The 115343-nt window shown below is 57.7% G+C and carries 108 protein-coding genes, 1 tRNA gene and 1 pseudogene (2 of these 110 only partly in view); 37 read left to right on the plus strand and 73 right to left on the minus strand.

What is annotated here, in order from left to right:
- From lepB to folK, 5 genes are all read right to left on the minus strand, one after another.
- Window positions 1-29: the beginning of a signal peptidase I gene (gene lepB / locus QQM41_RS02700; RefSeq protein WP_087651450.1), read on the minus strand. The gene continues 778 nt to the left of window position 1, outside the view; the window shows 29 of its 807 coding nt (coding positions 1-29); its start codon is at window positions 27-29; its stop codon lies off the left edge, out of view.
- 88 nt (window positions 30-117) lie between these two features.
- Window positions 118-525, minus strand: coding sequence for a holo-ACP synthase (acpS, locus tag QQM41_RS02705; protein WP_339077630.1), 408 nt, complete (start codon window positions 523-525; stop codon window positions 118-120).
- Entirely contained in the window at window positions 522-2894 is a 2373-nt protein-coding gene (locus QQM41_RS02710; protein WP_197687355.1) for a bifunctional (p)ppGpp synthetase/guanosine-3',5'-bis(diphosphate) 3'-pyrophosphohydrolase, read from the minus strand. The genes acpS and QQM41_RS02710 overlap by 4 nt, the downstream gene beginning before the upstream one ends.
- Before the next feature lie 5 nt (window positions 2895-2899).
- Entirely contained in the window at window positions 2900-3271 is a 372-nt protein-coding gene (rpoZ, locus tag QQM41_RS02715; RefSeq protein ID WP_050819388.1) for a DNA-directed RNA polymerase subunit omega, read from the minus strand.
- A 90-nt stretch (window positions 3272-3361) separates the two neighbouring features.
- A complete protein-coding gene (gene folK, locus QQM41_RS02720) occupies window positions 3362-3874 on the minus strand; it encodes a 2-amino-4-hydroxy-6-hydroxymethyldihydropteridine diphosphokinase (RefSeq protein ID WP_128105000.1) in 513 nt (170 codons plus the stop codon).
- 156 nt (window positions 3875-4030) lie between these two features.
- Here folK and QQM41_RS02725 point away from each other — a divergent pair, with 156 nt between their 5' ends.
- From QQM41_RS02725 to QQM41_RS02735, 3 genes are all read left to right on the plus strand, one after another.
- Window positions 4031-4654, plus strand: a complete 624-nt coding sequence (locus QQM41_RS02725; protein ID WP_003622527.1) for an NYN domain-containing protein — start codon at window positions 4031-4033, stop codon at window positions 4652-4654.
- 159 nt (window positions 4655-4813) lie between these two features.
- The gene (locus QQM41_RS02730) at window positions 4814-5500 is read left to right on the plus strand and encodes a carbonic anhydrase (protein WP_087651453.1); all 687 of its coding nucleotides are present in this window, start codon (window positions 4814-4816) and stop codon (window positions 5498-5500) included.
- The gene (locus tag QQM41_RS02735) at window positions 5433-6398 is read left to right on the plus strand and encodes an endonuclease/exonuclease/phosphatase family protein (RefSeq protein WP_339077631.1); all 966 of its coding nucleotides are present in this window, start codon (window positions 5433-5435) and stop codon (window positions 6396-6398) included. The genes QQM41_RS02730 and QQM41_RS02735 overlap by 68 nt, the downstream gene beginning before the upstream one ends.
- Window positions 6399-6473: 75 nt before the next feature.
- Here QQM41_RS02735 and QQM41_RS02740 read toward each other — a convergent pair whose 3' ends face one another.
- The 10 genes from QQM41_RS02740 to QQM41_RS02785 all read right to left on the minus strand — a co-directional run bounded on the left by QQM41_RS02740 (window position 6474) and on the right by QQM41_RS02785 (window position 18814).
- Window positions 6474-7814 carry a DEAD/DEAH box helicase gene (locus tag QQM41_RS02740; protein WP_128104998.1) on the minus strand — a complete coding sequence of 447 codons (1341 nt, stop codon included), beginning with the start codon at window positions 7812-7814 and terminating at the stop codon, window positions 6474-6476.
- Window positions 7815-8270: 456 nt separating this feature from the next.
- Window positions 8271-8876 carry a methionine biosynthesis protein MetW gene (metW, locus tag QQM41_RS02745; RefSeq protein ID WP_019089810.1) on the minus strand — a complete coding sequence of 202 codons (606 nt, stop codon included), beginning with the start codon at window positions 8874-8876 and terminating at the stop codon, window positions 8271-8273.
- A complete protein-coding gene (locus QQM41_RS02750) occupies window positions 8876-10051 on the minus strand; it encodes a homoserine O-acetyltransferase (protein WP_087651454.1) in 1176 nt (391 codons plus the stop codon). The genes metW and QQM41_RS02750 overlap by 1 nt, the downstream gene beginning before the upstream one ends.
- A 126-nt stretch (window positions 10052-10177) precedes the next feature.
- Window positions 10178-11983: a translation elongation factor 4 gene (gene lepA, locus QQM41_RS02755; protein WP_339077632.1), complete on the minus strand. Its 1806-nt coding sequence runs from the start codon at window positions 11981-11983 to the stop codon at window positions 10178-10180.
- 125 nt (window positions 11984-12108) lie between these two features.
- Complete coding sequence (locus tag QQM41_RS02760) at window positions 12109-12753, minus strand: helix-turn-helix transcriptional regulator (RefSeq protein WP_339077633.1); 645 nt, start codon at window positions 12751-12753, stop codon at window positions 12109-12111.
- Window positions 12750-13004: a hypothetical protein gene (locus QQM41_RS02765; RefSeq protein ID WP_339077634.1), complete on the minus strand. Its 255-nt coding sequence runs from the start codon at window positions 13002-13004 to the stop codon at window positions 12750-12752. The genes QQM41_RS02760 and QQM41_RS02765 overlap by 4 nt, the downstream gene beginning before the upstream one ends.
- A gap of 111 nt (window positions 13005-13115) precedes the next feature.
- Entirely contained in the window at window positions 13116-15530 is a 2415-nt protein-coding gene (locus tag QQM41_RS02770) for a glucose/quinate/shikimate family membrane-bound PQQ-dependent dehydrogenase (RefSeq protein ID WP_339077635.1), read from the minus strand.
- 204 nt (window positions 15531-15734) lie between these two features.
- Complete coding sequence (locus tag QQM41_RS02775) at window positions 15735-16841, minus strand: TonB family protein (RefSeq protein ID WP_339077636.1); 1107 nt, start codon at window positions 16839-16841, stop codon at window positions 15735-15737.
- Between the two features lie 83 nt (window positions 16842-16924).
- Window positions 16925-18370 (minus strand): type I glutamate--ammonia ligase, encoded by a 1446-nt coding sequence (gene glnA / locus QQM41_RS02780; protein ID WP_003622499.1) that lies wholly within the window; start codon window positions 18368-18370, stop codon window positions 16925-16927.
- 105 nt (window positions 18371-18475) lie between these two features.
- Window positions 18476-18814, minus strand: coding sequence for a P-II family nitrogen regulator (locus QQM41_RS02785; protein WP_003622497.1), 339 nt, complete (start codon window positions 18812-18814; stop codon window positions 18476-18478).
- A 237-nt stretch (window positions 18815-19051) separates the two neighbouring features.
- Between QQM41_RS02785 and QQM41_RS02790 the strand changes: the two genes are divergently transcribed.
- Together QQM41_RS02790 and QQM41_RS02795 are read left to right on the plus strand one after the other, a co-directional pair.
- A complete protein-coding gene (locus tag QQM41_RS02790; protein WP_128104993.1) occupies window positions 19052-20227 on the plus strand; it encodes an aminotransferase in 1176 nt (391 codons plus the stop codon).
- Between the two features lie 72 nt (window positions 20228-20299).
- Window positions 20300-20375 (plus strand) — tRNA-His (locus QQM41_RS02795).
- A 441-nt stretch (window positions 20376-20816) separates the two neighbouring features.
- On the opposite strand, the gene QQM41_RS02800 is transcribed toward QQM41_RS02795, so the two are convergent.
- Window positions 20817-22931, minus strand: coding sequence for a hypothetical protein (locus QQM41_RS02800; protein WP_339077637.1), 2115 nt, complete (start codon window positions 22929-22931; stop codon window positions 20817-20819).
- A 201-nt stretch (window positions 22932-23132) separates the two neighbouring features.
- Between QQM41_RS02800 and QQM41_RS02805 the strand changes: the two genes are divergently transcribed.
- The 6 genes from QQM41_RS02805 (at window position 23133) to QQM41_RS02830 (ending at window position 30566) form a co-directional block, all read left to right on the plus strand.
- Window positions 23133-23887 (plus strand): IS5 family transposase gene (locus tag QQM41_RS02805; protein WP_088365012.1). Its coding sequence is split into 2 segments (ribosomal slippage): window positions 23133-23463 and window positions 23463-23887, totalling 756 coding nucleotides; the frame shifts between segments, so codons are not numbered across the junction.
- Between the two features lie 106 nt (window positions 23888-23993).
- On the plus strand, window positions 23994-24989 hold the full coding sequence (locus QQM41_RS02810; protein ID WP_339078140.1) for an IS481 family transposase: 996 nt from the start codon (window positions 23994-23996) through the stop codon (window positions 24987-24989).
- Window positions 24990-25034: 45 nt separating this feature from the next.
- Complete coding sequence (locus tag QQM41_RS02815) at window positions 25035-26285, plus strand: IS701-like element IS1452 family transposase (protein ID WP_012812328.1); 1251 nt, start codon at window positions 25035-25037, stop codon at window positions 26283-26285.
- Between the two features lie 399 nt (window positions 26286-26684).
- Window positions 26685-27905 carry an NADP-dependent isocitrate dehydrogenase gene (locus QQM41_RS02820; protein ID WP_339077638.1) on the plus strand — a complete coding sequence of 407 codons (1221 nt, stop codon included), beginning with the start codon at window positions 26685-26687 and terminating at the stop codon, window positions 27903-27905.
- A 163-nt stretch (window positions 27906-28068) separates the two neighbouring features.
- On the plus strand, window positions 28069-29085 hold the full coding sequence (locus QQM41_RS02825; protein ID WP_003622489.1) for an NAD(P)/FAD-dependent oxidoreductase: 1017 nt from the start codon (window positions 28069-28071) through the stop codon (window positions 29083-29085).
- 224 nt (window positions 29086-29309) lie between these two features.
- Window positions 29310-30566, plus strand: a complete 1257-nt coding sequence (locus tag QQM41_RS02830; RefSeq protein WP_087651459.1) for a D-amino acid dehydrogenase — start codon at window positions 29310-29312, stop codon at window positions 30564-30566.
- 184 nt (window positions 30567-30750) lie between these two features.
- Here QQM41_RS02830 and QQM41_RS02835 read toward each other — a convergent pair whose 3' ends face one another.
- Both QQM41_RS02835 and typA read right to left on the minus strand, forming a co-directional pair.
- Window positions 30751-31050, minus strand: coding sequence for a hypothetical protein (locus tag QQM41_RS02835; RefSeq protein ID WP_050819373.1), 300 nt, complete (start codon window positions 31048-31050; stop codon window positions 30751-30753).
- 354 nt (window positions 31051-31404) lie between these two features.
- Window positions 31405-33222: a translational GTPase TypA gene (gene typA, locus QQM41_RS02840; protein WP_050820348.1), complete on the minus strand. Its 1818-nt coding sequence runs from the start codon at window positions 33220-33222 to the stop codon at window positions 31405-31407.
- 141 nt (window positions 33223-33363) lie between these two features.
- Between typA and QQM41_RS02845 the strand changes: the two genes are divergently transcribed.
- Window positions 33364-33864, plus strand: a complete 501-nt coding sequence (locus QQM41_RS02845) for a hypothetical protein (protein ID WP_080986854.1) — start codon at window positions 33364-33366, stop codon at window positions 33862-33864.
- 64 nt (window positions 33865-33928) lie between these two features.
- Entirely contained in the window at window positions 33929-35083 is a 1155-nt protein-coding gene (locus tag QQM41_RS02850) for an MFS transporter (protein ID WP_050819372.1), read from the plus strand.
- A gap of 13 nt (window positions 35084-35096) precedes the next feature.
- Here QQM41_RS02850 and QQM41_RS02855 read toward each other — a convergent pair whose 3' ends face one another.
- From QQM41_RS02855 to QQM41_RS02875, 5 genes are all read right to left on the minus strand, one after another.
- On the minus strand, window positions 35097-36311 hold the full coding sequence (locus tag QQM41_RS02855) for an SMP-30/gluconolactonase/LRE family protein (protein ID WP_339077639.1): 1215 nt from the start codon (window positions 36309-36311) through the stop codon (window positions 35097-35099).
- Between the two features lie 14 nt (window positions 36312-36325).
- Window positions 36326-36463, minus strand: coding sequence for a hypothetical protein (locus tag QQM41_RS02860; RefSeq protein ID WP_339077640.1), 138 nt, complete (start codon window positions 36461-36463; stop codon window positions 36326-36328).
- Window positions 36456-37916, minus strand: a complete 1461-nt coding sequence (gene pyk, locus QQM41_RS02865) for a pyruvate kinase (RefSeq protein WP_339077641.1) — start codon at window positions 37914-37916, stop codon at window positions 36456-36458. The genes QQM41_RS02860 and pyk overlap by 8 nt, the downstream gene beginning before the upstream one ends.
- Before the next feature lie 32 nt (window positions 37917-37948).
- Window positions 37949-38971, minus strand: coding sequence for an SH3 domain-containing protein (locus QQM41_RS02870; RefSeq protein ID WP_339077642.1), 1023 nt, complete (start codon window positions 38969-38971; stop codon window positions 37949-37951).
- A 278-nt stretch (window positions 38972-39249) separates the two neighbouring features.
- Window positions 39250-40062: a molybdopterin-synthase adenylyltransferase MoeB gene (locus QQM41_RS02875; protein WP_339077643.1), complete on the minus strand. Its 813-nt coding sequence runs from the start codon at window positions 40060-40062 to the stop codon at window positions 39250-39252.
- Window positions 40063-40255: 193 nt separating this feature from the next.
- Between QQM41_RS02875 and QQM41_RS02880 the strand changes: the two genes are divergently transcribed.
- The gene (locus QQM41_RS02880) at window positions 40256-40867 is read left to right on the plus strand and encodes a DUF2939 domain-containing protein (RefSeq protein ID WP_050819367.1); all 612 of its coding nucleotides are present in this window, start codon (window positions 40256-40258) and stop codon (window positions 40865-40867) included.
- A gap of 121 nt (window positions 40868-40988) precedes the next feature.
- Here QQM41_RS02880 and QQM41_RS02885 read toward each other — a convergent pair whose 3' ends face one another.
- Window positions 40989-41219: a DUF3126 family protein gene (locus QQM41_RS02885; protein WP_012812599.1), complete on the minus strand. Its 231-nt coding sequence runs from the start codon at window positions 41217-41219 to the stop codon at window positions 40989-40991.
- Between the two features lie 76 nt (window positions 41220-41295).
- Between QQM41_RS02885 and QQM41_RS02890 the strand changes: the two genes are divergently transcribed.
- From QQM41_RS02890 to QQM41_RS02900, 3 genes are all read left to right on the plus strand, one after another.
- Window positions 41296-41952, plus strand: a complete 657-nt coding sequence (locus tag QQM41_RS02890; protein ID WP_196332527.1) for a hypothetical protein — start codon at window positions 41296-41298, stop codon at window positions 41950-41952.
- Between the two features lie 246 nt (window positions 41953-42198).
- Entirely contained in the window at window positions 42199-44064 is a 1866-nt protein-coding gene (locus QQM41_RS02895) for an alginate export family protein (RefSeq protein WP_339077644.1), read from the plus strand.
- A 177-nt stretch (window positions 44065-44241) separates the two neighbouring features.
- Window positions 44242-46212 carry an OPT family oligopeptide transporter gene (locus QQM41_RS02900; RefSeq protein ID WP_339077645.1) on the plus strand — a complete coding sequence of 657 codons (1971 nt, stop codon included), beginning with the start codon at window positions 44242-44244 and terminating at the stop codon, window positions 46210-46212.
- Here the strand turns inward: QQM41_RS02900 and QQM41_RS02905 are convergent.
- Together QQM41_RS02905 and QQM41_RS02910 are read right to left on the minus strand one after the other, a co-directional pair.
- Complete coding sequence (locus tag QQM41_RS02905) at window positions 46209-48533, minus strand: hypothetical protein (RefSeq protein ID WP_339077646.1); 2325 nt, start codon at window positions 48531-48533, stop codon at window positions 46209-46211. The genes QQM41_RS02900 and QQM41_RS02905 overlap by 4 nt on opposite strands.
- A 60-nt stretch (window positions 48534-48593) precedes the next feature.
- Window positions 48594-49409, minus strand: a complete 816-nt coding sequence (locus QQM41_RS02910; protein WP_050819362.1) for a universal stress protein — start codon at window positions 49407-49409, stop codon at window positions 48594-48596.
- 249 nt (window positions 49410-49658) lie between these two features.
- Here QQM41_RS02910 and QQM41_RS02915 point away from each other — a divergent pair, with 249 nt between their 5' ends.
- A complete protein-coding gene (locus tag QQM41_RS02915; protein WP_128104982.1) occupies window positions 49659-50456 on the plus strand; it encodes an alpha/beta fold hydrolase in 798 nt (265 codons plus the stop codon).
- Window positions 50457-50488: 32 nt separating this feature from the next.
- Here the strand turns inward: QQM41_RS02915 and QQM41_RS02920 are convergent, their stop codons facing one another.
- Entirely contained in the window at window positions 50489-52147 is a 1659-nt protein-coding gene (locus QQM41_RS02920) for an NAD(P)/FAD-dependent oxidoreductase (protein WP_339077647.1), read from the minus strand.
- A gap of 206 nt (window positions 52148-52353) precedes the next feature.
- Between QQM41_RS02920 and QQM41_RS02925 the strand changes: the two genes are divergently transcribed.
- From QQM41_RS02925 to QQM41_RS02950, 6 genes are all read left to right on the plus strand, one after another.
- A complete protein-coding gene (locus QQM41_RS02925; protein ID WP_339077648.1) occupies window positions 52354-53538 on the plus strand; it encodes a cation diffusion facilitator family transporter in 1185 nt (394 codons plus the stop codon).
- Window positions 53539-53596: 58 nt separating this feature from the next.
- Entirely contained in the window at window positions 53597-54562 is a 966-nt protein-coding gene (locus QQM41_RS02930) for a cation diffusion facilitator family transporter (RefSeq protein WP_339077649.1), read from the plus strand.
- Window positions 54563-54685: 123 nt separating this feature from the next.
- Window positions 54686-56080 (plus strand): chloride channel protein, encoded by a 1395-nt coding sequence (locus tag QQM41_RS02935; RefSeq protein ID WP_050820345.1) that lies wholly within the window; start codon window positions 54686-54688, stop codon window positions 56078-56080.
- Between the two features lie 87 nt (window positions 56081-56167).
- Entirely contained in the window at window positions 56168-57172 is a 1005-nt protein-coding gene (locus tag QQM41_RS02940; protein ID WP_339077650.1) for a GTP-binding protein, read from the plus strand.
- Window positions 57169-58224: a WD40 repeat domain-containing protein gene (locus QQM41_RS02945; RefSeq protein WP_050819356.1), complete on the plus strand. Its 1056-nt coding sequence runs from the start codon at window positions 57169-57171 to the stop codon at window positions 58222-58224. Before QQM41_RS02940 ends, QQM41_RS02945 begins: the two co-directional genes overlap by 4 nt.
- A 134-nt stretch (window positions 58225-58358) precedes the next feature.
- Complete coding sequence (locus tag QQM41_RS02950) at window positions 58359-59642, plus strand: NAD(P)/FAD-dependent oxidoreductase (protein WP_050819355.1); 1284 nt, start codon at window positions 58359-58361, stop codon at window positions 59640-59642.
- Between the two features lie 269 nt (window positions 59643-59911).
- On the opposite strand, the gene QQM41_RS02955 is transcribed toward QQM41_RS02950, so the two are convergent.
- The 5 genes from QQM41_RS02955 to QQM41_RS02975 form a co-directional block, all read right to left on the minus strand.
- Window positions 59912-60103 carry a hypothetical protein gene (locus QQM41_RS02955; protein WP_012812590.1) on the minus strand — a complete coding sequence of 64 codons (192 nt, stop codon included), beginning with the start codon at window positions 60101-60103 and terminating at the stop codon, window positions 59912-59914.
- Window positions 60104-60132: 29 nt separating this feature from the next.
- Complete coding sequence (locus QQM41_RS02960) at window positions 60133-60687, minus strand: Hsp20/alpha crystallin family protein (RefSeq protein ID WP_012812589.1); 555 nt, start codon at window positions 60685-60687, stop codon at window positions 60133-60135.
- Between the two features lie 202 nt (window positions 60688-60889).
- Window positions 60890-62056: an acetoin dehydrogenase dihydrolipoyllysine-residue acetyltransferase subunit gene (locus QQM41_RS02965; protein ID WP_339077651.1), complete on the minus strand. Its 1167-nt coding sequence runs from the start codon at window positions 62054-62056 to the stop codon at window positions 60890-60892.
- Between the two features lie 3 nt (window positions 62057-62059).
- Complete coding sequence (locus QQM41_RS02970; RefSeq protein ID WP_019089856.1) at window positions 62060-63088, minus strand: alpha-ketoacid dehydrogenase subunit beta; 1029 nt, start codon at window positions 63086-63088, stop codon at window positions 62060-62062.
- 47 nt (window positions 63089-63135) lie between these two features.
- Window positions 63136-64131, minus strand: coding sequence for a thiamine pyrophosphate-dependent dehydrogenase E1 component subunit alpha (locus tag QQM41_RS02975; protein WP_050819352.1), 996 nt, complete (start codon window positions 64129-64131; stop codon window positions 63136-63138).
- 238 nt (window positions 64132-64369) lie between these two features.
- On the opposite strand from QQM41_RS02975, the gene QQM41_RS02980 reads away from it, so the two are divergent.
- From QQM41_RS02980 to ppk2, 3 genes are all read left to right on the plus strand, one after another.
- The gene (locus tag QQM41_RS02980) at window positions 64370-64594 is read left to right on the plus strand and encodes a hypothetical protein (protein ID WP_196332525.1); all 225 of its coding nucleotides are present in this window, start codon (window positions 64370-64372) and stop codon (window positions 64592-64594) included.
- A gap of 70 nt (window positions 64595-64664) precedes the next feature.
- Window positions 64665-66278 carry an inorganic phosphate transporter gene (locus tag QQM41_RS02985; RefSeq protein ID WP_003622408.1) on the plus strand — a complete coding sequence of 538 codons (1614 nt, stop codon included), beginning with the start codon at window positions 64665-64667 and terminating at the stop codon, window positions 66276-66278.
- Window positions 66279-66333: 55 nt separating this feature from the next.
- Entirely contained in the window at window positions 66334-67251 is a 918-nt protein-coding gene (ppk2, locus tag QQM41_RS02990) for a polyphosphate kinase 2 (RefSeq protein ID WP_012812584.1), read from the plus strand.
- A 250-nt stretch (window positions 67252-67501) separates the two neighbouring features.
- Here ppk2 and QQM41_RS02995 read toward each other — a convergent pair whose 3' ends face one another.
- Window positions 67502-68887: an IS1380-like element IS1380A family transposase gene (locus tag QQM41_RS02995; RefSeq protein ID WP_012812583.1), complete on the minus strand. Its 1386-nt coding sequence runs from the start codon at window positions 68885-68887 to the stop codon at window positions 67502-67504.
- 491 nt (window positions 68888-69378) lie between these two features.
- Between QQM41_RS02995 and QQM41_RS03000 the strand changes: the two genes are divergently transcribed.
- Entirely contained in the window at window positions 69379-71109 is a 1731-nt protein-coding gene (locus tag QQM41_RS03000; protein ID WP_339077652.1) for a Hint domain-containing protein, read from the plus strand.
- Between the two features lie 82 nt (window positions 71110-71191).
- On the opposite strand, the gene QQM41_RS03005 is transcribed toward QQM41_RS03000, so the two are convergent.
- The 4 genes from QQM41_RS03005 to QQM41_RS03020 form a co-directional block, all read right to left on the minus strand.
- Window positions 71192-71779 (minus strand): hypothetical protein, encoded by a 588-nt coding sequence (locus QQM41_RS03005; RefSeq protein WP_339077653.1) that lies wholly within the window; start codon window positions 71777-71779, stop codon window positions 71192-71194.
- 235 nt (window positions 71780-72014) lie between these two features.
- A complete protein-coding gene (locus QQM41_RS03010; protein WP_339077654.1) occupies window positions 72015-74201 on the minus strand; it encodes a Hint domain-containing protein in 2187 nt (728 codons plus the stop codon).
- Window positions 74202-74239: 38 nt separating this feature from the next.
- Window positions 74240-74689, minus strand: coding sequence for a hypothetical protein (locus QQM41_RS03015; protein WP_339077655.1), 450 nt, complete (start codon window positions 74687-74689; stop codon window positions 74240-74242).
- Between the two features lie 346 nt (window positions 74690-75035).
- Window positions 75036-77486 (minus strand): TonB-dependent receptor, encoded by a 2451-nt coding sequence (locus tag QQM41_RS03020; protein WP_339077656.1) that lies wholly within the window; start codon window positions 77484-77486, stop codon window positions 75036-75038.
- A 138-nt stretch (window positions 77487-77624) separates the two neighbouring features.
- Between QQM41_RS03020 and QQM41_RS03025 the strand changes: the two genes are divergently transcribed.
- Window positions 77625-79826, plus strand: a complete 2202-nt coding sequence (locus QQM41_RS03025; RefSeq protein ID WP_339077657.1) for a M13 family metallopeptidase — start codon at window positions 77625-77627, stop codon at window positions 79824-79826.
- Between the two features lie 124 nt (window positions 79827-79950).
- Window positions 79951-81156, plus strand: a complete 1206-nt coding sequence (locus QQM41_RS03030; RefSeq protein WP_339077658.1) for an energy transducer TonB — start codon at window positions 79951-79953, stop codon at window positions 81154-81156.
- Between the two features lie 109 nt (window positions 81157-81265).
- Here QQM41_RS03030 and QQM41_RS03035 read toward each other — a convergent pair whose 3' ends face one another.
- Together QQM41_RS03035 and QQM41_RS03040 are read right to left on the minus strand one after the other, a co-directional pair.
- Entirely contained in the window at window positions 81266-82957 is a 1692-nt protein-coding gene (locus tag QQM41_RS03035) for a Hint domain-containing protein (RefSeq protein WP_339077659.1), read from the minus strand.
- A 120-nt stretch (window positions 82958-83077) separates the two neighbouring features.
- Complete coding sequence (locus QQM41_RS03040; RefSeq protein WP_050819346.1) at window positions 83078-83278, minus strand: hypothetical protein; 201 nt, start codon at window positions 83276-83278, stop codon at window positions 83078-83080.
- Here QQM41_RS03040 and QQM41_RS03045 point away from each other — a divergent pair.
- The 3 genes from QQM41_RS03045 (at window position 83277) to QQM41_RS03055 (ending at window position 85227) form a co-directional block, all read left to right on the plus strand.
- Complete coding sequence (locus tag QQM41_RS03045; protein ID WP_019089870.1) at window positions 83277-83717, plus strand: acyl-CoA thioesterase; 441 nt, start codon at window positions 83277-83279, stop codon at window positions 83715-83717. The genes QQM41_RS03040 and QQM41_RS03045 overlap by 2 nt on opposite strands.
- 232 nt (window positions 83718-83949) lie before the next feature.
- Window positions 83950-84774: a ferritin-like domain-containing protein gene (locus QQM41_RS03050; protein ID WP_050819345.1), complete on the plus strand. Its 825-nt coding sequence runs from the start codon at window positions 83950-83952 to the stop codon at window positions 84772-84774.
- Window positions 84775-84843: 69 nt separating this feature from the next.
- Entirely contained in the window at window positions 84844-85227 is a 384-nt protein-coding gene (locus QQM41_RS03055; RefSeq protein WP_003627013.1) for a VOC family protein, read from the plus strand.
- A gap of 130 nt (window positions 85228-85357) precedes the next feature.
- Here the strand turns inward: QQM41_RS03055 and crcB are convergent, their stop codons facing one another.
- The 3 genes from crcB to QQM41_RS03070 form a co-directional block, all read right to left on the minus strand.
- Window positions 85358-85792, minus strand: a complete 435-nt coding sequence (crcB, locus tag QQM41_RS03060; protein WP_003627014.1) for a fluoride efflux transporter CrcB — start codon at window positions 85790-85792, stop codon at window positions 85358-85360.
- Window positions 85793-85802: 10 nt separating this feature from the next.
- Window positions 85803-86579, minus strand: a complete 777-nt coding sequence (locus tag QQM41_RS03065; RefSeq protein WP_339078141.1) for an SDR family NAD(P)-dependent oxidoreductase — start codon at window positions 86577-86579, stop codon at window positions 85803-85805.
- 140 nt (window positions 86580-86719) lie between these two features.
- Complete coding sequence (locus tag QQM41_RS03070) at window positions 86720-87229, minus strand: Rrf2 family transcriptional regulator (RefSeq protein WP_339077660.1); 510 nt, start codon at window positions 87227-87229, stop codon at window positions 86720-86722.
- An 81-nt stretch (window positions 87230-87310) separates the two neighbouring features.
- On the opposite strand from QQM41_RS03070, the gene QQM41_RS03075 reads away from it, so the two are divergent.
- Window positions 87311-87685 (plus strand): DUF488 domain-containing protein, encoded by a 375-nt coding sequence (locus tag QQM41_RS03075; protein ID WP_339077661.1) that lies wholly within the window; start codon window positions 87311-87313, stop codon window positions 87683-87685.
- A gap of 363 nt (window positions 87686-88048) precedes the next feature.
- Window positions 88049-88954, plus strand: a complete 906-nt coding sequence (purU, locus tag QQM41_RS03080; RefSeq protein ID WP_003627019.1) for a formyltetrahydrofolate deformylase — start codon at window positions 88049-88051, stop codon at window positions 88952-88954.
- Between the two features lie 90 nt (window positions 88955-89044).
- Here purU and QQM41_RS03085 read toward each other — a convergent pair whose 3' ends face one another.
- On the minus strand, window positions 89045-89365 hold the full coding sequence (locus tag QQM41_RS03085) for a hypothetical protein (protein WP_050819342.1): 321 nt from the start codon (window positions 89363-89365) through the stop codon (window positions 89045-89047).
- A gap of 249 nt (window positions 89366-89614) precedes the next feature.
- On the opposite strand from QQM41_RS03085, the gene QQM41_RS03090 reads away from it, so the two are divergent.
- Entirely contained in the window at window positions 89615-90157 is a 543-nt protein-coding gene (locus tag QQM41_RS03090; protein ID WP_339077662.1) for an RcnB family protein, read from the plus strand.
- A gap of 125 nt (window positions 90158-90282) precedes the next feature.
- On the opposite strand, the gene pnuC is transcribed toward QQM41_RS03090, so the two are convergent.
- The 27 genes and pseudogenes from pnuC to QQM41_RS03225 all read right to left on the minus strand — a co-directional run bounded on the left by pnuC (window position 90283) and on the right by QQM41_RS03225 (window position 112078).
- Entirely contained in the window at window positions 90283-90846 is a 564-nt protein-coding gene (gene pnuC / locus QQM41_RS03095) for a nicotinamide riboside transporter PnuC (RefSeq protein WP_339077663.1), read from the minus strand.
- Window positions 90846-92096, minus strand: a complete 1251-nt coding sequence (locus tag QQM41_RS03100; protein ID WP_339077664.1) for a phosphotransferase — start codon at window positions 92094-92096, stop codon at window positions 90846-90848. The genes pnuC and QQM41_RS03100 overlap by 1 nt, the downstream gene beginning before the upstream one ends.
- A gap of 2 nt (window positions 92097-92098) precedes the next feature.
- Window positions 92099-94600, minus strand: a complete 2502-nt coding sequence (locus tag QQM41_RS03105) for a TonB-dependent receptor domain-containing protein (RefSeq protein ID WP_339077665.1) — start codon at window positions 94598-94600, stop codon at window positions 92099-92101.
- A gap of 6 nt (window positions 94601-94606) precedes the next feature.
- On the minus strand, window positions 94607-95869 hold the full coding sequence (locus QQM41_RS03110) for a sodium:proton antiporter (RefSeq protein WP_050819337.1): 1263 nt from the start codon (window positions 95867-95869) through the stop codon (window positions 94607-94609).
- A gap of 72 nt (window positions 95870-95941) precedes the next feature.
- The gene (locus QQM41_RS03115) at window positions 95942-96388 is read right to left on the minus strand and encodes a hypothetical protein (RefSeq protein ID WP_050819336.1); all 447 of its coding nucleotides are present in this window, start codon (window positions 96386-96388) and stop codon (window positions 95942-95944) included.
- A gap of 122 nt (window positions 96389-96510) precedes the next feature.
- Window positions 96511-97080: a hypothetical protein gene (locus QQM41_RS03120; RefSeq protein ID WP_339077666.1), complete on the minus strand. Its 570-nt coding sequence runs from the start codon at window positions 97078-97080 to the stop codon at window positions 96511-96513.
- A 6-nt stretch (window positions 97081-97086) separates the two neighbouring features.
- Complete coding sequence (locus tag QQM41_RS03125) at window positions 97087-98184, minus strand: phage tail protein (RefSeq protein WP_339077667.1); 1098 nt, start codon at window positions 98182-98184, stop codon at window positions 97087-97089.
- Between the two features lie 7 nt (window positions 98185-98191).
- The gene (locus QQM41_RS03130; RefSeq protein ID WP_339077668.1) at window positions 98192-98770 is read right to left on the minus strand and encodes a DUF2612 domain-containing protein; all 579 of its coding nucleotides are present in this window, start codon (window positions 98768-98770) and stop codon (window positions 98192-98194) included.
- On the minus strand, window positions 98770-99963 hold the full coding sequence (locus tag QQM41_RS03135) for a baseplate J/gp47 family protein (RefSeq protein ID WP_339078142.1): 1194 nt from the start codon (window positions 99961-99963) through the stop codon (window positions 98770-98772). The genes QQM41_RS03130 and QQM41_RS03135 overlap by 1 nt, the downstream gene beginning before the upstream one ends.
- A gap of 28 nt (window positions 99964-99991) precedes the next feature.
- Window positions 99992-100345: a hypothetical protein gene (locus QQM41_RS03140; RefSeq protein ID WP_339077669.1), complete on the minus strand. Its 354-nt coding sequence runs from the start codon at window positions 100343-100345 to the stop codon at window positions 99992-99994.
- A gap of 11 nt (window positions 100346-100356) precedes the next feature.
- Window positions 100357-101045, minus strand: a pseudogene (locus QQM41_RS03145) (Gp138 family membrane-puncturing spike protein).
- Window positions 101042-101968 carry a baseplate hub protein gene (locus QQM41_RS03150; protein WP_339077671.1) on the minus strand — a complete coding sequence of 309 codons (927 nt, stop codon included), beginning with the start codon at window positions 101966-101968 and terminating at the stop codon, window positions 101042-101044. The pseudogene QQM41_RS03145 and the gene QQM41_RS03150 overlap by 4 nt, the downstream one beginning before the upstream one ends.
- Window positions 101965-102285 (minus strand): hypothetical protein, encoded by a 321-nt coding sequence (locus tag QQM41_RS03155; protein ID WP_339077672.1) that lies wholly within the window; start codon window positions 102283-102285, stop codon window positions 101965-101967. Before QQM41_RS03155 ends, QQM41_RS03150 begins: the two co-directional genes overlap by 4 nt.
- Window positions 102282-102995 (minus strand): phage baseplate protein, encoded by a 714-nt coding sequence (locus QQM41_RS03160; RefSeq protein WP_339077673.1) that lies wholly within the window; start codon window positions 102993-102995, stop codon window positions 102282-102284. Before QQM41_RS03160 ends, QQM41_RS03155 begins: the two co-directional genes overlap by 4 nt.
- Before the next feature lie 35 nt (window positions 102996-103030).
- On the minus strand, window positions 103031-104029 hold the full coding sequence (locus tag QQM41_RS03165; protein ID WP_339077674.1) for a hypothetical protein: 999 nt from the start codon (window positions 104027-104029) through the stop codon (window positions 103031-103033).
- A complete protein-coding gene (locus tag QQM41_RS03170; protein WP_196332523.1) occupies window positions 104014-104175 on the minus strand; it encodes a hypothetical protein in 162 nt (53 codons plus the stop codon). Before QQM41_RS03170 ends, QQM41_RS03165 begins: the two co-directional genes overlap by 16 nt.
- Window positions 104176-104198: 23 nt before the next feature.
- Window positions 104199-104654, minus strand: coding sequence for a hypothetical protein (locus tag QQM41_RS03175; protein WP_339077675.1), 456 nt, complete (start codon window positions 104652-104654; stop codon window positions 104199-104201).
- Between the two features lie 38 nt (window positions 104655-104692).
- Entirely contained in the window at window positions 104693-105130 is a 438-nt protein-coding gene (locus QQM41_RS03180) for a phage tail fiber protein (protein ID WP_042786888.1), read from the minus strand.
- A gap of 2 nt (window positions 105131-105132) precedes the next feature.
- Entirely contained in the window at window positions 105133-106287 is a 1155-nt protein-coding gene (locus tag QQM41_RS03185; RefSeq protein ID WP_339077676.1) for a DUF3383 family protein, read from the minus strand.
- Window positions 106288-106305: 18 nt separating this feature from the next.
- Window positions 106306-106884, minus strand: a complete 579-nt coding sequence (locus QQM41_RS03190; protein WP_408874569.1) for a hypothetical protein — start codon at window positions 106882-106884, stop codon at window positions 106306-106308.
- Window positions 106845-107225 (minus strand): hypothetical protein, encoded by a 381-nt coding sequence (locus tag QQM41_RS03195; RefSeq protein ID WP_339077678.1) that lies wholly within the window; start codon window positions 107223-107225, stop codon window positions 106845-106847. Before QQM41_RS03195 ends, QQM41_RS03190 begins: the two co-directional genes overlap by 40 nt.
- Complete coding sequence (locus QQM41_RS03200; RefSeq protein ID WP_408874570.1) at window positions 107216-107662, minus strand: DUF4054 domain-containing protein; 447 nt, start codon at window positions 107660-107662, stop codon at window positions 107216-107218. Before QQM41_RS03200 ends, QQM41_RS03195 begins: the two co-directional genes overlap by 10 nt.
- On the minus strand, window positions 107596-108075 hold the full coding sequence (locus QQM41_RS03205; protein WP_408874571.1) for a hypothetical protein: 480 nt from the start codon (window positions 108073-108075) through the stop codon (window positions 107596-107598). The genes QQM41_RS03200 and QQM41_RS03205 overlap by 67 nt, the downstream gene beginning before the upstream one ends.
- A 49-nt stretch (window positions 108076-108124) precedes the next feature.
- Window positions 108125-109162 (minus strand): major capsid family protein, encoded by a 1038-nt coding sequence (locus QQM41_RS03210; RefSeq protein WP_339078143.1) that lies wholly within the window; start codon window positions 109160-109162, stop codon window positions 108125-108127.
- Window positions 109162-109662 carry a hypothetical protein gene (locus QQM41_RS03215; RefSeq protein WP_099540931.1) on the minus strand — a complete coding sequence of 167 codons (501 nt, stop codon included), beginning with the start codon at window positions 109660-109662 and terminating at the stop codon, window positions 109162-109164. The genes QQM41_RS03210 and QQM41_RS03215 overlap by 1 nt, the downstream gene beginning before the upstream one ends.
- A 38-nt stretch (window positions 109663-109700) precedes the next feature.
- On the minus strand, window positions 109701-110702 hold the full coding sequence (locus QQM41_RS03220; RefSeq protein ID WP_339077682.1) for a DUF2213 domain-containing protein: 1002 nt from the start codon (window positions 110700-110702) through the stop codon (window positions 109701-109703).
- The gene (locus tag QQM41_RS03225) at window positions 110699-112078 is read right to left on the minus strand and encodes a DUF1073 domain-containing protein (RefSeq protein WP_339077683.1); all 1380 of its coding nucleotides are present in this window, start codon (window positions 112076-112078) and stop codon (window positions 110699-110701) included. The genes QQM41_RS03220 and QQM41_RS03225 overlap by 4 nt, the downstream gene beginning before the upstream one ends.
- A gap of 59 nt (window positions 112079-112137) precedes the next feature.
- On the opposite strand from QQM41_RS03225, the gene QQM41_RS03230 reads away from it, so the two are divergent.
- Window positions 112138-113289: a rhodanese-related sulfurtransferase gene (locus tag QQM41_RS03230; RefSeq protein WP_196332521.1), complete on the plus strand. Its 1152-nt coding sequence runs from the start codon at window positions 112138-112140 to the stop codon at window positions 113287-113289.
- On the opposite strand, the gene terL is transcribed toward QQM41_RS03230, so the two are convergent.
- The 3 genes in view from terL to QQM41_RS03245 are tightly spaced (at most 34 nt apart) and all read right to left on the minus strand, a layout consistent with a single transcriptional unit that may run on beyond the window.
- Window positions 113286-114740 (minus strand): phage terminase large subunit, encoded by a 1455-nt coding sequence (terL, locus tag QQM41_RS03235; RefSeq protein WP_339077684.1) that lies wholly within the window; start codon window positions 114738-114740, stop codon window positions 113286-113288. The two genes, QQM41_RS03230 and terL, sit on opposite strands and share 4 nt — an antisense overlap.
- A gap of 34 nt (window positions 114741-114774) precedes the next feature.
- Window positions 114775-114954 carry a hypothetical protein gene (locus tag QQM41_RS03240; protein WP_050819318.1) on the minus strand — a complete coding sequence of 60 codons (180 nt, stop codon included), beginning with the start codon at window positions 114952-114954 and terminating at the stop codon, window positions 114775-114777.
- A protein-coding gene (locus tag QQM41_RS03245) for a hypothetical protein (RefSeq protein ID WP_339077685.1) crosses the window boundary here: on the minus strand, window positions 114941-115343 show its 3' portion. Its footprint extends 140 nt past the window's final position; only the last 403 of its 543 coding nucleotides appear in the window; its start codon lies beyond the right edge, outside the window — the gene reads right to left on this strand; it ends in the stop codon at window positions 114941-114943. Before QQM41_RS03245 ends, QQM41_RS03240 begins: the two co-directional genes overlap by 14 nt.

The following is a 115343-nucleotide window of genomic DNA, read 5'->3' on the forward strand; positions in this document are numbered from 1 at the left end:
GTGGTGGGAGGATGTTCCGGTGTGCTCATACGCTGTCTCGCCCGTTCCTGCGGTTCAGTAAAAAAGAAAAATCCGGCGGATCAAGCCGTGCAGGGCGCTGGATGTCAAGGCAGGTGTTCATGCCTTGCGGGCTGATACCAGCACTTGCGCCAGCGCGTATGGGGGCTCATCCGTCATGCTCAGCACAATATGGGGCACAGTGTCGGGGGGCATAAGCTGCGCCAGTTTTTGTGCAGCCGCCCCGGTAAGCACCAATGTTGGCTGGCCAGATGGCAGGTTATGCACACCTATCTGGCTATGCGCCACCCCTTGCGCAAAGCCGGTGCCCAGTGCCTTTGCACAGGCCTCCTTCGCGGCCCAGCGCTTGGCATAGGCCCCAATACGCGCCTGGCCGGATCTGCTTTCTGCCTTTGCGCGTTCCTGCTGGGTGAACACGCGCTGCGTAAACCGATCTCCAAACCGTTCCAGAGCCTGAGCAATCCGCCGCATATCGCACAGATCCACTCCGGCGGAAATCAGTGTCATGATTTCACCCTGTCTGCCTGCGTAATACCGGGGGCCGCGCGCAGGCTGGCAATAACCGAGGAAAGATGGCGCAGATCGCGCACTTCCACATCCACAAGAATTTCCGTGAAATCAAGCTGGCGATGCACGATTTTGAGGTTCACCATTGCCGCATCGGATTTGGAAATGGAATTGGTGATATTGGCCAGCACGGCGGCCTCGTTTTCCGCCACAATGCTGATACGGCCAACCCGCATCTGCCCGGCGCCGCCAGAGCGGGCCATGGCATCGTAATCCCAATCCACATCCAAAAAGCGTTCTGGCGTTGCGGAAAAACTTTCCAGCGTCTGGCAGGTGCGGGTGTGAATGGTGACACCGCGGCCTGTGGCCACCACGCCCACAATTCTGTCCCCCGGCAAGGGGTGGCAGCAAGCGGCGTAATGCACGGCCACACCGGCCCCCAGCCCCACCAGCGGCACAGCAGCGTTGGAAGAGCGGCGGCCAGAGCCACCACCGGCCCCACGTGCACGCGGCCCCGCCGTACCCAGCACACCCGGCAGGCCGGAGAGCATACGCGGCACACGCTGCACACGCTTGAGTTCGGGGTACGCTGTATGCACCACGTCCCGCGCGGCCAGATTGCCTGCGCCCACGGCCACGTACAGATCTGTTAGCGAACTTTGTTTGAGCGGCTTGAGTGTGGTTTCCAGAATCTTTTCAGACCCATCCACACCTTCCTGACGGAAGGCCTTAGCCAGTGCCGCACGCCCGCCATCCAGCGAGACCTGACGCTGCTGCTGCGCCACATAACGGCGGATACGCGCGCGCGCCTTGCCGGTAACAACAAACCTTTCCCACGAAGGAGAAGGCGCGCCGCCACGGGCTGTCATGATTTCAACCTGATCGCCGTTTTCCAGCTCATGCCGCAAGGGCATCAGGCGACCATTGATCTTGGCCCCCACGCAGGTATCACCCACATGGCTGTGCACGGCGTAGGCAAAATCTACCGGGGTGGCCCCACGTGGCAGGGAAATAAGCTGCCCCTTGGGCGTGAAGCAGAAAACCTGATCCTGATACAGTTCAAGCTTGGTGTTTTCCAAAAACTCATCCGGGGCGGATGAGGCTTCCAGAATTTCCAGCAAATCCTGCACCCAGCGTGGGCGGCGCAGGCCACCATAGCCGCCTTCCTCCGTGCCCGTGCCTTCCTTGTAGGCCCAGTGCGCGGCCACACCGTTTTCTGCCACATCGTGCATATCCTGCGTGCGGATCTGCACTTCAATCTTCTGGTTGCGGGGGGAGCGTAGCGTCACCCCCGTATGCAGGCTCTGGTATCCGTTGGCCTTGGGGGTGGAGATGTAATCCTTAAACCGCCCGGCTATCATGGGGTAGGCCGCGTGCACGGCACCCAGCGCCATGTAGCAATCTTCCCGCGTATCCACGATCACACGGAAGGCCATGATGTCTGAAAGCTGCTCAAACGCCACATTGCGGCGCTGCATCTTCTCCCAAATGGAATAGGGAGATTTCTCACGCCCCGAAACCTGCACGTTCTTCAGCCCGGCTTCATGGCACAGGCGCAGCAGTTCACGCCGCACTTCTTCAATCACATCCGCGCCCTGCCCGCGCAGATAGTTCAGGCGTGTGCGGATGGTGGCATCGGCTTCTGGCTCAAGCTGCGCGAAGGACAGGTTCTGCAACTCTGTCTTAACGCGGTCCATACCAATGCGCTCGGCCAGCGGCGCATAGATATCCAGCGTTTCACGCGCAATGCGCTGCCGCCTGTCCTGCCGCTCCACAAAATGCAGGGTGCGCATGTTGTGCAGACGGTCTGCCAGCTTGACCAGCAGAACGCGGATGTCCTTGGACATGGCGAGCACAAGCTTGCGGAAGTTTTCCGCCTGCTTGGTGCGGTCTGATTGCAGCTCTAGCCGGGTAAGCTTGGTAACGCCATCTACCAGATCAGCCACTGTTGGGCCGAACTGTGCCTTAAGCGTATCGTAGGTAACGCCGGTGTCTTCTATGGTGTCGTGCAGCAAAGCGGTGCAGATGGACTGCACATCCAGCCGGAAGCGGGCCAGAATCATGGCCACGGCAAGCGGGTGGGTTATGTACGGGTCACCATTATCGCGCTTCTGGTTTTCGTGCGCCTTGTAGGCCACGGCAAAAGCGCGGCGAATGCTCTCTACATCCGCCTTGGGTGCATAACTGAGCACCCGGTTAACCAGACGCTCACAGTTCAACTCACTCCGCCCGCCATTTTCTGCGGCGGGAACTGGAGCCGTGTTTTTTTCTACAGGAGCGTCCGTTTTAACAGGCTGCATGATCCCCTCCCCCGAGTCCTTAACGGAAACCGGAACCGGAGGGGAATGATCGCCGCCCGTATGCGCCACCCGAATTACCGACGTGCGCGACCGGTAAGTGCAGCTTCAATAGCCCGCACATCATCAGCGGCTTCTTCTTCTGCAGAAACTTCCTGCAGGCCAAAGATGTTCTGCTCGGTCGGAACCAGATCCTGCACTTCTTCTTCCACAGGTTCGGGCTCGGGCTCACGGGCCTGAGAACGGATCAGATCATTGCGCAGAGCGGTGAGAGAGACGGTTTCGTCTGCAATTTCACGCAGAGCGACAACGGGGTTTTTATCGTTATCCCGATCAACTGTCAGCTCTTCCCCGCGAGAGATATTGCGGGCGCGCTGTGCGGCATAGACCACCAGTTCAAAACGGTTCGGGACCTTTTCCACACAGTCTTCAACGGTGACGCGGGCCATTGCGGAGAGCCTCCAGACAAGTTTCAGCTTATAGATGCTTACAGGAACAGAAAGAGTATATTACCGCATCCGCCCCGCCTACGGAAGAGCTTATTCTTTTGCGGGCTGTATTTCCTGCCCTGCAACACCTTCAAGCAGGGCATCCAGCCCCTTGCCGGTTACGGGGTCTTTCCATTCCGGCGCAACATCACGCAAAGGGTACAGCACAAAAGCGCGCTGGGTTGCGCGAGGATGCGGTAATATAAGCCGATCTATATTTGTCTGTATATTGTCTATCGAAATAATATCCAAATCAAGCGTGCGCGCTGCATTTGGCACGGAACGTACACGCCCCAACTGCGTTTCCACCCCTTGAAGCGCATCAAGCAAAGCCAGAGGCGCCAGTGTCGTGCGGCAACGCACAACCCCATTCACATAAGGAGGCTGCCCAGATGGTGGCACAGGTGCACTTTCATACCAGCGAGAAACAGCCTCAACCTCCAGCTCAGGCAGGTTTTTCAAGGCCTGCACGGCTTGCTCACACGTCTGCCGCGCACTTAATCGCAAATGCGGAAGATTCGCACCTATCGCTATCAGCACTGATCTGGTATTCATTTCCGGCATCGTTATAAACTCGTTCCTCGCAGAAAATTCTGCCACATTTGATGGATATCGTTATCTGATGATCTTACCATTCTTTCTATCAAAACCGAAAAGACCTCAGACCATTTCATAAGAATGCCCAAAACAGCACCCCAAAGTATTTAGAGGACACCCACTATGAACCTTCAGAAAACCGAAAAGACCTGCCTTTTCATTGATGGCTCCAGCCTTTATTCTACATCCCGCAGCCTTGGTTTTGATGTAGACTATAAAAAGCTGTTGGATTTCTTTGCGGCTAAAACGCATATTATCCGCGCTTATTACTATGCTGCCATTTTGGATACAGAAGATTACTCCCCGCTTAAGCCCCTTACGGACTGGCTTTCCTATAACGGGTATTTTCTTGTTACCAAACCTGCGCGCGAATTTACCGATTCCACCGGCAAGCGCCGCGTAAAAGGCAATATGGATATAGAAATTGCCGTGGACATGATGGAAATGGCTCCGCATATCGACCACGCCATTCTGTTTAGCGGTGATTCTGATTTCCGCCGCGTGGTGGAAGCCGTGCAGCGGCAGGGTACGCGGGTTTCTGTTGTGTCCTCCATGCGCTCCACCCCGCCGTTGATTGGGGATGATCTGCGCCGGCAGGCAGACCAGTTTCTGGAACTTTCCGCCCTGGCTGGCAACTTTACCCGCAGGCAGACAGAAAACCCCCGCCCCGTGCGCACCAATGCCCCGCCCGTGCGCCACCCGGCAGACCAGATGAGCGAACCGGATGAAGATGATCCGCTAAGCTAAAGCGCTCTATGCAAATGCCACCTTCTGGCAGAGGGTGGCATTTTTTTTCATCTGCGTGCAAAACTCTTATGGTTGTTTTGCCGTTATTTAACCGTCACCATTGTTGAAGCCCTTTTGTTACAAGGGTGAACCGACATAGTAATTTGCCGGAGTTCTTATATGCCCTCATGTTCTGAAGCCAGAAGCAGCCTTCTTTCCCTGCTGCGTGGCGTTGAGCACTTCAACACCGAGGTTTTTCCTGCCAAAGAAGAACTGTTCGCCAGCCTGGCAAAAGGGCAAGCCCCAGAAGCTCTGTTTATTGCATGCGCAGATAGCCGCATTAACCCCAACCTGATTACCCAGACAGGGCCGGGTGACCTGTTTATTCTGCGCAACATTGGCAACCTTGTGCCCGCATATGGTGAAATGCTGGGTGGTGTGTCCTCCGCAGTGGAATATGCTGTTCTGGGCCTTGGGGTTTCCACCATTATTGTGTGTGGCCATTCTGATTGCGGCGCCATGAAGGCCCTGCTGGAACCAGAAAAGAACGGGCTGGATAAAATGCCAACCGTGCGCAAATGGCTGCGCAATGCAGAAGCCGCCCGCGCGGCCACGCTGCACACCTTTACGGGCGAAGATGTTGGCCCCGCCACCGTGCGCTCTGTTGCAGAACAGAACGTGCTGTTGCAACTGGCCCATTTGCGTACGCACCCCGCCGTGGCCGCTGGTCTGGCAAAAGGCACGCTGTTCCTGCAAGGGTGGTTTTATGATATCGGCACCGGTGAAATTACGGTGCTGGATGAACAAACACGTAAAAGCTTGCCCATTAAAACCGTTATTACACAGATGGAAGAAAAAGCCGCCTAAAGGCCCTTCGTTCTTCTTTTCTGCACTTGTTCTGGCTGCGTGTTGCCTAAGTTTTACTTCGGCAACCGCAGCAGACATACTTAAACTCAGCACATGGAATCTGGACTGGCTGCTTGATCCGGCACACCCCGGTTACGCACAGGCTCCGCCAGATATTCCCCACCGCACATCTGCCGATATTTCCAGCCTTGCCAGCTACGCCGCCCATTTGCACGGCGATATTGTGGCCTTGCAGGAAATAGAAAGCCCCGCCAGTGCCGGGCAGCTTTTTCCATTCGCGCGTTATCACCTTGCCATCAGCCAAGATCATGTCGTGCAGCATACGGCGCTAGCTGTGCGGGCAGATATTCCGTTTGAACAAAACCCGGATGTTACGGCGCTGGATGCCTATGCAACAGCCCCGGCCTCACATCATCACTTACGCAGCGGGCTGGATATTACCGTGCACCAGAACGGGCAGGCCCTGCGTATTCTGGTGGTGCATCTTAAAGCCGGATGCCCGGATAACCTGCCCCATGCCTCCCGCCCCGCCTGCGCAACCCTCTGGCAACAATTTGCCGCGCTGGATGATTGGGTGGCCGACCGCACCCAACACCATGAAGCCTTTACCATTATGGGGGATTTTAACCGCCACCTTACGGTGCATGATCCGCTGTTTCTTACGCTGTTACGTATTGCACCGCTGGATCTGGTAACCGCTGGCATGGCAAGCCCCTGCCAAGGCGGCAGCTATTTTATAGACCACATTATTCTGGGTGGGGCCGCGCGGGCATGGAAAGCTCCCAACTCCTTACGCGTGATACCTTTGGCGGAGGAAACCGGGCAAAACCTTTCCGATCACTGCCCCGTTTCCATTAGCCTGCACCTACCATCTGCCAACCAGTTGCCACAGCCATAGCGCGCCCCAAAACAAAAAAGCTGCCGTACCCACAGGATGCAGCAGCCTTATTTTGCAAGCTATTCGGCTGAGATATTACATGCGGCCAGCAGGTGCACCGGAACGGCCACCACTGCGGGCACCACCACCGGAACGGCGCGGGCCACCACGCCCACCACCGGGCGCACCCCCACGAGGTGCGCCACCACGTGGAGCACCACCGCCGCCACGCGGGCCACCACGGCCGCGGCCACCGCCACCCAGAACAGGCGGACGCATGGTGGAAGCTTCAGCCTCAGCCGAATGCCACGGATGATCCCGAACCACCGGCACGGTTTTGCCAATGGTGCGTTCAATATCACGCAGCCAAGCGCGCTGTTCTGCATCGCAGAAGGAAACAGCCCAGCCATCACGCCCGGCGCGTGCTGTACGGCCAATACGATGCACGTAGCTTTCCGGCACGTTTGGCAGATCGTAATTGAACACGTGGCTTACGTCGTCCACATCAATACCGCGGGCGGCAATATCCGTTGCCACCAGCACCTTAACGGAACCGGAGCGGAAGCCCTTCATGGCCCGCTCACGCGCACCCTGAGACTTGTTGCCGTGAATGGCCTCTGCCACCACGTTGTTCTTGTTCAAAAACTCCGCAACCTTGTTGGCTTCATGCTTCATGAGCGTGAACACCACAGCGCGGGAAACCTTGGGAGATTCCACCATGTTCAGCAGCGCATCGCGCTTATCGCCCGCGCCATTTACGAACATGACAGCCTGCTGAATACGATCCACCGTGCTGGAAGGCGGCGCCACTTCAACGCGTGCCGGGTCATTCAGCAGAGATGCTGCCAGATCTTCAATGCTGCGCGGCATGGTGGCAGAGAACAGAAGTGTCTGACGCTGCTCTGGCACAAAGGTCATGATACGGCGGATATCGCGCACAAACCCCATGTCCAGCATGCGGTCGGCTTCATCCAGCACCAGAATTTCCAGACCGGACAGATCAATAAAGCCCTGACCCATCAGATCAAGCAGACGGCCCGGTGCAGCCACCAGCACATCTACGCCACGGCGCATGGCTTCAACCTGCCGGCCCTGCCCTACACCGCCAAACACAACGGCCTGCGTAAACTTCATGTGGCGGGCGTAAGCCTTAAAGCTATCGCTAATCTGGGCCACAAGCTCACGCGTGGGGGCCAGCACCAGAACACGCGGCTGCTTGGGCGTATTTGCACGTGGGTTTTTGATTAGATGTTCCAGAATAGGCAGCGCAAAAGATGCGGTTTTGCCTGTGCCTGTCTGGGCCAGGCCCAGCAGATCACGCCCCTGCAACAGATAGGGGATGGAACGTTCCTGAATAGGAGTGGGTGTATCATACCCCTGCTCTGCCAATGCCTTCAGCAGTGGTGGAGCAAGTGCCAGATCGGAAAATTTGGTCATCAGGGCCAACCTTATTTGTGCAGCCTGAAAACGAGATCGAGAGACCGCACCCTTTTCAGTTATGCACTGTATGTTTTGTGGCGCACACGGAACATTCTTGCACCGGCTTGCAGCTGAGCACCCACAAAATTTTGAACACATCAAGATCCGCTAAGGAAGTTTTTGAACTGCGTTCATTCCTCACAAACCTTGTAAAGCTGTATATAAGGGGACTTTATAAACGCCGCAAGGCTTCCGTACCATATTAGTCCTAAAATGATGTTCGTGTAATGTTGAGGAATTTTTAGAAATCGGGATAAAAATCGTTATAACATTGTTGGTTTTAGACGGTTTATGCTGATATCTTAAAGATCTTTTTAAAATATTGCCATTTAGAGAATTTTGCACGCCGTTCACGCAAATGGCATAAATCTAACATAATTTTTAGGCAACTTATTTGCCGCAGGCTCTTACCCGTTAGCCATTTCGGCGCCGGAGCAGGAAAAGTGCTTGTTCCCCAAACAGGTTAGCCAGCCGGATAGAGCGCCGCCACGGCGCGCGTTCACCTTCTTCATCCACCGCCATCCATTGCTCTACAATGTAGCCATCCTGCTTACACAGCTCCAGAAAATCCCGGATGGTACAGGGGTGGATGTTCGGGGTTTCATACCACGGTGTGTGCCAGACAGATGTCATGGGCATACGACCGCTGAGCAGCAGCTTGAGCCGGAGCTCCCAATGCCCAAAATTGGGAAACGAGACAATGGCATGCCGCCCGATACGCAGCATTTGCCGCAGCACCTCACGCGGGCGGGCCACAGCCTGCAAGGTGCGTTGCAGCACCACGTAATCAAACGCGTGGTGCGGATAATGCGCCAGATCGTGGTCTGCATCACCATGCACCACAGGCAGCCCGTGCGCGACAGACTTGGTAACAAGCTCCATATTCAGCTCAATACCGCGCGCATCGCACCCACGGTAACGGAACAGATGGTCAATAAGCGCGCCATCTCCGCTGCCAATATCCAGCACGCGGGTGCCGGGGGCTATCATTTCGGCAATCAGCCGCTGGTCAAGACGCATCAGGCAAGCCCCGCATGTTCGGCCACACCACACAAAAAGCCACGCACCGTGCGGTCAAAATCCGGTTCTTCCAGCAAGAAAGCATCGTGCCCTTTGTCTGTCTCGATTTCTACAAACGAGACATTGGCCGCAGCCCGGTTGAGCGCACGCACCAATGTGCGGGCCGCCGATGTGGGGAACAGCCAGTCGGACGAGAACGACACCACACAAAACCGCACCGGCGTGCCGGCAAAGGCGTGTGTAAGTTCCCCATCATGGTCTGCGGCAATATCAAACCAATCCATCGCACGGGTGATGGTAAGGTAGGAGTTGGCATCAAACCGGCGCACAAAGGTGGAGCCCTGATAACGCAGGTAGGATTCCACCTCAAAAATATCGCTGAACATGGAAACAGGGCCTTCTGGCCCCTGCCCGCTTACAGGCCCGCGCCGCATGCGGCGGCCGAACTTGCGCGTTAAGGCTTCTTCCGAAAGATAGGTGATATGGCCCATCATGCGGGCCACAGCCAAGCCACGGGCAGGCACAACATCATCCGCCCAATAGCGGCCACCGCGCCAGTCCGGGTCTGCAATAATGGCCTGCCGCCCTACCTCGTTAAACGCAATGTTCTGGGCGGAATGGAAAGGTGCCGTGGCAATGGGCATGGCTGCCAGCATCATCTGCGGGTAGGTCACTGTCCATTCCAGCACCTGCATACCGCCCATGGAGCCGCCAATAACGGCAAACAGTTTTTCTATGCCCAGTGCATGCACAAGCTTGTGCTGCGCGCGCACCATATCCCGAATGGTAATGGGCGGAAACGCCGTGCCCCAAAGCTCTGTGCCATCACCTTCTGCATCTGTGCGGATGGAGCGTGGGCCGGTGCTGCCCATACAGCCCCCCAACACGTTAGAGCAGATAACAAAAAACCTGTTGGTATCAATGGGCTTTCCCGGCCCCACCATGCGGCTCCACCAGCCGGGCTTGCCCGTAAGCGGGTGTTCCTCCGCCACGTACTGGTCCCCCGTAAAGGCATGGCAGATCAGTATGGCGTTATCCCGCTTTTCTGAAAGCGTGCCATAGGTGCGGTAGGCAATATCAACAGGGGCAAGGGTAACGCCGCAATCCAGCCCCAGCCCTTCGGCAAACCGGACATGCTGCTGTTCACCAATGGCCAAGGGTGTTGTGCTGTTCATAAAAACGCCGAATGCTCCAAACAATCCCCTCCGGCATACGGACGTTTACAGGACAAGGCAAGTCCGGTTTCCAACGGCCCTGCCCTGTTACGCCCGATGTGCTGGAAAGTTCCGCCCGGTCCCGTTTCAGTGTTCCATTTTAAGCGCGGCCAAGAAGGCGCTTTGCGGAATTTCCACCTTACCAAACTGCCGCATGCGCTTTTTACCTTCCTTCTGCTTTTCCAGAAGTTTGCGCTTACGGGAGATATCACCACCATAACACTTGGCCGTCACATCCTTGGAGAGTGCGCCAATGGTTTCACGCGCAATCACCTTGCTGCCAATGGCGGCCTGAATGGCGATCTTGAACAACTGGCGTGGGATAAGATCCTTCAAGCGCGCGCAAATGGAACGCCCGCGAGATTCCGCCGCCGTGCGGTGCGCAATAAAGGACAGCGCATCCACGGGTTCCTGATTGACCAGAATGGAAATACGCACGAGGTCGCTCTCCTCATACCCATCCATCTGGTAATCGAAGCTGGCATACCCGCGGGTGAGAGATTTCAGGCGGTCATAGAAATCAAACACCACTTCGTTCAGCGGCAGGCGGTATACAGCCATTGCACGGCTGCCCACGTAGGTCAGATCCACCTGCTCGCCGCGCCGTTCTGTGCACAGGGTCAGCACCGCGCCCAGATATTCATCCGGCACCATGATGGTGGCTTTAATCCACGGCTCCTCAATGGTTTCAATCAAGGACGAATCGGGCATGTCTGCCGGGTTGTGCAGTTCCTCACGCTCACCATTGGTGCGGGTGATTTTGTACACAACGGAAGGTGCGGTTGCGATCAGATCCAGATCGAACTCGCGCGAGAGACGTTCCTGAATGATTTCCAGATGCAGCAGACCAAGGAAGCCGCAACGGAACCCGAAGCCAAGGGCTGCGGAGGTTTCGGCCTCATAATGGAAGGAGGCATCGTTCAAGCGTAGCTTGGCAAGGCTATCGCGCAGTTTTTCAAAGTCATCGGCCACAACGGGGTACAGGCCACACCACACCACGGGAATGGAGGGTTTGAACCCGGGCAGCGGCTTTTCTGCCGGGCGGCGGTCATCCGTAATGGTATCACCCACATTACAGTCCGCCACGGTTTTGATGGCCGCGTTGATAAAGCCCATTTCACCCGGGCCAAGGCTTTCAACACTGGTCATGCGTGGGGCAAACACACCCACCTGATCGACCTGATGCACCGCGCCGGAGGACATCATGCGCACCTTCATGCCGCGCTTGAGCCGCCCTTCCTTAATACGCACCAGCACAATCACACCCAGATACGGGTCGTACCAGCTATCAATCAGCATGGCCTGCAGGGGTTTTTCCGCATCACCTTTCGGGGGTGGCAGGCGGGTTACAATGGCTTCCAGCACGCCTTCAATATTCAGGCCAGTTTTGGCGGAAATTTCCACCGCATCATCCGCCGGAATACCAATAACTTCTTCAATCTGGGCCTTTACGCGCTCGGGTTCTGCGGCTGGCAGATCCACCTTGTTAAGCACGGGCACAATTTCATGGTTGGCATCAATGGCCTGATACACGTTGGCCAGTGTTTGCGCTTCCACCCCCTGAGAGGCATCCACCACCAGCAGCGAGCCCTCACACGCCGCCAGAGACCGGCTGACTTCGTAGGCGAAGTCCACGTGTCCGGGGGTGTCCATCAGGTTCAGCACATAGGTGTTGCCATCCTTGGCCGGATAGGTCAGCCGGACGGTTTGCGCCTTAATGGTAATGCCACGCTCACGCTCCAGATCCATGTTGTCCAGAACCTGATTGGTCATTTCACGCGCGGTCAGGGCACCGCACGCCTGAATCAGGCGGTCAGCCAGAGTGGATTTTCCATGATCGATATGTGCGATGATGGAAAAATTGCGGATGAGCGAAAGGGGTGTATCGGTCATGCTGCTCCTTTAAGCGAAACGGAAAGAAAAGTCAGCCGCTTCCGCACGGGCTTGGGCCATTATCAGGTAAATTTTTTCCCTATTGCGCACACTGCCGCATTTGGCACCAGCCCGCAGCCTGTTTTTTAGCCCGATATCAGCACAATACGGTGCAGCCATACACCTGCCGCAGCCTGTGGCACAGGGTGCAGGGCGCTGCGCCCAAAGGGCTGAATGGCCAGTACGGGTTTTTCCTGCAAAATGCCCACCACGGGGGCTTGGCCCGGGCGTATCAGCACCACACGGTCTGCCCCACGCGGGTGCAGCTCAGGCTGCACCACAAGTGAACAGCCAAGCCGCAGAATGGGCTCCATCTCTTCCGTATCCACCCGCAGCATGTAGGCTGAAGATGATGGCAGGCTGAAAAATGTTTCTTCCTGCTCCCACAGCCCTCCGGCGGGCAGGCCTGCCCGATCCAGCACACTTTCCTGATCCAGCCAGGAAAGCGGCAGGCTACGCATCAAGCAGGGCGCCGGAGTTTCTGCCCTGTCTGGTTGATCATACCCCCAGATATGGGCCTCAAACTGGGCGAGGGAAACACGCAGCACATCCAGCGCACGCAGCAGGCTTGGCAGCGCAGGCCAGCGCCAGACGCCATGGCCGGCATAGCGGCGCGAGGGGTTGAAGGTGGTGGCATCCAGCCCCGCTGCCCGCGCCAAGCCAGAAGGCGTAAGCCCACGCTCCTGCGCCAGTGTATCCAGCGCGTGCCATATACGCTCTGCCGGTATCATGGTTTTTTGGTGTGAAGTTCTTCTAGCTTCAGCACTTCGCTGGCGTGGCGGACTGTGCCTTCATCAGTAATAAAAAAACGCCCCTGCCCGTTCTGCCGCGCAAGGCCCTTGCCTGCCAGACGCGTCAGGCAGGGGTCATCCTTCATGCCCGTTGGGCGGCCAACCTCACCCGCAAGGCACAACCTGTGCAGGGCGGCGCGGCAACATGTTTCAAGGTAGGGTTCGTTCCACATCAATGCAGGATCACGCATCCCGCGCGCGGCGGCAAGAGGATGTTTTCACACACAGCACTTCTCCCAAACGCAAAGCGGGCACACGCCTGAAACGTGTGCCCGCCAAAGCCTGCCCAAACCGGGGTGGCGTTAGTGTTTTGCCTGCGCATCCGGCAGCGCATAGGCCACCACGTAATCCCCCAACTTGGTGCCAAAGGAACCATGGCCGCCATCTACCGAGAGCACATATTGGTGGCCGTTCTGCTCATACGTCATGGGGGTGGATTGCCCCCCTGCGGGCAGGCGGTCCTGCCAGAGCTGCTGGCCTGTTGTGACATCATAGGCGCGGATATACAGATCCAGCGTGGATGTCAGGAACGCTACACCCCCAGCGGTAATGATAGGCCCACCCAGAGAAGGCACCCCAACGCGGAAGGCCAGCGGCACGGGGGAACTATCCCGCGTGGTGCCGTTGCGGTGCTTCCACAAAATTGTGTTGGTGCGCAAATCCAGCCCCGCCACATAGCCCCAGCCCGGCTGCTTGCACGGAATGCCAATGGGGGACAGGAACGGGTGCAGGTCCACCCCAAATGGTGTGCCGTATTGCGGTTGCAGGCCAGCCTCTCCGCCAGAAGGGCCAGCATTCTGCAGCGGCTCTGACGGGTTGTTAGGCCCACGCGGCACAAGGCGAGAAACAAACGGCACGGCAATGGGGTTGGTAAACGCTACCTCACGCACCGGGTCCACCGCCAGACCGCCCCATTCAAACATGCCCAGATTACCGGGGAACACCAGCGTGCCCTGTGTGGAAGGCGGCGTAAACGGCCCTTCATACCGCAGGCGTTTGAACATGATGCGGCAGGCCAGTTGGTCCAACATGGTCGCGCCCCACATATCCGCATCCGTAAGGTTGTTTTTGGGACGGAATGTGAGAGCCGAGAACGGCTGGGTGGGGGAAAGATGATCCCCCGGTGCAGGCCCCTGCGGTACGGGCATTTCTGGCGCGGGCACCAGCAAATGGCCATTGCGCCGGTCCAGCACAAAGATGTTGCCTGTTTTGGCTGGCGCATACAGCGCTGGCACTACAGAGCCATCAGCCTGCTTTATATCCACAAGGCTGGGTTGGGATGGCACATCCATATCCCACAGATCATGATGCACTGTCTGGTAAAACCACACCTTGCGCCCTGTATCTGCATCCAGCGCCAGAATGCCAGAGGCATAGCGCTCCTGATCCGGCGTGCGGTGGCCGCCCCAGATATCCGGCGTGGCCACACCTGTGGGAATGTAAATCTGGTTCAGCCGTGCATCATAGGCTGAGGTGATCCATGAATTGGGAGAATTGGCTACATAATGATGTGTGGCGGAGGGCAGTTCGTTCGGGTTCGGGTTGCCCGGATCAAACGCCCATACCAGCTTGCCGCTATACAGATCATACCCACGCGTCACGCCTGAAGGTTCGTGCGTGGAGTAGTTATCCGTCACCGCGCCAGAAATAATGGCCACCTTGGACGTGATAACCGGCGGAGATGTGGGTTCATAAAACCCCGGCGTGCGCATGGGCATGCCATCTGTAAGATCTACCGCGCCATCACGCCCAAAACCACGGCACAGGGCCCCGGTATCAGCATTCAGGGCAAACAGGCGGCCATCATTGGTGGGGAGGAAGATACGGTGTGCGCATTCATCCGCCACGGCTACATCATGGGCCTGTTCTTCCGCCACCGGCGTTTCTGCGTAGGACACGCCGCGGCATGTCATGTGCTGATAGGAGGCATTGTAGGTAATTTTGGGGTCAAAATGCCAGCGCTCGTGCCCGGTGGCAGCATCTATCGCAAACAGGATCTGATGCGGTGAGCACAGATACAGCGTATCGCGCACCTTTATGGGCGTGGCTTCATCTGTAATTTCGTCTGGATCATCCGCGCGCTTCAGATCATGGGTGCGGAACACCCATGCCACCTTCAGATCATGCACATTGCGGGCATTGATCTGCGCAAGTGGGGAGTATCTGTCCCCCGCCTGCGTGCGGCCATAAGCGGGCCAGTCTGCCGCAGGCACAACTGCATTATCCCCCGGCAATGGGGCGGATGAAGCCTGCACACTCGCACGGGGCAACACGCCGGCAATATCCTGCGGGTCCTGCGTAAGGGCGTAACCATACACACCAGCCCCCACCACAACACCAGCCAGCAAGGGCGCACTGTTCCAGCGTGAAGACGGCAACAGGCGAGAAGAGACAAAAGGCAACACAAGCCACAGGCCCAGCGGCAGCAGCACATCACCACGCGGGGCCAGGGCCCAGAAATCAAACCCGGCTTCGCCCACAGACCATACGAGTGTGGCCGCAACCAGCACTGCGTAAAGCCACAGGGCCTCACGCCGCCGCTGCCACAGCAGCACCGCCGTGGCCAGCAGCACAACACCGCACACCACGTAAAAGCAGGAGCCGCCCAGCAGGGCCAGCCAGAGGCCTCCACCTGCAAGAAAAACGCCCAATATTGCAAAAACTGCTGCGGTAATCCGCAATACAATATCTGGCTTGTGACTATTCGTTTGTATCATGTTGCCTGTTTTCTGCCCTGCACACGTTCACATCCCAATTTTTCTGCACAAGAAAAACCGTTTGAGAACAATCAATACAACAGCGGGGCATTGCAGCCCAAGAAAATACTGTAAAAGACACAAAAAACCGCCTGCATTTTCATAAAACACAGGCGGTTACAGAAGTTTTCACTTCAATACCTTGTGGCTTGATACTTGGCCGTATCAGTCCAGCTTAAAGCGCACGGTAAATACATGGCCTTTAACACCATCTGCAACATTGTTACCCGAAAGGGCAAAACGCACCTGCTGCAAATATGTTAGCGCGCTTTTTGTAAAATTTGCGCCGCCCATGGTTTTAAGCACCACACAGTTGGTGGGGGCCCCTGCCGCTGTAATATCGCACCGCGCCAGCACGCGCCCTTCCAGATTTTTGTTTTCTTCCACTGCCGGGTAAACGGGGGCTGCCGTGTTGATACGGTTAAGCCGCACGGTTTTATCTACGGCAGACATGGCGTTGATAACGGCGTATTCGTCCTTATCTTCCGTTGTATGGCGCCAGTTGTACAGGGTTTCCAAACTTTTGGGTAAACCCTCTGTGCCGTAATGAAGCGTATAGGGGGCCTGCCCCGGCACCGTAACTTTCACACTCAGTTGAGGCGCTTTGGCAAGTTCCTGCACTGTGGCAATTGGCAAAAAGATGCCGAACATTTTTTGCGGCGTATCTTTGGCAAACACCAACGGAAAATTATAGTGGTGCCTGTCTGGCGTATCGGCCTGTAACTGCACAGAAACACCATCGGTTGAGCGGGTTTTGGGCCACTGCACCCCCAACAGAAACCGGCTGTATGTTTGGGAATTGAAGGACAGAGCCGTGGTATCCGCCAGATCCGCCCCTGTAAGAACGTACATGCTCATCACCACAAGGCCATTGCCTTGCCCATCCGCCGTAAACAGTGGCTGTGTGGGTGCCGGAGCCGGGCGAGAGTAAATAAAGCACGCCTGTAACGGCTTGGCGTCTTTCAGGCTCTTGGCAATATAATCCTTATCATCCTGCTGAAGCGGCAGTTGCACAGCCAGCTTGCGAATATCCTGCGCACAGTAAACCTCTCCCCATGAAGGGGACAGGGAGGTGACATTCATCAAGGAAGGCTGATCTGACGAAAGCACAGGGTTTCCCGCGCCAGAAACCGTTGCAGATGCCGGGGGCTGTGCCTGTGCAAGAGCATGCGGCGCGGTGGCAACATGCCCGCCCGGCACAGCACCAGAGGTTGCACACCCCGCCAGACACAACAGCCCGAGCGCGGAAAAAATGCGTGTTTTCAATACCATTCAGCAATCCAATACAAAAAAGCGCGGCCCCCGAAGGAGCCGCGCCTTTTATTTCCGAGATCTTCCCTAAAAGGAAAAGAAAATCAGACGGAGTAGTACATTTCGAATTCAACCGGGTGCGGTGTGTGTTCGAAACGGTACACATCATCCCATTTCAGGGTGATGTAGCTTTCAATCTGGTCTTTGGTGAACACGCCACCAGCCAGCAGGAACTCATGATCCGCAGCCAGAGCTTCCAGAGCTTCACGCAGGGAGCCCGCAACTGTCGGGATCTGCTTCAGTTCTTCCGGCGGCAGGTCATACAGATCCTTGTCCATGGCATCGCCCGGGTGGATCTTGTTCTTGATGCCGTCCATACCAGCCATCAGCATGGCAGCGAATGCCAGATACGGGTTGGCTGTGGGATCCGGGAAGCGTACTTCAACGCGCTTGGCCTTGGGGCTTGTTGCGTACGGAATACGGCAGGAAGCAGAACGGTTGCGGGCGGAATATGCCAGCAGCACAGGTGCTTCAAAGCCCGGAATCAGGCGCTTGTAGGAGTTGGTGGACGGGTTGGTGAAGGCGTTTAGCGCCTTGGCGTGCTTGATAATGCCGCCAATGTAATACAGGGCCGTGTCGGACAGGTCTGCATAACCATTGCCAGCAAATGTGGGCTTGCCGTCTTTCCAGATGGACTGGTGAACGTGCATGCCGGAGCCGTTATCACCATAGATGGGCTTTGGCATGAATGTTGCGGTCTTGCCGTAGGAATTGGCAACATTGTGCACACAGTATTTATAGATCTGCATGAAGTCTGCGGCGCGTACCAGCGTTTCAAACTTGGTGCCAAGTTCGTGCTGAGACTGCGCCACTTCATGGTGGTGCTTTTCAATAGCCAGACCCATTTCGCCCATGGCTGCCAGCATTTCTGCGCGCAGATCGCTTTCGCTATCCACTGGCGGTACGGGGAAGTAACCACCCTTCACACCCGGACGGTGGCCCATGTTGCCTTCAGGATATTCCTTCAGGGATGCATCGGGGCCTTCAATGCTGTCGAGCTGATACTTGCCGTAGTTCGGGCCGGTGCCAAACAGCACGTTGTCGAAGATGAAGAATTCAGCTTCCGGGCCAAAGAATGCCGTATCACCCAGACCGGAGGACTTGAGATACTGCTCAGCCAGCTTGGCGGTGGAGCGCGGGTCGCGGTTGTAAGGCTGCCCGGTGGAAGGTTCGATAATATCGCAGAACAGGATCAGCTGCGGACGAGCAGAGAAAGGGTCCATCACTGCGGATGTGGGATCCGGCAGCAGAACCATGTCGCTTTCGTTAATGGCTTTCCACCCACCGATGGAAGATCCATCAAACATGAAGCCATCGGTAAAGCTATCTTCCTCGATGGTGCTGACATACTGGCATGTGTGATGCCACTTGCCCTTTGGGTCTGTAAAACGCAGATCCACCAGTTCCACAGAGTGTTCCTGAATCAGATCAAAAACCTTGGCAATTGCAGCAGCCTTGCTGTCACCCGCCGGAGCTGTTTTCTTTACCATGCTCTCTTCACCTAAGCTTTGTCAGCATGCCGCACTTTGCGGGCACGCGGTCTGCGGGAATAATGTACGCGCACGTTCGCGCCCCATACTTGCGCATGGGCCGTATCAGATTGCGTCTTCCCCTCGTTCCCCGGTACGGATTCGCACCACGTCATCCACCGGACTCACGAAAATCTTGCCATCACCAATGCGGCCTGTGCGGGCCGCAGCGGAAATGGCTTCTACCGCCCGCTCCACCATGGAAGCAGGGCAAACAACTTCAATCTTCATCTTGGGCAGGAAATCAACAATGTATTCCGCGCCGCGATAAAGCTCCGTATGCCCCTTCTGCCGCCCGAAACCCTTGGCTTCGATCACGGTAATACCCTGCAACCCAAGCTCATGGAGGGCTTCTTTTACCTCATCCAGCTTGAAGGGCTTGATTATGGCCTCGATCTTCTTCATCGCGCGTCGTCAACACACCATTGTTGTGCCCGTATTTTGGGCCTGTCCGTTCATGATGCCCCCTCCCCCTATAGGCAGAAGGCACCCCATACCGTTACACTTGCACGGCTTGCCCGTGCGGGCAATCAGGCAGATGCAAATTTGTATCGATAAAGCACCAAATCAACTGTTTACGCCAAATGTTTCGGTATCGCGTCTTATTCGCCTCTTTCCGCCAGCGGGGCAAGGAACTTTGTAATGACAAAATTGCTTAACAGGCAGATTGCCAACCAGCCTGTCACTATTTTCACGCTTATGTCCGAGCTGGCGCGCAAGCATAACGCCATCAATCTTGGGCAGGGTTTTCCTGATACGGAAGGCCCGCAGGACATGGTGCAACTGGCTGCAGATGCCCTGCTTGATGGGCGCAACCAGTATGCGCCCCTTACAGGCCTGCCAGAACTGCGCGCCGCCGTTGCAGGCGCCTCTGCCCGATTCCAGAACATTCCCGTTGATGCCGAATCGGAAGTGGTTGTGACCTCCGGCGCAACCGAGGCCTTGGCAGCCTCCTTCATGGCGCTGATAGAACCGGGCGATGAAGTGGTGCTGATAGAACCGCTTTACGATACCTATCTGCCCGTTGTGCGCCAGCTTGGGGGCATCCCACGCCTTGTGCGGCTGGAAGCACCAGATTGGGCGCTCCCGCGTGAGGCCCTGAAGAACGCCTTTGGCCCCCGCACCAAGGCCATTGTGCTGAACACCCCCATGAACCCCACCGGCAAGGTGTTCACCGCCGAGGAACTGGCCTTCATTGCCGACCTGATGCGCCAGCATGATACCTACGCCATTTGCGATGAAGTGTATGAACACCTTGTATTTGGCGCGCCGCACCTCTCGCTCATGGCGTTGCCGGATATGCGTGAACGCTGCATCCGTATTGGCAGCGCAGGCAAAAGCTTTTCCTTTACGGGCTGGAAGGTGGGTTACGTTACCGCCCCAGCCCCACTGGCAGCCGTTGTAGCCAAGGCGCACCAGAACCTTGTGTTTGCCACCGCCCCCAACCTGCAACGCGCCGTGGCCTTTGGGCTGAACAAGGATACCGCCTACTTTACCCAACTGGCGCAGGAGATGGATACAAAACGCCAGATCCTTTCTGCCGGGCTGGCCCGTGTGGGCTTTGGCGTGCTGCCCTGCCAGGGCAGTTACTTTGTGATGGCAGATATTACCCCGCTGGCAAACGGGCTGGATGACATGGCCTTCAGCCGCCTGCTGACAGAGCAGGCCGGTGTCACCACCATTCCCGCATCTGCCTTTTACGATGCACAAAGCGGCACCCCCCCCCGCAACCTGATTCGCTTTGCCTTTTGCAAGCGTGAGGAGGTGCTGATTGAAGCTGTGGCCCGTCTGGAACAGTGGAAAAGCCGCCAGAGCTGATTTTTCTATATAAAAACGCCAGAAGTGATTGACGAACGACGCAGTTTTCTCTAAACGTCCGCTTGCTGTGCGGCGGACGTAGCTCAGCTGGTAGAGCGCCGGTTTGTGGTACCGGTGGTCGCGGGTTCAAGCCCCGTCGTTCGCCCCAGCATATTTCCTTAAAATTTAAAATACCTTCTGCACAGCATCCATATTGCGTGCCACGCCGCCTTATACTTGCGCAACTACCCTGCTGGCTTGCATCTACGGCAACCGGTTGAAGGCGCTGCACCACATTCTGCACGCAAGTAGTCCTGAGCTTCGTGCAGACTATCAAAGCAGTGCTTAGAATAAACCACCGTGCGCCCTTTGTGCTGCTGCACAGACATGCACCCAGACCGATGCGCCACAATATATTTTGGATTCAGACGCCCCGGACTTGAGTTTACAAAAATCCCGGATGGGTGCGCCCTTTGCCAATCCTGAAAACGCTGCTCGTCTTCTTCCTTGTAAAATGCGGCATATGTCATTAGTGGCTTTTCCCCTGCGATGAAAACCCGAACAAAAAAAGCCGGTCAGAGCAAACTGACCGGCTTTTGCCAAAACACTCTTAAGCGTTGTCCTGCATGAACTGGCGCAGGTCTTGCTCCGAAACCGCGCCATCGTGTTCCAGCAGCGCATCTTTGCCACCTACATGGTGCGGCATTACCATCAGGGGTGTGCCTTCATCCATGAAGCGTATCCGCAGGTCATTCCAGCGCGGCGCAACAAAGCGCGCATAAGCCTGTGCCAGTGCGCACTGGTCAATACACCAGTTGGTTGGATTTTCCGGGCTGTATGTCCGCTGCACATAATTGTGCAGATACCGCCCAATCTGCGGCAGAAGTTCCGTTTCCCCAAAATAGGATAGGCCCGCACCAAAGCCCCACGGTTCTCCGGCTATCTGCTTGCCTTCATGGTTGTACGCATACAGCCGGAATCCGTAATCCGAACCGGATGTGAGCTCCCGCCACAAGGCCGGGAAATCCTGCGGGAAGTAGCCATCACAATCTGCTGTCAGCACAGGGCAGTGCCACTGGCCCACAATATGCGGCAGCATAAGGTAGCGGATACAGGTATAGGCGGCCTCGTTCGCATGGCTCAACTGCCCATGCGTAAAGGACACATCCATCCCACGGTCTTTTTCCGAGAAAAAGGCCACAAGATCCCGCATCAGGGTCAATTGCTCATCCGTAGGCCGATCCACGCCCAAACACAGGCGGAAGCGCCCGTGTTCTGGGTGGGCCTGACACGCCCGCAAAGACATGACAAGCTTGGGCACGAAGCGGAAATACGCACTATCGCATCCAAAAACCAGACAGGCATCTGGCGTATCCGCCTCGGTCCGATCGGGCGCTACGCTGGAATGCCAGATCCAACCTGCAATGCCCAACTCGTCCGTTACCTGCTGGTCGTGCAGGTTATAGGCGGCAGCTTCCGGCAACCATGTATAAACGCCAGAATTGTAGCGAATGGCCTTGATGCCTGAATCTTTGGAAAGCTTGCGGGCCGTCACGTAGTGCGGGTCTGCGCTGGCGCGATCCTGATTGAGCCATGCATAATGGCCCGCCACAACCTGGTTCCAGTATTGCGCCCTGTTTTGCGCCAGATCGGCCTGCACCAACTGCAGCCGTTCTTCCTGCGTGCTGGCAGAAGCTACTTCTTCAAACAGGTAGGAATAGGCCTGCCGCACATCTTCTGCCCTCAGCATGGCGGCCGGCAAAGGCACCATTAAAACGTTAAAGGTGGGGTCAAACTCTTCTGTGTCCGGCAGATCTTTCAAGGCTGCAGGCAGCAAAAGCAGTGCGGCCTCGCCCTGCTCTGTCCGCTGCACCAACTGCGTAAGCTGTTCAGGTATGGGGGCATCGCCAAACCGGCCTTTCAGAGCCAGAGCGGTCAAATCTGCAGCCTGCTTGGTCTCACCTTCCCGCAATGCCAAAATGGCAGAAAAGAAGGAGAGATCTGGCCGGAAATCCTGCAACGCCGCACACAACACCGCAGTGCGCGCCAAGCCAAGCTGCCCAGCTTTGGCACAGTTTTTTGCCAGTTCCAGCAGACATCCAGAATCTTCGGGGGTTACAAGCAAACGTTGGCGGGCAGCCTGTGCAGCCTTCACAAACGGGCTATTCCCCATGGCCTGTATCTGCGCAGACAGCGCCGCCATAAAGGTTTTTTGCACCGCCATGGGGCTGGGCTGAAGCACGATTTCCGGCTCTCGCCCGTCGGAAATCACAATGGCATCACCTTTTTCACGCAGGAAAAGGGTGCGCAGATCCCACTTACGTTCACCAAGATGCAACACACATTCATGAAACGAAACATGTTCAGCCTGCTGCTGCCCGGGAATTAGCCATTTACCCTGCGCCAGACGGGCCAGCAAAGGCACATGCTGGCTGAGCACGGGCACAAACAGTTCCCACGCCAGAACGTGCGACACCCATATCAATTCAGTATGCGGTCTGGAAGACAGAAAGTTTGTACCATCCCCCAGGCTCACCAGCCCTCTGTTATCGCCCTCTTCCACAACGCCAACCGCAATATCCGCAAACCCTTGCAGACTATTGCTTGCGGGGTCCAACTGAACCACCTTCCAATGCGAAGAAACGGCCTGCGCAACTGGAATTCCCGTAAGGTAGAAATCACGATGAGCCAGAATGTGCCCGTGAAATGATATAAAAGAAAACATGCCTCAGCTTACCCCGGCTGCCCGTTTCATACGCGGAATCATGATTTTGGCTGACACGTGCATACAGGCGGCCAGCCATTTTTCTTAATATGCACAGAGTTACGGCGTGTCGTCAGTTAAGCCCTGAGTGTGGCACGTGAGGGTTGTAGTTTGTGTCTGCGTGTGCTGACTGTTTTCCCGTTTTTTGGAGGAGACAGAGAGATGCGGCGCTATAGTTTACGCGATGACCAGTGGGAGCGGATAAAGGATCTTCTTCCCGGTCGAGAAGGCTATGTCGGCGGCACTGCGGCGGACAACCGTCTGTTCGTGGAGGCGGTGCTGTATCGCTATCGCGCGGGCATTCCATGGCGCGACCTTCCTGCCCGTTTCGGGGACTGGAAAAACGTGCACCGGCGTCTGCGCCGCTGGTGTGAAAGCGGCGTCATCGAACGGATATTTCGTTATCTGGCCGCTGATCACGACAACGAATACATGATGATCGACAGCACAATTGTCCGGGCGCATCAGCATAGTGCAGGAGCTCTCAAAAAAGGGGTACGGATCAGGCCATCGGACGATCACGAGGCGGGTTGACTACAAAGATCCATGCCATCTGCGACGCTCTGGGCAATCCGGTGGAACTCGGCATCACACCGGGACAGGATGCCGATATCACCCAGGCGGAACCGCTTCTGGAAAACATCGACCCGGAGGCTTTCCTTGCTGACAAGGCGTATGACGCGGACAGGTTGATCGATCGGCTGATACAGCGCGGGATTACCCCGGTCATCCCGCCAAAACGCAGCAGAACGACACGACGGAAAACCGATTTTTCTCTCTACCGCGAACGGAACCTTGTTGAGAGGTTCTTCAATAAACTCAAGCAGTTTCGCGCTATCGCAACCCGCTACGATAAACTGAAATCGACCTTCCTCGCAGCCGTGCAGTTCGCCTCAATCATCATCCTGCTTAACTGACGACACGCTGTAGCTGTCAGGTTGTGAGACGTCATTGGGATGATGTAGCGTGGGCGATACCGCGTTATGCTTCGTTGTTTTCTTCCGTTTGCAGGGAGACCGAATGATGCTTCAGATCCACCCACAGGCACGCACGACACCGGCTGTCCGGGCTGAGATAGCTCGTTCGTCAGAACCGACATCCGTGCTCGCCAGACGCTACGGGATCAGCGATGAAACAGTCCGCAAGTGGCGCAGGCGTGGTTCGGACGCCTGTCAGGACCGCAGCAGCCGTCCCTGGAGGCTGGCCTGGAAAGCCTCGGAGGAGGAGCGCGCCATTGTCTGTCAGCTTCGGCGTTCTACCGGTTTTGGTCTGGATGATCTGACCTTTGTCTTACGGCATTTCCTGCCGCATCTGAACCGGGACAATATCTGGCGGATACTGAAAGACGCCGGATTGAACAGGCTGCCTCCTGTTCCAAAGGCCGGACCAGTTCGGGGACAGGGAAAGTTCCGCGATTACGATCCCGGTTATGTCCATATCGATGTGAAACATCTGCCAAAATTACAGACAGCAGATGGGGACCGGCGGAAACGTTTTCTGTATGTCGCCATCGATCGCTGTTCCCGTTCAGTGCACCTGGCTGTTTATGACGCGGAAAATGCGGATAATTCCGTTGATTTCCTCAATGCCGTCAAATCGGCCTTTCCTTTCCGGATCACCCATATCCTGACCGATCGTGGCTCCTGCTTTACAGCGGACGCCTTCGAAAAAGCCTGTCATGACATGGGAATCGACCGACGCCGGACCAAGGCTTACTCCCCTCAGACCAATGGAATGGTGGAACGCTTCAATGGCCGTGTCGCTACAGAAGTACTGCAGGTCTGTGTCTCAAACCATGAAGATCTGGAAATTCTGCTCAGAGGCTTCTGTTTCGCCTACAATCATCGCCCGCAGCGTGTTCTGGGCGGCATCGCTCCCGCCCAATGCATCATCTCATGGCTTGAAAAACATCCCGCGTCACGTAATCAAGACTATATCAAACCGGCTGGTCGTGACATCATGAAACAGGTCGACGAAATCCTTGATTACGCCAATGACGTCTCACAACCTGACATGTAGCACTACAGTTGCATTTTGTGTTGAGTTCTGAATCTATGGGTAACCATGATTCAGGATATGATGAGTGGCGGTACGTCTGTTGAAGAGACGCTGGAATTATGGGCGCGCTCGCTTCGGTCCGCCAAGGATCGGATGGCGCCGCTGTTCACGCAAAAACGTGTCGTAGATTCGGCCTGTGCTTTTCTTGATGTTTTGATTGGCAATGAACCACGCAAGACGGGATGGATGCGAGCGGAAGCCGCAGGAGATCCTGGTCCATGGCGGCAGCAGGCGCTTCTGGGACGCGGGCACTGGGATGCCGATGCCCTTCGTGACGTCGTCAGGGATTATGTGATTGAGCATCTGGGCACTGAAGAGGGCGTGCTGGTCATTGATGAGACCGGTTTTCTGAAGAAGGGTCAGGCGTCCTGCGGTGTGGGGCGGCAGTATACGGGATCTGCCGGCAAGATCACGAACTGCCAGATTGGTGTGTTTGGCGCTTATGTTTCGGAACGGGGGCATGCCTTTATTGACCGCGCCCTGTATCTCCCGAAAGACTGGACATCAAAGCCTGAGCGTCTGAAGCGGGCCCACGTTCCCGATGACGTGGTGTTTGCAACCAAACCGGCGTTAGCCTCGATGATGATTGAGCGAAGTATTGAGGCCGGTGTGCCGTTCCGCTGGGTTGCAGCAGACAGCGTGTATGGCGTGGGCGACGTAGAACGCACGCTTCGCCGGGCAGGAATTGGATATGTGCTTGGGGTCAAGGGCAATCACTGGTTCGGATCATGGGCAACGGAACCGCTGATTGCCGGAGAGGCGAAAGATATTGCAGCAGGACTGCCAGACCAGGCCTGGCGTCGTCTGTCAGCGGGGCACGGCACAAAAGGTGAGCGACTTTATGACTGGGCGTATCTTCCGCTTGCTGATCTGGATGCTGAAGAATTTGACTGCCCTATAGCCGGACCATGGACACGTGGCCTGTTGATCCGCCGAAACATCGCTGACGGGGACCTTGCCTATTTTACGACCTGGAGCCCGAAAGGGACAACCACGCAGGAACTGGTGAACGTTGAAGGGACGCGCTGGAGGATCGAAGAAGGGTTCGAGACGGCCAAAAACGAATTTGGTCTTGATCATAACGAGACCCGCTCCTGGCATGGTTGGCATCGGCATGTCTCTCTGGTCATGCTGGCCTATGCCGTCATGGCCAGTGTCCGTTACCAGGCAAACTCACTGAAACCGAAAAAAACACAACTCAGAACACGACAGTCCTTGTCCGCTGGTCCATTCAGGAGATCAGGCGCCTCGTCGTAAAACTTGCACAACGCAGACTACCCGTCTCTCACATCCTCAGATGGTCCGTCTTTCGACGAACGCATCAGGCCAGTGCTATCCGCGCTCACTCACGACACAAAATGCAACTGTAGTGGTAGCATAACATCTCTCCCACGGCACCTCTTGACCGGAATGAGATGCCCACCATCCCAAGGTCCTGACATGTTTGTGATAACAAGGCCTACCCCGCAAAAAACAAAGATTTTTGCCCGCGCATAAGCACCATTGCGCCCAACAGGGCCTGTTCTGTCCTGATCGTGAACAGCGCAGTGTTGCATCCCTGCTTATGGTCTCAATTCGCGCACTGCATGATGCCTATGCGTATTCCACATCTGCGCGCAACGAATGCAAGACACTCTTCGAATCGGATGCAGTATTATGGCTAAAATCAAGGTCAAGAACCCGGTGGTGGAAATGGACGGGGATGAAATGACCCGTATCATCTGGCACTTCATTCGTGAGCGCCTGATTCTGCCCTATCTGGATATTGACCTGAAATATTACGATCTGGGCATAGAAAACCGTGATGCCACGGATGACAAGGTGACCGTAGAAGCCGCAGAAGCCACCAAACGCTACGGCGTGGCCGTAAAATGCGCCACCATCACCCCCGATGAAGCACGGGTGAAGGAGTTTGGGCTGAAAAAAATGTGGCGTTCACCCAACGGCACTATCCGCAATATTCTGGATGGCACCATTTTTCGTGAACCCATCATCTGCTCCAACGTGCCGCGCCTTGTGCCGCACTGGACAAAGCCCATCGTGATTGGCCGCCATGCCTATGGGGATATCTACCGCGCTGCGGAAACCAAAATCCCCGGCCCCGGCAAGGTGACGCTCAACTACATTCCCGAAGATGGTGGTGAGCCCATTACGCTGGATGTGCATGACTTCAAGGGCCCCGGCGTGGCGCTGGGCATGCACAACACCCGTGCCTCCATCGAAGGCTTTGCCCGTGCTTCCCTCTCCTATGGGCGAGACCGCAAGCTGCCGGTGTATCTGTCCACCAAGAACACCATCCTGAAAGCCTATGATGGCATGTTCAAGGATGTGTTTCAGGAAGTGTACGAAAAGGAATTCAAGGCCGAGTTCGAAAAGCTGGGTCTGACCTACGAACACCGCCTGATTGATGACATGGTGGCCTGCGCCCTTAAATGGCCGGGTGGCTATGTATGGGCCTGCAAAAACTACGATGGCGATGTGGAAAGTGACATTGTGGCACAGGGCTTTGGCAGCCTTGGGCTCATGACATCCGTACTGCTGAGCCCCACGGGCGATGTGGTGGAAGCCGAAGCCGCGCATGGCACCGTCACCCGCCATTACCGTGAGCACCAGAAAGGCAAGCCCACCAGCACCAACCCCATTGCCTCCATTTTTGCATGGACACGTGGGCTGGCTTATCGCGGCCGCTTTGATGATACGCCAGACGTTGTGCACTTTGCCAACACGCTAGAAAAAGTGTGCGTAGATACCGTGGAAGGCGGGCAGATGACCAAGGATCTGGCGCTACTGGTGGGCAACGGCACCAAATGGCTGGACACGCAGCCCTTCCTTGATGTGCTGGATGAAAAACTCAAGCAGGCCTTGGCCAAAGGCTGAACTTTCTGCCGCACGTCTTTTTGCCATGAGCATATCCGCACACCCCGGAGCAAATTCTGCTTCGGGGTGTTGCTTATTCTAGGCCATTGCGCGCCGGCCCGTGCTGGCGCAAAACAGAAACTGCATTTTAATGTAACCAGATAAGGGAGCATCACGCCACGCCATGACTGATACGCCAGCAGAAACAGACGTAGCCATAATTGGCGCTGGCCCAGCCGGGCTTTTTGCCGCTTTTCAGTGCGCCATGCTGCGGCTGAACTGTGTGCTGATTGATGTGCTGCCAGAAGTGGGCGGCCAATGTGCAGCCCTGTACCCGGAAAAGCCGATTTACGATATTCCCGCCTGCCCCGCCGTAGAAGGCGCGCAGCTTATTGCCCGGCTGGAAGAACAGATTGCCCCTTTCAACATCCCGCGCCTGCTCAAGCACCGGGTGGAAAGCCTTGAGGGCCACCGGGGCAACTTTACGCTGGGCACCAACCAGGGCACCACGCTAAAGGCCAAGGCTATTATTATTGCCGCCGGTGCAGGTGCCTTTGGCCCCAACCGTCCGCCGCTGGAAGGTTTGGAAGCGTTTGAAGATACCGGGGCCGTGCAATACTATGTGCGCCGCAAAGCCGATTTTGCAGGCCGCCGTATTGTTATTGCCGGTGGTGGCGATTCCGCGCTGGATTGGGCGCTTTCCCTCAAAGACAATGCAGAAAAGCTGTACCTCGTGCATCGGCGTGACAGGTTCCGCGGTGCGCCGGAAAGCCTGCGCCAGTTGGATGAGGCCGTAGCCGCCGGGCAGATTGAAAAAGTGGTGCCCTATCAGCTCCACGCCCTGCACGGCCAGAACGGCGCGCTAGAAGGCGTGGAAGTGGCTGATCTGGATGGCGCAACCCGCATGCTGGAAGCCGATGTGCTGCTGCCTTTCTTTGGGCTGGCAACAGATCTGGGGCCTGTGGCGCGGTGGGGTATGGATACCATGCGCTCCACCATTCCCGTAACGCCCTCAAGCTGTGAAACCAGCCTGCCGGGCGTGTTTGCCGTAGGCGATGTGGCTACCTACCCCGGCAAGCTGAAGCTGATTTTGCAAGGGTTTAGTGAAGCCGCCATGGCCGCTCACGCCATTTACCCCATTGTGAACCCGGATCAGGCGTTGCACTTTGAATATTCCACCAGCAAAGGTGTGCCTGCCTAAACCCACGCCATTATGGCGGCATGGCCCCAAGCGGGCACAACATGCCGCCATTTTTTATAAACGCATCTTTGTTGTGCAATGGGTTAGGCACTTTTTGCGCGTTATTCTCGCATACCTCCCTACAGCGTGCGCCATGCCAGTTTTCTTCCGGGTTCTGGCGCGGTTGGGCGCAGCAAGGTATGGTGCCTACCTGATCCATTTGCCTTGTGAGTAAGGATAAAACCGTGCAAGTCATCATTCTCGGCGCTGGCGTTATCGGGGTGACATCGGCCTGGTATCTGGCCAGCCTTGGGCATGAAGTCACGGTGATAGACCGCCAGCCCGCCCCAGCGCTTGAAACATCGTTTGCCAATGCGGGGCAGGTTTCCCCCGGATATTCCACACCATGGGCATCTCCCGGCCTGCCGCTTCAGGCCGCAAAGTGGATGCTGCACCCCAAAACCAGCCCACTGGTTATTCGCAAACGGTTTGATCTGGCCATGCTGCGCTGGATGGAACAGCTTTTAAAAAACTGTAATGCCCATGCGTATGATATCAACAAATCCCGCATGTTGCGCATTGCCGAATACAGCCGTGATTGTCTGGACGCCCTGCGTGAAGAAACCGGCATTACGTATGATGACAGGCAGCGCGGGCTGATCCAGCTTTTCCGCACCAACAAACAGATAGACACCGCCCAGCACGATATGCGCCTGCTGGCAGAAGCCAACATTCCGCACCAGCTTTTGGCGGTGGATCAGGTTTTAGAGCACGAACCCGGCCTAGCCCATGCCAAGCATCTGCTTACGGGTGGGCTGTATTTACCCGGTGATGAATCGGGCGATGCACATATTTTCACTCAAAGGCTGGCCCGCATGGCAGAAGCCAAGGGTGTGAAGTTTGTATATGACACCACCATTCTGGGGCTGGATGCCGCAGCGGATGAGATTATGTCTGTGCGCACCAGTGCCGGGCACTTCCGGGGTGATGCCTACATTGTGGCCATGGGCAGCTATAGCCCGCTGCTGCTGCACCCGTTGCGCGTGCATCTGCCCGTTTACCCCGTAAAAGGTTATTCCCTCACCCTGCCCCTTACGGATGAAACCCACGCCCCCACATCCACCGTGAATGATACATCCTACAAGCTGGCCATTACGCGGCTTGGCAACCGGATCCGGGTAGGTGGCACGGCGGAACTGACGGGTTATAGCCAGAAGCTAAGCCCCGACCGGCGTGAAACGCTGGAACTTTCTTTTTCTGAACTGTTTGGCGGCGGAGACCTGACCGCCGCAACATACTGGACAGGCCTGCGCCCCTGCACGCCAGATGGCACACCTGTTATTGGCCCCGTGCCCGCCTTTACAAACCTGTGGCTAAACACCGGCCACGGCACGCTGGGCTGGACAATGGCCTGTGGGTCTGGCCGCCTGATTGCAGACCTTGTGCACGGCAAAAAGCCCGATATTCCGGCGCTGGATCTTTCTATCAGCCGCTATAACTAAGCTGGCGCGGGCTTGCCCGCTGTGGCGCTGATCTAGCTGTTTATAAAAAACAGCCCTCTACATCGGGCACAAAAAAAGGCCGCAGTGGCAAAACCACCAGCGGCCTTTTTAATGTGCGCAGCTTTATGCCGCAGCAGGCAGGAAGCACCGCGCCTGTAACGCAGTGCCCCTTTCTGCCGGGTTATTACTGAGCAGATTCGGAAGAAGAAGCGTCAGAAGCCGGAGCTGCGGCTTTCTTCTTACCGTGGTGCTTGCCACCGTGGTGCTTACCTTTGTGGCCTTTGTGGGCAGCTGCACCTTTGCTTTCTTCGGTTTTACCAGCTTCTTCAGCAGCCGGGCCAGCGCCTTCTGGGGCAGCAGCAGGAGCAGCAGCTTCCGGAGCAGCAGGTGCGGCAGGAGCAGCAGCTTCCTGAGCGAAGGAAGGAGCAGCGGCGCCCAGCAGGGCAACGGTGGACAGAGCCGCAAGCAGACGACGAGAAATCATAGAATGTCTCCAAAAACCTGTGGTCCAATCCGCCTCATGCAGGACAACCCCGCATCCAGCACATAGACCGGTTTATGCATTGCTTATTATCACGGCAAAAGCACAGCGTCTTGAGCTAAAATTTGTGCAATCTTTGCACATATCACCGCTCTGCCACTTGACAGCCGTAAACAGGCCATATTGGCACGGGCAAAACCAAAAAAACCGCCCTGTAACAGGCGGTTTTTATAGGAAAAAGCACTTAAAGCACTTCTGTATGTGACAAAATGATGTAACCGAAAAAAATATGCCTACACCATAAACGCGCCACACTTACAGGCTGCCCAAAAGCTAGGCAGCCCACAAGTTACAGAATCAGTCTACTTTCTTGGCGCGCTTCTTGCGTTCGTTCGGGTCCAGATACCGCTTACGCAGGCGGATGGCAGATGGGGTTACTTCCACCAGCTCATCATCTTCAATGTAAGCAATAGCCTGTTCCAAAGACATACGGCGCGGCGGGGTCAGCAGCAGGGCTTCGTCCTTACCGGCGGCACGCATGTTGGTCAGCTTCTTTTCACGGATCGGGTTTACTTCCAGATCATTCTCACGGGAATGCTCACCAATGATCATGCCCTGATAAACCGTTTCACCCGCATCCACGAACAGCGTGCCACGATCCTGCAGGGAGAACAGGGAGTACTGCGTGGTTGCCCCGTTTTCTGCAGAAATCAGAGACCCGTTGCGGCGGCCTTCCACGGTGCCAGCATAAGGCCCGTAGTGGGAGAACAGACGGTTCATGATACCCGTGCCGCGCGTGTCGGTCAGGAATTCACCGTGATAACCAATCAGCCCGCGAGACGGGATGACGAATGTGAGGCGCACCTTGTCACCGCCGGAGGGGCGCATGTCCTGCATCTGGCCTTTGCGGAGGGACATCTTTTCCACCACAACGCCGGAATAGGGTTCGTCCACATCAATGGTAACTTCTTCGTAAGGCTCTTCGCGCTCACCGGTTTCTTCATTGGTGCGGAACAGCACGCGCGGGCGGCCGATTGTCAGCTCAAAGCCTTCACGGCGCATGGTTTCAATCAGCACACCAAGCTGAAGTTCACCACGGCCAGCCACTTCAAACGCTTCGCTTTCGGGGCTGTCTGTCACGCGAATAGCAATGTTGCTTTCGATTTCCTTGAACAGACGGTCACGAATCTGGCGAGACGTCACCTTCTTGCCTTCACGGCCACCCAGCGGGCCATCGTTCAGGCGGAAGGTCATGGACAGTGTCGGCGGATCAACCGGAATAGCTTCCAGCGGGGCTTCAACTTCCGGGGCGGCAATGGTGTCTGGAATGGTGGCTTCAGACAAACCGGCCACGGCCACAATGTCACCAGCTTCCACTTCTTCCACACCCACGCGGTCCAGACCACGGAAGGAAAGCAGCTTGGTCAGGCGGCCTGTTTCCACCACGGAGCCATCGGCCCGCAGCACCTTAACAGGCATGTTCACCTTGGCGCGGCCCTGTTCCACACGGCCTGTCAGCACGCGGCCCAGAAAGTTGTCACTTTCCAGAATGGTGGCTGTCATGGCGAAGGGCTTGTCTTTGTCCAGATTCGGAGCTGGCACATGGCGCAGGATCAGCTCGAACATCGGGCTCAGGTCCTTGCGGGCGCCGTCCAGCGTTTCATCTGCCCAGCCCTGACGGCCAGAAGCAAACAGCATCGGGAAGTCAAGCTGCTCATCATTTGCGCCAAGGGCTGCAAATAGATCGAAAATTTCGTTGTGCACTTCATCGGGGCGGGCATCGCCACGGTCAATCTTGTTCACAACCACAATTGGCTTCAGGCCGCGGGCCAGTGCCTTGCCAACCACAAACTTGGTCTGCGGCAGCGCACCTTCGGCGGAGTCCACCAGCACAATGGCGCCATCCACCATGCTTAAAATACGTTCCACTTCCCCGCCAAAGTCGGCGTGTCCGGGTGTATCAATAATGTTGATACGGGTATCTTTCCAGACAACGGATGTGCACTTGGCAAGAATGGTAATGCCACGTTCGCGTTCCAGATCGTTGCTGTCCATTGCGCGTTCGGCAACGTGCTGGTTTTCGCGGAACGAACCCGACTGCTTGAGCAGTTCGTCAACCAGAGTCGTCTTGCCGTGGTCAACGTGGGCAATGATGGCGATATTGCGGATATCCATGTAAAGGCCTGATATTCCCTGCGGGCCACGCCACCGCTTTCTGCCTGAAAGGGTGGAGAATGGCTTTGCTGATGTTTGCTTGGCCAGACAAATAGCCGCCCGCGCGCAGGAATGCACGCAAAATCCTCACCAGTGCGTATCATGGCTGCCACCGGGGGTGGCTGCACACAGGCCGCACGGCTTGCATTTACCCCCTTATGGTGGTGTGCTCCGCACCGTAGAACACATTATATTGAAAGGGTTTTTAGCATGGATATTCAGGCCATAGATCAAACCTACAACCAGTTTCAGGCACAGGCCCAACAATCTGCCACCGCGCTGCAAACGCTGTGCGCCAAAATGCAAACCGCAGCCGATGGCGGAGATATGCAGGCCCGTGAATGGCTGCTGGACCTGAAGGAACTGGCCCTTTCCCTGCGTGATGAGCAATCTCAGGTTATCAACCTGCTTCAGGCCCTGCACACGGCCCTTGCCACACAGGTGCAGCAGAATGTGGCCCCGCCGCAGCCCTCCGCCCTCAGCACCGTCAAGCCGGAAGTGGAAAATGTGCTGAATGATGTGATCAACTCCGGCTTTGCCCATTCCCTTGCATCTGGCGCGGGATTTGGCATTGGCAACACGCTTATCAACAAACTGTTCTAAATGCGCACACGCCCAAGGGCGTGAAGGCTGGCTCCGGCGCACGCAACCGGCTACAAGCCAGCCTATGCTGCTTCACCCCCCTGCGCGTTCTGCCATAAGCGCCGCCCCCACCCTTTCCCTTACTGTTGTAGGGCTTATGTTCGGGCTGGTTATGGGGCTGGGTGCGCCCCTGTTTACGCTGGAAATGGTGGATCTGGGCTTTGGCACCGGCATGATTGCCGCCAACACCATGATGCACGCTGTGGGCTCTCTGGCCATTGCGCCGTTTATCCCGCGCATCAGCATGGCCTTGGGGCCCAAGCGAGCCGTTACACTGGCTTTGCTTACGGGCGCGGCCACGCTGGCCCTTTTTCCGCTGCTGCCGTTCATCTGGGTGTGGTTTGGCCTGCGCACCGTGCTGGGGGCTGCGTGCGAGATTATTCTGGTGCTTTCTGAAAGCTGGCTGAACCAGATTACGCCAGACCACGCCAGAGGCCGCGTGATGGGGCTTTACAGCACGCTGCTTTCCATTGGCATTGCAGCAGGCCCCGCCTTGCTAACTGTAACGGGTCGCACCAGCGCCCTGCCCTTTGCCTGTGCCAGTATTGGCCTGCTGGTTGCCACCGGCCTTGTGGCAGCACCGTGGTTGCCGCACCCGCAGCTTACACCCCCACAACGCCCCAGCCTGCTGCGCTATCTGCCTTTGGCCCCCATAGCCATTGCCGCAACATTGCTGATTGCCATGCTGGATTCGGCCGCCACCTCTTTTCTGGCGCTGTATGCCATGCACTCCGGGTGGTCAGAACATGGCGCCACACTGTTACTGAGCATCATGCTGCTGGGTGCTACTGCGTTCCAGATTCCCATTGGCTGGATAGGAGACCGCACAAGCCGCCGCTGGCTTCTGGTTTCATTAGCCGGGGTGGCTGCGGCGGGCGCGTTGCTGTGGCCGGTGGCTATCCATCACCCCGGCATAGCCCATGCGGTGCTGTTTGCGTGGGATGGCGTGTTTGCCAGTATTTACACAGTGGCCATGTCTGTTGTGGGAGACCGCTATAAGGGCGGAGACCTGATAGCCATTTACACCCTCAGCTCCCTTGCATGGGGTGCGGGCGCGTTTGCGGGGCCTGCGCTGGCTGCCAGTTCCATGGCCGCTGCGCCAGATGGTCTGGCATGGTTTGCCGCCATCACCTGTGCGCTGTTTGGCCTGCTGCCCCTGCTCCTGAAGAAAAGCGCCTAATCGCTGCGCTTTCTCAGGCTGGGGCGGCGCCTTGGGTGTTCACCTGCAAACGGTAGAGGGAATCCCCCGCGCACATAAACAGCCAATCGCGCTTGGGGCCGCCAAACGTCAGGTTAGAAACACTCTGCGGCAGACGAATGCGGCCAATAAGGTGCCCTTCGGGGTTAAACACAAACACCCCGCACAGCCCCACCGGCCCGCTTACACCGCACCAGATGTTGCCGTGCACATCGGCCTTCATGCCATCTGGCCCCATCTGCACGCCTTCAAACCGCATGTTGGTGAACAGGCGCGGGTTGGAAAGCGGCAGTTCCTCCTTGTGCAGATCAAACACATGCACGGCCTGATCTCCATCATGCCCATGCCCGCCCGGCTGCTTGCCGGATGAAATAACATAAAGCCGCGAGAAATCGGGCGAGAAGCACAGCCCGTTGGGGTTGGGCAACTGCGTCTGCGTGAGCACCACATCCAGATGGCCCGTGGCATCTACACGGAAGGTATGGTCTGCCTGCCGGCGCGAACCACCCAGCGTGCCAATAAGTTCTTCCCCTATTTTCCAGCGGATATGCCCATCCGGGTTGGCCTCACCGCCCGGCATGTCAGCATGGCCTTCGGCCACGTTGTCTCCATATCCCGGATCGGTAAACCAGATGCTGCCATCCGGGTGGGCTATCACATCATTGGGGGAGTTGAGGGAGTGGCCCTCAAACTTGTCGGCCACCACATGGGCGGAGCCATCGTGCTCCCACCTGATCACGCGGCGCAGAAAGTGCTCGCACGTAATCTGGCGGCCCTGATAATCAAACGTGTTGCCATTGGCGTGGTAGGATTCCGGGCGAAAAACCGTTACCTCTCCCGTTTCCCACAAATAGCGATACTGTCGGCTTGCCACCACATCGCTAAACAGCAGATACCGCCCTTGGGATGACCACGCAGGCCCTTCCAGCCATGTGCCTTTATCCCACACACGGTGCAGCGCGGCGTTGCCGTACAGCAGATCGCGGAAGGAGCGATCTATCACCAGCACGTCCGGGTCTGGCGTATAAACGGGCGGAGCGTTTACCCCCCATTGGCGCGGCGGATTGGTGGTAACATCGGGCGGGCGCACGGTATCGGGCAGAACCTCATCCGCCCCACGGGCCAGCACCGGGGCCGCCACGGTTGCAGAAAGCGCGGTTATGCCTTTCAGCATTGCGCGTCTTGCCAGCCTGCTACGTGGGGGTGCCATTGAGCCTCCTGCGTTTACCGGGCAATTTCTGCCATATGGAGCGGGTGCATACTGCCTTGGCCCTGCACTGTCACCCCTTTGGCTGCGGCAACCCCTTTGCGCAAGGGCATGGAGCCATTGCAAACCCCCTGCCCTGCACGGTTTTCAGCCAATACGCGCCACGCGCAAAAGGTTAGTGGACCCACTTACGCCAAAGGGCACACCGGCGGCTATCACCACGGAATCCCCTTCCGCCCCTATGCCTGCCCGGTTCACCACATCCAGCGCGGCCTCCACCACATCTTCCACCGTGGTTGTGGGCTTGTGCGGCGCGCTTACAAAGGCCCGCACACCCCATACCAGCGCCATGCGCCGGGCAGATGTATGTGTGGGCGTAATGCCCAGAATGGGGCATGTGGGCCGTTCACGCGCAATGCGTAGCGCCGTGGGGCCGCGGTGCGTGTAAGCCACAATGGCCGGGGCCTTGAGCGTATCCGCCACCTGCTGCACAGCACTGGCAATGGCATCGGCCACGTAATCTTCCGGGGCCAGACGGGCTGCGGCCATGTGGGCCTGCCAACCGGCATCTTCCTCCACCCGCCACAAAATGCGGTTCATAATCCGCACAGCCTCACGCGGGTATTTGCCCGCTGCGGATTCGGCAGAAAGCATTACGGCATCTGCACCATCAAACACGGCTGTTGCCACATCCGATGCCTCGGCCCGTGTGGGGGTTGGGGCAGAAATCATGCTTTCCAGCATCTGGGTGGCCACCACAACGGGTTTGCCCAGCCTGCGGGCAGCGCGGATAATGCGCTTTTGCACCAACGGCACGGTTTCGGGCGGCAGTTCAACGCCCAGATCCCCACGCGCCACCATAACTGCATCAGACAGTTCCAGAATGGCGTCCAGATTTTCAACGGCCTGCGGTTTTTCCAGCTTGGTCAGCACGGCGGCGCGCTCACCCACCAGCGCACGGGCCTGCGCTACATCCTCGGCCCGCTGCACAAAGGAAAGGGCCACGTAATCCACCCCCAGATCCAGCGCAAAGGCCAGATCCTTGCGGTCTTTTTCCGTCAGGGCGGGAATAGGCAGCGCCACATCCGGCACGTTCACGCCTTTATGGTCAGAAAGCGGGCCACCTACATCCACCCGCGTTTCTATCCAGTCTGGCCCTACCTTTTCCACCACAACGGCCAGCTTGCCATCATCCATCAGCAGGCGGCTGCCGGGGCGCACGGCGCTGATAATTTCCGGGTGCGGCAGGTTTACGCGGTGCTCATCCCCCGGCACGTCAGACAGATCGAACCGAAAGGTGGCACCCGGCTGCAAGATAATACGGCCTGCGGCAAAGCGGCCCACGCGCAGCTTTGGCCCCTGCATATCGGCCAGAATACCAATAGGGGTGCCCAGTTCTTCTTCCAACCGCCGCACAATGGCGTGGCGGGCGGCGTGATCTTCATGCGTGCCGTGGGAGAAGTTGAAGCGGAACACATCCGCCCCGGCCAAAGCCAGATCGCGGATGGTTGCATAATCTGAAGAAGCCGGGCCGAGTGTGGCCACAATTTTAGTACGGTAGGTTTGCGCCTGTTCTGCGCCCGAACCCTGTTGTGTGGATTCAGCCATATCTGTTTCTCCTTCTAGTCCGCTGGGGTCTTTCAGGAGGGGTTAACGGCCTCATCAGCATCCACACCCCAGATCGCCTTGCGTGGCACCCAGCCATTATACTGTTTAACGGAAACCCTGCACCAGGCAGACCCCGCCGCACATTCCTTAACAGAGCCTACAGCACCCGGTTTCAGCACCGCTACAACGGGGGCGTCATCACTGGCACTTGCACGAAGCATAACGGCACCCGCAATACTTTTGGCATCATCCAGCGTGGGCACTGTTTCTACAACGCGCGTATCCATGTGGCCGGATGCGGGAATTTTCTCACCATTCTTGTCCAGCTTGGGTGCTATGGGGGCATCATCCCCCGGGGGTTCACCCGGCACCAGAAAATCTCGCCCGCCTGCAAGGGTGGCCTGCTGCATCCAGCCCTTCTGGCCCGTGGGGTCTTCTACCAGACGCCACACGTCAAATTCACGCTCGATCCGCACCGGCATACCGCGGCGATGATACACCCAGATAATGGGGAAACGCTGCCCCGGCCCGGCACGCATGTTCACTTCATCCGCCCGCAATGCCGCATAACGTGGCAGCGGCAAGCCCGTTACAGTGCCCTTTGGTGGTTCTGGCGCGGCATCTGCCGGAGGAGTGGCCGGGTTTGCGGCATCTGCTGCGGCTGTGCCAGCGGCAACTGCCCCTGCCCCCGCTGCGGCCCCTACGGCAGCCGTGGCGGCGGGGTGGTGCTTGGCGGCAGCGGCATGTGTGGCTGTGGCCTCATGCCCAGCCGCGTGGTGCTTTTTATGATGCTTGCTCTTTTTGCTGTGTGCGGCCTTGGCCTCTGCACTGTCTGACTTTGCGGTGTCCGACTTGGCGGAAGCCTTTTTTCCCGCCTTGGCAGAAGCGCCTTCATGCGTGGCCCCTGCATGATGCGCGTGGTGGCTGTGCGCCGAGGTTTTTTTCTGCTCTGCCGCATTGGCAGAAACCGTGGGAACACTGGCAAAAGCCACGGCACAGCCTGCCGCACAGGCAAGCAGGTGAAGCCGGAAAATGGAAGAGCGTGTGAACATCATGCCTGCATCCCTGCCAAGAGAGACGCGCCGGGGCAAGAGGCATCACACCTTATCCCGCGCGTGGCGGCAGATAAGGGCGCACGCCCTGCCCTGCCAAAGCCGCGGCAAATCTAAGCCAAACCTTGCATTCCCGCCAGACATGCCCCGCACATGCAGCCTATGCCCAACACACCCTGCCTGCACAGCCCTTGGGGAAAAGGCCCGTATTCTCCGCTGCCTGAAGGTGCAGCATCTATAAGTGCGACAGGAGTCGCAGCCGCATATGTGTTTGTGGCTGCCTACCCAGCAGAAGGTGCGGCCTGTTGCTGGGGCGTGTGGGCGTGTTCCGCCCCCATGCCGCCACATACGGGGCAGTTGGGGTCTGCCTCCAGCATAATGGTGGTAAAGCGCGTGCGCAGGGCATCCCACATCAGCAAACGCCCAGCCATGCTTTCCCCTATGTTCAGCAGCTCCTTCAGGGCCTCGGTGGCCTGCAAGGTGCCCATCACGCCCGTTACGGCACCAAACACCCCGGCCTCACCACAGCTCAGGCCAGAGGCTTCACCATCGGTTTGTGGGTAGAGGCAGTGGTAACACGGCCCACCGCGCCACGGGCGAAAGGTGGAAAGTTGCCCCTCAAACCGCTGCACAGCGGCAGAAACCAGCACTTTGCGGGTTTTTACACAAACGGCGTTCACCACATAGCGGGTGGCAAAGTTATCGCACCCATCACACACCAGATCGTACTGGCTTATCAGCCCTTCTGCGGATGTCGCATCCAGCCGCTGGGGGTGTGTTTCCACCACAATACCGGGGTTGAGGGCCTCCAGCGTGGCGCGGGCGGAGTCTATCTTCCTGCGGCCCACATCGGCCGTGGCGTGCAGGATCTGCCGCTGAAGGTTGGAAAGCTCCACCACATCATCATCCACCAGCCCGATGCGCCCCACACCGGCTGCGGCCAGATACAGTGCCGTGGGTGAACCCAAGCCCCCCGCGCCAATAATCAGCACGGAAGCCCCTTTCAGCGCCATCTGCCCAATTCCGCCAACCTCGGGCAAAAGAATGTGGCGGGAATAGCGCTGGATCTCGTCTTCAGAAAACTGCGAAATCATGGTGGGGCGTCCTGAAAAAAGTAAAAAAGGCAGTGAACCGATCGGTCAGAATGGCGTTAAACAGCCATCATGCTTCGTGTTGTGGCAGAAATCACGTTTTTGTAATAACACCCAAAACATGACATGTTAGTGTGCATCAGAGGTATGCTTCTGTTATAGTAACCTGCAAAATCAACATAAGAGGAATGCAAACATGATATCCCTTCCTCAGTTTGGGCAACCTGCCCGAGCAGCCAGTCTGACCCCGCGCCAGACCGCGCGGGGGATATGTGTTGCCTCAGCCGCAGCAGCGCTGGGTGTGTATCTGGCTTCCCCTTTTGTCACGCTGTGGAGCGTGGGTTCCGCCCTGCATTCGCACGATATGACGGCCCTTGGCCAGGTCATCAACTGGGGGGCGCTGGATGCCTCCATCAAGCATCAGACGCTGAATGGCCTGCACCTTGTGCCTACCTCGGACGATCTGCCCGAGTTTGGTGAATCCTTTGCTGCCACCGCTGTTTCTAATGCGGTGGATACCACGGTTACGCAAAACAATCTGGGCATGCTGGTCGATCAGGCCATTCCGGCGGCGGTGCCGGTCAGCCAGCCCAATATTTCCTTCGCCTCTCTGGCGGCCCATGCTTCCGTAAGGTTTGCACGGCTTGATCAGTTTGTGGCGGAAGTGCCCCTGCCGGGGCATGAGCGTGAAACGCCCCTGCGCATTGAAATGCGGATACAGGGCTGGCGCTGGAAAATTACCAATGTGGAATTCCCCACTGCGCGGGCTCCAGTGCTTCAGGCTTCTGCGGCGCCGTCCAACGCCTGAAATCTAACCCGCCTTCTCCCTAGCGCATGTGGGTGGCCCTTATAAAAAAGGCCACCCACCCGCAGGCAGCAATAGAGTGCCAGCCTACGCATGAAGTGGCCTTGCAAGCCTGTGCGCCGATTTATTTGGCTGCGGGCAGGTCTTCTTCCAGCACCACAATGTTTACGGCGTAGGACACATCACCATCTTCATCATCACGATGGATGGTGCCAATCACTTCACCATCTGCTGCCAGTTCAACAGACATACCTGCACGGGGTGCGGGGTTGATGGTCAGCTTTTCGGAACCCAGCAGCCTGCGCAGAGCTGTCTGGAGCCGGGAGATTTCTGAAGGAGATATGGAACCGCTCATGTCATTCTTTTCCTGCTGGCATAACTTTGCGCCAAAATAAGACAGGCCGCGCAGGCATGGGCCACCCCGCCCAAAAATGGTGGAGCGACCGGGCACTGGCGCGGCCGCCTTTCCGATCTGTGGCCCCGCTATAGGACAACCACCCACGCTGCCGCAACCTTTCCGCAGCATTGCCCTGCCAGCGCCACTTTCTGCAGTGCATGTAACCCACAGGTTAGAGGAGGATCTGCCATTGCGTTTCTTGCGTGCTCTTGTGCCGGTGCTTTCTGCCTGCGTGCCGGTGGGGATGTGCCTTTTTGCCCTGCAACATGCCCCGCTGCCTGCACGGCAGCCAGAACGCACCACCCATATTCTGAACATGGTGGAACATGATGGCGCAGCCCAGACGGCACAAGCCCTCTCGCGCCAAAAAGGGTGGGCGGATGTGCAGCACGCCGTAGCCTCTGGCCAGCCCGATGCCGCGCGGCTTGTGCCCGCACTTTTGCCCGCAGCAGATTCGCGCACAACGCACACACTTTATAAAACCATGCAGGCCGCCCTGCCCAAGCACCCGGCCATTGTGCTGGCCGCCACCAAACAGGGTGGCCCCTTGCAGGCCGATGTGCAGGCCGTGTGCTCCCCCATAGGTATGAGCCACGCATGGCGCCAACAGGCCCGCCAAGCTGTGGCCCATGTGCATGATGTACATCTGTCTGACCGCGCGCAGCGGTGCCTGAACAGGCTGGATGGCTGAACACTTTTTTGTTGATTTTTTAAAACAGTTTTTATGAAACCCTGAAGCTGGCACAAAAAACCAAGAAATACTGCCAGTTTCAGCCGGTTTATACGCGCCTGTTCAGCCCAAAACGCTGCACAGGGCAGGAATGCACCACACGCAATTTAGATATGACCTGAGCGCGTGAAGTGGTAACATCCAAATATTAGATATTCATTATTAGAATATCTCTCAAAAAAAATAACAAGAAGCGAACCCCGGCCCATGACCGCATACCCCGGATTTTCTCGTCCCGGACAGGCCATTGCCGCCGTTTACTGTCCGGCTTTTTCTCCTCCTGCCTTTTCTGCCCGTACGCCTGCTTATTGGCCTGCCTTTGGCCTGCACATTCTGCTTGCAGCTTCTGCCGCCGGGGCTGCCGTGTGGCTTGCCCCATCTGCACACGCAGCAGAAACAGCACCTAATGCTGCGCATCTGCATTATCCGCACACATCTGCTCCTGTGCGCAGGGCCCCCGCAACAACCGTTGTGCCCGCCAAGGAAGCACCAGCAGAAGTGACATCCTCTGCCGCACCGGCGGCCAAACCGGGGTTTTGGGACAATGCGCGCCTGCTGCCCCCGCTCACCAGCCGGCCAGAAGCGTATGGTCAGCCACAGTCTCTGGAGCTTTCGCCCCTGCCTACTGCCCTGCTGCACCAAGGGCCGTGGGGGGTATTTAACGCCAATACCGGGGCCGCCGCAGGGTTTGGCACCGTGGGGTATTACGCTGTTTCTCGTTGGGCGGAGGATTGGTCCAGCCTGCGGGACAAGCGCAACCGCCTGGATGCCATGGATGCGCTCAAATACATTCCCTTCAATCAGGAAGGCGATATTTATCTGTCCTTCAGCGGCAACTTCCGCCAGCACAATTTTTATGATCAGCGCGCAGGCTTTGGCACCATTAAAAAAGACCCCGCCTACCGCAACAACTTCCGCTGGAATCTGGGCGCAGACCTGCACTTGGGTGAACACGTCCGCCTGTATGGTGAATTGATGAGCGGGCAGGCCGCAGGTGTAAACTACTATGGCTATGCCGGGGGCCGCTGGCGCAGCAAGCTGGATGCCCAGCAGGCATTTGTAGAAGTGCGCGGCAAGGTGCTGGGCGCCACCGTAGGCGGCATGGCCGGGCGCATGACCTTTTTGGATGCACCCCCGTATTTTACGGCAGGAAGCGTGTACCCCACGCTGCCGTATTCATGGAACGGCCTGCGCGGCTATGCCTTTTGGAAGAACTTTCGCGTAGATGGCTTTTACCTGACCCTTACAGATAATAGCCCGCCCATTGCCTTCCATGATACCGTGGGGTGGAGATCTCGCCTGTTTGGGGCTTACACATCTTACGCGCTGCCCAAGTTCTCGTTTTTAGGCAAAAGCAGCCAGGTGTTTGTAGATAGCTTTTACTACGGCATTATTCTGGCCAGCAGCGCCCTGCCCACCGCAGCAGGTGGCAGCATTGCGGGCTCTACCCACCGCGATACGCCGGGCATGCGCGTATGGGGCAACGCCGGGCCGCTTGAATTCTCTGTTGGCGGCATGTGGCAGGGTGGAGAATTCCGCGCCGCCAAAAGCGGCCCCACACGGCCTGTTTCTGCCTATTCCGTCAACGCCACACTTTCATGGCGCTTTGCCAAATGGGCGGGGCATCCGGCTGTGGGCATTCAGGTGGATGATGTGTCTGGCGGCAACATGAACAAAAGCCAGAGCAGCAGTTGGGGCAGCTTTCTTTCACCCTACGTGCCCAGCGCCTATTACCTGGATATCAGCACCTATATCGGGCAATCCAACATTATTGATGTAGGGCCTATTGCCACGGTTTCCCCCACCCCTAACACCACCTTGCTGATGAAGGTGCCCGTGGTGTGGCGCAACAGCAAACAGGATGCCATTTATGCCAGCGGCACGGCTTTTTATAACCTGCGCCCACACGGGGCCTATACAGCCACCATGCCGCAGGCCAGCTTTACGTGGCGTGCCACGCGCCACATTACGCTAAGCATTGATGGTGAATATATTTTTGCCTCCAAAACCATGATCAACGCGGGCGCCTCCTCCGGCGCGTTCGTGCAGAGCAACTTGGAGCTGACGTTCTAACACCCCCCTTGCGTGCCCCATAAGGGCACTGCGGTACAGACAAACTGCCCCGTCCATCGTAATGCTTGCAGCATATACAAACCAGACGGGGCAGCCCCACGCGCCACGCATGTCCTGAACATGCACCCATCGGGCCGCCCTGCACAGCCAGACCAAGCAGCAGCCCGAGGCCCCAGCATGACGCCATCCCCCACCCGCCGAGAACTCACCCTGCGCGGGCTTATACTGGGCGCGCTTATCACCATCGTTTTTACCGCCTCCAACGTGTATCTGGGCCTGCGTATTGGGTTAACGTTTGCCTCCTCCATTCCTGCCGCGGTTATTTCCATGGCGGTGCTGCGGATGCTGGGTGGTGGCTCCATTTTGGAAAACAACATGGTGCAAAGCCAGGCCTCGGCAGCGGGCACGCTTTCTTGCGTGTTTGCCACTTTTCCGGGGCTGGTGATGGCGGGGTACTGGCAGAACTTTCCGTTCTGGCAAACGGCTGGGCTTTCCCTCGCCGGGGGCATATTGGGCGTGCTGTTTACCATCCCGCTGCGGCGTGCGCTGGTAACGGAAAGCAGTCTGCCTTACCCGGAGGGTGTGGCTGCGGCAGAAATTCTGCGCGCCGGGGCAGAAAAAGGTCATAGCCAAGGGCTGCGTGCCCTTATTGGCGGCGGCGTTATTGCCACGATTTTCTCATTCGCCAGTGCCGGGCTGCGGCTTTTGGCAGATACACTCACCCTTACGGCCTCGGCCGGGGCAGCGGTGTTTCAGTTTTCAGGCGGGCTTTCCCTTGCCCTTGTGGGTGCGGGGTATCTGGTAGGGTTGGCAGGCGGGCTGGCCATGCTGCTGGGCTGCATTTTGGCGTGGGGCATGGGTGTGCCGTGGCTTACGGCCCATTTGCCCAACCCGGAGCATCTGGCCCCTGCCGCCTTTGCGCATGATGTGTGGTTGCACAAGGTGCGCTTTATTGGCGCGGGCGCCATTGCCGTGGCATCACTCTGGACATTGGTGGAGCTTATGCCCCCTGTACTACGTGGCCTGCGCGCCATGTTTGCAGGCCGTGGCCAAACACTGGTGCCCGATGCCGAGCGCGATATGTCTGGCCGCAGCATGGGGCTGTTGCTGCTGCTTTCTGCCGCCATGCTGGCCGGGCTGTTTGCGTATTTTCTGGCCCCTGTTGCGGTAGGGTTCTGGCCTGTTGTGGCCGCTGCCGTGCTGTTTTGCATTGTGTTCGGTTTTATTATGGCCGCTGCCTGCGGCTATATGGCGGGCATTGTGGGCTCATCCTCCTCCCCCATATCAGGCATTATCATTATTGGCGCTGTGCTTTCCGCTCTGATGATTCTGGCGTTGGAAGCCTTGGGCCTTGCCCCCACCAGCATGATGGCGGAAGGGCAAAAGCTGGCCACGGCTTTTACCATTTTAGTGCTTTCGGCCATTACCGCCACAGTGGCTATTTCCAACGATAACTTGCAGGATCTTAAAACCGGGCAGCTTGTTGGGGCCTCACCGTGGAAGCAGGAAGTGGCGCTGATTGTAGGCTGCGTGGTAGGCGCTGCGGTTATTCCACCTGTGCTAAACCTGCTTTATCAGGCCTACGGTTTTGCGGGCGCCATGCCCCGCCCAGGCATGGACCCCACACATGCGCTCTCCGCCCCACAACCCGCGCTGATAGCCATGATTGCCAATGGCATTTTCACACACTCGCTAGACTGGAGCATGCTCTCAATTGGCATGGTGCTGGGGGCTGTTCTGGTGGGGGTGGACCAGCTTTTGCGCCGCCGCCATATGGCATTGCCGCCTTTGGGTGTGGCGGTGGGGCTGTATCTGCCTGCCTCTGTCAGCATTACACTGGCTTTTGGAGCCATTCTGGGCTGGGGGCTAAAGCACCATATCAAAACCCGCAGGGCGCAAACCGCGCAGGGTGCTTCCACCTCCAATGCCGCCATTGGCACCATGTTGGCCTCCGGCTTTATTGTGGGTGAAAGCCTGACAGGCGTGGCGCTGGCCGTGCTTTCTGGCGCGCTGGGGCAGGATGATGCCCTCTCTATCGCACAATATGTGCCCCAAAGCCTGCCACCTGTGTTAGGCGTTGCGGCTTTTGGGGCCGCGTGCTGGTGGTTTGCCCGCAAAACCCTGCAAGCCGAAGCACTGGGCCGTTAACGCTGCCCGCGCCCAAAGCCCAGCCCCAGCAGGGCCAGCCCAAACACCAGCCCCGCCCAGCCCCACGCCATGCCGGGTGGGGTAAAGGAAAAGCGAATTTCCGCTGGCCCGTTTGGCAAAGCTACCCGCTGGAACAGGTTTTCTTCATACCCAAGGGCGGCTTTCTGCCCGTTTATGCGCACATGCCAGCCGGGCAACATGAGTTCGTGCCGGATAAGCGTAGCAGGCGTGCGGCAACTTGTGCGCAGTGCGGTGCGTGAAAGTGGTTGGATCTCGCAGTTCTCGGGGGCCTCAAAATACGGGGTGGGATGCGGTAGGCGGTACAGATCATTCGCCGCACTGCTGTAAAGAAGTTGCAGGCGTTTTTCGGCAGGGGCCTCCTGCTGGCCCGGCAAGGCCATGCCATGTGGCACCACCGCCAGCGCCACGCCCAAGCGTTCCAACACCTCCGGCTTTTGGCCCAGCACATCCTGCAAAAAGAAGTGCCCATTTGGGGTGTTGGGCGTAATGCCATCAAACGTTACGGGGTTGAGGTTTGTGCCAAAATCGTGCTGCAAACGGGCAATCCACGCAGCGGGCATGGGCACGCCGTTGTGGTTGATGGAGGCCAGCCCAAAATACGCGCCATAATTGGGGGCCAACCCGCCGAGGGAAACAAATCTGTTCAGCCCGATCTGGGCCTTCATGGTGTTTATCAGCGTGGCATCTACCGGCAATACGCTGCGGGTGGAGAGCAGCGGCACGCAAAACAGAAAAAGTGCTTCTGCCACCACAACACTTGCCAGAACCGCCACCCGCCACCGCGCCAGAATGGGCAACAGCAACGCGGCAAGGCACAGCGCCACCAGCGCACCACCAGCCAGCACGGAACCAAACGCATAAAAGCGGGAAGAAACTGGCCCCTGCGCAAAGCCCCATAAATCCGCCCGCGCGGGGGCGTTCCAGCGCCACACGGTATAGGTGACCAACAGCAACACGCCTCCGGCGCATAATGCGGGCCATGCTGTTGCCAGCCAATTTTTGGTGCGCTGTTTTGCACCCTCCGCGCGCGCCTGAATGGCGGCATGGCGGCACACATCATCCAGCCCGAAGGCAGCCAGAAGAAGAAGCGCCATTTCCTCCATCGGGTAGCAAAAGCGATGAAAAAACGTGAGCGCTATACCGGGTATCATATCCACAAGCTGGGCTATGCCCGGCAGGTTGGCCTGCTTGCCCACACACGCCACAAAATAGGCCGCCAGCAGTATACGCGCAGCCCGCTCCCTTCGCCCCCACAGGCCCAGAACAGCCAAAAACGGCAGCACGGTGCCCCAGTATCCGCCCACGCTCCACCATGCCTCATACCGAGAAGCCGGGCCGTAAAAGATGGGGCCATTGATGTAGGGAAACAGCGCCATGGCCCAACACGTTATGGGCTGGGTGATGGAAATACCCGCTGCGTGGTCTCCCACCCACGCATGGGGCAGATAAGTGGCAAATGCCACAAGCTGCGGGGCGGCCAGAAGCAGCGCCGCGCTGCCCCCAACCGCAATGGCGGCGGCAAACGGTGCACGCGCCCCCGCGGGCTGTTGCGCCAGCCGCAAAAGCGCCCAGCACAGCACCAATGTGCCTTGCAAAAACGCGGTTTCGGGAAAGCTGGAAAGCACCATGCCACCCAAGCCAAGGGCCAGAATGCTCCAGTTACGCACACCAGCCCAGCCACGTGCTGTGCCGCGCAATACCTCCACCCCCAGCAGGGCCAGCGGCAAAAAGGCCAGCGGCTGGCTTGGCCCATCCGATGCCCATGCAAACGTGCCGTTAAACGCCCACAGTACGGCCCCCGCCAACACCACGCGCGCATCCATCCCCAGTTTGCGCAACAGGGCGTACATGCAAAAACCTGCCAGAATTTGCAGCGCAATTTTAAGAAACAGCAACCCACCGGGCAGCCCTAAAAGCAGCACAAAAGGCAGAAAGAACGCGCCGGGCTGATACTCCCCCGCAAGCGGCATGCCCACGCCGCTATACGGGTTCCACCACGGCAGAATACCATGCCGCCAATCTGCCGCGGCCAAATGCCCCAGTGCCTGCACAATCACGCCCGCGCAGCCATCCACCCACCCCGGCAGGCCGGGCAGAATGCCGCCTTCCAGCCAGTTACGCCGCGTTTGCGTACCTGCCGAAAGCACGGAAATGGGGTCGGACGTTGCGCCACCCCACAGGGCCGGGCCAAGCAGTTCTAGCAGATGCACCAGCACAGGCAGCAACACCAGCACAACCACGTGCCATACGGGCCAATGTGCACAAAACCGATGGCGGGCAGAAAAAGAAAAAGCGGGCATATGCCCGCCTTAGCAAAGGGGAGGCCGTATTCCTACACAATACGCCCCCTTGTATGCGCGTTAGTGCTGCAAAAAGACCGGCACATCCGGGTGGGCCAGAATGTAATCCGTCGCACTGCCCATAAGCCGGTTATACAGCATGTTGTGCTGATACCCGCCTATCACCAGCAAATCGGCCCGCCGGGCATCTACCTCATCCAGAATGGATTGGGCGGCCTTGCTGGCATCATCACTTGGTTTTAGCTCCACCCGTTCGGGCGTAATGCCGGGCAGGATATCCATGGGCATGGGGGAATCTGGCGTTTGCAGCACATCCACCTGTTTGGCCTGCGCCAGCAGCACACGGGCAGAGGCAAACGCCTTGCGGCAGCCATCTGTATCCTTCCATGCCATCAGAATATGGTCTCCACTTGGGCGGTCCCAAAATGGCGGCACAAACAGAACGGGGCGGCCTGTCTGAAAAATGGCTGATCGGGTGGCCAGTTTTTTCTGGTCACTATCCCGGCTATCGGGAAAGCTCATGATCAGCAGATCAGCATCCTTGCCATAACCGCTGATAATTCTGTCCACCGTAATTTCGGGGTCCAGCCAGTTTACTTCCACCTTGTTCAGCCGTTCTGCGCCAGAACCATATTCCTCCGCCAGCCAGCGATGGAAAATAGCGTGCAGGCTATCTGCCCATTCACGCTGGTTTTCACGCAGCACGGCGGCACTTTCATCTGTCAGGCCCATATTGCCCAGCACCTGCGTGGGGGGCTCCCGCGCGGCCAGAACATCCATGCGGTTGCCATTTACGCGGGCCAGAAACTGTGCGGCCATGTTAAGCAGCACTTCTGCCTGATCCTGCTGGCTGAGAATAACAAGACATCTCTGCATTGCCTGCGCTCTCCCTTTCTTATCTGTGGCGTGTCACCACGCACACCTATGGTGGGCCAGCGCCAGAAAGCATCCGCACCAAACGTGCCTGCCGGCTGAAGGGTTGCCCATCCCCCCAACTGTGCCACGCCTGCCCTCTCTCTGGAAGGTGAAGAAAAAACATGCCGCCCCCTCTCGCATTTCGGGGCAAAGCGCGGCACAACCGCAAGAATTACACCCGCCCTTACGCAAGAAAAGGATACGGCCACCGTGTTGCTGAACGTGATTGAACGCGGCCCCGATGCCCCCTCTACCCTGCCGCCGGTTGTGCTGTTGCACGGGCTGTTTGGCCGCGCGCGCAATCTGGGTTTTGTGCAACGTAAGCTGGCCGCCACCCGCCAGACGCTGGCAATGGATTTACGCAACCACGGCAACAGCCCCCACGGCCCCATGAGCTACCCCGCCATGGCGGAAGATGTGCTGGAAACCATGCACCATTACGGCATGCAAAAAGCCATGGTGCTGGGCCATTCCATGGGTGGCAAAACCGCCATGATGCTCTCACTCATACACCCTCAGGCGGTGCAAAGCCTGCTGGTGGTGGATATTGCCCCCGGCCAGGGCGGCTTTGCCCGCATGGACCTGCCACCGGGGCTGGATAAGCTGGCCTTCCCCCCACATCTGGACCTGCGCAGCGCAGATGAGCTATTGCGCCCGCTTATTGCCAATGATGCCGTGCGGCAGTTGATGATCCAGAACATCCGCATGGGGGATAACCCCGGCTGGGCCATTGGCATGCACGATATTCTGGCCGGCATGCCCGCCATGATGGGCTGGCCCACACTGCCCGCCAGCGCGCAGTATAGCGGCCCCACGCTGTTTATAAGGGGGGAAACATCACCCTATATTCAGCCCACCAATTACCCGCAAATGCGCCATCTGTTCCCGCATTATCGGCTGGAAACCATTAACGGCGCAGGCCACTGGGTGCATGCAGATGCCCCGCGCCGGTTTATGGAACTGGTGGAAGAATTTGCCACCCAGACAGAAAACGCCACCCCCGCCTGAGGGCACAAAAACGCGCTATGCCGCCACTTTTATTAGCGTGGCGGCAGTGTAACGGGCTTGCCTGCCATATCCAGCGCCACGGCCTCGGCAATACGAATGCCATCCATGGAGGCAGAAAGAATGCCGCCCGCATAACCGGCCCCTTCACCCGCCGGATACAGGCCCGGCGTGTTGATGGACTGCCCGGCCTCATTCCGCGGAATACGCAGGGGTGAGGACGTACGGGTTTCAACCCCCGTCATCACCGCATCTTCCATGGCAAAACCCCGGATCTTGCGGTCAAACTTTGGCAGGGCCTCACGTAGGGCTTCCACCACAAAATCCGGCAGGCATGTTGAAAGATCGGTTGGGGTAACGCCCGGTTTGTAAGAGGGCACCACATCCCCCAACGTGGTGGAAGGGCGGCCTGCCAGAAAATCTCCCACACGTTGGGCGGGGGCGCGGTAATCTCCACCACCAGCCTCAAACGCCTTGCGCTCCCACTTACGTTGGAAGGCCATGCCTGCCAGCGGGTCTTCTGGGTAATCCACACCGGGGCGCAGTTCCACCACAATGCCGGAATTGGCGTTGCGCTCGGCGCGGGAATACTGGCTCATGCCGTTGGTGACCACCTGCCCTTCTTCCGATGTTGCCGCCACCACGGTGCCGCCGGGGCACATGCAAAAGGAATACACGCCCCGCCCGTTGCTGGCATGGTGCACCAGCCGATATTCCGCAGCTCCCAGCAGTTCGTTACCCGCGCTGGGGCCAAACTGCGCCACGTCTATAACGGATTGCGGGTGCTCTATGCGCACCCCAATGGAAAACGGCTTGGCCTGCATGGCCACATCTTCGGCCTGCAACATGGCAAACGTATCACGCGCACTGTGGCCCACGGCCAGAATAACGTGGTCGGAGTCTATAACCTCCCCATCAGCCGTGCGCACACCCTCTACCGCACGGGTTTGCGGGTTGAGCACCAACCCATCCACACGGGTTTGAAAACGGTATTCCCCGCCAGCTTCCTCTACCTCACGCCGGATGTGCTCCACCATGGAAACAAGGCGGAACGTGCCAATATGCGGATGGGCCAGATACAGAATATCCTCCGGCGCGCCAGCCTTTACAAACTCCTCCAGCACCTTGCGGCCCAAAAAGCGCGGGTCCTTCACCTGACTGAATAGCTTGCCGTCAGAAAACGTTCCGGCCCCGCCCTCACCAAACTGCACGTTGCTTTCTGGCGTCAGTTCAGAGCGGCGCCACAGGGCAAACGTATCCACCGTGCGCTCACGCACCACCTTGCCACGTTCCAGCAGCAGCGGGCGCAGGCCCATGCGGGCCAGCACAAGGGCCGCCATAAACCCGCACGGCCCGGCGCCTATAACAATAGGGCGTTTGTATCCGGGCTTTGCAGCCAATTCCGCCCCGTTGGTAATGGGGGGCACCCACTCCATGTTGGGGGAAGGCTGCACGTGGTTATCCTTGGGGTGGGCTGCACGATAACGCGCCAGCACGGCGGCCTCATCCTTCACGGTGCAATCCACGGCATATACCAGCTTGATGGCCACGCGCTTGCGGGCATCGTGCCCGCGTTTGAACACGCTGTAATGCTCCAGCGCATCTGCGCTGATGTTCAGCCGCTCACAAATGGCCTGTGCCAGTGCCTGTGGCGAATGGTCGAGCGGAAGCCGTAATTCGGTCAGTCGGAGCATGCGCTGTGCCCTTACCTTTCAAGCAGCCGTGAAAAAAATCTGCTCTTTCCCTAGGCCGCTCCGCCGTGTGGCGCAATATTGGCTTGGTGGGTCACAAAAAAGATGTTGCCCTTCCATGCCTTTCTTAGCAGACATAAATAAGACAGACCGGGTTGGTCCTGTTAGCTTGCACCCACCCCGGCCATTCGTGTCCCATTCATTCAGGAATGTGCTTTTCCATGCCTTCGCCGCACGATCATACGCCACCTTCCCAGCCTGCGGGTTCCGCCTGTGGTCATGCGCACCACACACCGGGCCAGACAGACGGGCACAACCATGCAGAAGAATCCTGCACCGCAGGGCATGATCACGCAGCAGATGCCCACACCCATACGCATGCGTGCAGCGCGGAAGATCATGACCACGCCCATGATGCGCATGGTGATGATCACACCGGGCACGATCATGCAGGCGGCGGAAGCTGCGGGCACAGCCACGGTTTTGGGCACGCCCATGTGCATACCCCTTCCTCCTTCGGCAAGGCGTTTGCCATAGGTATTGCGGCCAACAGCCTTTATCTGGTGGCAGAGGCGCTGTGGGGCTTTTTCTCACACTCGCTGGCACTGCTGGCCGATGCGGGGCACAATCTTTCCGATGTGCTGGCGCTGGCCGCGGCATGGATGGCCCAGCATCTTTCCCAACGCTCGCCCTCTTTGCGGTTTACGTATGGGTTGCGCCGGTCTTCCATTCTGGCGGCGCTGGCCAACGCGCTGGTGCTTATGTTGGTAACCGGTGGTGTGGCGTGGGAGGCCATAACCCGGCTGTTTGACCCCGCCCCCGTGGCTGGCAAAACCATGATGATTGTGGCCGCCCTTGGCATTGTGGTGAACGGCGCCACAGCCCTGCTTTTTGCATCTGGGCAGAAGGGAGACCTCAACATTCGCGCGGCCTTCATGCACCTTATGGCAGATGCCGTAACTTCCCTTGCCGTGGTGATAGCGGGCGGGCTGGTGTTGCTAACGGGCCTGAACTGGATAGACCCCGCCATAAGCCTTGCCATTTCCGTTGTGGTGGTGGCCAGCACGTGGTCCTTGTTGCGAGATTCGTTGGATATGGCTCTGGATGCCGTGCCCCGCACCGTAGATGCCGGGGCCGTGGAAGACTTTTTGCGCACGCTGCCCGGTGTGGCGGATTTGCATGATCTGCACATCTGGCCCATCAGCACCACGGAAACCGCGCTAACGGTGCATCTGGTGCGCACCTCTGCCCCCGCAGCAGACAATGATACCGCGCTGCTGGAAAAAGCCGCCGCCGCCCTGCGTGAACGCTTTGGCATTGTGCACCCCACCTTGCAGATAGAAGCCGCAGATTACGCCCCCTCCTGCGCCTTAACAGACCCGCATACTGTCTGATACGCCTGCCCACGCCCCCGCGCAGATTACGCCGCCACGCCAGCCAGAGTTTTTTTACGTGCCAGAACTTCCCCTTCCCTCCAGCAATCGCGGGATTGCTGTTGTCAGCCTTGGTGTCAGCTTTGTTGCACTGGGGCTCAAATACGCCGCCTATGCCACCAGCGGCAGCATTGCCCTGTATGCCGATGCGCTAGAAACCATCATTAACGTGGTGGCCGCCGCCGGAGGGCTGTGGGCGCTGAGCGTGGCTGAACTGCCCGCAGATACCAACCACCCCTACGGCCACCACAAGGCGGAATATCTTTCTGCCGTGGCAGAGGGCGCGCTGGTGGTGGTGACAGCCTTTGTTATTGGGGATGAAGCCGTGCATGGCTGGCTGCACCCCAACCCACCCAAGGCCCCGTGGCTTGGGCTGGGGCTAAACGCATTGGCCACCGTGGTTAATCTGGCATGGGGGCTTATCATGCTGCGGGTGGGGCAAAAGCGCCGCTCCCCCGCACTGGTGGCCGGCGGGCAGCATGTGCTTTCCGATGTATGGACAGGCGTTGCCCTTGTGGTGGGTGTTACGCTTATTCCGCTCACCGGCTGGGTGCGGCTAGATGCCATTCTGGCAGGGCTTTTGTCCATAAACGTGCTGCGCGTGGGCTGGGAAGTCATGCGCGAATCTGTTGCCGGGCTGATGGATGAAGCCCCCGAACCCGAAACAATGGATGAAATTCGCGCCATTATTGCCGCCAACGGCAAAGGGGCGATTGAGGCGCACGATATCCGCACCCGCATTGTGGGGGCGGTTACGTTTTTGGAGTTCCATCTGGTTGTGCCCGGCACCATGAGCGTCAACACCGCGCATGATATCTGTGACCGCATAGAGGCCGCCCTGCGCGCCAGCATGGGCAGCACGCTGGTGCATATTCATGTTGAGCCAGACACGCACGCCAAGCGCGAGGGCATTGTGTTCTGGAAAGGCCCGGCAGAAGCCTGCCCCGCCCCCGATGCGCTGCCCGATACTGGGGCCCACGCATAATAAAAGCAGCACTTGCCATAAATATTCGGCAATAAAGAACATCGCCTCTTTCATGTTGTGCATGAAATGCTACACTCGGCTGCATCCTTTTTTCCTGCCCTTATGCCTTTACGGATGCCGCCCATGCCCGCCAGCGTGTTCCCCACGACTGAATCCCTTCGTCATTTGCGAGAACATGCCAAAGCGGGCACCGTAAACTGGCGCAGAAAATTTATTTACTGGTCTGGCGCCATTATGGTGGGTGTGGTGGCCGTGGGCTTTGCCACGCTGGCCGATGCCGCCGCCCATGTGCGTGACCACATTTTAAAAATAAGCCCGTTGCTGATGCTGCTGGTAACCCCCGGCGGTTTGGCACTTTCTACGTGGCTGACGCGCACATGGTTTAGGGGCGCACAGGGCAGCGGTATTCCGCAAGCCATTGCGTGCATGCACCTCAACAACATTGCCATTGTAGATAAAGTGCTGGCCCTGCGCATTGCACTAGCCAAAATCCTGCTGACGTGCCTTGGCCTGCTTTCTGGCGCTTCCATTGGCCGCGAAGGGCCAACCGTGCAGGTGGGGGCTTCCATCATGCACACGGTGGGGCATTACATGGGCATTACAGACCTGACCCGCCAACGTGCGCTTATCAAGGCCGGTGGGGCTGCAGGTGTGGCCGCCGCCTTTAACACCCCGCTGGCTGGCATTGTGTTTGGTATTGAGGAACTGGCCCATTCCTTCGAACAACGCACCAGCGGCACCATGCTGACATGTGTGGTCATCTCCGGTGTTACGGCCATTGCCCTTGTGGGCAACTATACCTATTTCGGGCACACTTATTCTTCCGTGCCAGTGGGCACAAGCTGGCTGGCGGTGCTGGCCTGCGGCATTATGGGCGGGCTGTGCGGGGGCGGGTTTTCTGCCCTTCTGGTGCGCATGTCTCGCGGTATTTCGGGGGCTTTTGGCACATTCATTACACGCCACCCGGTGGCGTTCGCAGCCCTGTGCGGGCTGGTGCTGGCCCTTATCGGGCTGATTTCTGGCGGCATGACATACGGCACAGGCTATGTGCAGGCGCGTGACATCATTATGGGATCAGACCAGTATCCGGCCTCGTTTTTTGTGCTGAAACTGCTGGCCACCATTGTATCCTACTGTTCAGGCATTCCCGGCGGGCTGTTTGCGCCCTCGCTTTCCGTTGGGGCAGGCATGGGCGGCTGGGTGGCACAATTTTTGCCCCATACCGCACCGGGGGCCGTGGTGCTGCTGGGCACCGTGGCCTATTTTGCCGCCGTTACGCAGTCTCCCCTCACCGCCACGGTGATTGTGATGGAAATGTGCGATAACCAGCAGATCACCCTTGCCCTGCTGGCCAGCGCCTTTTTGGCCTTTGGTGTATCCCGCACCCTGTGCAGCCACGCTTTGTATGGCGCGCTGGCCGTGCGTTTTGTGCGCACCACCGCCCCCAAACAAAGCAGCGCATCCGTGGTAACAGCCACAGATACCGCACGCCGCGCCTCATCCTCAAAGCAGAGCTGATGCGCCTGTGGGCCTGGGTTCTGGCCTAGAGCGCTCTAGCACCCTATATGTTGTAACAGTTGTTTGTACTGGAAAGGTTCATTCCCGATGTCCGACGCATCTTCAGCGCCTGAAAACGCAGCCGCGCCCGATACCCGCGTACCGGTTACCGTGCTGACCGGCTTTTTAGGCGCGGGCAAAACCACGCTGCTCAACCACATTCTAACAGCCGAGCACGGGCGCAAATACGCCGTGGTGATTAACGAGTTTGGCGAACTGGGCGTGGATAACGATCTGGTTGTGGATGCAGATGAAGAAGTGTTCGAAATGAACAATGGCTGCATCTGCTGCACCGTGCGCGGAGATCTGATCCGTATTTTGAACGGGCTGCTCAAGCGCCGCGGCAAGTTTGATGGCATTATTGTAGAAACCACCGGTCTGGCAGACCCAGCCCCCGTGGCCCAGACCTTTTTTGCCGATGAAGATGTGCGCGCAAAAACCAAGCTGGATGCCGTGGTAACGGTGGTGGATGCCAGCAACTTCCTAAGCACACTAAAGGACAGCCCCGAAGCGCACGAACAGGTTGCCTTTGCGGATGTAATTATCCTGAACAAGACAGACCTTGTAGATGCCACCGAGCTGAAAACGGTGGAAGATGCCATCCGCAAGATCAACGCCGTAGCGCCCATCTACCCCGCCAAAAAAGGCAACGTGAAGCTGACAGACGTGATGGACCGTGGCGGGTTTGATCTGGAACGCGTTTTGGAAAACACCCCGGATTTTCTGGAACACACGCCAGAACACCACCATGAAGGGGATATCACCAGCGTTTCCCTTACCGTCAAGCAGCCGCTGGATGCCGGGCGCTTTCAGGCATGGATTGGCGCATTGTTGCAGGAAAAAGGCGGCGATATCCTGCGCACCAAGGGCATTCTGGACTTTGCAGGCCAGCCCGACCGCTTTGCCTTTCAGGCCGTGCACATGATGGCGGATGGAGACAACATCGGCCCGTGGAAGAAAGATGAACCGCGTGAAAGCCGCCTTGTGTTCATTGGTCGCAACCTCAACCGGCCCCAGCTGCGCCGCGGGCTTGAAAGCTGCATTGCCGCATGAGCACCGAAACACAGACCCTGCGCGGCCTTATTGAAAAACGCGGTGCGCACATCAAGGTGGAAGGTGAAATTACCGCCTGCACCGCCACGCGGGATAACAGCCGCTTTGCCTTTACCACCGGTGAAGGTGATGTGGTGGTGGTGCACCGTGAAGACCAGCTTACGCCAGAGGCATGGAACACCTATGCCGTGCATGATGGCCCTGCGCTCTCCCTTTCTGCCGATACGCTGCCCGATTGCTTTTTAACGGGCGGTGATGATGGCCGCCTGTGCCGGCTTGATCCATCGGGCGAGATTGAGGAACTGGGCAAGGGCCGCCGCTGGGTGGAGCACATTGCCACCTATGTGGATGCCAAATCTGCCGTAATTGCCGCCGCCGCTGGCAAGAATGTGGAGCTGCGCGATGCCACGGGCCGCACCGTAACCCGCACGCTGGAACACCCCACCACCGTGGGCGGCATTGCGTTTGACCCCAAAGGCAAGCGCATTGCGGTTTCGCACTACAATGGTGTTTCTGTGTGGTTCACCCAATCCAAGGATGGCAAGCCCCGCCAACTGGAATGGAAAGGCAGCCACCTTGATATTGCCATGCACCCGGCGGGTGATGCCGTAGTTACCGCCATGCAGGATAATGACCTGCACGGCTGGCGGCTGGCCGATGGCCACAACATGCGCATGAGCGGCTACCCCACCAAAGTGCGCTCGCTCTCCTTTTCCAAAAACGGCAAATGGCTGGCCACCAGTGGGGCTGACATCGTTGTGATGTGGCCGTTCTTTGGGGGGGGGCCCATGGGCAAACCGCCCATGGAACTGCCGGGCGCAGGCGGTGCGCTGTGCACCCGCGTGGCTTTTCATCCAGAGCAGGAGGTTGTGGCCGCTGGCTTTGCTGATGGTACCGTTGTAATGATGGAACCATCTACCCAGCGGGTTCTGCCCGTATCACTGGGCAAGGCGGGGGCCATTACGGCGCTGGCCTATAGCCCGGATGGCTGCACGCTGGGTTTTGGCACCGAGGAAGGTGTAATTGGTGTGGTGGATTTAGCCGCTTCCTGATTACGCCGGCTTCGGTCATCAAAACTGCGCGTACCACGGTAGAACACAATAAACGGGTGCGTGAGATCAACAAGTAGTGGATTGCACGGCACTCCTCCGCACCGCATGGTGCGGAGCAAGGGGGATATTGTGGGATGAGTGATCGGTTTCGGGTGGTTATTGTTGGCGGCGGTGTTGCAGGCATGGCCATTGCAACGCGGCTGGGCAACAGCCTTGGGCGCTCCGGCAAGTTGGATATTACGTTGGTGGACAAGGGCTTCAGCCATGTGTGGAAGCCCATGTTGCACTGCTTTGCCGCGGGCACGGCCAAAAACGAGAATGACCGCATCACCTTTATCTCCCACGCTGCGGCGCATGGGTTCCGCTTTTGCTATGGTGAAATTGCCGGGATAGACCGCGCCGCCAAGCGCCTGAAGCTGGCCCCGCTGGAAGAAGAAGACCACGAGGTGCTGCTGGATGAGCGGTATCTGGATTACGATGTGCTGATTTTTGCCATTGGCAGCCGCGCGAACGATTTTGGCACGCCGGGCGTGGTGGAAAACTGCATCTTCCTGGACAACATTGTAGAAGCCAATAACTTTAACGAACGCTTCCGCCATGCGGTTATTCAGGCCTATGGCCGGGGCTCTCCGCTGGATATTGCCATTGTGGGGGGTGGCGCCACGGGCGTGCAGCTTGCGGCGGAACTGCACAAGGCGCTGGATATTGGCTCCCTTTACAACTTCACGCCTGTTACGCCGGAAATGCGCGTCACCTTGCTGGAAGCCGGGCCGCGTATTCTGCCTGCCTTCCCCGAAAACGTATCTGCCGCCGCGCAAAAGCAGCTTGAAGCGCTCAAGATCAAGGTGCTCACCAGCACAATGGTGAGCGGTGCGGATGAGCACGGCTTTATGCTTAAAGATGGCTCACGCGTGGATGCACAGTTTCGCGTTTGGGCAGCAGGCGTAAAAGCCCCGGATGTAACCCGCCAGATGGATGGTCTGGAATGTGGGCGTGGTGGCCAGTTTTTGGTGCGCCCCAATTTGCAGACCACGCTGGATGACAGCATTTTTGCTGTGGGAGATTGCGCCTTTATTAGCGATAGCCCGCTTGCCCCCACCGCACAGGTGGCCCGCCAGCAGGCGCACCATCTGGCACGCTATCTGCCGGGCTTTATCTTTAACAAAAAGCCTGTGCCCGCCTTTAAGTTCAAAAACCGTGGGGCCATTGTGGCTTTGGGGGATTACAACGGCTGGGGCGCTTTTGCAGATGGCAAAACCTTTGGCGGCGGCTTTATGCACGGCCTTAGCGCACGGCTTGGCCATATGGCGCTATACCGGCAACATCAGTTTGAACTGTACGGGCCATTCCGCGGCATGATTGCCTGCTTTACAGATTGGCTGGATGGCTTTGTGCGCCCACCCGTGCGGATGGACTAAGCCAAAATTTAACACCGCCCATAAACGCGCGGTTTATAAAAAAGCATTCCCGCACCGGCCTGTTTGAAACATCAGCCAGTGCGGGAACCTGATAACACAAACCTGCCACACAGGGGCGGCCCACCCGTATAAGGGCCAGACCAAGCAGGTTCACCGCATCCTGCCTGCCCCCTGTATTTTTAAAGCGCCCGCTCTGTGTGTTGGATAAACCCCACAATGCGGGCCTTTATACACCCTGCCAACAACAACCCGTTATCCGGCTATCTGTATTAGTCCAGATACTTGGCCTTGCCTTCATTCAGCAGAGTAATGAAGGAATCACTTGTCATTTCCTCCACCTTGCCTGCGCTGTCCTTCAGCCGCACCTTGCTGTCACCATCATTGATAACACCCAGCATTTCGTATTTGGTGCTGTCAATCTGTACCGTTTTGTTTTTCGTGCTCATCAATCTATCTTTCATGGCGGGGTTAAACACCCCGCCTGTTTTTTTCAGCCTGCCTTAATGGCAATCTGGCGTTCTGCCGGTTTGGCTTCCGCTTTTTTGGGCATGGTCACTGTCAGCACACCGTTTTTGATGGTGGCAGAAATTTTATCCACGTCCACATCTTCGGGAATGGCAAAGGAATCTTCAAAAGCGGCAAACTGGCGGCCTGCAACGTGGTGCTTTGTGCCTTCTTCCAGTTCGGGCTTTTTCTTTTCGCCACTAATGGTCAGCAGCCCGTTGGCTGTGCCCAGCTTGATGTCATTTTCAGAACAGCCCGGCACTTCCGTGGCCACCACGTAGGCACTGGCGTTTTCTGTAATATCGGTGGCGCCCAAGCGGCTTGTGGCTGCTGCGGCCCCTTCTGGTGTTTTAAAATCTTCAAACAAACGGCTCATCTGCCGCTGCAGAACAGAAAACGGATCTGCCACCCGTACAGTGCCAACAGGAACGCGCACAACGGGGGAGCGGCCTGTATTCACGTAACTGGTCATTTTATCCTCCTTGTTCTGGCACAAGGGCCCGGCACGCGGCACCCTTGTGATCACGCTTAGGAGTATCACCGCTTTCTGATCGCCTCTCCCTTGATCCAGATCAATTTTACATGCCCTGATTCAGCGTGCCGGAAATGCGTGCATGTCATAACATCGCTTCCCATATCTAAAGAACAATGCAGCGTTTTTAACAAACAATATGCAGATGCCCTCTACACTTTACGTATAGAAGGCATCTGCATGATCGGGCGTGTTGGGGAGATTTGGCGGGTTAGGCTGTAGCGTCCATCCGGGCCATGCTCAGCGCGGCTTCGGGGTCTTTTACAAACACGGCAATGGCTTTGTTAACATCTGTTGCGCGTTCAAGCTGCGGCAGATGTCCTGTTTCTTCATACACCGTTACGGGAATGACATCTGGCAGACCAGATGCGTTGGAGACGGAAAGAATTTCATCTTCCTTACCCCAGAAAATCTGGGTAGGTGTTTCCGCCCCGGCCAAGACCGGGCGCAGATCATCCGCCTGATGCCCGTTGGGGAAGCACGCCTTGGCAATAACGTGCAGGGCATCTCGCGCGCCATCCAACCTGCGGGCGCGCAGCACGGCATCCACCATCTTCCGGCCCACAAGGGCCTTGTTATACACCAGCATTTGCAAAACAGCCTTCATATCGCGGCTGCTTTCACTATCCACAAACGCGCTGATGAAATCTGAATTCACATCCTTGCCCAACCCGGCGGGGGCCAGAAGGTTCAGGCTGGCAACCTGATCAGGATGGTCTCGCAGCAAGGTCAGCGCAATGCCGCCGCCCAGAGAATGGCCCACCACATGGGCTTTTTCTATTTTAAGGGTTTTCAGCAAGGCGCTTACCACACCGGCCAAAAATGCCAGCGTGCCTGTGCCCACGTTTTTGGAGGAAGCCCCATGCCCCGGCAGGTCAAACGCAATCACGCGCCTGTCTGCAGCCAAGGCATCCTGCGTGAGCAGCCAGTTGCTGATATCTCCGCCAAAACCGTGCACCAGCACAATGGGTGTGCCCGTATGCGTGCCCACATCACGCACATTCAGCGTGTGTTCCCCCACCGTTACCGGCTTGGGTTCCCCGGCGTTGGCATCCTGCGTGGCGGCAGCATCCTGCGGGTTTTCGGCATGAAAGTTTTTGATAAAGGCTTCAATATCCACATCTGGCGTTTCAGCATCGGCCAGCACGCCAATCAGTGCGCCCACGGGCAGGGTTTCCCCCGCCTGTGCCACCTGTTTGCGCAGCACACCTGCGGCGGGGCTTTCATAACTGCTGGTAATTTTGGTGGTTTCAATATCCGCCAGTTCATCACCCTGCTGCACGCTCTGGCCAACTGGCACCGTCCATGATGCCAGCTTGCCTTCTGTCATGGCCAAACCGAACTTGGGCATGGTGAGGGCTGTAATGGTGTTGGACATGGCTTATGCAACCTTCTGTTTCTGGCTGGACGTAATGGAGCGCACCGCAGCGGCAATTTTATTTGCATCTGGCATGTACAGCTTTTCCAGCGGGGTGGAAAACGGCACCGGCGTATGCGGCGGCACCACGCGGCGGATAGGTGCCTTGAGGCTGAAAAACGCTTTTTCCGCCACAAGGGCAGAAATATCGCACGCCATGTTACAGCGCGGGCTGGCTTCATCCACCACCACAAGGCGGCCGGTTTCGGATACGGATTCCAAAATGGTTTCCTCATCCAACGGGGATGTGGTGCGCGGGTCTATGACCGTGCAGCCAATGCCCTGCTTTTCCAGCTCATCCGCTGCGGCGTTGGCCATGCCAACCATACGGCCAATGGCCACAATGGTGACATCTTCACCTTCACGCGTTACGTTCGCTTCACCAAACGGAATGGTGTAGGCCTCATCGGGCACATCTTCCTCATCATCATACATCACCTTGTTTTCAAGGAAGATCACGGGGTCATCATCCCGGATGGCTTCTATCAGCAGGCCCTTGGCCTCATACGGTGATGACGGGATAACAACCTTAAGCCCCGGAATATGCGTAAACAGCGGGTAAAGCGCCTGGCTGTGCTGGGCCGCCGCACTAAACCCGCCGCCATACATGGCCCGGATAACCAGCGGCGTGGTGGCCTTGCCGCCAAACATGTAGCGGAACTTGGCCGCCTGATTCATGATCTGGTCCAGACAACAGCCCACAAAATCTACAAACATCAGTTCGGCCACGGGGCGCAGGCCGGTGGCCGCCGCACCTGCTGCTGCGCCAATGTAGGAGGCCTCGGAAATAGGCGTGTCCAGCACGCGGTCATCTCCAAACTCTTCCCACAGCCCTTTGGTTACACCCAGCACGCCGCCCCAGGCATCTGTAATGCCAGCGGTGCCGCCACGGCCCCCGGCAATGTCTTCCCCCATCAGGATCACCCGTGGGTCACGCCGCATTTCCTGCCGCAGGGCTTCGTTAATGGCCTGTCTGAAACTTTTCTTACCCATTGTTCTGGTTCCCGTTTGCCTGTGTGGCTGAAAAACTGGTGGAGGGGTTAGTACCGCGCATACACATCGGCCATCAGGTCTTTGTCCTGCGGCCACGGTGCCTGCTTGGCGGTTACAACCGCGCTTTCCACCTCGTCCGCCACGGCGGCGTCTATTTCATCCATATCGCCTTCGGGCAGCAGGTTTTCCGCCACCGCGCGGGCGCGAAACTTTTTGAGGCAATCATGATCTTTCTTCTGCTCGGCCACTTCTCCGGCCTTGCGGTAGCTCATGGCATCGCCTTCAAAGTGCCCATACCAGCGGCTGAGATGCACATGCAGCATCACCGGCCCTTCGCCAGAGCGTGCGTGATCTATGGCGGCGCGGGCTGTTTCATACACCTCAAAAAAGTCATCTCCCTCGCAGGAGAAATACGGCAGGCCAAACCCGGCGGCCCTGTCCTTTTGCGTGCCAGCACAGGCATAGGCTGCGCCTGTGGCCTCGCCATATCCGTTATCTTCCACCACAAACACGGCGGGCAGATGCCATACGGAAGCAAGGTTCATGCTTTCCAGCGTGGTGCCTTCGTTAGAGGCTCCATCACCAAAAAACGCCACGGCCACACCGTTATCCTTGAGCGTTTTGTGTGAAAGTGCTGCCCCGCAAATAAGCGGTGGACCACCGCCCACAATGCCATTGGCCCCCAGCATGCCCTTGGAAAGATCCGCAATATGCATGGAGCCCCCCTTGCCCCGGCACACGCCGGTATGGCGGCCATAAATTTCGGCCATCATGCCGCCCACCTCCACGCCCTTGGCAATGCAGTGCCCGTGGCCACGGTGGGTGCTGGCAATGGTATCGTTATCTGTAAGGTTGGCGCACACCCCAACGGCCGAGGCTTCCTCGCCGCAATAAAGGTGCACAAAGCCGGGAATTTCCCCTGTGGCAAATTCCACGTGCAGGCGTTCTTCAAAAACGCGAATGGTACGCATGCTCCGATACGCACGCAGCAGGGCTTCTCTTGAAATCTGAACCGACATGTTCTGCCTGACCTTTCCATACATCTGCACAGCGTTACACGGGTGCCAACGTAGGGAGGAAAGGCGGCGTTCCGGCCTATAGGGGCCAATCTATATTATTAACGCATATGTGATATTACCATTTCAATATAATAACATGTTTTCAGGCAGTTAGCCTCACGCTTTTGCGAACAGTTCGCAGAGGTTGTCATGAAAGCGTCACGCACAATGGGCCAGCAAGGGGCTAAAGGACTGCTCATCCTGTTTGGAGGAGAAGCAGACAATGTGTGCTCAATCAGTTACTGCAATGCAGCCCGATGCACATAAGCCCAAGTGGCGCGAAGCCGTGCGTGAGCGCTGGCGCACCACTTTGCTATATGTATGGGAACGTAACGGCACTCCGCACCCGTATGCAGCCCTGCCGCATACCGCACGCCGCAAGGTGTGTGCAGGTGCACGCCCTGCTACAGCGGCCCATGTGGCCGGCAAGCCGGCCCACGCCGTCTGACCCCTGACAGCAGGACGGGAAAAGGTCTGCTTTTCCCCTATAGAGTGAAATTGACAGTCAGGAAAAATCCATGTCCGGCACGTTGCTGAGTCCGGCTGCCGCACCACGCCCAAACATGAAGGGAGGCACCAATCAGGCCTTCCGCATGTTCTTTATGGGTGTGGTGACGGCAGCCCTTGTTTTTGTAGGGTATAGTGTTCTGGCAGACCTGCGGTCTGCTGGTGAAAACGGCATGGCCATTGGGGCCTTTGCACTGCTGGCTCTGGCGCTTTTGATTGCGCTGGGCTTTGAATTTGTAAACGGCTTTCATGATACGGCAAACGCCGTGGCCACCGTTATTTACACCAACAGCCTGCCCCCGCTGGTGGCGGTTGTGTGGTCTGGCATGTGGAACCTTGCCGGCGTTCTGGTTTCATCCGGGGCGGTGGCTTATAGTGTTGTCACGCTTCTGCCGGTAGAGCTTATCCTGCAGGTTGGCAGCGGTGCCGGCCATGCCATGATTTTTGCCCTGCTGCTTTCCGCCATTATCTGGAACCTGGCCACTTGGGCCTTTGGTATTCCCAACAGCTCCTCCCACGCTCTGGTGGGTTCCATTCTGGGTGTTGGGTTTGCCAACCAGCTTATGTCTCCTGCCGGTAGCGCCCTGTATGGGGTGGACTGGTCTCAGGTGCGCAAGGTGTTTTCCGCCCTGCTGTTCTCCCCCGTTTGCGGCTTTGTGCTGGCAGCGGGCATGCTGATCCTGATGCGTCTGGTTATCCGCAACGCGGCCCTGTATCGCGCGCCAGAGGGTGATGCCCCGCCGCCGCTGTGGATCCGTGGTTTGCTGGTGGGCACCTGCACGGGTGTTTCCTTCTTCCACGGCAGTAACGATGGGCAGAAGGGCATGGGCCTTATCATGCTTATCCTTATTGGTGCGGCCCCCACGGCGTATGCGCTTAACCGCGCCATGCCAGATGACATGATGCCCGCCTTTGTGCAGACAGCACAGCAGGCCGCCCATGTGTTTGAAGTGCACGGCTCTGCCGCGCCAAGCCTGCCAAGTGCAGAAGAAGCCCGCGCACAGGTAACCGATGCGCTGCGCACCAAAACAGTGGCCCGCCCGGAAATCTATTCCGCCCTTGGCGTGCTGTCTGATGATATTGCACAGTCTGTTGGCAGCTATCATTCCCTGCAGGCCATTCCGGCTGCTGCTGTGCCAAACGTGCGCACAGACATGTATCTGGTGGCAGAAGCCGTGCGCAACATGGGCAAGGTTTCCGGCTTTACGGGTGATGAAAGTGCCGAGCTAAGCAAGTTTATGGGCCAGCTTAACGCAGGCACACGCTTTATTCCCACATGGGTTAAAATTGCCGTGGCGCTGGCTCTGGGCCTTGGCACCATGGTGGGCTGGAAGCGTATTGTGGTAACCGTTGGTGAAAAAATTGGCAAAACCCATCTGACCTACGCACAAGGTGCTGCGGCAGAACTGGTGGCCATGGGCACCATTGGCCTGGCAGAACGCTATGGCCTGCCGGTTTCCACCACGCACATTCTTTCCAGCGGTGTGGCTGGCACCATGGTTGCCGGTGGCGGTGGCCTGCAATGGGCTACCCTGCGCGCCATGGCCATGGCGTGGGTAACAACCCTGCCCGCCGCCATGCTGATCAGCGGCGTGCTCTACTTTATCTTCCGCCACATCTTCTAATAAATCAGAGCGGGGCACCCCAAAGTGCCCCGCTCTTTGCTTGAGGGCCTTGGATATGACAGATCAGGCAACAGATACTCTTCGCGCTGCAGAACATGAACGTGAGCGGATGCGCCAGGAAATTATTGATGACCTGGACGAAGAAATAGAACTGGAATTGCAGGAAGACGGGCTGGACGGCAGCATTTCTGAATCTGAAAATGCCTTCCGCCGTGAGTATTTTCGGGAACTGGTGCGCCTGCAAACCGAACTGGTGAAGTTGCAGGATTGGGTGCAGGCCACCGGCCAGCGCATTGTGGTGCTGTTTGAAGGGCGCGATGCCGCAGGCAAGGGCGGCGTGATCAAACGCATTACCCAGCGGCTGAACCCCCGCATCTGCCGCGTGGCCGCCCTGCCCGCCCCAACAGACCGTGAAAAAACGCAGTGGTATTTCCAGCGCTATGTGGCGCATCTACCTGCCGCGGGTGAGATCGTGCTGTTTGACCGCAGCTGGTATAACCGCGCCGGCGTGGAACACGTGATGGGCTTTTGCACGGATGAAGAATACGAAGAATTCTTCCGCTCTGTGCCGGAGTTTGAGCGCATGCTGGTGCGCAGCGGCATCAAGCTGGTGAAATACTGGTTCTCCATCACCGATGATGAGCAGGAAGCCCGCTTCCGCGCCCGTATGGAAGACCGGCTGAAGCAGTGGAAGCTCAGCCCCATGGACCTTGAAAGCCGCCGCCGGTGGGAAGCTTACACAAAGGCCAAGGAAACCATGCTGGAAAAATCCAGCATTGAGGAAGCCCCGTGGTGGGTTGTGCAGGCCGTGGACAAAAAGCGCGCGCGCCTGAACTGCATTAACCACCTGCTCTCTCTGGTGCCGTATAAACCTGTGCCCCGCCCAGAAGTGGTGCTGCCCCCGCGCGTGTATCACGCTGATTACGAACGCCAGCCCACACCAGACGCCATGATTGTGCCCGAAATCTACTAATCTGCGCGGGTAGGAACGTGTTGTGAGTTCACGGTTTTATGCAATCGTGAACTCACATGTTCCGACGCGGATTTCTCACACTTGAGGCAATTTCGGGTCATTTTGTAGAATTCAGTCATCCCACAGGAGCCCGATCTGGAATATTGACGATATTCTGCTTCTGGCGGCGGGTTCTGAACGCAGTGAGGGTGTCACGGCCTGAGAAGGCAGTGTTGGTGGAAGCTATGTGGTCTGTGCACTGTCTGTTTCTTCAGATGGCCTGCCGGAGCCTTCGCAATCGTGCATGAGCGAGGGCGAATTCGTGCTGACAGGGGAACATGTCCGGCATGAACAGGACAATCCGACGGACGCTGAGCGTTACACGTGTCGCGATTTTGAGCAGTCGTGCGCGTATGGTGCCACAGGTCGCCGTCTCCAGGCTGGTCTGGCCAAGGGCCAGTCTTTGCAGAGCGGTCAGCAGGACATAGGCTGCGGCCGAGAACCACAGCCGGAGCTGGTTGGCCCGGATGGTGTGGGACGAGGTCCTGTCTGAGAACAGATCCATCTGGCATTCCTTGATGCGGTTTTCCATATCCCCGCGTGCGCAGTAAATCTGTTCGTAGAGATGGCGGGGGTCGGACATTCCCTGCGGTAGCGTGGTGACAATAAAGCGATGATAGCGGTTGCCGTGGCGCCATTCGGCCTTGGCCACGACCCGCCTGCGGCGCGTCCAGCTGTCCTTTGTGATCCAGTCAAAGGAGGCGAAACCGCGCGCAGCTCTGCCTGTCGTGGCGGCTTCGTCACGAACCTCAGCGGACAAAGAGGCAATCCGGTCATACAGGCGGGTGTTGCCTGCAAGCCCGAACAGGAAGTCAACGTGGTTGTCTTCGCACCATGTCATCAGACTGTCCCGGGCGAAACCGCTGTCCCCACGCACCAGGATACGCACCCGGGGCCAGCGGTTCCTAATCTGCTCCACGATCCGGCTGATGTCTGCCAGTGCTTCCTTCCCCGGGTCCCGGTCTGCCGTGCGCAGGGTGGCGCTCAGGAGATGGTCTCCGCAGAAGATGTATAACGGCAGATAGCAGTTATGGCCGTAATACCCATGAAAGGCCCGGCCTTCCTGATGGCCATGGATACGGTCATCGGTGGCATCCACATCCAGAACGATCCGGGCGGGTGCGCGCTCATGCTGGTCCATGAAGAGCGTCACGAACAGGGTAGCCAGGGCCTCATGATCAGCAATGATGCGGCAGTAACGATCTGCCTTGTGGCCACTGCGCTCCAGCCGGTTCAGCGTGGATTTTCCTGCCAGTGCTGCGCAGTTTGCCCGGCCTCCTGACAGACGGCCCGAGGCCAGACCAAAGATCAGGTCATGCCGCAGGGCATCGTGATCATTGAGATCTTCATAGCCCAGTGCCAGGCCCATGATCCGCTGACGGACAAGGTCTTCAACCCGGTATTCCACAAAGCCGGGATGCCGCTTATCGCGAAAACAGGCAGCAAAGCGGCGGCTGAGACCCAGAATGTCATCAGCCTGCTTCACCAGAATGACGCCCCCATCCGAACTCATGCGACCCCCGTCAAAACGGGCCACAACACGCCGTCCACAGGAGGCTGGAAATTCATACGCGCCTGCGCTACACTCTGTCTGCATCGGGTTTTCTTATAGCTTACGAAAATTTCTTTTACACAAAATAGACTTTTTCATAATCTAACCCGATGTACAACCCTTCTGTGAGATTTCCGCGCCGAGCAGTTTTTCTTGCTTTTACAAAATAAAAACTCGTTTTTTCGTGAAAAAATGTGACTTTTCTTTGATGTTACAACAAATACAAACCGACATTTGAAAATAAATAAAAATAATAACAAGTAAAAATATATTCGTTTTTAATAAATACTTGTAAAATATAATTTAATTTCATTTATTAATGAAATATTTCCGTATTAACAAAAATATTTAAACCTAAAAAATATTAGTATAAACAATAGATAATTTTATATTAATCTTACTCAAAAGAAAATAATTACATAAAGCCTGTTTTACATAAATACTCTTTATTGTTTATTTTAAAATAACTTAAAATGCTTGCAGAATCCTGCCGTAAGCCTGTATGTTGTCAATTGTTTAACTTTTCGGGGTATTTTATGGCAACCGATACATGGACTGGCGCTGCCGGTGACAATAACTGGAATACCGCAAGCAACTGGTCCGGCGGTGTTCCAACATCAGATTCTGACGTGGTGATTAATACAAACACCACCCAGAATCAGACAATCAACATTCCATCTGCCATTGAAATCTCAAGCCTCACCATTACAGGTGACACAAACGTTGCGCTGAACAATTACACCGGTGATTCTTCACAACGTGTTGGCTTTACTGTTGATAACGATATCAGCATGGATAATTACAGCGGAACACTTCAGGTAAATTCGCTCTATCTGATGGCCTATGGCAATATGACCGGCGGCACCGTTGCCATTGATAACTCCACCGTTCAGCCATCTGGCACCTTTACGTCTGTTGCATCTTTCTGGCCAACCGCAAACAGTGATAACCCAAATTACCTTAATCTGACGGGATCACAGAAATCTGTTCCTTCCGTCATCAATTTTTCCAGCTATGACGCAATCACTTTCAACACCCGCCAATCCGATGATGGCAGCACTGCCATCAAGATCAAATGGGTTTCCTTGGGGGGTAACACCTACAAAGTTGTAAATGCGGCAAACCCGGATGATGTTCTGGTGGAGTCCCTCACCTTTGTGCAGAATGAATCCCCAGAGAAAATTGGCTATGATGGTGATACCGCAACCATCAACTGCTTCCTTGCTGGCTCCCTGATTGAAACGCCAGAAGGCCTGCGCAAGATTGAAGATATGCAGGTTGGTGATGCCGTTTGCATTTATGCAGATGGTAAAAAGAAAGTCAGCCACGTAACATGGGCAGGCCATGCCCCTGTGCAGGTCAATACCGCCTTAAAGCAGGATGAAGCCGGCTACCCCATCCGCATTATAGCCAATGCTCTGGCAGACAACGTGCCCAGCACAGACCTGCTGATTACGCCCGAACACTGCCTGTTCTTTGATGGCAAGTTTGTGCCCGCGCGCATGCTGGTAAATGGTGGTTCCATTTTCTATGATACCTCCATTACATCTTACGAATACTATCACATTGAAACCGCGCAGCATTCCATCATCAAGGCAAATGGTGTGCTCACAGAAAGCTATCTGGATACAGGCAACCGTGCTGCCTTCCAGCAGTCTGGCACAGTTGTAACCATTGGCCGCAGTGCCCCCGCAAAAAGCTGGGAGCACGATGCCGCAGCCCCTCTGTGCGTAGATCGCGCATTTGTGGAACCCCTGTTCCATGTGCTGAACTATCGCAAAAACAGCGTTGCCGGGTGCCACGCCACCCCCGCAGCCGTTGAAACAACCACAAACCCGGATCTGCATCTGGTTACGCAGTCTGGCGCCATTGTGCACCCCATGCGCTGCACCACGCACCATTACAGCTTTATGCTGCCGCCCAACACGCAATCTGTGCGCATTGTCTCCCGCGCCAGCCGCCCGGCAGATGTGATTGGCCCATTTGTGGATGACCGCCGTTACATGGGCGTTGCCATTGCAGACATTCAGCTTCTGTCTGCCGATGACAAGCATGCCATCACAGTCCATCTGCAAGCTGAAAAACCCGCTGGTTGGTACGCTACAGAACCCGCGGGCTGCGTATGGACAAATGGTGATGCCCTGCTGCCGCTAGATGGGTATCTAACCCACGGCAACATGGGCATGCTTTCCATGACCGTACAGGCCGGTGGCCCATATATTGTGGAAAACCATAAAGAGGCAGAAACACAGGCACACTCTGCCTGATTTTCTACCGTATTAAAGGGTATGCAGGCCCTTGGCGTAAGCTTGGGGCCGCCTGCTTTTAACGGGTGCCTTCGGCCATGTGCTAGTTCAACACGTGGCCATTTGCCACTTTGGCTACAAAGTCATTGCCAATCTGGGCCACGGCTTTTTCACTGGCCTGCACCATGGCGCGTTTAAGTGCGCCGCAGCTTCCGGCCACCGTGTTGCTGCCCTGCCCGGTAATGGGCACCACCTGCACGGGTTGGCCCTGTGCGTTCAACACCTGCACGGTGCCTTTAAGCGTGGTGTCCACCGTGTATTTGTTATCCCACATGCCGCCCTTAACGCTCACCTGCTCATCCGCCGTTTGCAGGGAAAGGGCCAGCGTATAACCGTGAGAAGGCGGGGTTTCCTGCTGCGCATGGGCAAAGCTGGAATGAATGGCCTGCTGCAACCGCTCTTCGGCAGAAGCGCCAAGGTCTGTGGTGTAATTTACGCCAAGGCTGCACGCTATTTGCGCGTTCTGCCTGGCAAAACCCGGAGCAAAACTATAGGCCACCGGCGTTTGCACCAAATGCTGTACCGGCAGATCCTGAATGGGAAAGGAGGCCTCGTTTAGCGCAATGCGAGAACTGCACGCCCCCAAAAGCAACGCCAAAGCCATCAGGCACGCACCGTTTTTACCGGCCATAACCAGACCTCCGTTTGAAGAAAACAAGAACGGAGGCAATACAAGCAGCGTTACCTGCAAATAAGAAATAGTTTTTTAGTGACCAGTTCTGTCCTATTTCTCTCTAAAACGTGAATCACGCGGTTGTTATACTTTACCTTGTTCTTAAATGTATTCATATCCCAAGCACCACATAACATTATGGGCAGGATGCCTAAAACAACATCCTGCCCAATAATGTTATGGCGTTATATGGTTAGGAAGAACACGCCACGCCAACTGCGGCTTCTTCCGTATTTGCCAGATACGGCCCGGCAGCACGGATATTGATAATCAGAAGCCCCATATTACGGTGCGCCAGATAATCTCCCAAAGGCAATACGGCATCACCTGTGGTCCATGCGCAATCTGTCCAATCCGTATCATGCCAGCCCATGGGTTTTTGGGCCTGCAAATGCGCCGTAATGTTATACTGCTGCTTGGCGGACAAAAGATGCACATCCGCCACGGCCACACCCATCTGGCGGCGATCATCTACAAATGGGCCAATCACATCCGCCGGGCGGCTGGCGCGGGAGACAATGCGCACAGATTGCGTATTGGCAGGCAGCATAAAGCTGTAACGCTGGCCTTCCTGCCGAACAGGGCGGATGGTGGCTCCTTTTTCCGTAACAAGGTGCAAATCCGGATTCATCACCAGTTTTACACTTTCAACAGGTTTTTGCGCGCCTGCCGCAATGTTGCAGCGTGCCTTCAGGGCATAGAACAGGGGTTCCACAAAAGCCCGATCCACACACAAAGGTGCTCCAGCATCCTTTACCCAGCTCTGCACTGCGTCACGCAGGCTAACAACTGTCCCTTCCTGCTGGAACGTGCGACGGTTACCCGTATCCAGATAGCTTTCTGTCAGCATACCATCCGCAGTAATAACGGAATGCTGTGCTGTTTCCACGTGGTAGTAATCGTAAGAGGTAATGGATTTATCATAAAAGATGGAAACGCCATTCACCAGCATACGCGCAGGCACAAACCTGCCATCAAAGAACAGGCTGTGTTCCGGTGTAATCAGCATATCCTTATAAGGCACGCCCTCCGCAATGGCATTTTTAAGAATGCGCACAGGGTATCCGGCCTCATCATCCGGCAGTTCAGCCCGCACCGTGGCATGGGCCTTGCCAACCCACACAACCGGGCGCGCAACATCCTTACCGGCCTGCCAATCAAAGGCCACAACCTCATCACCAATCCGAATGTCTTCCACCGCAGTATCACCATCTGGCGTGCGGATCATGCTGCCAGAAAGAAAGCAGACTTCATAATAAAAACCACCGTTGCCATCAGCAACAATCTTTTCCCCAATGCTATCTGCATTCGGAACATTCAGCTGGAAAACAACAGCATTGCCTTCTGCATTCGTGCCAGAAAAACTGATGCCAGAAGACGTTGTGGTTACGCTTGTAACGGTTTTGAGATCTACAAGATCAATCCGGCCACCATTTTTCAGCCCGTCAATGCTATTGGTAGGCATGGTATCACCGCTGATGGTCAGCAGGGAGCTGCTGCCAGCCAGCAGAATATCACCTGAACCTGCAGAGCCATTCAGAACCAGTTGCCCACCATTGCTAATGGTGGTTGCACCTACCAGCTTGCTGGCGCTATCAACATTTATGACGCCGCCGCTTTCAACCATGGATGCGCTGAGCACACCACCGCTGACAACATTGGTGGAACCACTCCCCAAAACCGTTGCACTGATCACTGTGCCGGCCACGTTCTTCATGACACCGCCAGACACGGTTACACCCGTGGCCGTGCCACCATCCTGCACATTAAACTGCCCTGCACTTACCTGAGTGTCGGTAACAGACCCACCCAGCACATTCAGCTGCGCCTGCGCACCTGCAACAGAGTTGCCCGCGCCCGTAGCGCCTGCGTTAACATTGATATAGCCTGCAGAAGCTATAGAACTTTCTACCGATGCCCCTTTCAGAACATTCAGGCTTCCGCCCTCTATTGTGATGCTGGATGCCGTGCCGCCCGCACTGATATTGGCGTAATCCTGCGTGCGGTTGGCCGAATCTGTGTTGGCAAGGGTGCCGCTGCCATAAAGCGTGCTGTCTTTAAACACACCATCTTGGCCAACAAATACGGTGCCACCACTTACTGTTGCATTTTCCAGCGTGCCGCCAGAAACATAAGCGCGGCCAACTGCCGTGCCGCTGCTGCCATCTTTAACACCATTGGCCGTGCCGCCGCTGCTCACCCACAGTTCACCACCAGACATGATGCTGTTTGTAAGCGTGCCACCCAAGGCATTAAGCTGCCCACCTTCAAAAACGGTATTGCCCGTGCCTGTAGCGCCTGTGCTAACATTGATATAGCCGGAAGAGGCGTGGGAGTTTTCTACCAACCCACCTTTTTGAACATTCAGGCTGCCCCCCATGGTGGTAATACCATTGGCCGTGCCGCCATTTTCAATATTTACATAGTTCTGTGTTCGGTTGGCGGTTGCTGTATTGCTGTATTGCTGTAATTACCGCTGCCGTAAATATTGGTGTTTGCAATCAGGCCGCCGTTACCAATTTCGGCCGTACCACCGTTAATGCTGCCATTCGTCAGTTCACCACCGCTGCTGGCATAGGCCAATGCGTAATTGCTGATTGTGTAGTTTTCAACAACCGCAGAGCCGCCATTCCCATTTGTACTAATTGTGGCAAAAGAAGCAGATCCACCATAATAACCGGCAGAACCTAGCGCCGCAACATGGTTAACTGTGCCGCCAGAGCCAATATCCAGCTTACCGCCACCATTCACCTGCGCATTATTGACAGAATTACCAAGGTAATTTCCCCATCTATAGCTGCCTTTATTGTTGTCATAAACTTGGTCCGTAACACCATTACTTACAACAATGTTATTTGTACTTGACACGGATATAACCACTTTCAATTCTTAAAATATCAAGATCACCACTTTCATCAGAAAAAATATTTTCTGGTGGAGTGTTTTGTTCAATTATTTAATATAAAACTAACATTCTTCCCATACGTAAATTAACTCCAGCGGTAATTTATTGGTTTTATTAATTACCAAAGTTATTGGGTTCTTTATTATCTTTTGGGGGGTATTTTATTAGTAATTTCTTAACTATAATAAATAAAATAGAATGTATGCTTCTTTTTTTATAAGTATATGTGATGCATTTTCAGTATTATAAAATATATTTCAAAAAAAGCCATAAAGCCGCCGTTACCACACAGCGGCGCATACAAACCCCTTAAAACCCGCAGGAAACACGCCCCCCAATAAAGCGTGGCTCACCGGGCACATAAAAATACGTGGTGGTGGCCATGCCGCCGCTTTCTGCATAGCGTTTATCCAGAATATTGCGGGCGTAAAGCGTGGCCTCCCACTTGCCAGAAGGCGGGCGGAACGTCACATGCGCGCCCAGCAAAAAGTACGATGGCAGGCGCTGATACCCCGTGCCACCCACCACAATGGCCTGGCTGCCCCGGTATTGCCAATCCGGCCCAAAATCCAGCCGATACCCCTTGCCCAAAGGCTGCCGCCACATGGCCTCACCATTCAGGGTAAGTTTGGGGGAGCCATTATCCACCCCGGCAAAGTTGCGCTCTATCGCGTTCCATGTGCCGTGCTTGGCGTAATAGGCGTTGGTGGCGGTGCGATCCACGTTGGGGAAGTTCTGAAAATCCCCGCGCTGCCAGCCAATGTTTTGCATAATGTGCAGGCGGCTTATGGGGTTGGCCTCCAGCGTGGCCTCAAAACCCCAGCTTTCAGATTTGGGGGCGTTTGTAATCTCGCTTAACGGGCCGTAATCGGGAATCAGCACCGTGCCCACAACCTGCTGGTTATGGTAATCATTATAAAACGCCGCACCGTTAATGCGCAGGCGGTTGGGTATGGGGTCTGATTTAAAGCCCAGCTCGTATGTCAGCACCGTTTCGGGGTGGAAGGGGTCTAGCTGCGCCTGCACCTGCGTGTTGTTGGCCGTAAAGCCGCCGGGCTTAAAGCCCTTGCTCATTTTATAATACAGCATGGCATTGGGCACGAACTGCCATGAAACACCTACCTGCCCCGCAAACTGGTTGGAGGCCGTGCTTTCTGCGTGGAAGTTGTGCGTGGCCCCGCCAAATATCTGCGATGTCAGGCCCGTAATGCTGCGGTCATCCAGCTCGTGCAAAAGCCCCGCCCAGATGGTGACGTTATGCGGCAGCCGGTAGCTAACATGCCCGAATTCCGAAACGCTTTGCTGGTTCTGCCCGAAGGAGGTGGACATCATGTAGCCGCGCGCGGCGTAATCCGTGTAGTTGAAAAAGAAGCGCTGGTTCATCTGGCTGCGCTGATAATAGCCACCCACAACCCAGTTCAGCCGCCCACCAAGGGCAGAACCGTTTAACCGCGCTTCCTGCGTAAACACGTTGCCATCTATGGTGCGGTAGGTATCGGCCTCCTGCCGTGCTGTGCCGTCCTGATCTGTGTATTCGCCGCGCCGTTCGGTTTCAAACGCGCTAACGGATGTAAACGTTACCGGCCCGAAATCGTGCACAATATGCACATCCGCGCCCCAATACTGGTTGTGCTCACTGGGTTTTAACCCATCACGCCGGCCGATCAGCTTGTCGAATGTGGAATTGGAAGACCACTGCGCATCTGTGCCCATGCCGTAATCGGGCAGCGGGGTGGAACCGATAATGCGGTGCACGGCCTGCGGGGTTACAACCTCGCTGTTGTCCTGCACAAAATGGCCGCCAAGCTGGATGGTGGTTTTATCATCCGGCCGCCAGCGCAGCTTGCCGCGCAGGGCCCATAAATCGGCATCGCCTAAATGATCACCATTTTCGGGGTCTCGCTGCCAGCCGCCGCCTTGGCGTGTTTGCCCCGCCAGCCGAAAATCCAGCCCCTTGGCCAACGGGCCAGAAACATAGGCCTCGCTCCGGCTGCGGGCGTAGGAGGCAATATCCTGCGATGCCCCAAAATGCCACGTATCTGTTGGATCTGCCGTGCGCAAATGCACTTCCCCACCCGTGGTGGACTGGCCGTGCTCCGTGCCCACCGGGCCGGGGGTTACGCTGGCGCTGGCCAGATCAAACATCATGCCGTCTGTCATGGCGGCGTAGGGGTAGGCTACATCGTCCACATAGGTCAGCACGGTGGGCATGTTGTTCTGGGTGAAGTCATTAAACCCGGAGCCACGCAGGTAAAAGTTGGTGGAGGCCGTGCCGTTAATGCTCTGCATGGTTAAGTTGGGGGCCACGTGCTCCAGCCCGCGCAGGGTGGTGATATCACGGTTGCGCAGCAGCTCCGCCGTAAGGTGCGTGGTGGCATCTGGCTCGTGCTGGGCGGGTTGAAACATGTAATCATACCGGTGGGCGTTCACCTGCACAGATGTGCTGCTGCGGGCTTCCACCGCTTTGGGCGGGCCTGCATGGTGGGCGGTATGCGCACCTGCATTATGCCGCCCATGGGCATGGGGGGGCTGGTGCTCTGCCACATCGGGTTGGGCGGCCTGCGCCATAATGGGCCACAGGCCCAGCGCCATAAGCCCGGCACAGCGCAAAACGCGGCGCGCCCGCTGCGCCGCAAAACGCCTGCACTGGTGTGGCCCCAGCCCCATGGCAACACGCTGCCTGTTTCTTGATCGGCCAGAAATAACGCCATACCCCTTGCTTTTGTGCACCTGCGGGCCGCCGCATAACGTGCAACGCATAACATATATGTGTGTTTCAGCCCCCTAATGCGGGGGATGCCTGCAAGATGCAAGCACACATACAGGGCTGGCAAAAAAAATTCATTCCCTTACGGTCAGCCCATGCTTGCCTGCACCGCACGGGGTAGGCAGCCCTCCGTGGCGGAGGTAAGGTGGGGTGAAATATTCTTTTGTTTCCGAACACTCAGGTGGGTGGGCCTGCCCCGCACACCTGCCCCAAAAGAAAGAAAGCGGAGACTTCATTTGTCCAAACTCCTCTCCCGTTCCTCCCTGCGTGGCGCATTGTTGCTTTCTGTTGCCCTTGTTGGCGCCACCACCGGCGCTTCTGCCCCGGCACATGCCGCACCATCCGCCCCCACAGCGCAGCCAGCCCCTGCCAGCTTTGGCCCGTGGGGTGTGGACCTGGAAGGACGGGACCTGAGCGTAAAACCAGGGAACGACTTTTTCCGCTACGCCAACGGCACCTATCTGGACCACCTGCAAATTCCCGCAGACATGACAAGCTATGGCCCCTTCAACGCGCTGGCCGAGCTTTCCCGCACACGGGTGCAGAGTATTTTGAATGATCTTTCCGCCCATCCGGTGGAAAACCCGCGCAGCATTGAAGAAAAGCTGGGCACATTTTACGCCTCCTATATGGATGAGGCCGCGGTAGAAAGCCTTGGCACCCGCCCGCTCAAGGAAGATCTGGACGCCATTCGCGCCATCAAAACGCCGTCTGATCTGGCAGCCCTTACGGGCTCCTGCCCCGGTAACTTCCAGTTCTCGCCGTTCTCTCTGGGTATCAACCCAGATGCCAAGGACCCCACGCGCTATGCGCTTAATCTGGATCAGGCCGGGCTGGGCCTGCCAGACCGCGATTATTACCTGAAGCCGGAATTTGCCAGCAAGAAAAAGGCCTATCAGGCTTATGTGGAAAAGGCGCTCACACTGGCAGACTGGCCAGAACCCGCAAAAGCCGCCACAGCTATTGTAACGTTTGAAACACGCCTGGCCAAAGCCCACTGGGCGCGTGAAACCCTGCGAGACCCGCAAAAAACCTACAACCCGATGACGGTGGCTGATCTGGCCAAAAACGCGCCGGGGTTTGAATGGTCCATCTGGCTTTCCGCCGCGGGCCTGCCCGAACAGGGGCTGGACAAGCGCGTGCTGGTTGTGGGCGAACCCTCCGCCATTACGGAAGAAGCCCGCGTGGTGGCCGATACGGATATGGATACGCTGCGCGCATGGTTGGCCGCGCATCTGGTAGAAAACGCCACATCCTACCTGCCAGACCGGTTTGAGCAGGCGCGCTTTGCGCTTACCAAATCCCTTACCGGCCAGCCTTCCCTGCCCGCACGGTGGAAGCGCGGCGTACAGGCCACCAGCTCCGCCATGGGCATGGCGCTGGGCAAGGTGTATGTGCAGCGTTACTTCCCGCCAGAAAACCGCACCACCATGCAAAAGCTGACCACGGACTTAAAAGATGCCTTCCGTGTGCGCCTGCGCAACAATACGTGGATGAGCCCCGCCACCAAGCAGGCCGCGCTGCGCAAGCTTGAAAACTTTGAAATTCAGGTAGGCTACCCCAACAAATGGCGCGATTATGCCAGCCTTGAAGTGCACAAGGGCGATGTGTACGGCAATGCCCGCAACGGCGTGGCGTATGAATGGCGCTACTGGCTGGCACGGCTGGACCAACCCGTGGACCGTGATGAATGGGACATGACACCCCAAACCGTGAACGCCTATAACAACCCGCTGTTTGATCAGGTTGTGTTCCCGGCCGCCATTCTGCAACCGCCGTTCTTTAACCCCAAGGCGGATATGGCCGTAAACTACGGGGCCATTGGCGGCGTGATCGGCCATGAAATGACCCACTCTTTTGATGATGAAGGCCGCCAGTTTGATGAACACGGCCGCCTGCATGACTGGTGGACAAAGGAAGATGCCGCCCGGTTCCAGAAACTGGCAGACCGGCTTGGCGCGCAGTTTGATGCGTTTGAGGTGCTGCCCGGCGTGCACGTAAACGGCAAGCTGACAATGGGTGAAAACATTGCAGATCTGGGCGGGCTCACACTGGCGCTGGATGCGTATCATGCCTCGCTCAAAGGCAAACCCGCGCCAGAGCTGGATGGCCTGACGGGAGACCAGCGCGTGTTCCTTGGCTGGGCACAGGTGTGGCGTGAAAAACTGCGCGAAGAAACCATCCGCCGTCTGGTGGTGACAGACCCGCACTCCCCACCGCAGGCACGTGTAAACATGCCCATGCACAACATTGATGCGTGGTACGAGGCATGGAAGGTGCAGCCCACAGATAAGCTCTACCTTGCGCCAGATCAGCGCGTAAAAATCTGGTAACGCCTCATACCTCCCCCACACCGTATGGCCCCTGCCCCGGCATGGGCCTGCGGTGTGGCAAACTTCATGCAAACTTCCTCTGGCACCACAGCAGCAGCCATGACACAATACGCACCACACTGGCATGGGGCCGGTATGCGTAAACCCTGCGGAACAGGTGGAGAATAACGGGCGGGTCATGATCGACAGGTTCAGTTCTTCCCGCCATCCTGCCAGACAGGAACCCCGGCTGCTGCCCGATAACGGCACCAGTGCAGCGGAAAACACCGCCAGCCCCCGCACATCCCAACCCGATACGGAAGATGTGCGCGCACGCCTTTTTCCCGCTGCACCTGTGCCGCGCACGCGGGGCGTGAATGTTAGGGGCACCTCCACCCCGCTTATCCGCAAGGAAATATACGCAGACCCGACATTGGGGCCCGTGCTTACGGCCTCTTTTCTAGCGCATGTGCTGTTGCTGGCCGCCCTGCTGTATCAGGCCACGCACCATAAGCCCCAGGGCTCCCCCGATGCCGCGCAGCAGGCCGCCGGGGTGGAAATGGTGTTCTCTCAACCGCAGGCCTCCAGCGGCATGGTGGGCGCGCAATCCCCCGATGCAGGGGGCGGGAACGAGGCCAAGCACGCCGCCCAAACCAGTAACGAACCCCCAACCCCGGCAGATGCCGAGCCCACGCCCACACCCCCGACAGAGGAGGCACCCTCCGCCCCTATTCTGCCGCCATCTGATGATGGGCTGCCCAAGCCGGTGGAAAACAAGACAGAAACCAAGCCATCGCACCCGGTTACGGGCCACAAGCCCAAGGCGCCGCAGCCTGCGCGGCCAACACCGCACGCCAAACCCACGCCCCGGCCCAGCCACCACAAGCCATCTCCGCTGGACCACCCCATGGATATGTCCTTTAACGAGGCCCCGGCCCCGCGCCGCAAGCAGCGTGGCCGCCCCGGTGGATCCAGCGCCCCGATTGACCTTTCCATTGGCCCGATGGTGGAAAATGGTGAGCTGAACGCCCACTACGCATCACGCACCACAGTGCATGGTGTGAGCAGTGATTACGCGGCGGAAATTGATGAATGGATCCAGCGCCACCTGTATTATCCGCCAGATGCGGCAGAACGGGGGGATGAAGGCCCATCATCCGTGCATGTTATTCTGGACCGCACGGGGCATGTGTTCAAAGTGTTCCTTACCAGCGGGTCTGGATCTTCCGATCTGGATTCCGCAACAATAGGTATGTTCCACGGGGCGCAACTGCCGCCCGTGCCGCCGGATATGAAAGACAAGTTCATCAACTTTGATGTAACGGTCAACTACATGCTTATCCGCAACTAACGCGGCCCACAAAAAACGGAGCACCGGCGTGCACTTTGGTAGCCGATACCCCGTTTTTTTATGTGCAAAGCAGGGTTTTTTCAAACCACCCTACTTTTACACCTTGGCTTCAGGCACTTTTGGCAAGCTGTTCTTCTGGCGCATCAGATACCAGATAAGGGCCTGCCGCCAGCACCTGCATGCTTAGCATCCGTATGCCAGATGTTGGGCGCGCGTTCAGATCCAGCGTGGCGTTGCCGTTTGTCCAGCAGGCAGTGCTGTTCTGTTCCAGCGCGTACCAGCCGGGCAGTTCCTGATTTTGCAAATGTGCTGAAACCTCAACAACATTTCGGGCATCACGCAAGGTTATGCGCCCCACGGCCACACCCAGTTGGCGGCGATCATCTACAAACGGGCCTTCTACATCACACGGGCGGCTGGTGCGGGAGACAATCTGCACGCTTTGCACATTGGCAGGCAGCATAAAGGTGTAATGCCCATCCTGCATTTTTATGGCCCGGATACGCTTGCCCGTGTTGGTGTGCAGGCAGATATCGGGGTTGGCGAGCAACTCACGCTGCGCAACCTGTGCAGATGTGCGCCCTTTTGCCATGTGCCTGTTTGCAATTTTTTCAAACAGAGGCTGCACAAACTCTTTTTGCGTGCACAAAGGGGCTGCGGCATCTACAGACCAATTGCGCGCTTTGCCGCCAATGCTGGCTATTACCACGCCAGTGCTGCGGAAGCTGGCACGGTTGCCCGTATCCAGATAGCTTTCGCTCAGCATACCATCAGCCATGATAACGGCATGTTCGGACGTTTCTACATGGTAATAGGTGTAGGATGTAAATGTGCGATCATAAAAAATGCTGCTGCCATTTACCAACATACGCACCGGCACAAAGCGGCCATCAAAATACAGGCAGTGTTCGGGCGTTACCAGCATATCCTTGTAGGGCACGCCCTCTGCAATGGCATCCTTTACAATGCGCACGGGGTATCCGGCCTCATCATCCGGCAGGCTGGGGTTTACTTTTGCCTGTGCGTGGCCAGCCCATACAATTTCTGTGGGTTCTGCCGCACCGTTTTTATACGCCAGCACGGTATCACCCACGCGCAAGTCTTCCACCGCTACATCCCCTTTGGGGGTGCGGATCATGCTGCCAGCCAGATAGCAGATAAGAATGCCGCCTGTGCCATCCGGGTTGGAAGAGTCTGTCCATGTTGTAATACCCCACGAACTCAGCCCAAACGGATTGCCAGATATCTTGATACTTGGGCCAAACGACACATCAAACCCCAAAATATCCAGATCCAGCCCCACGATAGTGGTGTTGGTGCCCGCATCATAATAGCCGTAGATGGTTTGGGAATCGGGAAAATCCACCGTGAAATTAGCGGGAACAGTGTCCGTTGTTTTGCCGTTTGAATCAACAAACGTCACCACGTTGGAAAGCACACCCACGCCAATGCCAGAGCTATCCACTTTAATGTTGCCGCCTTCTGGCCCAACGTTGATGGAGCTGAGCACGTTGGCGGAAATAACGCTCCCTGCCAGTTCCAGCGTGTCACCATCTACCGTAATGTTTTTAATAGCCCCAACAGAGGCCAGGCCACCACCAGCTATAACCGTGGCACCATTTTCCACCACAATGCTGCTGAGCGCCTGCACATCGGCCAGATCACTCAGGTTCACCACCACGGGGTCTCCCGCCGGGGTGTTGGCATCCCGCGTTACCAGAATGTTGCCGGTTAGGTTAAGATTGAGCAGATCCTCAACCGAGTAATCTATTACCCTATCAAATATTAGATTGATGGCCATGGCGCGTGAAACCCTTACTGGATAAATACAACCGTCGTTAACCATTTATTAAGTATTAACGGGCGGTGACCTCATTTTTATTTTGATTCTATTTATAAATAGTAAACGTTTTAAAAAAATTTACGCCAGTGTTATGAAAATGCCACACACACGCAGGCACACCGCCACCCGCGCTACGCTCAAGGCAGGTTTGATCACGAAAAACTGAAGCTGCATCCCGCCATGTTTACGGGCTATCCTACGGGCAATGCTTTCGTGCAGGGCGGCTTCTTCCCTGCAAGTCAGAACATAAGGCTCCTGCCAGAAGGAACAGTACTGCATGCCCCGTTCAGAGAATTCGCAAATCCCCACAGATATCCCCACCATCCGCGTGGTGGCCATGCCCACAGACACCAACCCGGCGGGAGACGTGTTTGGCGGGTGGATTGTTTCTCAGATGGATCTTGCAGCCGGCACCACTGCGGCTTTTCGGGCTAATGGGCGGTGCGCCACCATTGCCATTAACAGCCTTGTTTTTATGGAACCCGTGGTGGTGGGGGATGAGGTCAGCATTTACACCCGCATTATCCGCTCGGGCCGCACATCACTTACCATTCATGTTGAAACATGGCGCCGCGCCCGCCACACGCATCTGACATCCAAGGTGACGGAAGGCGAATTTATTTTTGTGGCGCTGGATGAAAACCGCCGCCCCCGCCAGTTGCCGCCCCCGCAGCCGGGTGATGAACTGCCAGAAATTGTGCCCCCCACAGCAGGCTAAACACCACGCGGCACCTTTATAAGCCCCTGCCGCGTTATGCCCCGGCAGCCAGAGCACACCTTGGGTGTTATCTGGCTTGTTTGGGTTTTTTCAGCTTTTCACGCCAAGGCCGGATGGTTTAGAAATCCGGCCATCAGGTTTTTTCATGCCTTGGCTCTGGCGCAAACCGGGCCTGCACGGCATATAAACCACGCATACGCGCAAAAAAGGCAGGAAAGGGAGGCCCGGGCTTATGAAACACTGGCAGATCGACCAACTGCCTTGGGATCAGTTTGATCCCTCTAAAGTAGATCCGCAACTGGTGCCTGCCATCAAGGCGGCCTCGGTAGTGGAACGCAACAGCGTGGATTACGCGCTGTACCTGAACAACGTGTTCCGTGATGACCCGGACTTTAGAGAAGCCGCAGACCACTGGGCCATAGAAGAAGTACAGCACGGTGATGCCCTGGGCCGCTGGGCCATGCTGGCAGACCCCACGTGGGATTACCACGCCGCCTTCCAGCGTTACCGCGATTTTTACCAGATTCCGCTGGAAGTGGAGCAATCTGTCCGCGGTTCCCGCACGGGGGAGCTGATTGCCCGATGTATGGTGGAAACAGGCACCTCCTCCTTTTATTCCGCGCTGGCCGATGCCACGGAAGAACCAGTGCTGAAGGCCCTGTGCAAGCAGATTGCGGCGGATGAGTTCCGCCACTTCAAACTGTTTTATGACCACATGAACCGCTACCTGAAGCGCGAAAACATTGGCACGCTGCAACGCGCACGCATTGCCCTTGGCCGCGTAACGGAAAGCGAGGATGATGAGCTGGCATCCGCCTACTACACCACGAACGACCCCGCAAACATACCGTATGACCACACGCGCTGCATTGCAGCGTATATGTCCCGCGCCATGAAGAACTATCAGCCCCAGCACCTGCGGCGCGTCACCAACATGGTGTTCAAGACCATTGGCGTTAACCCGCACGGCAAATGGCAGAGCGCTGTGTTCTGGATTGCGGAAAAACTGTTTTTTAGCCGCCAGCGCAAGTTTGCGCGCATTGCGGGCATAAGCTAGCGGCCCTTCTCCTTCACATTATGGCGGCGTAAGCTCTCCTCCGTCAAAACAGACGGAGATTTACATCTGATGTTTACGCATATTGTCGTGGGCAGTAACGATATTGCCCGCTCCAAAAAATTCTACGATGCCATTTTTGAAGCCATGGATATTCCCCCTTCAGAAATTCACCCCAATGGCCGTCTGGTTTATGCCAAGCAGGGCCAGCGTTTTGTGGTTACCAAGCCGCTGGATGGCAAACCCGCCACCCCGGCCAACGGTGGCACCATCGGGCTGGAAGCTGCCTCCCCCGCCATGGCCGATGCATGGCACAAGGCAGGTGTTGCCAATGGCGGACAGGCCATTGAAAACCCGCCCGGCGTGCGCCAGACCGGCGTAGGCCCGCTCTATCTGGCCTATCTGCGGGACCCGGACGGCAACAAGCTGTGCATTGGCTGCAAGGTTCCGGCCTAAGCCCTAACAGATTGCGCTTAACCTTGGCGGAACTTTCTTTTTCCGCTGGGGCTTAAATAAAAAAAGCTGCGTTCCCTTTTGCGGGCCGCAGCTTTTTTTTGTGCCTGATTCTGCTTGCCGCAAACAAGCGCTACACTTCTTCTTCCGTGTTGGTCTGCGCCACCAGAATGGCGTGGGAGTTCATGCGCGATGCCAGCATGTGCCCCACAGCCACCGCCCCAACAGAAAGCGTAACAGACAGCACCACATTCACCAGCGCACGGCCCCAGCCCCCAACGCGAATGAGGTCCAGCGTTTGCAGGCTGAAGGAGGAAAACGTGGTGTATCCACCGCATATGCCCAGCATGACAAACAGCCGCGTGGTTTCCGATACCGGATACCGGCCAGATGCCAGCGTAAGCGTGCCAAAAAAGCCGATTACAAAGGAGCCCACCATGTTCACACCAATAATGGTGCCCCACGGAATATACCGGCTGATAGGCGCTGTAAGAACAGAAACAAAATAGCGCGCCAACGTGCCCAGCGCGCCCCCGAGCATAACGATCAGGCAGGAATAGAAAGACATAAAGGAAACCTTACTCCGCCATTGTGCGATCCACCGCCAAACCGGCAGAGGCCTGGCAGGTGGGCATCATTTCCACATGGTTGATGTTCACATGTGCAGGCAGGCTTAAAACCCATGCCACCGTCTGGGCAATATCTTCGGGCAAAAGCGGGTGCGTGCCTTTGTAAACATCCTCGGCCTTGGTGGCATCTCCCAGCCGCACCTGGCTGAACTCACTGCCGCCACACAGGCCGGGGGCAATGGTGGTGGCGCGCACCTGCTTGCCCAGCAGATCGCTGCGCAAATTGCGCATGAACTGATCAACAAACGCCTTGGAAGCCCCATACACGTTGGAACCGGGGTACGGATACGTGCCCGCCGTGCTGCCAAGGGCCACAACATGCCCCCAGTTACGCGCCACCATGCCGGGCAGCAGCGCGCGCGTAATTTCCACCATGCCGGTTACGTTGGTGGCTATCATGCGCTGCCAGTCTTGCAGGTTGGTTTCCCACGCTTTTTCCAGCCCCAGCGCCAGCCCGGCGTTGTTTACCAGCACGTCCACCTCCTGCCAGCCTGCGGGCAGGCTTTGCGGCAGGGCGGCAAGAGCGGGGGCGTCTGTCATATCCAGCTTAAACGGCAAAATCTCGCCCTTGGCTTGGGCGGCCAGTTCCTCCAGCCTTTCCTGCCTGCGGCCTGTGGCAATAACGCGGTAGCCCTGCTGGGCCAAAAGCAGCGCAATGGCATGCCCAAATCCGGCGGTGGCACCCGTTACCAAAACTGTTTGTGGTTGCTTGCGTGTCATACCCATAGCCCTTTTTTGTGCATGAAACGGGGCGAGCCCCAAAGCAGGAAAGCCGCAGCAATGGGCGTGCGCCATGCTTCCCGCAGTGTTTGCAACTGTAGGGCAAGGCGGGGCAAGTTTCAAAGCGCCATCCTGCGGGGTGGGTTTTAAGGGGGCGTAGGCGTGCTCAGCTTGGCTTCGGCATCCTGCAAGATCTGGCGTTCCGGGGTGTGCAGCATGTCTGCCAAGGTGCGGCTATCCAGCACCGCCATAAACGCATCCAGCGCCTCACCCAACGCGCCGCGCAAATGGCACGCGCGGGAGAGCAGACATTCCGTGCTGCCCGGCGCGCCGGGGGAAGGTGACATGCAGCTTACCAGCGCCATATCATCTTCCGTATGGCGCACCACATCGCCAATACGAATATCCTGCGGCGCACGGCCCAGCATCAGCCCACCGCCCCTGCCGCGCAGCGTATCTATAAACCCGCCCCGGCCCAGATGATGAATGATCTTGACCAGATGGTTTTCTGAAATGCCATACACCCGCGCAATCTCCTTAATGGAAACGCGGCGGTTGGTGTGCACGGCCAGATAAAGCAACGTGCGCAGGGCATAATCTGTGTGCAGTGTCAGACGCATGAGGCCTTTTACACCATGATGGGCTGGTATGCCCATTCATCTCTTTAAGATGCCTTAAAAACACATCTTAAATCAGACCTCAAACCCACAAGCCCCTTGCCGCAACCAGAGGCCCCAATGCCCCATCAGCCCGATATCTGCATCCGCCGTGTGTATGAAGCCGCCCAGCCAGATGATGGCGCCCGCGTGCTGGTGGATAGGCTATGGCCACGCGGCATTAGCAAGGAGCGCGCTGCCCTCACCCTATGGCTGAAGGACATTGCCCCTTCCACCGCCCTGCGCCAGTGGTTTGCGCATGACCCCGCAAAGTGGGAAGGCTTTTGCCAACGCTACACGGCAGAATTAAACGCCAACCCCCAAGCCGTGCACCAACTGGCTGATCTGGCCCGCAAAGGCCGCATCACCCTGCTGTTTGGCGCGCGCGATGTGGCACATAACGAGGCCGTGGTGCTGGCCGCCTACATGGCGGCCCATCTGCCCCACCGCACATAAAAAAACCCGCACACCCCCTGCCGGAGAACAAAGCGGGAAACGCGGGAAAACACTATAGGCACGCTGCCTTCCACAAAACTATCCACAGGCTTTTCCCACATTCTCTCCCCGTTTTCTGTGGATAAGATTTGTTACAGAGCAGGAGAACAAACGTTCAGAATCGGCTGTTTTCTGGGATTTTTAGAGATTCGTTTTATGACAAGAGCAGAATCAGCTTGACCTGAAAAAAACATGACGAGTCGGGCTTGCCACGATTCATCCACAGGCCATCCACACAATTTGCCCAAGGCCCCACCGGTTATAAACAGGTGGCAACACAAGCTATTGCGCAGCCCCCTGTGCACTGGCACAAGATGAAGCCCATTGCGCCCCCGCGCCCTTTATACAGGCCCAGTAGAAGAACAAAGGAGCATACGCCAGCGCATGCAGTTTATTCTTACTTTTTCCTGCCCGGACCAGCCCGGCATTGTTGCGGCTGTTACATCCGTTCTGGCAGAGCGAGGTGCGGACATAACCGAAACCCACCAGTTCAGCAACCGGGAATCTGGCACTTTGTTCATGCGGCTGGCCTTTAATGCGCCCGCGCCGGGTGGTTTGGCAGAAATAAATGATGTTCTGGCCCCCGTGGCCAAACACTTTGGCATGAACATGCGCCTGCATGATGCCGCCGTACTGCCGCGCATTATCATTATGGTGTCTCGCTTTGATCATGCGCTGCTTAACCTGCTGTATCAGGTGCGTGTGGGCTGGCTTAAGGCAGATATTGTGGCCATTGTTTCCAACCACACAGATAGTGCCGCCACGGCAGAACAGGCGGGCATTCCCTATTACTGCTGGCCCGTAAACAAGCAGAACAAGGCCGAGCAGGAAGACAAGCTGCGCGCCCTTATAAAAGAAACAAAAGCCGATTTAGTGGTGCTGGCCCGCTACATGCAGGTGCTTTCGGATTCGCTGAGTGCAGAACTAAGTGGGCGGGTGATTAACATCCACCATTCCTTCCTGCCCTCCTTCAAAGGGGCCAAGCCGTACCATCAGGCCTATGCGCGTGGGGTAAAGCTGATTGGCGCCACCGCCCATTACGTAACGGCGGACTTGGATGAAGGCCCGATTATCGAGCAGGAAACCGCGCGGGTTACGCACAACCTCTCGGTGGAAGATTACATTGCCACGGGCCGGGGTGTGGAATCGCAAGTGCTGGCGCGGGCCGTGAAGATGCACGTTGAACATCGGGTTATGATCAACGGCCATCGCACTGTGGTGTTTGCCTAAAACACCCAAAGGCTGCGGCCCATAAAAAAAGGCGCCCCGGATGGAGCGCCTTTTCTTGTATGCAGCCCATAAGGGCCACATGCAGCAGAATTAGTTGCTGCTGTTGTTGTCGCCACCGTTCGGGCCACCGTGTTCACCACCCGGGCCGCCATGTTCGCCACCGGGGCCACCGTGTTCGCCGCCAAAGTTGCCCTGCTGGCCACGGTCACCACGTTCGCCGCGTTCACCACCCTGCTGGCCACGGTCACCGCGGTCACCACGATCGCCACGGTTTTCATCACCACGGCCGTTCTGGTTGTCACCATTTTCGTTGTGCTTGTGTTCGTGCTTGTGGTGGTGGCTGCTTTCTGCGTGAGAAGCAACCGGCATAGCAACACCCAGAGCGGCAAGCAGGAAAAGAGCTTTTTTCATCGTTAACAATACTTTCGTTCAATATGTTTGGCACCGCACTTGGCAGTGCGTGTCAGAAATGAAGCTAGGAAAGAATTGAGACAAAATAAAGGCTGACAGACATACGTTATGTTAATTTGATTTATGCTCTGCATTGCACCGCACTCATGCCGCCTGCCCTTGCCCCTTATATATGTGTTTGAAAGCAGGAACGTAATTCTGCCACAAGCGTATGGGAAAAACAGACGTATTGAAGCATAGAGGTTTGACATGAAATTCCGTTATCTTGCAGCCGCTGCCATGATGGGCGTGATGTGTGCATCCGCCCCCCTTCATGCCGAACCACAGTTTAACGGCCCCGGCGGCCGTGGTGGCCCACAGGGCGGCCCAAACGGTGGCCCCGGTGGTGGCGCCATGCACGGTGGCCAGCGTGGCGGCCCCGGCCCGGCCATGCACAACAACCGCCCCGGCCGTGGTGGCCCCGCACGCGGTGGTGACAACTTTGACATGAACCGCACCTGGCGGAAGGGAGACCGCTACGATGGCCCCCGTAATGACCGCTGGATTGTGCGCAACTGGCAGGGCCAGCGCGGCCTGTATGCCCCGCCATCTGGCTATTACTGGATGCGCTATGGCAACCAGTTTCTACTAACATCCCTTACCACGGGCATTATTGCCGGTGTTGTAAGTGCCACCATTGGGGCCGTTGCCACCCCCGCAACACCCACCTATGCCGCCCCAACCTACGCAGCACCGGGCTACGCTGCCCCCGGTTATGCCGCACCCGGATACGCGGCACCGGGCGGTTACTGAAAATAGGCTTATATAACGCAGGATATTTCCAAAACGCATTCTACAATCCGGCAATATCCTGCACATGTAAAAAGCCGCTGCCCTGTTTACCGGGGCGCGGCTTTTTTCTGTTTTAGCGTGGTTTTTTATGGGGTATGTGCCGCCACACCGCGCCACTGCCGCCAGCCCTGTACGGCAAGGCCTATAAAGGCCGCGTACAGCACGGCGGTTACAAACAGCCTGCGCTGCACAAACAGCAGCGCGTACAAAACATCCACCACAATCCATAACACCCAGCAGGCGCGGTAGCGCTTGGCTGTCCATATCTGGCCCAGCACGCTGTATGCACTCAGCCCGGCATCAGAAAGGGGCATGGGGTCATCCGTTATGGCACGCAGGGTCAACCCCAATGCCAAACCGGCCACGGCTGTTATGCCGGTATCTCGCCACAGGGTTTGAGATGTTGGGGTGGCAATACGCACCTGCCCGCTTTCCTGCACACCGCGCAGCCAGCACCACAACCCGTACAGCGCCAAAGCTGCAAACACGCCCTGCAAAGCGGCATCTGCATATAAATGGTCCTGCGCAAACACCACGCCATACAGCACGGATGCCAAAAGCATAACCGGCCAGCACCACACCGTTCTGCGCCCCGTAAGCCACACGCCCAAAGCGCTGGCAATGGCCGCCAGCCATTCCAACCCGGACACTACGCCTGCTCCGCCAGCAAGGCTGGCAAACGGGCCAGCAGTTCCCGCCCCTCCTGCGCCTGTGCAAACCACCGGGCATGGCCAAGCAGATACTCGGTATAGGCCACCTCGGCCGAGGCCTCATCTTGCAGCAGTGTTCCAAAATATGCTGTTTCAGACAGCGCAAATTCCACATGCACCAATGGCAGAAACGCCACCACCTGCGCACGCTCCGCCGCACTTAAAGGCCGAATGTGCTGATACCCCGCCACAAACGCGGCAAGCTGGTCCCACACCACCAAATGCGGGGCCTGCTGCGCTGTTGCGCCACAGCTTGGCAAGGCCAGCCAATCTACCATGGCGCGCTCTATGGCCACGGCCACATCAAACGCGGCGCAGGTGCGGTCTGCCATGCCAAAATCCAGCACGGTAACAGGCGTGTTTGCATGCCAGAACAGGTTGGAAGGGTGCCAGTCTCCATGCCCCCAAGCGGGTTTTACGCTGGGCAATAACGGGCGCACATGCTCATGAAACGGCAAAACATCCCGCGCCACATCCTGCTGCCACGGGCGGTTGGCCAATGCCGCCACCAGCCCCGGCTGCCGCGCCACCCACTGTTGCAGTGCAGTTGTAAAATCTGCTTGCCCCACCACACACATGCTGGAAACCAACGGCACCACCGGGGCGGTTTTATCCGCTACATCCGCGCTGCGTTCCGGGGCTGTGTAATCCGCCGCAGCCTTGTGCAGTTGCGCCAGTGCTGCCCCCGCCGCATGGGCCTGCGCGGTGGAAAAATACGGCTTCCAGGACATCACATCCCGGTAAGTATCTTCCCCCTTGGCGGGAAGGAAAACCTCGTACGTCCAGTTGCCAAGTTCCAGCGCGGTGTGCCCGTCATGCAGGGCCAATGCGGGGCATACGGGCAGCCCCTTGCTGGCCAGATGGCGAATAAAGGCGTGTTCCTGCTCCAGCATGGTGGCACTGCGCAGGGCACGCGCATGGCGTTTGAGCACACAGCTTGTCACCCGCGCACCCTGCCCGCCTGCGTTGGCACCTCCGGCGCTGGCAGAAACCTCCCCCGCAAGCTGCACCACACAGGCGGCAGAAAACGGGCGCATGCTGTGCCATACAACATCCCGCGCAGGCGGCATGTTGGCAAAATGTGCGAGCACATCAGAAACTTCATCAAGCGTCAGGCATGGCCAATCCCGCTTTTCCTGCACACCGTGTACGCCAAACTGCGCCGTATTCTGGGGGGAAGGATCTGCCACGCCTAAAACCCGGTGGAGGCTGTAAACAAAGCCGCAAACCCGCCGCCAATGTAATAGTCCGGGGCTTGCCCGGCTATGGTGGTGCCATAGCGGCCCTGCGTGTCATGCGCGTTCATGGTGGGGTCTGCCACGCCGGAAAGATAATGCTGGTTGGTGATGTTAATAAAGTTCATGCGGAACTCCGGCCGATGCAGCACGGAAACATCATTCATCCGATACCCCAGCGCCAGATTGCCCGTAACATGGCTGGGCATGCGCTCATCATTCATGAAAGTTGCGTATTGGTGACCGGTGTATTTTACGGTCATCACGCCAAAAAAGTGCCCGTCATCATATGTCAGGCCCGCAGCGGCCTGTAGCGTGGGGCTGCGCACGGCGCGCTTGCCACGTGTGGGCAGCAGGTCTCCGCCCGAATACAGGTCATTATCAATGGTGGCGTGCAGATATTCGCCCGAAAGATAGGGGCTGATGTGGTGCCACGGGCGCAAACCTATTTCCACATCCACCCCGCGAGATGTCTGCCCGCCTGCATTGATGGTGGAATCCACCGGGGCGCCATTTATCATGGCTAACGTGGCAATCTGGCGGTTTGTGAAGTTATAGTTAAATAACGTCAGGCTGCCCACAACGCGGCTGCCTGCGTAACGGTAGCCCAGTTCCTCCGCTATGGAGTATTCGTTTTTCAGGCTGGATGTGCCCTTTTGCGTTATGGCGCCCGATGTGGGGTCATACGCATCATACAAGGCGGGTTCTGCCGGGGTGCGGAAGTTGGTGGTGGCATTGAAAAATACCTGATGTTCCGGCGTAATCTGAAAACGCACACCAAAGCGCGGCAGGGGCACGGCGGTGTTCATGTTGGCGTGGTAGGGCGCGCCCGGCACGGCATTTGTGCCTGTGCGCGAGAACATTACTTCCTTGAAACCTGCTGTCAGCAACAGCCGATCATGCAAAAGCGAAACCCGATCCCCCACAAACAGCGCATTGGTTTGCGAGATAGTGTGGTTGCTGGCCCCCAGCAGCATGTTGCCATCGGCCAGCGTAATGGGCCGCCCGCCCCATATGCTGCCCGCGTTGCCGCTGCCATTTACGGCAGCAAAGGTTTCGCGCTCGGTGTCATCTCCGTAATCATACCAGTAGCCCAGCACCAGATCATTTACGCCGCGCTTCCATTCCAGCGCAGATGTAAAGCCGGAGCGAAAGCTGCGCTGTGTGTAATCTGCCCGCACCGTGCTGTAGCCATCTGCCGTTACGGGCAGATCCAGCACATCGGGCACGGCCTGCGTGCCGTTATACAGGCCGGATGTAGGCAACTGCGTGCCACCTGCGGCATTGCCATACGCACCTTGCGCATAGGGTGTAACATGCAGGCTTAGCCCCTCCGCCAATGTAAACTGCAAGGGCGCGGCCAGATACAGCGTGCGTTCCGGCTGGCGAGAAAGCCGCCAGTAGTCTGAACCACCGTAATCATCATCAGCATGGAAGTGCCGGTCCAGATTATTGGGGCCGCCTATGCCATACGTGCGCCAGTCATCCTTGCTGACCTGTGGGTAGTAGCTGTCCACCGCTTGGTTCCAGGATCCTAACAGCCCCGCGCTGTTGCCTTGGCCCCATGTTTTTTCCAGCTTGAAATCAACATGCTGGCGCTCATCCCGCCCGGCCCCGCGCCAGTTATCCGTGGCGCTATGAGAATAGGACACAAAGCCCCGCAGGCCGGTATTATGCCCGATCTCGCCCGTATCCAGCCGCAGGAACTCGCGGTTGGTATCGTAAGAGCCGTAGGAGGCGCTCAACTGCCCGCCAGCCTTTTCTGCCGGTGTGCGAAAACGCAGCTTCATCAGCCCGCCAGCGGCGTTCATTACCGGGCTGTCCAGATCGGGAGATCCCTGTTGCAGGGCAATGCTTTCGTAATTCTCGCTATCTGCAAACTGGCTGGGGTAGCCGGTGTAATAGGCAATATCGTTCAGCGGCATGCCTTCCAGCACGTAGCCTATGGCATCTCCATTCATGCCGCGCACGCTGATATTGGTTTGCGGTGAAAACCCAAACGGGTCTGACCCACTTACATTCGCGCCCGGCAGTTGGGAAACCAGCTCAAACGCCGTGGCGGTGGGGGATTGCAGGCGGATGTATTCCTGCCCCACCACGCTTTGGGCCTGTGGTTCAGATTGCGGGTGTATCAGCCCGCCCCCGGCGCTGGCATGCAGCGGGTTGGCACGTACTATTACCACCTGCGGGCGGCCAGAAGCCTGCACCGGCGCGCCCAGCACTTTGGGCGCTGTGGGGGCCGCATGTGCAGTTGCGGGTGCAGCCGTATGCTGGGCGGCTTTTTGCCCTGTAGGTGGTGCAGAAACAGCCTGCGCCCACGCAGCCCCAACCGGCCACGCCATGCCAGAAAGCAGCGTGCCAGAGGCCAGCGCACAGGCCATCCACCACCGTTGGCGGCAACAGCGCCGCACCGTGGGGGCCGCACACCAGCACACCTTACGTTGTATTAAGGCGGACATCCGGTTTTATCCCTCCGCCGCACCAAGGCGCACCTGCCGCACCACGCGCTCCATTGTTAACCCCTGCACTAAAATAGTGAACACAACCACCGCATAACACACTGCAAGCAGCACATCACGCATAGGCCCGTGTTCCAGGCTTAACGCAAGGGCTATGGAAATACCGCCACGCAGGCCGCCCCATGTCATGATAGCCAAAACCCGCCAGCGTTGTGAATCGCGCAAATACACGGGCAGCATGGCCAGCAGCACGCTTAACGCCCGCACGGTAATGGAAAGCGGAATGGCCAGAACAGCCGCCAGCAATACCGGCACACGTATGGGCACGCTGAGCACGTAAAACCCTATCAGCACAAACAAGCAGGCGTTTAGCACCTCATCCACCATCATCCAGAAATTGCGGATTTCACGCTGCCCGTGCTGGCTGAGCGCCCCCAATGCGCGGGGCATGCCCAAGGCCAGCCCGGCCGTAACAGCCGCCACGGGGCCAGAAACTTCCAGCATTTTGGCAAGGCTGTACACCCCGCTGGCAAGAGAGATGGAAATAAGCAGTTCAAGATGTGCATCTGTTACCAGCCGAATGCACCATACCGCCAAACACCCGCACAAAAAGCCCAGCAGCAGGCCGCCGCCTACCTCCTGCACCATCTGCCACACCAAATCCCCCAACGGGCCAATGGTGCCTGCCTCTGCCAGTTGCACCGCCACGGCAAACACCACAACGCCCACGCCATCGTTAAACAGGCTTTCCCCCGCAAAAATGGCCTGCACTCTGGGCGGCAGGCCCAAACGGCGCAGCATGCCCACAACAGAAACCGGATCTGTTGGCGCCAGAATGGCCCCCAGCACCACGCACCACGGCAGGGAAACCGCAAGCCCCACCAGCGGAAACGCCATCCACATACCCATGGCAAACAGCGCCACGGCCAGCATTGTGCCCAAAAGTGCCAGCGCCAGAATGGAAAAACGGTTCTGCCACAGCTCGCGCTGATCTACCGATTGTGCGCCCGCAAACAGCAGGAATGATAAAGCCCCATCCAGCAAGGTGGCGGGCAGGTTTATGCTATCCAGCACCGCGCGGGCGGCATCCATGCGGGGCATGGGCACGGCCTGCTCCAGAAAAAGCAGAACCGTGGCCACCCCCAAAGCCTGTGCCGTAATGCCAATAGTGGTGGGCAGGTGCAGGTAGCGGTGGTTGATAATGGCAAAAGCTGTTGCCAGTGTGATCACAATGGCAAACAGCGCCAGCGGATTGAAAAAAGGCGGCATGAGCGGTTTCCAGTCTGATCAGACAGGCTGATGACGAATGCAAACCAGAAAACCGCAAAACCGGATGCCAGATCAGGCGTTATTTTGCGGCTGCCCGGGCTCATCCATATTCACGATCGTCTGATCCGAAATGGAAACGTCTGTCAGTTCAGGACGTTGCAAGGCTTCGTTGGCAGAACGCGCCAAACCGGCTGTCTTGTCTTTCAGGTCTGCCAGTTCCTCACGCACATCGCCCAGAATTTCCAGCAGGGCCTGATGGTCTTCCGCCGCGCGCCGGTCTGCCCCACGGCTTAGCACCGCGTTGCCCACCATCAGCGCGGGCAGCGCTACAAGCTGGATACAGTTGCTGATATACAGCAGCGTGTTCTGCCACTGGGGCACAACCGCTGGCACCAGAGAGAACAGGAAAAACACATACACGCACCAGATACTGCCGAACATGATTGTCATTTTAACAGCCACGTTCTCGTTAAATCGGTTCACCAATGAATCAGCAGGTTTCTGTTGTTTGGGTTTCATTTCTATACCTTTTGCCTCAAATACCCGCCTTGCTGGCGGGCCATCTCTTTGGGCAAAACTGTATCACAGCGCTGTGGGCTTGTCCGCCTGCGGGCAGCAGGGCTGGCTCCCACCCCCATGCTTCAGGCCAGCAGATAGGGCTGGCCCGTGGGGGTGGTGATAACCCCTTGCGGGGCTAACAATGCGTTGGGCGGTATGGGCGTGCCATCGGCCAAGGTGGGCACCTGCGGCGCCAGCGTGGCGGCACTTTCTGTGCTGATGTAAAGCTGCATGCTTACCGTAACACTACGCCCCTGCACGGTGTGCAGCACCATTTGCACCGTCTGCACCGTATCGGGCGGGCCGCTGCCCAAAAACACGCTGGCCATGCCTTGAATAATGGTCACCCACAGCACGGCCATATCCGTATCCTGCCCGGTGGCGGTGGGCACGCTGGCCGTTACACTGGCCAGTGTATCCCCCGTGCCTTCCAGCCATGCGGCGGGGGTGAGCGTATAATCCAGCGCATCTGCACTGCTGCGCGCAGGCCATGCCTGCACCACCTGCTCTGCCAGTTGGCCACGCAGGCACAGGCCCGGTGTTATCATAACCGGCAGCACACGTGCGCTGGCCGGTTGCCACCCCGGCGCCAGCACGGCCCCTTCTGGCAGCACAGAGCACGCCGTGCCTGCGGTATTGCAAGAACATGTCATGGTTTTTTACCTTGGCCCAATAGCTGTAACCCACACCGTAATGGGGGTGGAAACCGCGCCATCGTGGTCATCCACCACGTAGCGCACACCCACAGCGCCAATGCCCGTGGCGGTGGGGGCCTGTTCTGGCATGGCCAGTGTCATGCGTTGTTCATACTGCATGCACTGCAACTGCACGGATGTGGGCACCCCCGCAAAAGCCTGCGGAAAGGTAATGCCATCTCCATCCTGAATATTTACGGAAAAGGACTGAATGCGCTGCCCGTATGGCAGGTTGATAACGCGCCCATCCTGCGTGGCAAAATCGGCCTGATACGTGCCCTGCCCCACATAGCTGCCTGCGGGCTGAAACACCCCGTTGGCCCAGCCCTGCGTGGCCACCACCGCACCATCTGGCATATGGATGGAGCCATCCTGGCGGAACTGCCATTCATACCACCCGCCTGCGGCATCTGTAAGCTGCACGCTGGCAAAAGCATATTGCTCAAACGCATCGCGCAGGCAGAACAGCGCCTTCATGGTGGCGTTATACCCCAGGCGGGAAATAAACTGCGGCCCCCACGGAATATCACCGGCCTGCGGTGCGCCATTGCTGCCGCTGCCGCCCCATGCGCCCGTGCTATCGTAATGACCATTGCTGATCTGGCCACCTGTGAGCGGAAAAAAGCTTTGCGCGGCTTGGGCAGATGTCAGCAACCCGCTGAACAGGTTTGTCCACGCAGCCCCCTGCGCGCCGGGGGTGGAAAGGTTGTTATCCTGCCCAGAAACCCAAAACGTGCCCGCAACGCTGCCCGCCACCACGGCCCCAGCGGGGTAACCGCCAATGGCCGCGGCAAAGCTGGCATCAAACGGGCCAACATAGCCTGTTTGCAAAACCTGTATGGCGGCGGAAAGTGTTTTTAAAAACCCGTTCATATCCGCCCCGCGCGGGGGCACGCCACCGGCGGCGCGTTCTGTAAAGGTTTCTGGCGGAAAGCCCAGCGCCATGCTGGCCGAGCCATCGCCCGCCGTGGTTTGCGCTGCGGGAATATCCGCACAGTTGGCCGCTGAGGCAGAGGCCGCAATAGGCGTTGTAAACCGCCCGGAAATATCTGCTTGTTTCATAAGTGTTTCAGCCCCTGATGCTGTAGGAAACCGCAACCCCGGCAGGGCGCGGCAGCACGCCGGCGTTTTCAATAATGGAAACCTGCACATCTGTTGGCACAAAGCCAAAGGCGTAGGTCATGCTCATGTTGGCGTTATCTTCCACCCATGCATCGCCCTGCCCGGCAAACAGCGTGCGCAAAATGGCGTTGAGTGAGAGCACGGAACAATCCGTAATATTGGCCAGCGCCTTGGCATAAATAAGCTGCCGAAACCCGGCATCAGACAGGCTGCAATTTGCAAAATCACCCACCACAACACGGCCCGCATACCACGGGGCGGTGTTAAAGCCCTGCTCTGTCAGGTCATTGGCCTCGGCAAAGCCTAAATACTGGCCCGATGCCATGCGCAACACGCGTGATACCCCAACAATGCGGCCCCATACATCCAGCCCGTAGCCTTGGGCTGTTTTTATGTTCCATATGCTGGCAAACCAGTTTTCTATACTCTGTGCCGGATCAAAGCACTGGTTCCAGCCTTCCAGCAGCGCGTTCAGGCTGGACGAGCATGCGTATTGAGAAAGCACCGTTTGCCCCACATTCTGCATCAGGCAAACTCCACGGTAATATCGGCCAGTTCCAGCGTGAAAATCTGGTTGATATCGGCCTGCGCCGTAACACCCGTGGGGCTGGCTGCCGTGCCCACCCGAATATCCACTACCTGCGCCCAACTGCCCACCGCCGCCACGCAGGCATAAAACCGGCTGGCATACAGCGTGCCGCCAATGCCCACACGGGCCGAGCCATCCTGCCCCAAAAAGCACGCCAGCACCGCCTGCTGCACGGCAGATGTTGCCGTATTGGGCACGCCAGAACCCGCTGCCAAAGTAAGCACAATATAAAGCGGCGTGGGCTGCGCGCGCTCAAACGCCACCGTATAGCTGGGCGGTGTGGTGTAGGTGCCAGATGTATCCGTTACCGTTACACGGGTGCTGCCGGTATAGGCGCAGCCGGGCGGCTTTTTGCGCAAGATGGCCAAGGCCACATCGGCATCTGTGCCGCCATTTACGCACACATACAGGCTATAGGGCGCAAGGGTGATGCCACCCTGCGTAACCGCAACATTGCTGCTGTTATCTGCAACATACGCATCTGTTACGCCCTCCACCGCCTGCACGGCGGCCAGAATGGCAGCCAATGGCCCTACGGAATTAACAGCCACAGCGGCCTGCCTGCGGGCTTCAAACGCCGTGCGGCCTTCTACCTCACGCCCCGTCACCCCCGCTACGGCGTTGCTCACGCCAGACCACCCGGCAACAGACTGGCACAGCCGCACGCTGCCCGCCGGGCAGGATACCTCCCCCACCGTGGTGCAGGAAAACGTGCCCGCACCTGTGCCGGTGGTATCCAGCGTAATGGCGGCATCTGCCGCATAGGTGTTGCCCGCGGCATCTGCCACCAAGGCCCCTTGCGGAATAACCGTGCCCTCCACCCCCGTGCACTGGCATGTTACCACCGTGGGCGTGGCGGGTTTGCGTTCCATAAAGTAAATGCGGCCAATGGCATCCTGCATCCGGCCAGAAGCGCGCGCAGGGTCCACCCCGTTAAACACGGCCAACATCTGATCATACGCATCACCCAAAATGGCGGTAAGCGATGTGGCCAACTGCCCCTGTGGGGTGGACAGATCCGTATTGAGCGTATTGCCAAAAGCGGCGTTGATATCTGCCAGAACACCGGCCAGCATGTCTGCCTCCTGCGGCAGCACAAAGCCGGTATCATCCAGCGTAGGCGCGGGCACAGATGTGGTACCCGCTGCAAATGAGGTTTCAGAAACTGGCAAGGGTTGTGCTTCCGTTTTGCAATGTCAGATAAATCTGGCCGCTCAGTTTGCGGTCTGCCCCAAGGCTGGCCAGCACACATGTGACGCGCGCCACGTTGGGCACGTCAAGGGCGGCCTGCGCCACATCGGCCCGAAACAGCGCGGCAGACTGGTTGCGCCCCAAAACACCCGCCAGATAGGGCAGGCCAAGGGCCGTGTTATACCAGCACTCCCCCCTAAACACGCGCACCGCGCTAGAAACATCCTGCGCAGTGGCATAGGGCACATCCGCCACGGCAATATTGCCCTGCGCATCCACGGCCAGATCCCACGTTGCGCGGTCCAGCAACAAGGTTTTCATATGTGCTTCTCCTAACCCTGCGGGGTGCTGGTGCTGCCACTGCCGGGCATAACCCCGCCATGCACATGCGATGTGAGGGATACACCACCGGCCTGCACATCCTGCCCCACATTCAGGCTGCCGCTTATGCTGGCATCTCCTGAAATCTGAGTGATTTTGCAGATATTTCCACGGTTCCGGGTGTGTGTATCACCACTCCATCGGGTGTGAACTGAATATACTGGCTGGGGGCCGTGTTCAAAAAACCGCCCAGATACAGCGCATCCGCCATATTGTTGTGGCGAAAACTGGCGGGGGGTGCGGCGGCACGCGCGGTTTTAACATTCAGGATATCCCGGTCCGCCATTACGGCCAGCCCGATATCCCCCACCGCCGGGTCCAGCACCACAGCGCTGCCGCCACCCTGAAGCCGAAAATACGGCACGTTATACAAAACCCCATGCGGCGTGGTCTGGCCTGCGGCATCTTGCTGATGCACCATGGGCTGCACATCCACAAACCCCACGGGGGCCAAACCGGCACCCCAAACCGCACACACCTTAACGGGAATGGCGGTGCGCACCTCCACCAACATGCGGCGCATAACGGCCACAAGTGCGTTATAATCCGATGCCGCAGCCCCTGCCCTGTCAAACACCGCCTGCCCGGATGCAGGCATGTTGGGCGGAAAGCCGGATGCAAAACTGTTTTGATCTGTCATGCGTTTTCTGCCCCCACAGCCTGTGCCACCACATGTGTAAACCACGGGCCATCTGGCATGTGTGCGCTTAAACTGTGCCGAAGCTGCAAAACCTGCCACAGCCCCACATCACCCCCGCCGGGCTGATACCGGCTTTGCAATGCCAGCACGCTGCCGTAGCTGATACGCGGGTTAAACAGCATGTTTAGCGCCACCCCACCGGCAGACCATGTAGGGTACCCCACCAGCCCCGTGCTGGCCGAAACCGCAATGGCGGCAGATGTGTCCACCATTGCGTTGGCCCCACCCGTTCTGGCAGGCCATGCCGCCAAACGCCCCCGGCCCAATGCGGCCTGAAAAGGCTGTGTGTTCCAACACTGGCTGATCTGCTGCCCCGCCGTGCCATGAAAATACGGATCATGCAGCACGGTGTTCAGCCCGTTATTTTCAAACGCCAACCCGGCCTGTGCGGCAATACGCGCCAACACCTGCGCCAGTGGCACAGCGCCCCTAAACCCGGTGGGCGCAGCAGGCAGTGCGTTTGGCAAAACTGTAGAAAACGCCTGCACCACAAAGGCAACATCTGGTGCGGCGCTGTAATCTGCAAAAGCCAGCGTAACCCCACCCTGAAACACAAGCGCCTGCGCGCCGGATGCGCCATCCGGCACCATCAGCAGCACCTCGCTGGCACTCTGGCTGGTGGGGTCTGGCGCGCTCAGGCTCAGGCGGTTCATCAAATCCGGGGGCAGGCCGGTTATGCGTATCTGCGCGGTTTCTCCCGTAGGGTACGGGGCCTGCATAATATCCGCCTGCACCTGCAAGCCAGAAAGGGTAACCGTATCCACCCCATCCGCCGTGCCAAACACGCCATTCAGCAGCCGGAACGTCACCTCCACATCTCGGCTGGCCCAATCTGGCGTTTTTGTGGTTTGTGTGTTGCTCATGCGGGCCAGCCTGTGCGCCACAGCAGCACATAGCGCGTGCCAAGCCCCGTGCTTTGCGGGTCCTGCACACCTTGGATATCCATAAATGCCAGATCACCCGGCAGGCCGGTGGCGGCAGTGCGTGCCAACCATGTGCGATCCTGGCACAGCACGCCAGAAAGCACACGCACGCCTGCACACCATATATCTGCATACAGGCCGGTGGACCGCTGGCGCAGGGCTATCTGGAGTATCTGTTCGGCCAGTGTGATCTTAAACATTTGTGCAGGCACAGCGCTTATGGGCACCTGCACCAGTGTGGCATCTGTGCTGCTCATGCAATTTCTCCTGCATCTGCGGTGCTGGTTGTGGCATAGGCCATGCCGCCGCACTGTATCTGCTGGCCCTGCGGCATGCGTGTGCTGGCAAACTGCGTGCTTCCGGTTATACGCACTTCCTGCAAGGCAATTTCTACAACTGGCATAGTAATGCCCTGCCGGGCCTCCCGCATCCAACGGTGGCCGATAATGTTCACGCTATCGTATTTCTTTTCAGGGGTAATTACGGCATACAGGTCTGTATCGGCCTCCAATGCCTCCAGCGTGGTAAAAAAGCCTGCACGCACATACAGCGCGCCCGCCTGCCCGGCCCCGGCCAGAACATCCAGCGCAAGACTGGTGGCGCTGGCATCTTCCATCCCGGCTTCAGACCCATCGCACACCATCATAATCCGATGCTGCCGAGACATGCGTACCTTGCTGTAAGATAAAAATGCACCATCCTCCAGCGGGGCTTCTGCAATGCGCCATGCACTTTGCATATCGGCAGAAAGCACATGGGCAGATGTTAAAACCCGCTGGCCATCCTGCGTAAAAATACCCCACTGGCTGGCCGCCTGCGTAATTTGCAGATCATCCAGCAAACTGCCCACCGTAACAGAGGCCGAAGCCTGCACCCCGGCAGAAACAGATTGCCCCATAAGGGCAGGCACCCCCGCCGCCACAGGGATATTCCACACAGATGGCAGGCTGACTGGCAACATGGGCATGAAACAGAACTCTTTACTGAACAGGAAACAGGTTTTTAAATGGAACCAAGCGTAGAAAGTGCTGCCAAAGTGGTGCTATCTCCCCCACCAAGCCCTTGCATAGCTGCGCGCGATGGCACGGGTGCGGGGGGTGGAGAAGGTGTTGCAAACGCTCTGGCTGGTGTTTGCGGCACATACGCAGCCGGTGCAGGCCGCGCCACGGCCACAACAGGCTGAACCGCCGCCCGCATAAGCAAAGATGACGGCAAATATGCCCCCACCATACTGCGTGCAACAGGCTGGGCTTTGTCTGCCACAGCAACACGCCGCGGGGTGAGTGAGCCACCGCGCGCGGGCTGCTTTGGAACACTTTGAAGGCCACGCCCATGCACCAGAATGTTCTCTAAACCACTTGTTCTTTTAAGGGGTTTTGTATCACGCACCCTTCCCTGCCTTTGCACCGGTGTGGGGTGGGCAGATATAGGCGAGGCAACCAGAGCACCTTTCCCTTCGGCCAGTATGCGAGGCACAGACCTTCTGCCCCTTGATGCACGTACAGGCGGCACAGAAAATGGCCTGTGCGCCAGAAGATCCGCCGTATTTTTAGGTTTGTGTTGGCGGGCTTTTCCGGGGTGCGTAAACTGTAAAACGCCTTCCGCCGCCTGCGCCGTGCTGGACGCCAACACAATGCGCCGAGATACTGAAAAGGTATTTTGTAAAATACTTTTCTGCCCGTAAGGTGCCGCCCTAACAGCCACCGTGCCCGCCTTATGCCGCACACCATCACCCATTCTGGCTGCAAACACAGGCGGCGTAATCCCCTGTAGAGCGTGCGCAACGGGCAACACGGGTGCTCTCATACCCAAAGGCGCATGCTCCGCCCCCATGCTGTATTGGCGCAAAAGCTGCAATAAAGCCAAAAGCCCTTTGTTCCTGCTCTTTTTTGTGTGTTTCTGGCTTTGCAAAAAGCGTTCCAACACACGGCGCAGGCGTTCCTGCAGCGGCAGCGTTGCGCGCGCCTTGCTTTGGGGCAATGTATTTACAGTTTGGGCCATGTTTGCGGGCTTTCCTGCGCAGGCGTGTGCGCCATGTTCCAGTTGCGCACAGAAAGTATTTCTAAAAGCGTGTAAAAATCTTCGCTGTCGTAAACTGTTTTCAGCTCATGCAAACTTGCAAGGCCGGATGCCACAACCGCCGCCATGGCGGGTGAGATGTTGACACAGTTTACAACGGGGCCTGTGCGGCCTCGTCCCCCAGCAAAGCCGCCACCAGGGGGAAAAGCTGGTGCGCGGCGGCCCGCAAAAAACCCACATGCAGCCTAAAGGCCTCTGCCCGCACCATGCCCAGGGTTTCGGGTTCTGCAAAATCGGCGGAAATAACAGCACGTGTTACTTCTGGCCGGTGTGGGTCTGGCCGTATTTTTACGCACTGCATCAGCCGCGCCAAAGCGGCATCCAGATCGGCTTCTTCCATAAAGCCAAAAATTTCCAGCCCAAAGGCGGCAAGCCCGGCTAGGCCCGCCTCTGCCATATCTGCCCCCACACGTGCGCCACCACGTATGGCGGCCTGCAATACATGGCGCGCCCAGCTATCTGCGGCAAAGGCATCCATGCGTGTGAGCACAAACACCTTGCCCTGATCTTCCCCCGGCAGGGGGTGCGTGTAATCCACGGTTTTCATGCCTGCTCTTTCCTGTTGTTTTTCAAAACACACCTGTTTTACAGGGCAGCAGGCAGCACGCGTTCCCACACAATTTCAAAACTGCGGGCCTCCAGCACGCGGCCTGCGCTGGGCATTGCGGCCACGGCCTGCAACAGCCCCCGCACCATGGTGTATTTACGCCCGATGGAGGGAAGCTGGATTTCCGCCCCAAGCCGATACAACCCGCGCTGTGCATCCTGTGCGGCGGCAATGGCCTCAAACACCAGTCCACTTTCACTGCTGGCGGCAAGGGAGATTGTCTGCCGCACGGGTGTGGGTATCCAGCCTGCGTTCAGGTAGCCATCAATGCTCATGGCGGTTTCTGCCAGTTCCCGCGCGGTGGTTTCAAAAGCGCGGTCGGCAGAATAGTTTTCCAGCGTAATGGGCGTGTTGTACAGCCCCGGCACCGTAATGGTAAAAACCGAGTTGGCGGCTGTAATATCGTAATCAGACATGCTTACTGCACCTCTACCGTAGCCAGAGAGATAGACTGGACAGACTGCCCATCCATATAAAAGAACCGTGCCTGCACCGGCCCGCGCTTGGCCCGTGTGGCGGCAGATGCGGTGGAGGCCCCGGGCAGCAGGTACCACCCGCGTGTGGCCAGCGTATCTGCAATGCTGCGCCCTGCCTGTGCGTTCACCACCTGTGCTTGTGCGGCAGAAAGTGCCACGTTGGGCTGGATAGCGCCAAAAGCCACGGCTGTATCAATGGTGTTTTGCACAGCCGTGGCCAGCAGCGTATCACCCTGCACGGCATAGGGAATTTGCCCCACGGCAGAAAACAGCGTGAGCAGATCAGACTGGAAGGAGGATGTCATCCAGATCTGGTTCAGATAACTGTCTGCCCATGCAAACGCGCCAGATACAGCCCCGTTGTTGAGAAAACTGAATGTGGAATCACCACTTTTATAGGAACCATAAAAGCTGTAGCCATTTTGCAGCAGGGCCTGCGCCTGTGTGGCCGTAATATCTGCAGCACTCACGCCGCCATTGTTGCGGAACATCAGCGTAGTGCGCCCGGCATTGCGCTGCGGGTTTATGCTGGCCGCCCAGCCCAAACACAGGGCCGCAGCCAATGTGCCGTTGCCATCCGTATTGCACAGGCACGTAAGCCCCGGTGTGGCCTGCGCCATAACGGTGCTGCCAAAACAGCCAGACCCTGCATGCAAGATATTGGTCTCACTATCCTGCACAATGCCCCAGTAGCGGTTGGGGTTTGTGGGCATCCATGCGGCAATGGCGGTTTTGGCCGTGGCATCTGGCTCCTGCGCAAAGGCAAAGGCGCACCAATCTGCGCTGGCGGCGGCAGCGTTTGTAAGGGCTGCGGTGTAATCCGTATCTTCCGGGTTGGCGGGCAGTTGGTAAAAATACAGTGTTTGCGGCAGATCCTGCGCATTGGTGTAGCCTGCAAAGTAAATGCTGGCCATGCGGGCTTCCATACTTTCTGCGCCGCATGTGGCTGCTACTTCCGCCGCAGTTGTAAATGTGGAAAGGCCGGAAAAAAGCGCTGTGTTTGTAGAAAATACAAGCCCGTTCAGCAGGTTTGTGGTGCCCCCCGCCGCCAGCACACCCGGCGTGACAGACACAAGGGAAGAAACAGGAAGGATCATGCAGGTTTCACTCGCATTTCAAAGCCTGTCTGCGGCCACGCTGTGCACTGTGGCAGCAGTGGCTGTGGCGGCTGGCAGGGTAATGGAAAAAGTAAGCTGGCTGTGCAGGCTAAGCTGCCAGTGGGGTTCATATTGCTGTTGCGCGTTAACATAGGGCAGACATTCGGCATTATCTGCGTACAAGGGGGCCAGGCGCGGCATGCCGTGTTGTTGTGCCGCAAGGTTTGCAAAAAACGTGGTGCTCCATGCATCGCGCCATAGGGCAAACAACGTTTGCGCGGCATCTGCTGCCCCGGTGCCAAAAAGGCTGATCTGGGTGGCCAGTTGCTCCTGCCGCAACAGGGTGCAGCTTTGCGGCCCATAGCGTGTGCTGCCCGTGCCAATAAGCTGGCGAGAAAGCGGTGTGATAAGCACCAACATGCCGCGCGGTGGTGGCGTGCGGTTTTGTCGGCTTTGCAAAACGGTTGTGCCTGTGGGCAAAACTTCCAGCACAAAGGCACGCAGGGCGGCAAATAGCTGTGCCTCACCTGGCTGTTGCACGCTCTTGCTCTGGGTGCTCATGCCGCCACCTGTTGGGTGACAAGCACGCGGCACCATTGCCCGCCCCATGCCTCGGGCTGGGCCGTTACCAGCCAGTGGGCGTTATCAAACACAAACACATCGCCCCCAAACTGATGCGCGCGCTCCACCCCGCAAATGGTGCCGGGCATATAGATTTCTCGCTGAATTATGCTCTGGTTTTGCCCATCGGTTTGCACCAGTTCAGCCGTGGGCACGGGCTGCACCCTGATTGTTACGGCAATATCCATAAAGCTTGGCGCGGTGCTGCCATCTGGCGCGGTTGTGTAACCCGTGTTCACACGCAATATGGCGGGCACAGATGGCAACAAAGCCGCCGTGGCCCCCAGCGCCATGTTGAACAGCGCGTTCATGGCCATGAAACCACTCTTTGCGGCCAGCCCGGCACATAGCGCCCCATGCGCAAAAAGGCAGATGCCGCCCAAAAGGTTGCGCCATAAGGTGTTTGCACCCACCACGCCTGTGTGGGGGAAACCGCACCCATATCGGCCTGCACCTGCACGCTGCCCATGCGCGCGGTGGTAATGCGCCCCACAAGCGCGGCGGTGCCATCTGCCGCGCCTGTGCCATACGCCCCGCTATTGATGCCAAGCTGGAGCAGATGCGCTGTAATGAGCATAAGCAATTCTGCCCGCTTGGCCGGGTTGCGCACGGGGGATGTGCCTGTGTTGTGCAAAAACAACCCGGCACGCGCAAAACACGCGCTGGCGGCATCTGCCCCCGCACTGGCTACAAGGTTGGGGTAGCGGGCCTTAAAGGCTGCGGCATCAAACACAACGGCCCCATCTTCCGCCATGTTGCAGGCAGAAGGTAAGCCAGCCGCTTGCATTGGCTGATTTTCCGGCATGGAAAACATCCTTTTACATGCTGCAAGATAACGGAAGTTCTGGCCTTACGCGGGCGTAATGCCGGGGGCTGGTGCTGCGGGGTCAAGTGGTTCCATACCCGTGCGCAGGCTGGCTTGTTCCTTGCTTGGCCTGCGGCTTTTTCTGGCGTGGTCTGGGCAAAAATCAGCCCGGCTTCCAGCGGGGGAAAGCCTGCGTATTTTTGCGCCCATGCCTGCCAGAAATCTGCCGGCACGGGGGTAAGCCCATACCCGCCTGCCTTGGCCGTGCGTGCGCCTGCCAGCTCGTGCCGCTGGCCTGCCAGTTCCAGCACAAGCCCGTTGGGAAGTTTGCACCCAACGGTAACTGTTGATGATGTTGCCATGTGTTTTTCCGTTTTTATATGTGCGTGCACTATGTATGGGCTGTGTGTTTTACAGGCCGGTCATGGTGGCAATGCCTGCGGGCATGTAAATAACGGCCCCCCATGTGCCCTGGGAGAGCTTCTGCTTCCATGCCGAGGCCTCGGTTACCACCGCGTGGGCCCGCAGTTTTTCTGTAAACGCGGCTTCGGCGGTTTTTTGCACATCCACATGGTCGGCCATGATCTGCATGGTCTGCACACCGTTGGCGGCGGCATCTCCATACTCCACAGCCTGCACAAAACGCAGGTTGGGGTAAGTTTCTTGCAGCATGGTCAGGGCGGAAAGGCCAAAACTGTTGCGGCGTGTCAGCAAACCCATGCGGGTTGGGGCAAGGCCCAGCACCATTGGCGTATCCGTATCCACCAGCCCGGCCGTTTGTTTGCGTAGCTGGTTGATAAGGGCAATTACGTCATCCTGCCGTTCTTCGGGGGTGGCGTTTTCCCACGCAGTGCCGCCTGCGGTTTTGGTGGCAGGCGTAATGGCGGCAGGCAGGCGCGGGTCATTCAGATACCCGTAAAGTTTCAGACCGCTGATGCCCAAAAAGTATGTCTGGTTCTGAAACTTGTTCAACTTGAGTGCTGCGGCCTCTCGCAGGCTGGCGGCCCATTGCAGGCGTGCCTGCCCGGCCAGAGCCAGTTCCTGCTCACCCCACGCCACAAACACCTGATAGTGGTAGGACTGGCGTTCGGGAAAACTGGGGTTGAGGCTGACCGTGCCATTCTGGTTCCAATCCCCGTAGGAGGAAACCTCCCCTGCCGTTTCCAGCATGGGGAATACGGCCGTTTTAGAAACCCAATCCCCCTTGCGCACCTCGCCCAGCAGTTCGGCCGCGCGCATGGGGGCAAAGGCCACCTTGATAAGCCCCGTATCCACCCAGGCGGACATAAAAGCCGGAATACCCGCATTGGCAGTGGTGGAAAGCGCGGGCTGGGCATCCAGCGCCATGGTGTCTGATACCAGATGTTCGGCGCCAATCAGGCCGCGCGCATCGGGCACCACAAAGCCAAGGCGGTTGAGTTCCGCCAGTTCTGAATGAGAAGTCAGCATTATGCGTGCATCCATGTAGAAATCCGAACCAGCTCACCCGCAGCACCGGCGGAAGCTACAAAAAACCCTGTGGCCACCGCACCTGTTACAGAACTGCCTGTGGCGGCGGTGCTGATGGTGCCATCACTCAAGCTGGCAAAAACTGCCTGCCCCGGCGTGGCCTGCGTGGTGGGCTGCACCCAAAAATCCCCCGCCGTAAACAGCGTTACGGGAAAGCCTTGCGGAATAACCATGCTTTCCGATGCCGTAAAATCCGTGATCTGGGCTGTAAGATCCCGATGCACAAAGCCATCGGGCGCGGCAGTGCTGCCAGATGGCGGCATGTTGGCCACGCTTACGCCATCGGCCTGCACCCAGCCAAAGGCGGCCACTGTGCAGCCACCGGCAGCCGCCACCAATGCGCCCTCACCCGCCGGAAAGGTGGCCGTGGGGTTGAGGGATGCAAAATCACCCGGCACAGCAGGCGCTGGCTGGATGTTAACCTGATTTTGAAAAGACATTTATCTGCCTTGTATCATACGTAAAATAAAAAGGGCTTTCAGCCGCGCACGCCAATGCGTTCCAGCCCAAAGCGCTGCCGAAAGCCCTGTGTGGCTGCGGCATCCTGCCCCATTACGGGGGCACTACCACCAGCACGCGGCTGCATGCGGGCAAAGCTTTCAAACAGCGGTTTTAGCCCCTGTTCGGGCACACCCGTTACATCAATACCCGCTTCCTTTAAGGCAAAACCGTAAATGGCGGGGGCGCTATCCATGGCCACATCGCCCACAAAGGGGCGCACGGCGGCGCGGGCTGTGTGTAGGTCTGCCATCTGGCGCACGGCGCGTTCTTCCGCCTGCTGCACGGCCTGGGCAATGGCGGCATCCATGGCCGCAACGGTAATGGGCGTTTGATCAGGCATGGCCTGAAAGCTCCTGTTGTTAAAAGGCATGTTGGGGTTTGGCGCGGCATCACCAATAATGGCGGAAGGCACGCGGGGCTGGGCCACAAGGGCCAGATGGTTAAAGGCAATATCCGCCATAACCAGCGTATAGTGCGTGCCCATATAGGTGCCCGCCTGCCTGATGGCCGTGTACCGATACCCGGCAGAAACCGCACGCTGTGTGCCGTTTTCTATGGCCTTAATGGCTGTGGCATCCCATATCGTCAGGCTGCCTGTCAGGTTGGGTGGGGTAAAGCGCACATCGCTACCCACCGCGCCAACGGTTATGCTGGCTGGGTGATCCTGCGCGCTTACGGGGGTATGCTGCATAAGCACCGGTTTGCCGCACAGGCTGGGAGCGGCACGCATAAGTGCATCGGGCGGGCGAAAAACGTTGTAAACATCATCATCTTTCAGGCCCAGCGCGGCGGCACCCGGTATTTCGCGCCCATAATAGGGGCTGATGGTTGCGGCGGAGAAAATGCAGTGCGCAATGTGCAAATGCCCATCTGCATCCACCCGGCGCACGCTGGCCCTGTCTAGCGCCAAAGGCTGCGTATCGGGCGCAACAGTGGCGTGCGGGCTGGCGCGGGCCTGTCCGGTATTGCGTGTGTTCATGGTGGCATACTCTGTTTTTTGGCGTCTATATCCGCCTGTTCGGCCTCATCCATCTGCCAGAGCGGGCGGAAGGTGAACGTAATGTCCGTATCCACCGCGCCCCACAGGTTCAGCATAACCATGTGCAGAATGTGCGTAAGGTTGGGGCGCAGGAAGGATTCCTGATAAGCGCTGATGCGATCATAAAAAACCCGGATTTCTCCATCAGCCGAGGCATTCAGCCCGGAAGGGGAAATACCGGCAAACTTTACCAGCGGCTGTTGCGCCACGGTGCAGATCTGCTCCAGCGCCTGCGCCTGCAACCTGTCCAACCCGGCAAGGGGCGCAGCCAGAAGTTCCAGCTTTTCGCGCTCCTTATCCAGCACAAACGTGCCCCGGTTGGAGCGAAAGCGGTTAAACGCCTCCACCCGCGCCAAAAGCCCTTCCGGGTCTTGCGCATAGGCCGCCATATCGGTGGACAAAGCGACAATGGAAAACGCATTCAGCAAATCCGAAACACTCTGGCGCGTGCGCAACCAGTTTTCCACATAGGGCCGCGCCATTTGCGTAAGGGAAACCCCGCCGAAATTATAAGCGGGTTTAAGAATATCCGGCACCTCCCGCGCGCAAAACCGCAACAGGCGCGTGGCGTGCAACAGCGTGCCCTGCACCCACCAACTTTGCGGTTTGTAAAAGGCAGGGTGCAGCGGGTTTGCGGTTTCATACGCGGCGGGGGTTGTCCAAACCGGTTCCACCGGCACCAGGGCGCGCAAACTGCCTTGGCGAAAGGTTTCTGGCCGCAACAGCAAGGGGGATGCCAAACCACCCGCCACGGGGGAAAGCCCGGTATCTACATACAGCAGGCCCATGCCGTAATGGCCGTCCATTTCCGCCATGCGGCGCAGCACATCGCGCACATTCAGGCGGGTAAACTCGGCTTCCAACTGGTTAATGCGGTCTGCCTTGCCCGCCCCCTGCCCGGAGCGAGAGGTAAATACCAGCCATTGCCGCGTGGCCTCGGTGGCAATGGTGTCCACCATGTGCCGGTATTCCGCCCGCTGGGCCATTTCCGCCAGCCGTGCATAACCGGGAAACACCACCCCATCTGCCACGGCAGTGCGCAGCCAGTCCAGCAAACCGGGGGCGTTTTGTGTGGCGGCACTATCCATGGCCAGCGGGGCGGTGCTGTTATTGGCCCGCACCCCGCGCGGGGGCCGGTACGGGGCAAACACATCTGCCCGCGCCACGGCTGCCGGGGCCACCTTGGCCACATCTGCCGCAAAGGCCCCCTGGGGCAGCACCAGCTCCTTACGCGGCAGGGCCACAGGGGCACGCTGCCCGCGCAAACGCTGCCACCACCCCAGCCAGGCGCGGGAAGAAAAAGACAAACCAGACATACCCTGCCCTTAGTTAAAAATTGGAAAAAAACTTGTCTGCCCCCGCTGCTGGCGGGTAAATGGGCGGCATTGAAATGCAACCTGATTGCGGTGCTGTAAGCCGTGGCGCGGAACGGATGATCTGCAATCACCCAACAGGCCCAAGGAACTTGCCGAGCATGACTGCCCAGCCCACTGCCCCCACGCCCGATACCCAAAACGCAGCCCTGCCCATTTGCGTGGCGGCCCTTTACCGCTTTACCCCATTTGCAAACCCGGCTGATCTGCGCGGGCCGTTGCAGGATGTGTGCACCGCCAACGGGGTAAAGGGCATTCTGCTTTTGGCATCCGAGGGCATTAACGGCACCATTGCAGGCACAGATGCCGGTATTGGGGCCGTGCTGGCGCATATCCGCACCCTGCCCGGCTGCGCGGATATTGAGGTCAAGTTCTCCCGCGCGCCAGAAATGCCCTTCCTGCGCATGAAGGTGCGGCTGAAAAAGGAAATTGTCACAATGGGTGTGGAGGGCACAGACCCCAACCACATTGTGGGCACCTACGTGCCCCCCACAGAATGGAACGAACTGTTAAAAGACCCCGACACCATTCTGATAGACACGCGCAATGATTACGAAGTGGCCGTAGGCACGTTTGAAGGCGCAATAGACCCGCAGATTAAAACCTTTAGGGAATTTCCTGCATGGTTCCGCCAACACCGTGAGGAACTTCTGGCAAAGGGCCGCAAGCCGCGTGTGGCCATGTTCTGCACCGGGGGCATTCGGTGTGAAAAATCCACCGCCTTTGCCAAGGCCGAAGGGCTGGATGAGGTGTACCATCTGCAAGGGGGTATCCTGAAGTATCTGGAAACCGTGCCAGAGGCAGAAAGCCTGTGGCGGGGTGAATGTTTTGTGTTCGACCAGCGCGTAACAGTCGGCCACGGCCTTAAACCCGGTGAGTTGGAACTGTGCCACGCCTGCCGCACGCCCATTACGGCGGAAGACAAAGCCAGCCCCAAGTTTGAAACCGGCGTATCCTGCCCGCACTGCTACGGCCAGTGGGATGAAGCCCGCCGCGCCCGCCATGCGGAGCGTGAACGCCAAGCCCGTTTGGCCGCACAGCGTGGCGAGGCCCATTTAGGCGCCAACATGGCGGAAGAACGCGCCCGCAAACGCCAGCAGCGTGAGGAAGAAAAGCGCCGCCAGCAGGCTTTGCGCCAGCAGCACGCACACTAAATACGGGCCAGAAAATCCGGCCCAAAGCGCGGCAGAGGGTGTGCCTCTGCCAGCGCTGCAAAGGCACCGGCGGCAGCGTCCACTTGGTCATCATGCGTGGCGGCGGGAAAGGCTGCCAGTTCCTCCGTAAACGCATGCACCCACGGGGCGCGTAGCAGCAGCACGTTGCCAGCATTTACCTGCGCGGCAAATGGGGCGGCGCGGGTGGCTTTATCTCCTGTTTCACGCACGCAGCGCACCTTGTAACCGGCCAGCCTGCCGGTAAGGTACCGCGCCTGCGCCACACCGGCCTGCCCGGGGTCTTGCGGCAGCACAATGTCCACCCCCACACCATCACGCGCGGCGGTGGCCAGCAAGGCGGCTTCTACCTGTGCGGGGTCTCCACGCAGGCGGGTAATGTCCGCCACCACAAAGCGCCCATCTGGCAGGTGGTGCATTTTTACGCCCACTGTCCAATCCGGGTTGTTGCTGCCGCTCTGGCGGGTGGCGGCTAAATCCCACCTCCGCACGGCGGGGCCAGATGCTGCGGGCAAGGCCTCCTGCACCCCCAGCATGTGGGTGTGGAACAGATTGCCAGAAAGCGGCACCGGGTTTTGCTGGTACAGTGCAGCCCATTCCCGCTCCCCCACAGCCTGACGTATCCGCGCAAGTTCCGCCGTATCAAACGCCTGCGGCCACAGCGCCTGCCCCGGTATGCGGCCCAGCGCATCATGCGCGGTGGCTAGGGCGGGCAGGTCCAGCACATGCCATGCCTCACCCGTTTTGTTGTGCATGTCATCCAGCAGGCGGCCTGCCAGATCATCCATGCTCCAGCGTGTCATCACCAGCACAATGGCGCCGCCGGGCATCAGGCGGGTGCGCAGCACGGCGCGGTACCAGTCCAGCACAGCAGCGCGGCGGGCGGGGCTTTCGGCCTCCTGCCTGTCCTTTACGGGGTCATCTATAATGGCCAGATGCGCGCCACGGCCTGTTAGCCCGCCGCCCACACCCATGCCGGTGTACCCTCCGCCCTGTGCGGTGTGCCATACATCACGCGCGCTGCTATCCGCCGCCAACTTTGTTGCAGAAAACAACGCCCCATAGCGGGAGGACGCCACAATATTGCGCACATCGCGCCCAAAATCCTGCGCCAGCGTGGCCCCGTAAGAGGCCCCGATAATCTGCCGCTTGGGGTGCCGCCCCAGATACCAAGCGGGAAAGCGGCGAGATGTCAGCTCCGATTTTCCGTGCCGGGGCGGCATAAACACCATCAGCCGCGTAATACGCCCGGCCTCCACCTGCTCCAGCGTGCGGGCCAGCAGGGCATGATGTGCGCCTGCTTTGTAATCTGGCAGTGTATAGCGGGCAAAATCCAGAACATGCTGGCGTGCGGCCTGCCTGCGTGCCAGTTCTGCCCGCGCCACCCGGCCCGCCTGCATGGCGCGTGCGGGTTGGCAGTGAGCGTGGGGCATGAAAGGGTTTTTTCCAAATAACAGCTACAAACCATTAAGGCGGCGGCACGCCGTTTTCCTGCGCAAGGGCGGCCAGTTCCTCATCCGTAAAGGCATCTGCGCTGCGGCGTGGCAGGGCATCTGTGGCAAGGCCCGAAAGCTTGGGGTGCATGTAGGGCGCGGCCACCTTGGCGGCATCAAACTGGCGGTCTGTTATGCTTTCATCCCCCTGCATGATGCGGGTGAAGATATCCAGCGGGGTTACGGGTTTTGTGCTGCGCCTTTTGCGGCGCGCCATCGGGGCCAAAGCTGATGGCCCTAATGCGCCCTGCGCGGGTGCTGCTGTCTTGCGGGGCATGGCCACGTATCCAACCCTGTTGAACAAAGGAAGATCCAGACCGCACGCCCCTGCCGTGGGCTATAAACGGGCGGTCTGTTTCGTGCTGATGGTGGTGGTGCTCCCGCGCAAGGGCGGCCACCATGCGCTGGCATGTGGGCGGGTTAAGCTGGCCCACACAGGCCAACCCCGCCATAGTGCCGCGCCATACCGGGCGGCAGCGCAGCACGGCCTGCGCGGGGCACCCCAAAAGCAGGGCTTGCGCCCAACCTATGCAAATATCTGCC

Source organism: Acetobacter sp. AC2005 (assembly GCF_037901235.1).
GTDB classification, from domain to species: domain Bacteria; phylum Pseudomonadota; class Alphaproteobacteria; order Acetobacterales; family Acetobacteraceae; genus Acetobacter; species Acetobacter oryzoeni.

Bases quoted from the DNA above. Each gene is read 5' to 3' on its own strand.
- QQM41_RS02845 (WP_080986854.1), top strand. From the start codon at position 33,364: ATGGCTGCCACCGGGGGTGGCTGCACACAGGCCGCACGGCTTGCATTT.
- QQM41_RS03030 (WP_339077658.1), top strand. From the start codon at position 79,951: ATGGGGCCGGTATGCGTAAACCCTGCGGAACAGGTGGAGAATAACGGG.
- QQM41_RS03055 (WP_003627013.1), top strand. From the start codon at position 84,844: ATGTTTACGCATATTGTCGTGGGCAGTAACGATATTGCCCGCTCCAAA.
- QQM41_RS03035 (WP_339077659.1), bottom strand. From the start codon at position 82,957: ATGGCCATCAATCTAATATTTGATAGGGTAATAGATTACTCGGTTGAG.
- QQM41_RS02875 (WP_339077643.1), bottom strand. From the start codon at position 40,062: ATGATTTCGCAGTTTTCTGAAGACGAGATCCAGCGCTATTCCCGCCAC.
- QQM41_RS02775 (WP_339077636.1), bottom strand. From the start codon at position 16,841: ATGGTATTGAAAACACGCATTTTTTCCGCGCTCGGGCTGTTGTGTCTG.
- QQM41_RS03050 (WP_050819345.1), top strand. From the start codon at position 83,950: ATGAAACACTGGCAGATCGACCAACTGCCTTGGGATCAGTTTGATCCC.
- QQM41_RS03085 (WP_050819342.1), bottom strand. From the start codon at position 89,365: ATGAAAAAAGCTCTTTTCCTGCTTGCCGCTCTGGGTGTTGCTATGCCG.
- QQM41_RS03125 (WP_339077667.1), bottom strand. From the start codon at position 98,184: ATGAAACAAGCAGATATTTCCGGGCGGTTTACAACGCCTATTGCGGCC.
- QQM41_RS02980 (WP_196332525.1), top strand. From the start codon at position 64,370: ATGTGTGCTCAATCAGTTACTGCAATGCAGCCCGATGCACATAAGCCC.
- QQM41_RS03070 (WP_339077660.1), bottom strand. From the start codon at position 87,229: ATGGGCATACCAGCCCATCATGGTGTAAAAGGCCTCATGCGTCTGACA.
- QQM41_RS03140 (WP_339077669.1), bottom strand. From the start codon at position 100,345: ATGAAAACCTTGTTGCTGGACCGCGCAACGTGGGATCTGGCCGTGGAT.
- QQM41_RS03225 (WP_339077683.1), bottom strand. From the start codon at position 112,078: ATGTCTGGTTTGTCTTTTTCTTCCCGCGCCTGGCTGGGGTGGTGGCAG.
- QQM41_RS03010 (WP_339077654.1), bottom strand. From the start codon at position 74,201: ATGGGGGGCAGCCTGAATGTTCAAAAAGGTGGGTTGGTAGAAAACTCC.
- QQM41_RS02895 (WP_339077644.1), top strand. From the start codon at position 42,199: ATGACCGCATACCCCGGATTTTCTCGTCCCGGACAGGCCATTGCCGCC.
- QQM41_RS03200 (WP_408874570.1), bottom strand. From the start codon at position 107,662: ATGGCGGAAGATGGGGCCGTTGTGTTTGATGCCGCAGCCTTTAAGGCC.
- QQM41_RS02815 (WP_012812328.1), top strand. From the start codon at position 25,035: ATGATTCAGGATATGATGAGTGGCGGTACGTCTGTTGAAGAGACGCTG.
- QQM41_RS02810 (WP_339078140.1), top strand. From the start codon at position 23,994: ATGCTTCAGATCCACCCACAGGCACGCACGACACCGGCTGTCCGGGCT.
- QQM41_RS02975 (WP_050819352.1), bottom strand. From the start codon at position 64,131: ATGTATGGAAAGGTCAGGCAGAACATGTCGGTTCAGATTTCAAGAGAA.
- QQM41_RS03205 (WP_408874571.1), bottom strand. From the start codon at position 108,075: ATGGCAACATCATCAACAGTTACCGTTGGGTGCAAACTTCCCAACGGG.
- ppk2 (WP_012812584.1), top strand. From the start codon at position 66,334: ATGACAGATCAGGCAACAGATACTCTTCGCGCTGCAGAACATGAACGT.
- QQM41_RS02740 (WP_128104998.1), bottom strand. From the start codon at position 7,814: ATGACCAAATTTTCCGATCTGGCACTTGCTCCACCACTGCTGAAGGCA.
- QQM41_RS02770 (WP_339077635.1), bottom strand. From the start codon at position 15,530: ATGATACAAACGAATAGTCACAAGCCAGATATTGTATTGCGGATTACC.
- QQM41_RS02985 (WP_003622408.1), top strand. From the start codon at position 64,665: ATGTCCGGCACGTTGCTGAGTCCGGCTGCCGCACCACGCCCAAACATG.
- QQM41_RS03045 (WP_019089870.1), top strand. From the start codon at position 83,277: ATGCCCCGTTCAGAGAATTCGCAAATCCCCACAGATATCCCCACCATC.
- QQM41_RS03075 (WP_339077661.1), top strand. From the start codon at position 87,311: ATGCCCCATCAGCCCGATATCTGCATCCGCCGTGTGTATGAAGCCGCC.
- QQM41_RS03170 (WP_196332523.1), bottom strand. From the start codon at position 104,175: ATGGCGGCGGTTGTGGCATCCGGCCTTGCAAGTTTGCATGAGCTGAAA.
- QQM41_RS03185 (WP_339077676.1), bottom strand. From the start codon at position 106,287: ATGATCCTTCCTGTTTCTTCCCTTGTGTCTGTCACGCCGGGTGTGCTG.
- QQM41_RS03230 (WP_196332521.1), top strand. From the start codon at position 112,138: ATGGGCGGCATTGAAATGCAACCTGATTGCGGTGCTGTAAGCCGTGGC.
- crcB (WP_003627014.1), bottom strand. From the start codon at position 85,792: ATGTCTTTCTATTCCTGCCTGATCGTTATGCTCGGGGGCGCGCTGGGC.
- pyk (WP_339077641.1), bottom strand. From the start codon at position 37,916: ATGGCTGAATCCACACAACAGGGTTCGGGCGCAGAACAGGCGCAAACC.
- QQM41_RS03165 (WP_339077674.1), bottom strand. From the start codon at position 104,029: ATGGCCCAAACTGTAAATACATTGCCCCAAAGCAAGGCGCGCGCAACG.
- QQM41_RS02790 (WP_128104993.1), top strand. From the start codon at position 19,052: ATGACAAAATTGCTTAACAGGCAGATTGCCAACCAGCCTGTCACTATT.
- QQM41_RS02825 (WP_003622489.1), top strand. From the start codon at position 28,069: ATGACTGATACGCCAGCAGAAACAGACGTAGCCATAATTGGCGCTGGC.
- QQM41_RS02750 (WP_087651454.1), bottom strand. From the start codon at position 10,051: ATGAACAGCACAACACCCTTGGCCATTGGTGAACAGCAGCATGTCCGG.
- QQM41_RS02785 (WP_003622497.1), bottom strand. From the start codon at position 18,814: ATGAAGAAGATCGAGGCCATAATCAAGCCCTTCAAGCTGGATGAGGTA.
- QQM41_RS02920 (WP_339077647.1), bottom strand. From the start codon at position 52,147: ATGCTCCGACTGACCGAATTACGGCTTCCGCTCGACCATTCGCCACAG.
- QQM41_RS03240 (WP_050819318.1), bottom strand. From the start codon at position 114,954: ATGCAGGGGGATGAAAGCATAACAGACCGCCAGTTTGATGCCGCCAAG.
- QQM41_RS02905 (WP_339077646.1), bottom strand. From the start codon at position 48,533: ATGCCCGCTTTTTCTTTTTCTGCCCGCCATCGGTTTTGTGCACATTGG.
- QQM41_RS03115 (WP_050819336.1), bottom strand. From the start codon at position 96,388: ATGAAACCCAAACAACAGAAACCTGCTGATTCATTGGTGAACCGATTT.
- lepA (WP_339077632.1), bottom strand. From the start codon at position 11,983: ATGACCGATACACCCCTTTCGCTCATCCGCAATTTTTCCATCATCGCA.
- QQM41_RS02890 (WP_196332527.1), top strand. From the start codon at position 41,296: ATGGTGGAGCGACCGGGCACTGGCGCGGCCGCCTTTCCGATCTGTGGC.
- QQM41_RS02725 (WP_003622527.1), top strand. From the start codon at position 4,031: ATGAACCTTCAGAAAACCGAAAAGACCTGCCTTTTCATTGATGGCTCC.
- QQM41_RS03090 (WP_339077662.1), top strand. From the start codon at position 89,615: ATGAAATTCCGTTATCTTGCAGCCGCTGCCATGATGGGCGTGATGTGT.
- QQM41_RS03020 (WP_339077656.1), bottom strand. From the start codon at position 77,486: ATGCGTTGCACGTTATGCGGCGGCCCGCAGGTGCACAAAAGCAAGGGG.
- QQM41_RS02880 (WP_050819367.1), top strand. From the start codon at position 40,256: ATGATATCCCTTCCTCAGTTTGGGCAACCTGCCCGAGCAGCCAGTCTG.
- QQM41_RS03210 (WP_339078143.1), bottom strand. From the start codon at position 109,162: ATGCTGACTTCTCATTCAGAACTGGCGGAACTCAACCGCCTTGGCTTT.
- metW (WP_019089810.1), bottom strand. From the start codon at position 8,876: ATGCGTCTTGACCAGCGGCTGATTGCCGAAATGATAGCCCCCGGCACC.
- QQM41_RS03160 (WP_339077673.1), bottom strand. From the start codon at position 102,995: ATGCCCATGTTGCCAGTCAGCCTGCCATCTGTGTGGAATATCCCTGTG.
- acpS (WP_339077630.1), bottom strand. From the start codon at position 525: ATGACACTGATTTCCGCCGGAGTGGATCTGTGCGATATGCGGCGGATT.
- QQM41_RS02965 (WP_339077651.1), bottom strand. From the start codon at position 62,056: ATGTCCAACACCATTACAGCCCTCACCATGCCCAAGTTCGGTTTGGCC.
- QQM41_RS02820 (WP_339077638.1), top strand. From the start codon at position 26,685: ATGGCTAAAATCAAGGTCAAGAACCCGGTGGTGGAAATGGACGGGGAT.
- QQM41_RS02870 (WP_339077642.1), bottom strand. From the start codon at position 38,971: ATGATGTTCACACGCTCTTCCATTTTCCGGCTTCACCTGCTTGCCTGT.
- QQM41_RS02970 (WP_019089856.1), bottom strand. From the start codon at position 63,088: ATGGGTAAGAAAAGTTTCAGACAGGCCATTAACGAAGCCCTGCGGCAG.
- QQM41_RS03130 (WP_339077668.1), bottom strand. From the start codon at position 98,770: ATGCAGAATGTGGGGCAAACGGTGCTTTCTCAATACGCATGCTCGTCC.
- QQM41_RS02940 (WP_339077650.1), top strand. From the start codon at position 56,168: ATGTCCGACGCATCTTCAGCGCCTGAAAACGCAGCCGCGCCCGATACC.
- folK (WP_128105000.1), bottom strand. From the start codon at position 3,874: ATGCCGGAAATGAATACCAGATCAGTGCTGATAGCGATAGGTGCGAAT.
- QQM41_RS03220 (WP_339077682.1), bottom strand. From the start codon at position 110,702: ATGAACACACGCAATACCGGACAGGCCCGCGCCAGCCCGCACGCCACT.
- glnA (WP_003622499.1), bottom strand. From the start codon at position 18,370: ATGGTAAAGAAAACAGCTCCGGCGGGTGACAGCAAGGCTGCTGCAATT.
- rpoZ (WP_050819388.1), bottom strand. From the start codon at position 3,271: ATGGCCCGCGTCACCGTTGAAGACTGTGTGGAAAAGGTCCCGAACCGT.
- QQM41_RS03215 (WP_099540931.1), bottom strand. From the start codon at position 109,662: ATGTCTTTTCAAAATCAGGTTAACATCCAGCCAGCGCCTGCTGTGCCG.
- QQM41_RS03195 (WP_339077678.1), bottom strand. From the start codon at position 107,225: ATGGCCATGAACGCGCTGTTCAACATGGCGCTGGGGGCCACGGCGGCT.
- QQM41_RS02925 (WP_339077648.1), top strand. From the start codon at position 52,354: ATGTGCTTTTCCATGCCTTCGCCGCACGATCATACGCCACCTTCCCAG.
- QQM41_RS02760 (WP_339077633.1), bottom strand. From the start codon at position 12,753: ATGATACCGGCAGAGCGTATATGGCACGCGCTGGATACACTGGCGCAG.
- QQM41_RS02735 (WP_339077631.1), top strand. From the start codon at position 5,433: ATGAACAAACACGTAAAAGCTTGCCCATTAAAACCGTTATTACACAGA.
- QQM41_RS02950 (WP_050819355.1), top strand. From the start codon at position 58,359: ATGAGTGATCGGTTTCGGGTGGTTATTGTTGGCGGCGGTGTTGCAGGC.
- QQM41_RS02945 (WP_050819356.1), top strand. From the start codon at position 57,169: ATGAGCACCGAAACACAGACCCTGCGCGGCCTTATTGAAAAACGCGGT.
- QQM41_RS02855 (WP_339077639.1), bottom strand. From the start codon at position 36,311: ATGGCACCCCCACGTAGCAGGCTGGCAAGACGCGCAATGCTGAAAGGC.
- QQM41_RS03000 (WP_339077652.1), top strand. From the start codon at position 69,379: ATGGCAACCGATACATGGACTGGCGCTGCCGGTGACAATAACTGGAAT.
- QQM41_RS02800 (WP_339077637.1), bottom strand. From the start codon at position 22,931: ATGTTTTCTTTTATATCATTTCACGGGCACATTCTGGCTCATCGTGAT.
- QQM41_RS03065 (WP_339078141.1), bottom strand. From the start codon at position 86,579: ATGGGTATGACACGCAAGCAACCACAAACAGTTTTGGTAACGGGTGCC.
- QQM41_RS03180 (WP_042786888.1), bottom strand. From the start codon at position 105,130: ATGTCTGATTACGATATTACAGCCGCCAACTCGGTTTTTACCATTACG.
- QQM41_RS02955 (WP_012812590.1), bottom strand. From the start codon at position 60,103: ATGAAAGATAGATTGATGAGCACGAAAAACAAAACGGTACAGATTGAC.
- QQM41_RS02850 (WP_050819372.1), top strand. From the start codon at position 33,929: ATGCTGCTTCACCCCCCTGCGCGTTCTGCCATAAGCGCCGCCCCCACC.
- QQM41_RS03110 (WP_050819337.1), bottom strand. From the start codon at position 95,869: ATGCCGCCTTTTTTCAATCCGCTGGCGCTGTTTGCCATTGTGATCACA.
- QQM41_RS03190 (WP_408874569.1), bottom strand. From the start codon at position 106,884: ATGGTGCCGCGTGCTTGTCACCCAACAGGTGGCGGCATGAGCACCCAG.
- typA (WP_050820348.1), bottom strand. From the start codon at position 33,222: ATGGATATCCGCAATATCGCCATCATTGCCCACGTTGACCACGGCAAG.
- QQM41_RS02900 (WP_339077645.1), top strand. From the start codon at position 44,242: ATGACGCCATCCCCCACCCGCCGAGAACTCACCCTGCGCGGGCTTATA.
- QQM41_RS02730 (WP_087651453.1), top strand. From the start codon at position 4,814: ATGCCCTCATGTTCTGAAGCCAGAAGCAGCCTTCTTTCCCTGCTGCGT.
- terL (WP_339077684.1), bottom strand. From the start codon at position 114,740: ATGCCCCACGCTCACTGCCAACCCGCACGCGCCATGCAGGCGGGCCGG.
- QQM41_RS03105 (WP_339077665.1), bottom strand. From the start codon at position 94,600: ATGTCCGCCTTAATACAACGTAAGGTGTGCTGGTGTGCGGCCCCCACG.
- QQM41_RS02765 (WP_339077634.1), bottom strand. From the start codon at position 13,004: ATGCGTGATCCTGCATTGATGTGGAACGAACCCTACCTTGAAACATGT.
- QQM41_RS03005 (WP_339077653.1), bottom strand. From the start codon at position 71,779: ATGGCCGGTAAAAACGGTGCGTGCCTGATGGCTTTGGCGTTGCTTTTG.
- QQM41_RS02995 (WP_012812583.1), bottom strand. From the start codon at position 68,887: ATGCAGACAGAGTGTAGCGCAGGCGCGTATGAATTTCCAGCCTCCTGT.
- QQM41_RS03120 (WP_339077666.1), bottom strand. From the start codon at position 97,080: ATGACATGTTCTTGCAATACCGCAGGCACGGCGTGCTCTGTGCTGCCA.
- QQM41_RS03040 (WP_050819346.1), bottom strand. From the start codon at position 83,278: ATGCAGTACTGTTCCTTCTGGCAGGAGCCTTATGTTCTGACTTGCAGG.
- QQM41_RS03175 (WP_339077675.1), bottom strand. From the start codon at position 104,654: ATGAAAACCGTGGATTACACGCACCCCCTGCCGGGGGAAGATCAGGGC.
- QQM41_RS02885 (WP_012812599.1), bottom strand. From the start codon at position 41,219: ATGAGCGGTTCCATATCTCCTTCAGAAATCTCCCGGCTCCAGACAGCT.
- QQM41_RS02910 (WP_050819362.1), bottom strand. From the start codon at position 49,409: ATGCAGAGATGTCTTGTTATTCTCAGCCAGCAGGATCAGGCAGAAGTG.
- QQM41_RS02835 (WP_050819373.1), bottom strand. From the start codon at position 31,050: ATGATTTCTCGTCGTCTGCTTGCGGCTCTGTCCACCGTTGCCCTGCTG.
- QQM41_RS03150 (WP_339077671.1), bottom strand. From the start codon at position 101,968: ATGAGCAACACACAAACCACAAAAACGCCAGATTGGGCCAGCCGAGAT.
- QQM41_RS02935 (WP_050820345.1), top strand. From the start codon at position 54,686: ATGCCCGCCAGCGTGTTCCCCACGACTGAATCCCTTCGTCATTTGCGA.
- QQM41_RS03155 (WP_339077672.1), bottom strand. From the start codon at position 102,285: ATGAGCAGCACAGATGCCACACTGGTGCAGGTGCCCATAAGCGCTGTG.